The following is a 115,343-nucleotide window of genomic DNA, read 5'->3' as shown; positions in this document are numbered from 1 at the left end:
GAAGGGCACCCATTTTAAAATATTTCTTTTTGTCGTAGTCGATCACAAAATTCACAAACCTATTGCAAAGATTACAAACCCCATCAAAGAGAATGATTTGCTTTTCCATTAGCGCATCATTTGCACCCAGCCTTTTAGCTCGCGGCTTCTTTGACTTGGGTCGTTGGTCATGAACGTAACTTCACCTTGGTAATAGTACGTGCCGGCTGGCAATTCATTTCCATCCATGTCTCTACCATCCCAGTTTATGAATATCCCTTCGGCAGTATTCGACTGATATGAGAATACTTCCATGCCCCAACGATTGACTATTTTAACTCTTACAGATTCCACAAACCGAGGACATGCAGATAATGGATTACCTATTGCTCTGAAGGTATCATTTGAGCCATCGCCATTTGGTGTAAATACATTTGGCAAATCGTATTGTGGGCAATTTTCATTGCAGATCACATTGCTAAATTCACTTTCATTTCCAGCCTCATCAATCGCGGTGATTACATAGCAACCTTCAAATGAAGCTAATTGCTCATGGATGAATTCCCTATCTTCAGCAGGAACAGTAGCAATTTCTTGGAAATCTCCATCAGGCCCAGTACTCGAGAAGTATATTTTGAAAGAAACTATATCATCCTCACATTCTTCACTAATGGTAGGAGTCCAACTAAAGGAGTTAAAGAAATCACCTCTGTATCCACATTCTTTATCAGCAAAGAACTCTTCGCAATCTGGAGTTGTCAATTCCAAAACTGGCGCACAAGGAGCTGTAATGTCTTTTGGCGTTTGACAAGCAATTTGAGAGTTGTTAATTAAAGGACGTGGGATTTCTTCCATATCGTAAGTCCCTTGAGTAGAAACAAAGTAGCAATAAATTTCATCAGGAATTAACTCTCTTCCTTGGTCATTGGAATCCGTATACTCTAAACCACCAGTCAATACATTCACACTATCAATTAGTACAAATGCATCAGGATCATTCGGGTTAATTTTATTTCGGTATATATAGTGGTATGGAAAATCTTCTGTTTCATTGTTCCATGATACATTATACTCCCAAGTAAGGTTAATTAGATTGGTGCTTTGACTTGCTGTAAGTCTTACGCTTGAAGCTATACTTGATGAATCTAAAAGCTCATTTTCACTGGTAAGCAAATTGACTTGATAACGATAAGCTAAGTCCTCAGTATTCAGGTTTGTGTCTAAAAAGACTGTATCCTGTGTGGATGTTACTAAAGTTTTATTGCTTTCACCTTCTAGGTTTTCTAGTCTGTACAATTCGTAAGTAAATGGAGGAGGGAATCTTTCTACATCAATTTCGAAAGGGCTGGTCCACTTCACGAAAATCTGGCCATTGCTACTATCCGTTTCTCTTACATCTACATTGGTAAGGATAGGCACATCCACATTAATCATGGTACATATTTCCCTAGAAACAATACTTTCGCCACCTCCAGGTTGAGGGAATCTAGCAAAGATTCTGTAACAATACATATTGCCAACTACTGGCCCATTAGAGAAAGTATCATCGGTGAAAGCTGTATCGGAAGGATCTACCGAGCCTATTAATTCGTATCCTGATCTAATTCCAGTTTCGCACTCATCCGGTTCGTAAGGATTGCTTCCAATACGACGGTAAATCTCTAAGCTTTCTGCATTTGCAAAGCAATCGTATGGATCCCATTCTAAATCTACGACTTTGCCTGGGCTTTGAACCACAGATTGTAGCTCTGGTGCAGGAGCAATCACGGTGATGTTCCAAGTTTTGATATTCACCAAGTTTGGACCTGATTGTGGGTCATCTGTCACTTTGAATTGAACTTGATAAGGCCGTTGTCTTACATGGCTACAGTCGGTTTGCCAAGTGAATGTGCCAGATGCGGGGCTAGGACGGAAGTCATCAGTAATAGGAGAGAAGGTCGCCGAACCACTACCAATATCATATATACCTGCAAAGCTTTCTAGCAATATTGGATCTCCATTTGGATCAATACCTAAGATTTCTTCGGTGATTAGCGTTCCTGCAACTACGCAAATATCTTGTGGTATTTGAACATCTGGTGGATCATTATCACAATCTTCAATGATGATTTGCAAATCTCGAGTTACATATCCTATTCGAACAAATTCACCGTTTATTCTTCGCCATTCCTCTACAATAAATGCCACGTTGTATTCTCCAGTAGTACCTGGACTATCCCATATTAAATCGCCTGTAATTGAATCGAGGGCAAAAGTCGGAGCGCCTGTGCCATCTTGCGTAGTTCCTCCAAATACAGGATCGTTTGGAGGTCTATAGCCATTTACCTCCCGCGTTCTTGTTTGCTTAGGTACTACTAACTTATAGGCTATACTATCACCGTCTAAATCGAATGCCCCAGGATTGTGAATAAATCTCACATTTGTACAGCCTCTATCAACAGGTGGTACAAGTAACTCCGGTGTATTTGTTACAGTAAGGAAAGGGTCGACCAATAACTGTGTTTCTACATAAAAAGGAGTAGTAACAGATTCAGTCATGTTAAGAACAAATTCATTTCTAAAATCTTCGGCATAACTGATCGTATAAAAACCAGCTCCTTGAAAGGTGTGAATTATTGTTACAATATTAGATTCAACACTATTTCCAAGATCCGTTCGTACGAATGAGTTTCCTGCAATTTGGCTAGCTTGTTCAAGGTTAACTATTCTACCATCGCCGAAATTCAGATTTCCCGCTCCAAAAGGTACGGGCGATCCAGTATCTCTGTAAGCAATTACTGTAATACGGTAAGTAAGTGTAGGTCCCGGCAGGCGGGTGGCAATAATTTCTCCAGCTCTAATATGTGTAGCTTCAACTTTTAAAAAACTAAAAAAGCTGATGATTAAGAAGAATAAGCTGAGCCCAAGTTGGCGCTTCATGTAGAAAAATTTAGAATCACTAAATATATAACTTCCGTAAATCAAACGGAAAAATAAACAAACAGTTTACAGAACTGTTCTTTGCAAAGATGTTTATAAATAAGAAAAATTGCTTGCTAATCGGGCAATTTATTCTACTAATTGAAATATTGGATAGAAGCCCAGCTTCGAAGACACAATTAGTATTTATAGAATTTCTAAATTGATACAGACGGATTGCACCTTAATAGTTCCGAATGTACCTTTGGATTCCTATTAATTAAGATATATCTAAATCTATAGTAAATAATGAGCTGGTTAACAGAAACACTTTCAAGTACACTGGGACGAAAACTTTTAATGGCTCTAACAGGGCTTTTTTTAGTTACTTTTCTAATCGTCCACCTATCGGGTAATTTTCAGTTGCTTATGAATGATGAAGGCGAGGCCTTCAATGCGTATGCAAAGTTCATGACTACTAACCCTTTGATTAAGGCAGCTTCTTACATTTTGTACACTGGTATTTTGCTTCACGTGATTTATTCTATCATTCTTACAAGCAAGAATAAAAGTGCAAGACCTGTAAAATATGCAAAGAATTCGCCTTCGTCCAAAGTGAGTTGGAACTCCCGCAACATGGGTTTATTGGGTACGATCATTTTGATTTTCTTGGTAATTCATTTGCGTAATTTCTGGTACGAAATGCACTGGGGAGAAATCGGCGTTGATATGAACGGTAATAAGGATTTATACTCAGTAGTAACAGCAGCATTTGCTCAGCCGCTATATGTGCTATTGTATGTAGTATCTATGGTCGGTTTGGCTTTTCACTTAGCACATGGTTTTGCAAGTGCTTTTCAAACATTGGGATGGAATCACCCGAAATATTCTCCGCTAATTAGCAAATTGGGATTACTTATTTCAATATTGATTCCGATTGGTTTCGCAATCATCCCGATTTTTCTTTTTATTAAAACCTTAGCTTGATACAGCTGGTTAGGAAACTGAACAAAATATGAGCTCAATGAAACTAAATTCTAAAAGCCCTGAAGGTCCATTAGCCGAAAAGTGGACTAAGCATAAATTTAATATGAAGCTGGTAAACCCAGCCAATAAAAGGAAGTACGATATTATCGTAGTGGGAACAGGTTTGGCGGGTGCATCTGCAGCAGCTTCTATGGCGGAATTAGGTTATAATGTTAAAGCATTTTGTTTTCAAGATAGCCCAAGAAGAGCACACAGTATTGCAGCACAAGGTGGTATAAATGCCGCCAAAAATTACCAAAATGATGGTGATAGTATATACCGTTTATTTTACGATACTATCAAAGGCGGTGATTATCGTGCGCGGGAGGGAAATGTTTACAGATTGGCAGAAGTCTCTGTAAATATCATTGACCAATGTGTGGCTCAAGGTGTTCCATTTGCAAGAGATTATGGTGGATTGCTTTCCAACCGCTCATTTGGGGGTGCGCAAGTAAGCCGTACATTTTATGCTCGAGGCCAAACTGGACAGCAATTACTATTGGGTGCATATTCAGCTTTGAGCCGTCAGGTAGCTGCGGGTAAAGTGAAATTATACCCAAGAACAGAAATGCTTGATTTGGTGACTATCGATGGAAAAGCCAGAGGTATTGTAACCAGAAATCTAATTACTGGAGCTATCGAATCTCATTCAGCTCATGCTGTATTGCTTTGTACTGGTGGTTATGGAAATGTTTTCTTCCTTTCTACCAATGCAATGGGATCAAATGTGACAGCTGCTTGGAGAGCACATAAAAAAGGTGCGTTCTTCGGAAATCCTTGCTACACACAAATTCACCCTACTTGTATTCCAGTTTCAGGTGATCATCAGTCCAAATTGACTTTGATGTCGGAGTCATTGAGAAATGATGGTAGAGTTTGGGTTCCAAAAACTGTAGAGCTTGCTCAGCAAATTAGAAGTGGCAAACTTAAGCCAAGAGACATCGCTGAGGAGGATAGAGATTATTATCTAGAAAGAAAATATCCTTCGTTTGGCAACCTAGTTCCTAGAGATGTTGCTTCTCGAAATGCAAAATATGTATGCGACGAAGGTCGTGGAGTAAATGAAACTGGTGAAGCTGTTTATCTAGATTTCAGAGACGCTATCAAGCGTGATACGAAGGAATTGGTAGCAGCTAAGTATGGTAACTTATTTGATATGTACCAGCAAATTACCGGTGAAAATCCATACGAAACACCAATGATGATTTATCCTGCAGTTCACTATACGATGGGCGGACTTTGGGTAGATTATAATCTGATGACAAACGTACCAGGCTTATACGCTTTAGGAGAAGCCAACTTCTCAGATCATGGTGCGAATAGACTTGGAGCTTCTGCATTGATGCAGGGACTTGCGGATGGTTATTTTGTAGCGCCATACACAGTAGGTGATTATTTAGCCACCCTTCCATACGATAAAGTTTCTGCCGACCACCCTGAGTTCAAAAAGGCGGAAGATGAAGTAAATGGCAGAATCAACAAATTGTTGAATATCAAAGGAGATAAGTCAGTAGACTATTACCATAAGAAGCTCGGCAAAATTATGTGGGACTATTGTGGAATGGCGCGTACGGCTGAGGGATTAACCTTTGCCAAGTCGGAAATCCAAAAGCTGAGAGCTGAATTCTGGGAGAATGTAAATGTGATGGGTGAAAACGAAGAGTTGAACCAATCGCTCGAGAAAGCAAACCGTGTGGCAGATTTCCTTGAATTAGGAGAGTTGATGGTAACCGATGCATTAAGTAGAAACGAATCTTGTGGTGGCCACTTTAGAGAGGAATACCAGACTCCGGAAGGTGAAGCGCTAAGAGATGATGAAAACTTTGCTTTTGTTTCCGCATGGGAGTACAAAGGCGACAACATAGAAGAAGAATTGCATAAAGAAGAACTTGTGTTCGAAAATGTGAAATTGACGCAAAGAAGTTACAAGTAATTACAGCAATTTGAATTCAAAAAACAGAAAATGATTCGCTAATAATAAATACAAAAAGGATGAATCTTACACTCAAAATATGGCGTCAAAAAAACTCTAAAGATGCGGGAGGTTTCAAAAGCTACCCAGTAAATGGAGTATCTAAGGATATGTCTTTCTTAGAAATGCTTGACGTACTCAATGAGCAATTACAAGCAAAAGGAGAAGATCCAGTACACTTCGATCATGATTGTAGAGAAGGTATATGTGGAATGTGCTCATTGTATATAAATGGCAATCCTCATGGCCCATTGCAAACTACTACTTGTCAGCTTCATATGAGAAGTTTCAAGGATGGAGAAACAATTACCATTGAGCCATGGAGAGCTAAGCCATTCCCGGTTGTAAAAGACTTAGTAGTAGATAGAGGCGCATTCGACCGTATAATCCAAGCGGGAGGATATGTATCCGTAAATACTGGTGGTGTACCGGACGCGAATGAAATTCCTATACCAAAAAGAGTTGCGGACGAAGCATTTGAATCTGCTACTTGTATTGGATGCGGTGCTTGTGTGGCTGCATGTAAAAATGCCTCAGCTATGCTATTCGTTTCTGCGAAAGTGTCGCAATTGGCTATGTTGCCACAAGGTAAAGTAGAACGTAAATCACGCGTAGAGAATATGGTAGCTCAAATGGATGCAGAAGGTTTTGGAGCTTGTACCAATACGGGTGCTTGCGAAGCCGAATGTCCAAAAGGCATTAGCCTTACCAATATCGCTAGAATGAACAGAGAATACTTTTCTGCAAAAGCGAGCTCTGACAATGTATAAGTAAAGGCTAAAGCCAATCTGAAAAATAAGAAAAGCCTCAGCAATTGATTTTGTTGAGGTTTTTTGTTTTGTGGGGAATTTAAGGCTAGGAAATTGACGTAATCGAAATTTTCAGCTCGGCTACCGATCGGTAGCAATTTCAGGAAAAGTAAATTAGCTTTAAGTAAAGTAGTATTCCCATCCTCCCGCTAAAACCCGAAATTCAATATTCTTTTTGGTCAGTAATTTATTCCTACAAATCTTCCTCGGCTATAGAAGTATCGCCAGCAATTCCATCAACCAAATCTTCCTCCTTACTCTCATTCCAAATCACACCCATTACTGGTGTTTCTTGTATCTGAACGATGCGTGGGTTGTTTATCATTCCTTGCAAATTATCATCAAGTCTTTCGTAGGCATTTTTCAAATCCGTTGCCGAAACCATCATATACAAATTGTAAAGCTTATCCTTGCCGCTGTCTGCATCTTGCACTAGATAGGTAACTTTTGCTTTGTACCAATACTCATCTTCTGAATATTGAAATACATCTGTCACATTCGATTTTGTTAGGCCACTTACTTCAAATTCCCCCCGCACTTGGTCTTTCACCAAATTGTGAACTTTTGCTTCTGCTTCGGTAAATGACAAAGCATCTACCATATACTGATCGGTGAATTTTCTCAAACTACCCTTATCATCCTCGCGGATACACTTTACTTTTGCTAAAAACCAATTATGCATTTTCTCTAATTTTAAGCTGCAAGTTAAAAGGAAATTTAGGCTTGGAACAGAAAAAATCAGAAACAGTTTTTAGATTCATTTTTGCGTGGTAGTTTGTGCATAAATGACAGTACTCAATAAAATTTTTTACTCTTTCCCAATTCAATTATTCTTCTTACATCTTAAGAAGAATCATGGCTTACTATTGATATGGGTTCTATTGTTCATTACTGTCACAGGCAACTTCGGTAGAGTATTTGGCATTCCATACCTTTTTTTAGATCCAGAATATTTAGGGCAAACGGGCTTTCTGAGCTTCTTTGTAGTAGGAATTGTTTTAGGCGGATTTATAATGGCCTTTAATATTTCATCATATATTCTAGATGGCCCTAGATATTCATTTCTTGGAACTTTAAAACGCCCCTTTTCAAAGTTCTTTGTCAACAATCTCATTATACCCTTAAGCTTTATAATTGTCTATATCAACAAGATTGTGCAGTTTCAGCGAATGAGTGAGCAGATTGAGCCAGGCAGTATCACGATCAAAATAATAGGTTTGTTGGCTGGGGTAATTATAATGCTCACATTCTTATTCACCTATTTTCGATTTACCAATAAGGATATATTCAGACTAATTGCTCGCAGCCTCGATGTGAAACTGAAAAAGGCCAAAATCACTAGAGTGAATGTGGTAGATAAATTGAATAAGGAAAGTGGACGGAAAACCCGGGTGGATAATTATCTCACCGAGTTTGGACAAATCAAAACTACTCCATACCGTATTAGCAATTTTGATCGCGCGGCTATCATAAAGGTATTTGACCAAAACCACTTGAATTCAGTCATCATTGAGCTTGTAATTTTTGTCGTCATTATTTTGATTGGTTTGTTTCGTGATAATTCCTTTTTCCAAATCCCAGCAGCAGCAAGTGCGATTTTATTATTTACTTTATTGGTGATGCTTGGAGGCGCTATTTCATATTGGTTTAGGGAATGGGCTTCGGTTGCTTTAATTGCCATTCTGATCGGAGTCAATATTCTTGTCAAAATTGGCTGGTTGAATCAGCCTTATCAAGCTTATGGTTTAAATTACGATACTACACCACAAACTTTTCAAAGATATACGCTAGACAGTTTGCACAGTGAAGCAAATGCGCGGGAGGATAAGGTGAAAATGCTCAATATTCTTGAAAACTGGAGAGCAAAGCAAGTAGGTGAAGAAAAACCCAAATTAGTTGTAATTGGTAGTAGTGGAGGTGGTTTGCGTTCAGCTCTATGGAATTTACATGTACTCCAGAATGCTGACAGTTTAACTGAGGGTAAATTATTCGACCGTACTGTGTTAATGGCAGGCGCCTCTGGAGGAATGGTAGGAGCAGCCTATTTTAGGGAATTGAAATACAGGGAATTGTTGTCAGAAGAAGTAAATCCTTATTCTCCAGTTTATACCCAAAAAATCGCCAAAGATTTACTCAACCCAATCATTTTTACGCTTATTGTCAATGATTTTTTCTTTATCAAACAGAAATTCAAATACAACGGACGTGCTTATAGTAAGGAAAGAGGCTATGCATTTGAGCAGCAATTGAATGCGAATACCGATGGAATGTTGGATCGGCCACTTGGCGCATATCGGGAAGCAGAGCAATCTGCCAAAATCCCGATGGTATTAATAGCGCCTTCTGTAGTGAACAACGGACGCAAACTTTATATTTCTCCTCAATCATTCAGCTTTTTGGCAACCTATCAGCCAAACAAATTGAATGGGGGCATCGACTTTCAACGCTTGTTTAGCCACCACTCCGCTGATAGCTTGAGGTTTCTTACGGCTTTACGGATGAATGCGACTTTTCCTTATATCAGTCCAAATGTGTACTTACCTACAGAGCCCGCCATGGAAATAATGGATGCAGGTTTAGCTGATAACTTTGGGCTATCTGATGCGATGGATTTTTTGGATGCGTTTCAAGATTGGATTGAGGAAAACACATCGGGAGTAATAGTAGTGTCTATTAGAGATTCTGAAAGAATACCTGAAGTGAAGGAGCAATTCAGACGGACGCTCATTCAAAAACTTTTTGTTCCGTTGAGTGCCTTAACAAACAATTGGGCAAAGCAACAGGATATTAAGAATGAGCAAAAACTGATTTATTTACAATCAAGTTTTTCTGTACCCATAGAGCGAATCGAATTTCAATATTTGGGAGTGCCTGCCTTAATCAATAATTCCTTATCCACCGGTTCTACGAATGAGCGCTTATTTCAGGAGGAGGTAGAGCGTGCTTCGCTAAGTTGGCATCTAACCTCCCGCGAAAAACAATCGATCTTAAATCATATTTATCATCCCAGAAACCAAGCGGCATTGCGTAGATTGCAACAGATATTGTAATTAAACTGCCGAAGAAAAAAGCTGAGATTTAGGTATTTTCTCCCAATATTTTTCATCTAATTCTAAGCATATATTTCTAACAAACGGAATCCCATTGGGTAATACCTTTAAAGTGGACTCCTCAAGTTTTGCCAAATTATCCTCAAGGACAGGCTTCAACCTTAAAATTACCTCTATCAATTGGGGATGATTTTCTATGGAAGTTTCAAATCGGCACATTAAATCCATTATTTGCTTTTGGATAATGGCATCCTGATCGCTTAGAAAATGACCTCTTTCTGTTGGAAGTTTATCTATTGCAAGCAAAGCTTCATATTCCTCAACCACTTTCACATTCTGCGAAAATGCTCCTGCACCATCACTAATTGCTGATACACCCAAACCAATAAGCGTTTGGCTTGCAATGGTTGTGTAGCCCATGAAATTGCGATGGAGTGTCTTGTTTTGCATTGCCATAAAGAGTTCATCGCTAGGTAATGCAAAGTGGTCAAAGCCAACTTCCAAATAGCCTGCTTTTTCTAGTAAAGCTTTTCCTCTTTCGTACAGTGCCCTTTTTTCTGTAGATTTTGGTAGGTTTTCCTCGGAATATCCGCGTTGCCCAGTACCTTTTATCCAAGGCACATGCGCATAACTGTAAAATGAAATTCGGTCTGGCGTCAACTCCAAGGTTTTGGCAATGCTATCTTCAATTGATTGAATATGTTGAAATGGTAATCCAAATACCAAGTCGTGACTAATGGAAGTGAAGCCGATGGCTCTAGCCATATTTGTGACCTTCTGTACCTGTTCAAAGCTCTGAATTCTGTGAATGGCCTTTTGAACGATTGGGTCATAATCCTGCACACCAAAGCTAATTCTGCGAAAACCTAATTGGTATAAAGTCTCCAAATGCTCTGTGGAAGTATGGTTGGGATGTCCTTCAAAACTCATCTGTATACCGGAATCTGCTTGAGCATTTTCTAGAATTCCCGAGATAAGCTTACGTAAATTTTCTGCTGAGAAAAAAGTAGGCGTGCCGCCGCCCAAATGGATTTCCTTAATGAGTGGTTTATGTTGAAATAAAGCTAAATACAGTTTCCATTCTTTGAGCACATTATCGATGTATGCACCTTCAACATTATGATTTTTGGTAATACGCTTATTGCATCCACAAAAAGTGCATAAGCTCTCACAAAAAGGCAGGTGGATGTAAAGACTAATTCCCTTTTCACACAATACTTCTTTATTCAGATTGGCAATATGATTTGCCCATCCTTCACTTGAATATGTCTCAGAATCCCAAAATGGCACGGTTGGATAGCTCGTATATCTTGGAACGGGAATGTTGTATTTTTCAAAAAGCCTGGTCTTCATATTTTCCATGTGCAAAAATCCCTTTTTCTATCTCAGCAAAAGCTGATTTTAATCATTTAAGGTGCTGATTTTATTATTTGATGCATTCCGAGATATTGTAAGAAATCTGAATTTTCGTATCTTTTTAAAAAATTGAATAGCAATGGGTTCTGTAAAGAATAAAGTTATATGGATCACTGGTGCTTCATCAGGAATAGGAGAGGCGCTCACCTACGAGCTTGCAAAAATGGGAGCGAAGCTGATATTATCTGCCAGAAGACAAGATGAGTTGGAGAGAGTACGAAAAGCTTGTCCACTTGGGGCGAAAGAATTTACTCGGATACTTCCGTTGGATTTGGCTCAATCAGATTCCTTAGAACAGAAAACGCGGGAGGCTGTAGATTTTTTTGGGCATATAGATTACATGGTGCATAATGGAGGTATAAGTCAACGATCCTTAGTAAAAGACACCAAGCTTGAAGTGGATCGCAAGCTTTTCGAAGTTAATTTCTTCGGGACAATAGCCATCACCAAGTATCTATTGCCATATATGCTCGATCTAAAGTCTGGCCATTTTGTAGTAGTTAGTAGTATGGTGGGCAAATTTGCAACTCCGCTACGTTCAGGGTATTCTGCTTCTAAGCATGCGCTACATGGGTTTTTCGATGCCCTTAGAGCTGAAAATAACGATGATGGAATAAAGGTAACGATGGTTTGCCCCGGTTTTATTAAAACCAATGTGTCTGTAAATGCACTTGTGGGTACTGGAGAAAAACAAGGTACAATGGATGATGCGCAAGCAAATGGAATATCAGCAGAAACTTGTGCTCGCAAAATGCGCATTGCCATGGAAAAGGAGAAAGCTGAGATTTATATAGCAGGCACTAGAGAAATATTCGGCTTATATGTTTCAAGATTCTTTCCAAGTTTACTACGAAAGCTAATAGGCAGAATGAAAGTGACTTAAGTCATATAATATGCGAACCAAAATTCTTAAATTTATTTTCGTATGCATACTGTGCTTCGGCCTCACATACCTTATTGTGCTTATTATTAACCTTTAAATGTTTTGCTATGAAAAAGAACATGGGATCTGCAGATAAAATCATTCGATTCATATTGGCAGCGCTATTCGTTTACCTCTATTATGCTGGATTAGTATCTGGAACTTTGGGCATCGTTCTGCTAGTATTGGCAGGAGTTTTTGTCTTGACAAGCTTAGTGTCTTTTTGTCCCCTTTATACTTTGGTAGGTATAAAAACTTGCAAAAGGTAGTTTTAAAATTTGACTCATTATAAAACAGAAAAACCGGTGAATGCCGGTTTTTCTGTTTTGAGAGAATAGGGTAAATCCATTAAGCAGGTTCTCTAAAGCCCACCCATGTAAATCTTTTCACAATATATTCTGGATTGGTAAAACTTGCATTGGCAGCCGGATTTCCACCTGTTCCATGGAAATCTGAAAAACTTGCCGTTTGATTAATATATATTCCTCCCGCCAAATTGAAACTCACAGGTGTGCCAGCCAAAGCCATTTCATCCATAATCTTTTCTTTTACTTCTTGGCTAGTGGTATATGCTCCACAGGACATTGCACCATGCTTTTTGCCCAAATCTGTAGCAATTGCCAAGGCCTGATGAATATCTTTTACCTTGATAATAAATGCAATCGGACCAAATAGCTCTTGGCTAAACAAATCATGTTGAGTTGCATCTACTTCCAATAGAAGTGGAGTCGCAGTTCTAGCATTTTTAAACATTGGGTTTTCAACACTTTGGCTTTCTAATAATACTTTGCTACCTGGCAAAGAGACAGAATCGCTTAGACGTTGACTAGTATTTGGATTTTGAATGGCTCCTAACACAAATGGACCAACTTTAGGGTTTAGTGCCAATCCATTGATCGCCTCGATAAGTTTTGCTACTAAGTCCTCATAGCTCAAATGCCCTTCTTTTGTCTGTATGCCGCCTTCAGGTATGTAGAAGTTTTGTGGTGCCGTACACATTTGTCCCGAATATAGAAGCAGAGAAAAGCTTATATTCTGTATCATACTATCTACATCATCTGTAGAGTCAATCAAAATAGAGTTAACACCTGTTTTTTCAGTAAATACAGCTTTGCCATCTAAGCCTTCTAGATAATTACCAAAGCCTGCATTTCCAGTATAGTCGATGATCTTCACATCTCTGTGTTCAGCCAATTTTTTGGTATTTGGCGCGGAGTAGGAATCAACGGCGAGCTGACAGATGTTTGGATCAAATCCATTTTCTTTCAATACTTGCTGGATATCTGCTACAACTAGTGCAATGGGTAATACTGCCCCAGGGTGTGGCTTTACCAATGCCGGATTACCGGTAACCAAGGATGCATACAAGCCTGGTAGTGAATTCCAAGTAGGGAAAGTGGAGCATCCAATAATTAAGGCTATACCTTTAGGTACCGCTCTCCAGCTCTTTTTCAAACTGATTTCGTATTTGCCCATTGGTTTCACCCAAGTAGTTTCTGCTGGGAATCTCTTTAGTTCCTCATAGCCGGCAACCAAAGCTTCCAATGCTCTATCAGCCGCATGTGGACCTGAGGCTTGGAATGCCATCATATAACCTTGGCCTGTTGTGTGCATGGTAGCATAGGCATTCTCGAAAAATCTACTTTGGAAGCGATCCAGCGACTCCAACAAAATTCCCACCCGCACTTCTGGACTAGCTTTTCTCCAAGCATCGGCACCTTTTTTTGCATTTGCAATCAACGTTTCCTCATTGCTAGCAGGATATTTTATACCTAGCGCTTCTTGTGTGTAAGGAGATTCCTCATCACCAATCCACGTTTCGCCACTTTGTAATAACAAATCGAAGTTTTTACCCAATCTAGCCATATATGCTTCACGTCCTTTTGCATCAGCATCTTCCGCATAAGCTTTTGGGTGTTCAGGGTAATGCGCAAAAAAGGTTCTATCATGAAGAGCCTTAATTGCCGTCTCAATTGTTTCTTTATGTTTTTCGAACAAATTCATATGTATTTGATTAGCGTTTATGCTAATATAGCCCTTCGAACGGATAGGCTCCAAACCAATTGTGAGTAATAGGTATATTTTAAAAAATTAGCTTGTATGAAGCATATTCTTTGTGAAATAATTTCTGTAGGTGACGAAATTCTTTATGGTCAGATTTTAAATACCAATGCGCAATATTTGAGTCAGGTAATGAATGATTTGGGTGTACGAGTGACCCGCCACACTACGGTGCAAGATGAAGCCCAAGCAATGCTAAATGCCTTCGAAGAGGCTGAGGCTAAGAATGATATTGTCCTTGTAACAGGTGGACTTGGTCCAACTCCTGATGATCTTACGAAGCCACTCTTGGCAAAAATGTATAATTCACCTATTTCCTTACATCAGCAAGCATTAGATGAGGTGACAAATTTGTTTCTTTCCAGAGGCAGGGAATTGAGTGAGCTGAATAGACAGCAGGCCTTTTTGCCTGAGAAATGTACTTTTTTGAGCAACCGAGTAGGTACAGCACCTGGAATGTGGTTTGAGCGAAAAGGAAAAGTATTGGTATCGATGCCCGGCGTGCCGCATGAGGTAAAAGTGTTGATGGAAGAGCAAGTGATTCCTAAAATCAGATTACGATTTACCATGCCGGTGATTTTTCATAAAATGATTAGAACGGCAGGAATTCCCGAATCGAAATTGGCTGAGGTGATACGTGAGTGGGAAAGTGAATTGCCAATGCATATAAGGTTGGCCTACCTTCCAAAATTGGCTCAAGTACGCCTAAGGCTGACTGCTTTTGGCGATGACTTAGACTCGCTTAAGCGGGAGGTTGAAGAGCAGATTGATAAAGTGATGCCAATCATTTCTAAGTATGCTTATGGTTTCGATGATGATGAGTTGGAGCTTGTAATTGGTAAATTGCTACTCGAAAAAGGCTACACTATAGCTACTGCCGAGAGCTGTACAGGTGGCTATATTGCCCATCAAATCACCTCCGTTGCGGGTAGTTCTGCCTATTATTTAGGAACTATAATTCCATATCACAATCAATTTAAGCAGAATTTACTCGGTGTAAATGCCGAAACTTTAAGAAAATTTGGTGCAGTAAGTGAAGAATGTGTAAAAGAAATGGCCGAAAATGTAAGAAATAAATTCGGTGCAGATATAGGTTTGGCAACGAGCGGAATTGCGGGCCCAACTGGAGGAACGGCAGACAAACCTGTTGGTACTGTGTGGGTTGCAGTGGCGACTCCAAGTGGTACTACCTCCCGCCTTTTGCGCCTTACCAAGGAAAGAGGGCTCAATATTCAGCTCACTGGCACCGCTTCTTTGTATATGATTTGGAGAACTTTGGTGGAAATGTCTTGAGAAAGGCTTTGTTCTTCGTATTTTTGTAAATAATTATAAGAACCTAAACATACTCGAATAATGGCTTTAGTAGAAATGGTGATGCCCAAAATGGGCGAAAGTATAATGGAAGGTACAATTCTTACCTGGCTCAAAAAAGAAGGTGATACCATTGAGCAAGATGAATCTGTACTGGAAGTAGCTACAGACAAAGTAGATACTGAAGTGCCAGCAACGCATTCAGGTGTACTTAAGCAAATTTTGGCTCAAGAAGGTGATGTTATAGAAGTTGGAAAGCCAATTGCGATTATCGCTACAGAGGGAAGTGATGCGGCTCCAGTAAGTGCACCAACTGCCGAAGCAAAACCTGTAGCAGCAGAGCAAAAGCAAGAAGTTGCTGGAAGCTCCAATTCTAATGGGCATAAAGCTGTTTCATTTGAAAATGCATCAAGATTCTATTCGCCATTAGTGAAGAGTATCGCCAAAGAAGAGCAAATTCCGATGGAAGAATTGGAAGCTGTTAATGGCTCTGGTAAAGATGGAAGACTTACAAAAAGTGATATTCTTGCTTATGTAAAAGAACGCCAAGAAGGTGGGGGTAGAGTAGCAAAACCTGCTGCTGCGCCACAAGGAGTTCAAACTATGCAAGGCCCGTCTGTTACTGCACCAGTAATGAAAGTGCCGATATATCCAGGTGATGAAATCATAGAGATGGATCGTATGCGCAAAATGATTGCACAGCGTATGCTTGACTCTAAAAGGATTTCTCCACACGTTACTTCATTTGTAGAAGCAGATGTAACTCCTGTGGTACAATGGAGAAATAAAGTGAAAAAGGAATTTCAAGCTCGTGAAGGAGATACTTTAACTTATACTCCTTTGTTTATCGAAGCAGTAGTTAAGGCAATCAAAGATTATCCTATGATCAATATTGCTGTAGAAGGTGATAGAATTATCAAGCGTAAGGAGATAAGTATCGGTATGGCTGTAGCACTTCCAAGTGGAAACCTTATCGTGCCAGTGATCAGAAATGCAGATCAGCTTAACTTAACAGGCATCACCAAAAAAGTGAATGACCTAGCTAGAAGAGCTCGTGAGAATAAATTGAAGGCAGAGGAACTTGAAGGTGGTACATATACTATTTCCAATGTTGGCTCATTTGGAAATGTAATGGGGACACCAATCTTGATGCAGCCACAAGTGGGAATTATGGCACTTGGCGCTATTGTGAAAAAGCCGGCTGTACTTGAAACGCCTAGTGGAGATGTAATTGCCATCAGACATAAAATGTTCCTTAGCCATAGCTATGACCACAGAGTGGTGGATGGCTCGCTGGGAGGGATGTTTGTAAGAAGAGTGGCAGATTATCTTGAGAAATGGGATATGAATAAAGAGGTGTAATCCTAGAAAATTACTCATACAAATAGATAAGTCAACTAGTGATCCTAGTTGGCTTATTTTTTTACTCCTTTTTATAGATTTCGCCGTCTTTCATTACAAAAGATACTGAGCGAATGGCCTTGATATCTTGGGTTGGGTCACCTTCTACAGCAATAATATCCGCCAGAAGTCCTGCTTTCAATTGACCAAGCTGATCGGCCAAATGAAAAATCTCTGCATTGGATGAAGTAGCGCTAATTAATGCTTGAAGCGGAGTCATTCCATATTCTACCATTAATTCTAATTCGCGATAATTTTCTCCATGAGTAAAGACACCTACATCTCCTCCAAATACGATTTTCACGCCTGATTCTAATGCTAGTTTAAAGGAAAGTCTTTTAGCTTGAATTCGTGCTGGTTCTGGATCAACGCCTTTTTTCCACCCGCCATATTGCGTAATTGCATCGCCAGCAGCGATGGTTGGGCAAAGTGCTACACCCTTTTCTTTCATCAATTTCAATACTTCTTCAGTAGCTCCGTCACCATGTTCAATGGTTTCTACACCAGCCATTACAGCTCTGCGAATTCCTTCTGGAGTTGAGGCATGTGCAATTACATATCTGCCTGCACTTTTTGCTGTACTTACTATCAGATTCAATTCATCTTGTGAAAATGTAGGTCTAGATATTTCGCCTGGTCTCCATCTGTAGTCGGCATATACTTTTATGAAATCAGCACCATTACCAATTTGCCGTCTCACTACTTTTATCAAATCATCCACTCCATCAGCTTCTTCAGCTCCAATGGGTACGGATACGCCATCATGAAAACCCTTTGGGCCATAAGAGCCTGTCGCAACCATTGCTGGGCCAGCTACTAATAATCTAGGGCCTGGCACAATTCCTTTTTCGATAGATTCTTTCAAATATACATCAGTATATCCGGCACCTTCAGAGCCTAAATCTCTAAGAGTGGTAAAGCCTGCCATTAAGGAATTCTCAGCATGCACAGTTCCACGAATTGCCCTTTCCACGTGAGACTCTACCAAGACTTGGTCGTTCCATGAGGTTTCATTGTATGGATGCAGGAGCAAATGAGAATGGCCTTCGATTAAACCAGGGAGTAAGGTTTTGCCAGGTAATTCTATTACTTCTGTCCCTGCAGGAATTTGAATGTTTTCAGATGGCCCAGCAGCCACAATTTTATTTCCTTCTACGAGGACATTCCAGCCTACTTGTATTTGTGTGCCATCAAAAATTTTATCGGGTTTGAGTAAATATTGACTGAATAGTGGTTGGAAACAAAATAGTAAGGAAACTGTGAAGATGAATTTCATAGGGTAGATGAATATTTGCGCTCAATTTACAATAAAAATTGAAGCAGATGGTCTATCCAAAATTACCTTAAAGTGGGGCGGGTGGAATCAGTATTGTCTGACCCAAAATTTGATTTCAATAAAAAAGCCAACCCTATTATGAGTTAGCTTAGTGTATATGAGATAGCCGGAGCTTAATTTTTAGCGCCTAAAGCCATTTTTGGATAATCACTCATATCGTAGTTTACATTGGCATTTTTCTTTACGTCAGTTACTCGCATTATTGTTTTATCTCCACTTCCTTTTTCTTCCATGATCATTTCCATAAGCATTCCATAAGGATAGTTTTCAGGAATTTTTCCTTTCATTTGTTTAGAGTTGGCATTTGCACCAAACATATTTTCCATTCCAAAGGTCTCTTCTCGTGTTACCCATATTTCAGTAGTTGCATCTGTTGTCTCGGATTTATACCCATCGCAAGAGTAACCAGCTATATTTTTTGTCCCTATTTTTGTGTAGCCTTCCCATTCGTTTATTTCATCCCAATCAACTTCTTCCTCTGTTTCTTCCATGTTCTCAACGGATTTCAATGCATCAGTCCAATCATATGCGAAAGAAAACTTGCCTTCCTCACTTCCCATTAGCATCACCATGGCAGAGTTTTTGAAATCATAAATGATAAACATATCACCCTGATTCTTTTTCATTTCCTCGCTGCTATATTTTGTGCCTGTATATTGAGCGCCTTCACGAAAATGCATTTCCATAATCATAGGCGGTTCTGACTTGCCATTTGCTTTGATATTTTCAATCTCCATCGTAGTAATAATGTCGAATTGGTATTGATCTTCAGTGGTAACGTCGCTATTGAGTGAAAATGGCATTCCTGCACCGGCTTTACCACCTTCTCCACCTCCTCCAAATACGGCATCCCACGAGTTTTCGACCATGCGTTCGGCAGCTTTTTCCATTTCACGGTCAATTTTCTCTTCTACCTTTTTTTCAAGTGCATTTTCAGCTTTTTGCTGAAGTCTTTTCAAAATTTGGCCTTCTGATGGAGTTGCGATTAAGAAAAGGCCGTAAATAAAAAGTAGTCTTATAACTGTGGTTCTCATAATTAATTGGTTTTACTGAAAGTTAGAGTTAATTCTAAATTTTTCCAAAATTTGTAATGTTATTAAAAATGGCTATAATGAATCCATGAATTCCTTAATTGCATTGTGAACTTTAGCAAATGATTTTGAAGAAATTATGTATGGAGGTAAAAAGTATATTGTATTGCCCAATGGCCTCAACAATATATTCCTACTTATAAAGAAATAATAGATTTTCTCTCTCATTGAATTAAAGTACCCTGCATCGGTCGATGTTTTTACTTCTATAGAAAGGATGGTTCCTATGGAATTTACTTTTAAAATATGAGGATGGTTCTTCAATGAATCAGCTATTTGTTTTTGTTGCTTTTCAATTCTGGCTATAGCTTCTCTTGTTTCAGTTCTAAGCAGTATTTCTAAGCTTTTGTTGGCCACAGCCATTATCACAGGATTCCCTGTGAATGAATGCCCATGAAGGAATGCTTCCTCCCAATTGTCGGACTCAAATGCATCGATAATTCTGTTGTTACAGGCTGTAGCACCTAATGGTAATATGCCTCCGGTGATCCCTTTTGAAAGGCAAATTATATCTGCTTGGGCTTGGCAATATTCTGAGGCAAAGAGCTTTCCTGTTCTACCGAAGCCTGTAAATACTTCATCAGCAATTCGAATACAATTAGGTTTATTGCTTATTTCCAAGGCCTTTTGTAACCAAGAATCGCTATAAATCCTCATTCCTCCAGCGCCTTGTACTAATGGCTCGTAAATGAAAATACAGGCGTCATTTTCCTCAATTATTGTTGTAAGTTCTTTTAATGATGCCTCTTCATTTTGCTCATCAGCAGGAAAAGTTAGGTACTCTACATCAAAGAAGTATGGATGGAATGGAGTGGTGAAACCTCCTCTTTCTCCTACACTCATAGCTCCAAATGTATCGCCATGATAAGCTCCAGATAGAGCAATTATTTTACTCTTTTTTATGCCTTTGTTGAAGTAAAACTGCATGGCAATTTTCAATGCTACTTCTATGGCTGTAGAGCCATTATCCGAATAGAATACTTTTTGTGAATTGTTCGGTAAAATTTGGCATAAACTCTCGGATAATTTGACTGCAGGCTCATGGGTGAAGCCAGCAAAAATCACGTGTTCCAATTTCAAAGCTTGGTCGTACATAGCTTGTGCAAGCTCCGTGTTGCTATGACCATGGATATTTACCCACCAACTGGAAATGCCATCTATAATCTCCGTGTCATCCTCTGTAATTAGAAATTCATCTTTTGCAGCCTTAAGTGGAATGATGGGATAATCACCCTTCATTTTAGAGAATGGATGCCAAACAACTTTCTTATCTCTACTGATTAAATCGCTCATAGTTTCCTTTCAATATTTTGGCGTATTTCGCCACTGTTGCCTTATCGATTATTTCTTCCTGTTCAATTTCTAAGAGTAATGGTGTATCGCTTGCTTCTAGAATTGCCCTTTTACTGTATTCATTTTTTTTGCCATTCAAAACTATTCCCCTAATGGGTATTCCATGGGATTTGCAGTATTCAATGCTTAATAGGCTATGGTTGATACTGCCCAAATAGTAGTTGGAAACGAGTATTAAACTAGCATTGAATTTGGAGATAAGGTCGGCAATATACAAGTGTGGGCCAATAGGTACTAACAATCCTCCCGCTCCTTCGATAGTGATAGGAATACTGGAGCTTGGGCGTTTGATCGCATCCAAGTCAATCTCTATACTATCTATCTCTGCCGCTTGATGCGGACTTACAGGCGTTTTTAAAAAATAGGCTTCAGGAAAAATCCTTTCGTTCGGATTCTCAATCAGGTTTGCAATTGTATCAGAATCCTTTGGTTGACCCGACTGAATTGGCTTCCAATAATTTGTATTGAAGGCTTCACAAAAGATAGCGGAAACTAGTGTTTTTCCACTATCTGTACCTATGGCTGTGATGAAATAATCCATACACCAAAGGTAAAAAAGGAAAGGGATTTTGAATCAGTTTAAATAGAATCGAAGGTGTTTTCCAGTTGTTTTTGGAAGTTTTTCATGTCCGAAGCAAAAATAATTTCTTTGTCGAAATGGTAACCAGTTGTATTCTTGTTGGAAGTGTCTGTATCTAATCCTACTCCAATTATTCTTGGTTTGCTTTCAAAGTTTTTGCTTAGTAACTCCCTTAAATAGTCTCCTGTAATTCCTGGACTGGATTTGAAATTCACTATTATCAAATCAATGTTGTTTGGAAGATCTGCTTGCGTTGATCTAAATGGTTTCACATTGTGTCCCAATTTTTGGAGGTTTGATGAAAACATCAATGCTGTAATTGGATTTTCATCCATCAATAGAATTTCTAGGTTCTCTTTTTGGTTAGGAAGAGCTTCCATTTTAGCCTCGTAATTAGCAGGCACTGTTTGGGCAGCATTTTTTATCTGCACTGTGAAGAAAAATGAAGAGCCTTTATTCACTTCACTTTCTACCCAAATTTGGCCATTCATTAGGTTCACAAGCTTGGCACAAATTGCCAGACCTAATCCTGTCCCTCCATACTTTCTAGTATCTGTAGAATCAATTTGAGTAAAAGGCTGAAATAGAGTAGGGATTTGTTGCTGATCGATTCCTACTCCAGTATCCTTTACCATAAATTGAACAGATGAAGTTTCATCTTCATTTCTGACTAAATTAGCCTGAATGGAAATTTCACCTTTGTCAGTGAATTTGATCGCATTTTCAATCAGGTTGTTCAATACCTGAAGAATTTTCTTTTCGTCGCCCAAGTAATTTTGACTTACGTTATTCGCAATCAGATAATTAATTGGGATATTCTTGAGATTGGCTAGTTCAATATTATTATTAATGGCTTCATCCAAAAGCTCTTTAATATCAATCTGTTGCTCATTTATCTGAATTTCACCAGCCTCTATTTTAGAAAAGTCAAGGATATCATTGATGATTTTGTTAAGCGAATCGGCACTGAATTTTAGTGTTTTGAGGAAATTTTTTTGCTCCTCGCTTAGCTTCGTTTCTTCCAGCAAGGTGCTCATGCCCAATATGCCATTGAGTGGTGTTCTCAATTCATGACTTACGGTAGATATAAACTGATCCTTTGCTTTTGAAGCCTCCTCTGCAGAGATTATTTCTTTCTCAAGGCTTTCTTCAAACAATTTTTGTGAAGTAATGTCTCTTACTAGAATCATATAGCTGTTGGAACTGACAACTAGGATTCTGCATTCGTAATGATATTTGTTATTGTTTTCTAGCCAAGTAAATTCAGATCTTACGGCTTTTTGAGTTTTTACTGCTTCGTTGAAAGAGCTAAAAATAGCACTACATACTTGTTTAGGAAATACGTCTAGCAGATTACTCCCTGTGCTAGGATTAAAGTCAAATTTAAATTCTTTTTCTGATGGATTTTTCCAATCGATTAAGAACCCATCTTTATTTAGAGATATAATACCATCTGGGATTGCTTCTAATAGGGCGCTTTTATTGGCTTGGGAAGCTTTTAGGTTTTCGATTGATTCGATCTTTTGGGTAATGTTCTTGGCAATACCAAATCTACCTATTACTTCGCCACTTCTATTCTTTTCTTCCTGCTCCACTACTTCTAGCCAAACAGCTTTATCGTACTTATCTACAATCTCAATTTTGCAAGCATCTTTGATAGGGAACGATCCAAAGAATTTCCCGTTAGCGACAAGAGCTTTATTGATAGGATTATCACTAAGTTTAAAGCCTCTTTTACCTATAACTTCGGAGGTATGATATCCAGTAACTGACTTCACATTGTCAGAGACGAAAACTACGTTTCCTGCTGGATTTATTTTGTAAATAAATTGGTCTTCAGTTTTCATTACGATAGCAAGTTGGGTTGCCAATTCGCTAGCGTATGCCTTACTGTTTGAAGCTATTTTTTTGCTCTTATAATTCTGATACTTCAAAAAGGCAAATAGTGTCAATAAAGTAAGTAATGCAGCTCCAAATGGATAAGTAATATTTGAATTTTCTGGGTTTATAAATGTTGCTTCATCAAGGCCTTGGATTACAGAATAATCGTTTCCACTCAAGCTAAACGTACTTCCCGCCAATAAAACAGGATTGCCGTCTTCTACAATTGTTGAAATAACCCAATCACCTTCATTAGTATTTTCAAGATAACCCTCGGGGTTTGAAGTGAAATTACTACTAAGTAATCCATCATTTTTTTCTACAAGAGCATATTTGAGATCGGAAAACTCATTTTCCGCATTTAGCATTTCAAATGCTTTTGTCATGTTAACAAAAGCTGTTACATCAGCTATTTTCTGATTGTTTTGATTGATACTCTTCCTGAAACCAACTTGTCCAGGAGCAATTACAATTTCTTCTGATTTTTCCTTAAGTCTAGTTTTCTTGACAAATGACTTATTACTAGTAGCTATCTCAGAACCTCTGAAAGTAGCGTAGGTAGGTTCTTTTATTTCTTCGATCCAGTATTCGACAATGTTCGATTCCTCCTTTACTTTCAGACCATTAGTTTGATCATAGTTGTAATGATAATCTGTCTTTGGTGTATGTATAATTATGGAATCAACAGCTGGAAAGTGTTTTTGAAAGTAGTCTGCTATAAATACTTCTCTTCCTGCGAGTTCTTGAGAGGTGATTTCAGTCTCACCAAAATGATTATCAATTGCTTGGTATAAATCAGCGTGAAGATTTTCGATATGCTCTTGAAAATCTTTAGATTGCTTTTCTACATTATTAACTAATATTTCTTTAGCTTCAGTAATGGATTCTGCTTCTAATCCCGCAGAATGTTGACTGAATCCAGACCATATCAGAAGAGATGTCACCACTAATAGTGCAATTTCAATACTATTTGAAAAAAAAATATTTCGCATTAAAAAACTAAAAAGAAGTGAGAGTAATTTTTCTTATTACTATTAATGACAAAGATTGTAAAAGGTAACCAATAACAATAAAAAAGTTATGAAATACTTTTTACTATTCTTTTGTAACAAGTAATTCTCAAAATTAAATTAGCAATTTGAATTTATTCTGAAGGTTAACTTGATATTTTCCTTAAAGTTTTACCCATCTCATCGAACCTTAACTCTACCCCTGAAAGAATTTCAGCAGAAACAATTTTTGTTATTAATTCTTCTTCGGATTCAACATCCCACTTGGGTATTTTGTATGTCTGTTCTAATGGCCCAATTTCATATTTAATCAAATATTTTTCATTCCAATCAAAAATGGTGATTCGAATTTCCTTTGCTGATAATTCTTTTACAATCCTCATAATTAAATATTTATTTGCATTTTTCTATTAATATTGAATAGTCGAAGATACTATTTTTGTTAGTATGAAATTGCGACAGAGTAATTTGAATAAACTTGAGATATAAAAAATGCCAAGCTGAAAACAGCTTGGCATTTTATCATTTTGATTTTGTTTAAGGTCTTATCACCTCATATTCATGTTTAATCTCACAATTTAATGTGCCTGCTACCGAGCAATATTTAGTTGCTGCAAGGTGTGCAAGTTTTTCGAATTCCTCAATTGTTGCATCAGGCGAAGTCAACTTAAAGTACAAGGTAATCTCAGTAAAGGATTTGGGAATTTCATCTCTTCGGTTTCCAACTGCTCTTACTTCAAGTGCATTTACTGTTTTCTTTCTTTTTTTGAGCATTTGAACCAGATCCACAGAGGCGCAAGCGCTCAATGCTGATAAGAGCAGTTCAGTAGGAGAGTGGTTTTTCTTTTCCTCCCGAGAGTACATATCAATTTGTACTTTATTGCCACTCTCATTTATGGCTTCATACTCATAATCTGAGATAAAACGTGTTGTTGTTTCCATTCTAGTAATTTTCTTTTTTTTAACCCGTATTACATATTTCTTCTATACTGACCACCCACCTCATACAAAGCTCTTGTAATCTGACCGAGCGAGCAATATTTGGTAGCTTCCATCAAGGCCTCAAATGTATTCCCATTTTGGACAGCTGCGTCTTTTAGGTTTTGCAGTTTCTGCTCTATTTCTTTAGCATTCCTCTTTTTAAGCTGCTCCAGCGTTCCAATTTGCACTTCTTTTTCTTCATTCGTTGCTCTAATTACTTCGCCTGGTCTCACCGTTGGTGATCCTTTGGAGGAAAGGAAAGTGTTTACACCAATTATAGGAAGCTCTCCGGTGTGCTTCAAAGTCTCGTAATACAAGCTTTCTTCTTGGATTTTATTGCGCTGATACATTGTTTCCATTGCACCGAGTACGCCACCACGCTCTGTAATTCTATCAAATTCAAGCATTACAGCTTCTTCCACTAGATCTGTCAACTCTTCAATGATAAATGAACCTTGGATTGGATTTTCGTTCGACGTAAGTCCAAGTTCCTTGTTGATGATCAGCTGTATAGCCATTGCTCTACGAACAGAATTTTCTGTAGGTGTGGTTATTGCTTCATCATATGCGTTGGTATGCAGTGAGTTACAGTTGTCATAAATTGCATATAAAGCTTGCAATGTGGTACGAATGTCGTTAAAGTCGATTTCCTGCGCGTGTAATGACCTCCCGCTTGTTTGAATATGGTATTTGAGCATTTGAGAACGCTCGTCTGCTCCATACTTCAATTTCATAGCTTTTGCCCAAATCTTTCTAGCGACTCTGCCAATAACTGCATATTCTGGATCAACACCATTCGAAAAGAAGAATGATAGATTAGGAGCGAATTTGTTGATGTCCATTCCTCTGCTTACATAGTACTCTACAAACGTGAACCCATTAGCCAAGGTGAAAGCCAATTGTGAAATCGGATTTGCACCTGCTTCGGCAATATGGTATCCTGAGATTGACACACTATAGAAATTACGCACATTATCATTGATAAAATACTGCTGCACATCACCCATCAATCTCAAAGAGAATTCTGTAGAGAATATACAGGTATTTTGAGCTTGATCTTCTTTAAGGATATCTGCTTGAACTGTGCCACGCACAGACGATAATGTTCGCTTCTTAATTTCATTGTAAACATCCGCAGGTAATACTTTATCTCCTGTAGTACCAAGGAGCATCAGTCCAAGTCCGTTGTTTCCTTCAGGCAAATCAGACTGAAAGGTAGGTTGCGGATAGCCTTTTTCTTCAAATATTTTCTTAAGCTTTGCTTGTACGTCCTTCTCCAGTCCATTTTCTATGATGTATTTTTCACATTGCTGATCAATTGCCGCATTCATAAAAAAGGAGCAAATTGCTGCAGCAGGACCATTAATAGTCATGGATACGGAAGTTGTTGGAGATGCTAGATCAAACCCAGAATAAAGTTTTTTTGCATCGTCAAGGCAACACACACTTACGCCTGAGTTACCAATCTTACCATAAATATCAGGTCGATAATCAGGATCTTCACCATATAATGTTACCGAATCGAAAGCTGTACTCAGACGAGCTGCAGGCATATCTTTGGATAAATAATGAAAACGCTTATTGGTACGCTCTGGTCCGCCTTCCCCAGCAAACATTCTCGTTGGGTCTTCATTTTGGCGTTTGATAGGATAAACTCCAGCCGCATAAGGGAATTCTCCAGGAACATTTTCTTGCAAAGACCATCTCAATATGTCTCCCCACCCTTCATATTTTGGTAGGCTAATTTTAGAGATTTTCGAATGAGATAATGACTTGGTGTAAGTAGGAACTCTAATTTCCTTTCCTCTTACTGAATACACAAATTCCTCACCTTGGTAATTGGCTACTTTCTCAGCCCATTTATCAATGATTAATTTGTTTCGAGGATCTAAATCTAGTGCTACTTTTTCAAAATGATCTTTGAGATCGGTAATTAGTTTTTCAGAATAATCTGCTTTATGCTCTTGTAAACTTTGAATGGTTTTATCGATTGCATAGAGCTTCTGAGCAATTGATTTTTGGTCTAAAGTCCATTGATTGTAATTGCGAATGGTCTCTGTTATTTCAGACAGGTAACGTGTACGGGCGGGAGGAATAATGTATATTTTCTCAGACATTTCCTTGGTAATCATATAATTAGATTCCAATTTAGCGCCCGTTTTTTCCGAAATTCGGTTCATGATTTCCCTGTAAAGACGATTCATACCAGGGTCATTAAACTGCGAAGCTATTGTCCCAAATACTGGCAGATCTTCGTCTTTGGCATCCCACAATTGGTGATTTCGTTTGTATTGCTTTTTCACATCACGCAAAGCATCTAAGGCTCCACGCTTGTCAAATTTGTTTAGCGCAATTACATCTGCAAAATCTAACATATCAATTTTCTCTAATTGCGTAGCTGCGCCATATTCAGGCGTCATCACATATAATGAGAGATCAGAATGTTCAATAATTTCAGTATCACTTTGGCCGATGCCGCTTGTCTCGAGTATAATTAAATCAAACCCAGCTACTTTAGCTACATTCACTGCTTCTTGCACATATTTAGAAAGAGCCAAGTTAGACTGTCTTGTTGCCAGAGAACGCATATAAACACGTTCATTATCTATGGCATTCATTCTAATCCTGTCGCCAAGCAATGCTCCACCAGTTTTCCTTTTTGATGGATCTACTGAAATGATAGCAAGTGTTTTATCTTCAAAATCAGTTAGAAATCTTCTTACTAGTTCGTCTACTAAACTTGATTTGCCCGCTCCACCTGTACCTGTGATACCCAGTACAGGCGTTTTATTGGTTTCTGATTCGGTTCTTATATCTGTAAGAATATCTTTATGCTCATCAGGATAGTTTTCAAATCCAGTAATAATTCTTGCAATTGAGTTTGGAGAGGATGGGCTTAGGGATTTTGCTTGCCCATTAAGTTTCTGTCCTAATGGGAAATCACTTTGCTCCACGAGGTCATTGATCATCCCCTGTAGTCCCATTGAGCGGCCATCATCCGGAGAGTAGATTCTTGTGATACCATATGCATGTAGTTCATCAATTTCTTCAGGAAGGATTGTACCACCTCCTCCGCCAAATATTCTAATCTGCTCAGCACCTTTTTCTTTGAGCAAATCATGCATGTATTTAAAAAACTCCACATGGCCACCCTGATAAGATGTTATAGCAATGGCTTGTGCATCTTCTTGGATAGCACAATTCACAATTTCGTTTACCGATCTATTATGTCCAAGATGGATTACTTCGCAACCAGTGCCTTGGATTAGCCTACGCATTATATTAATAGCAGCGTCGTGCCCATCAAAAAGGGAGGCAGCTGTTACGATTCGAATATGATTTTTTGGTTTATATGGTTTTGCTGTCGCAGTTGTCATACAAGGATATTTTTTTGAATACGAAATTAAAAATTCTTTGACGATAAAACTACCTAAGACTAACAAGTGTTAGCCTAAATCTATGAACGGTAATAAAATTTTATTTGGTTTGCAGGAATTCTATACCTCCCGCTTAATATTTTATTTTCAATTAAGATGAATATTGATTGTAATAGCTATAGCAACAAAAAAAGGATTGACTTGCGCCAACCCTTTTAGGTGAAATTGTCGATTCCTGAAACAATTTAGTTCACCAAAACTATCTTTGTATTTCCTTCTTGATTGCTGTGAAAAATCGTTATGTTGATTTCTATATTAATATACTGATATTCAATAAGTAGCGTCATTATTATGTGCGACAGTTACAGCTGTCTGAACAATAAGATACTTATTTTTAATCAACTAAATTTACTGTGCTTTTAGTATAAAAAGTTTATATATCTTCTTGATAAATCAAATCTAACTAATTCAATACCATCTAGTCTTATATACAATTCAAAGCATAATGAAAATGCTGTGGTTTGCACTGACTTTCTTTGGGTAAATTAGGTCAAGACCGCTAGTAACAAAACCTGCCACAAGAAGACTTTTTTGTTAAAGATTTATTTGATTTTCAAAATCATCCTGTTAACAATATAAAACTAACCATGAACAACCATAAAAACAACATTAACGACAATAAATATTTTAGTTATTAAAGTATTTATCATATTTGATCTTGATATGATTGAGGGGTCTTGAATAGCAAAAAAAAATCCGACTGAAAGCCGGATTTATAATTCGTGAAAATAATTATTCTATCTAAAACTACTTACTTTAGTTAATGATCCAATTGTGTTTTCAAAGTAAATGGTTACTTTAATATTCGTAAGTTTAATTTTATCTGTGTTGGAATCTGCCTTAAATTCAATGCCAAGTCCATATTGTTGAATATCATTAAGAGTCACATTACCTAAACCCCAGTTATCGAATGCTGTACCATATTTTGCATTCTCTTTTCCAGCGTTCCAAGGGGCGTTAGTGGCTTTGTTTTCAGAAACTAGATCAGACTTCTCATTAGTTTGGTTTTTAACACCGTCATAACTCAAAGAAGTTGGAACGAATAATTTAACTACATCATCATAGATAATTTCATTTGTATCAGTAACCTTATTCATTGTCAATACTATACCTTGAATTTTCGCATTTTTGTTTAAAGAGCCAAGTGCTGTGTAATCATCTATCAGGGTTGTGAACCAATTGGCATTTTCAATATTTTCAATGTCGAATGTGATTGCCGTTGCTCCAGAAACAATTGCCAAATCATCAACTTCTACTTTAGCTATTGCGGTTGCAGAGCTCAAACTATTCATCTGAGCAAATGCGTTGAAGGTGAATAAGCTTGTAAGAAATAGTGCGAAAGTGAGTAAAGTTTTCATGACAGTACAATTAAGAGTTAAGATTGATAAACAGCAATTTAAATTGTTGTTTATGTATATAATAACGTTGTTTGTGTCATTAATGTTGTTGTTTACTCAAAATAATAATTTCTTTTAGTGGTGTATCAAAGCATAATACTTAGTTGTATTAAATACCCAAATAGAGAAGAAGGTTTAATTATGAAGAGTTGCGGGAATGCAATTCACTTTAGAGTTGCGGCTAATTTAGCTTGCTGAATTTTGGGCATAAAAAAAACCGACGTTAATGTCGGTTTAGAATATTTGTAAAGACTAAATCTTATCTGAAGCTATTTACAGCAACTTGCGTTGAAGTACCGTTTGAGAAGAAGATTGTTGCTTTGATATTTGATACGTTGATCGTAGTGTTAGAATCAGCTTTGAATTCGATACCTAAACCAAATTCTTTTAGGTCATTAAGAGATACATTGTCTAGTCCCCAGTTGTCGTAAGCTGTACCGTAAGCAACTTTCTGAGAACCTGCAGCCCAAGGAGCAATTGATGCTTTGTTAGCTGACACTAAATCAGATCTTTCAGCCGTTTGATTTTTCGCACCGTCAAAAGTTAAAGAAGCCGGAACAAACAACTTAACAACGTCATCATAAATTACTTCGTCAGCATTGTTGGTTTTTTCCATTGTGATTACAACACCTTGGATTTTAGCATTTCCATCTACATCACCAAGAGCAGCGTAGTCATTCAAGAAAGCGGTGAACCAGTTAGACTCTTCGTTGATCTCAACATCCATAGTGATGCTAGTAGCACCAGAAGCAGTAGCAATTGTTTCGCTATTCACTTTTGTAATTGCAGTTGAAGCATTCAATCCTGAGAATTGAGCGCTAGCACTGAAAGTGATAAGAGAAGCGATTACTAGAGCAGGTGTGAAGATATTTTTCATGTCTTTCTGATTTATGAATCAAATATAGTATGTTCATTTCGATTACACAAGCGTTTATGACTAAAAAAATGTCGTTCACAACCTAATAATGTTGTTCATGTCATAAAGTTATTATAAGTAAATGCAAAAGGCCTTCAGGTAATTCCTAAAGGCCTTTTTATTGTCGTTTATGCAGTGATTGTCAATAAATTATTTTCAATTTTTTTTCAAATATTTCTTGAATTCATAGTCATAACCGTTTTTCGGATGCTTTTCATGTTTTTTAAGGATTGCCAATATCTCAAATTATGGGTATTGATTAGAGGCTATTAAGCATTTGGAAATTTGATTTTGAAGGCTTCTTACTAGTACAAAATAGAAGGTGAGGGAATATAGATAAGGCCAAAGTCAATATGCTCTGGTAGCCAATTACCAAATAATCCTGACTAATTTTTGGGCATAAAAAAACCGACGTTAATGTCGGTTTAGAATATTTGTAAAGACTAGTCTTATCTGAAGCTATTTACAGCAACTTGCGTTGAAGTGCCGTTTGATAAGAAGATTGTTGCTTTGATATTTGATACGTTGATCGTAGTGTTAGAATCAGCTTTGAATTCGATACCTAAACCAAATTCTTTTAGGTCATTAAGAGATACATTGTCTAGTCCCCAGTTGTCGTAAGCTGTACCGTAAGCAACTTTCTGAGAACCTGCAGCCCAAGGAGCAATTGATGCTTTGTTAGCTGACACTAAATCAGATCTTTCAGCCGTTTGATTTTTCGCACCGTCAAAAGTTAAAGAAGCCGGAACAAACAACTTAACAACGTCATCATAAATTACTTCGTCAGCATTGTTGGTTTTTTCCATTGTGATTACAACACCTTGGATTTTAGCATTTCCATCTACATCACCAAGAGCAGCGTAGTCATTCAAGAAAGCGGTGAACCAGTTAGACTCTTCGTTGATCTCAACATCCATAGTGATGCTAGTAGCACCAGAAGCAGTAGCAATTGTTTCGCTATTCACTTTTGTAATTGCAGTTGAAGCATTCAATCCTGAGAATTGAGCGCTAGCACTGAAAGTGATAAGAGAAGCGATTACTAGAGCAGGTGTGAAGATATTTTTCATGTCTTTCTGATTTATGAATCAAATATAGTATGTTCATTTCGATTACACAAGCGTTTATGACTAAAAAAATGTCGTTCACAACCTAATAATGTTGTTCATGTCATAAAGTTATTATAAGTAAATGCAAAAGGCCTTCAGGTAATTCCTAAAGGCCTTTTTATTGTCGTTTATGCAGTGATTGTCAATAAATTATTTTCAATTTTTTTTCAAATATTTCTTGAATTCGTAGTCATAACTGTTTTTCTGATCTTTTTCATGTCGTTCATGCCAGATAAGCTCCCATTTATTACTGTCTATTTTTGGGAAGAATGCATCTCCATCAAACTCCGATTTTATTTCTGTAAGGATTATTTCGTCTGCGATTTCGATGGTTTGTTCATATACTCGCGCACCTCCTAATATCATCAATTGTTCTAGATTGAGAGACTCTGCAATGGAAATTCCTTCTTCGATGCTATTGGCTACAAAGTGACCTTCTGGAACCACATATTCTTCGTTGCTTGTTACTACGATTGAAGTTCGGCCAGGTAAAGGTCCACCCATGGATTCAAAAGTTTTGCGACCCAGGAGTAGATGATGACCCATAGTTGTGGCCTTGAAAAATTTCAAATCAGCAGGCATATGCCAAATTAATTGATTGTCTTTTCCAATTACGTTATTAATGGAGCAAGCTACTACAATTGTCTTTTTCATAAATTATAACCATTTAGAAACTCTCGAACATTCATTTTCTTTCGCCCCTCCATTTGTATTTCTTCTAGAATTACCCATCCATCTTTACAAGCAACTTTAATGTAATTTTTATTATCCGTTTCGATATGTGCGGGAGGATAGTTTTGCTTAACTAATTCATATGATGATTTATAGACTTTACAAACAGCATCTTTTATTCTAGTCCATGCAGTAGGGTAAGGGCTCAAGCCTCGAATGAAATTGTAAATTTCCTTAGCCGATTTTGTCCAGTCAATTTGGCAATTCTCTTTGAATAATTTTGGGGCTTTTGGAAAGCCTGTATTGTAGATTTGTGGCTTCGTCTCAACCCTGTGTTCAGCAATTGCTTCCACAGTTTTAAGAACCAAAGTCCCCCCTTTGTTCATCAATCTTTCATAAAGTGTTCCTGCATTATCATCTTCTGAAATCGGTTCTACTTCTTGATAAATTACTTCTCCTGTATCGATTTCATGTTGTAGAAAGAATGTTGTCAATCCGGTTTGTTTCTCACCGTTGATGATTGCCCAATTGATAGGTGCGGCTCCTCGATATGCTGGAAGCAAAGATGCATGCAGGTTAAATGTTCCCAGCCTCGGATAGCTCCAAACGCTTTCAGGCAGCATCCTAAAGGCTACAATGATCTGTAAATCTGGATTTATTTCTTGGAGTTGGTTTTGGAATTCTGGGCTTTTTAGATTTGTTGGTTGTAGAATTTGTAGGCCAGACTGCAATGCATATTCCTTAACAGGAGAGTGGTTGATCTTCCTCCCGCGACCTTGTGGCTTGTCTGGCGCCGTAACGACGCCAGCTATTTGCCAACCATTTTCTACTAGTATTTGTAAACTTGGAACTGCAAATTCCGGTGTGCCGTAAAAAACTATCTTCAAATCTTTATTCATACAGTACAAAGGTAGGTTTTGAAGATACCTTATTCCAACAAAATTTTACTCTATACCAAATGGCATTCTATTCATGCCCATTCTGCCATTGCTTAATACCAGCAATACATCTTGAATAGCCAATATGTTTTCTATAGGATTTGAATTCACTACGATCAAATCGGCCTCGAAACCGGGCTCTAATTTGCCTGTTTTGTCAGCGATACCAAGCAATTTGGCTGCATTTACAGTTGAAGTACGGATGGCTTCGTATGGAGAAAATCCCATCTCTACATAGAATGTGATTTCATGGCTTACTCTAGTGAGGCTATACGGTCCATACCCAGTATCGGCACCAGTAACTATAGTTACGCCCAATTCACGTGCTTTCAACACTGTTTCTTTCAATGCAGGTAACATATGTCTGCCACGATTTCTTAAAATAGGATCGTCATAATCACCGCCTGGTTGAGTCAGATCATAAACAGTGCTAAATGTTGGCACCAAATAGCAGCCTTTTTCTTGCATCAGCTTCAATGTTCTTTCACTCAAATACGTACCATGTTCAATACTCAATGCGCCAGCTTTTACAGCAGCATAAGCACCTTCATCTCCATGAGCATGAATTTGAACAGGCACATTTCTTTTTGCTGCTTCGTCAATTACAATTTTTAATTGTGCTTCAGTGTAAGTTTGTTTCCTTGGATCAGTATCGGGAAGTCCAGCACGTTCTGTCCCTCTTGTTTTAATTACTTGAACGCCACGATCTATATTGATATTAACCAATAATTTCAATGCTTCTTCTGTGGTGACTCCATCGAAAAGGCTCGCTAATTCTGGATCTGCCAACACGGTATCTCCTAAATCAGGGGAAACAAATACGCCGCAAGGCACCATGTCGGGGCCAGCAATTCGTCCTTCATCGGCGAGGCGTTTTATGCTAACATCTTGAAAAAATGGCACACTAGAGCTTCTTACAGTTGTTACACCGGAATGCAAAGCTCTTCTGGCAGAAGCAAGTGAATTCAAATGTGTGTGTGCATCCATCATGCCTGGAAGGATGTACCTACCTTCCAAATCGATTATATCATATCCGGCAGGAGGAGTATTGTTGTTGGGTACTAGTCGTTCAATTTTGCCATTGGAAACAAGCACCATTGTATTTTCTGAAATTCTCTCATTCACAGCATCTACTACATGTCCATTAATAAGTGCGTAGTTTTTTTGAGGAACGGGCTGAGAAAATCCTATATATGCAAAGAAGCATAATGCTAGGGTTGAAATAATTGTTCTCTTCATAATAGTTTAGGGTTGTGGTTATTTCCCTAATGTACTAAGAAATACAATTAGACAATATCAATATTAGTCAAATGGTAAAAGCTATAAATTAAGATCAAGGATAAAGTAAATATTTGCTTCTCATTTTTTTGTAGCTATCTAGGGCTGGACTCCAGCTACTTCGAATAGCTTCGGCCGACATGCCATCAAGGATTTGTTGTTTCAAAACTTTAGTGCCAGCGAGGTTCAGGAAGTAGTTGTTGAAGAATGCTTCACCTTTTCCAGATATATTGTAAAAGCTAATGAGGTATTCTAAATCTAATTTGGTAGGTGGATTTACCTCCCGCAAATCTAAACCATAGCAAATTTTATTTTCTTGTGGAGGATTTTTGGACATTCCTTCAATACTTACTGGAGTGAATGAAAAATCACCATACTTTTTATCTGGAAAGCCTATTATTTGAAAAGGCTCCATGGTTCCTCTTCCTACTGAAATATCCGTTCCTTCAAAAAAACATAAGGAAGGGTACAGTCTGATAGATTGATAATTCGGCAAATTTGGACTTGGCTTTATGGGTAACTCAAATTTACTTTGATGAGTGTAGTTTTTGGTTTTGATTATAGTCAAATCAACCTTTGCTTTCTTGTTCAACCAGCCTTCTCCATTTATCATCTGGGCGAGCTCTCCAACAGTAAGACCATGAACCACAGGAATCGGGTGCATGCCTACAAAGGAAGAATGTTGCATTTCCAGTACCGGACCATCTATATAATCTCCCAATGGGTTTGGCCGGTCGAGGATCATAAATGGGATGTTTTGCTCAGCAGCAGCTTCCATCGCATAATGCATAGTACTTATATAGGTGTAAAAGCGAACTCCCACATCTTGAATGTCAAATATCAAGATGTCGATTCCTTCCAGTTGTGCTATGCTTGGTTTTTTGTTGGAACCATAAAGTGAGATAATCGGTAAACCTGTTTTTGTATCGATACCGGATTTTACTGTTTCGCCTGCTTCAGCTTCGCCTCTAAAGCCATGTTCGGGAGCGAATATTTTTCTTATTCTAATTCCTCTCGTTAGTAATGAATCTACTAGATGCGTCTGGCCAATGGTTGAAGTATGATTTACGATCACTCCCACATTTTTACCTTGAAGCATCGGTAAATATTCGTTCATTTGCTCCGCTCCAGTTTGGATTTGTTGAGCGTTTACTTGAAAAGTAATGAGTAGCGAAATTATTATTCCAAGGAATGACTTAATCATGGGGTAGTTTTTGTGAAATTTAGCAATTTTGATTCCTAATATATTCAAAACTTGAATTTAGCATTTTTTATAGCTCAGAAAATAAGCATTAAGAGCAGTGGTAAATTTTCTGCTCTTGTTTACCGTATTGCCGTTGCAGGGATAGCAATGGGCGTTGCCATTATGCTTGTTTCTTTTTTAATCTTGGATGGTTTTCGAAATGAAATCAAGCAAAAGGTATTTGATTTCTCAGGACACGTTCATGTAAGTAAATTCACTTTGTCAGGTTCTTTTGAGGAGAATCCAATAAATCAGTTAGCTAGATGGCAAGAGTTGGAAGATTTGCCTGCTGTAAATCAGGTGATTGAAGTTGCTTCCAAGCCAGCCTTATTGCGGGTGGATGACGAAGTGGAAGGTATTGTTATCAAAGGTGTGCCTGCCCATTATAAGGTGGAGAATTTTCAAAAATATATTAAGGAGGGTAGCTTCATACAGTTTGATTCGACTGGTTATACTACTCAAGTGCTTATTAGCGAGACCTTAGCTACACGAATGAGGCTTGAATTGGGAATGAATGTGAATGCATTTTTCTTTCAAGATCCACCAAGGGCTCGCAGGTTGGAGATTGTAGGAATTTATTCCACTGGTTTTGAGGATTTCGATAAGCAAATTATCATTGGAGATATCGGGATGATCAGAAGGTTGAATGACTGGTCTGATGATGAGGCGGGTGGAATGGAAATTTACCTGAATTCTGAAGATGAAATACCATCTGTAATCGCTCATTTAGAAGAATGGGCTGGATATGAATACTATTTCGAAAGCATTAAACGGAAATATTTGGAAACCTTTGATTGGCTTCAGATTATAACGAATAATGTAAATATCTTTTTGTGCTTAATTCTATTTGTCGCTTGTTTCAATATGGTTTCGGTACTCTTTATTATGATAATGGAGCGTACCAATATGATTGGCATTCTGAAAGCAATGGGAGGGGAAGATCAGCTTATTCGCAGAATTTTTTGGGTGTTGGGTTCACGCATTTTATTCAAAGGAATATTGATTGGGAATTTGATTGGCTGTAGCTTAGCCTTTGTTCAATATAGATGGAAAGTAATTAAGCTCGATCCAGAAAACTATTTTATGGAGTTCGTTCCTATTCAGTGGAGTCTGCTACCTATTATTTTAATCAATGTAGTTACAATCCTACTAGTACTTTTATCCTTATTCCTCCCGCTTCGCAGGGTTACTCAAGTTCAGCCTGTTCAGTCAATTCGCTTTGATTAGCTGCTTGGTAATCTCTAAACAAACTTCTTATCTTCATTTGGATAACACCCATAAAAGCCTCTTTGAAAATTCCTGTTGACATCTTGGATTGTCCTTTTGTGCGATCTGTAAATATGATTGGCACTTCTTTTATTTTGAATCCGTATTTCCAAGTGGTGAATTTCATTTCGATTTGAAAAGCATAACCTACAAACTTAATTTTATCGAGGTTTATCGTTTCCAAAACCACCCGCTTATAGCACTTGAATCCCGCAGTGGTGTCTTGTATATCCAATCCAGTTACAAACCGAACATAATAACTCGCGAAATAAGACATCAATACCCTGCCCATTGGCCAATTGACCACATTTACTCCATTAATATAGCGTGAACCTACACTCATATCAAAACCTTCAACAGCGCAAGCATTATACAAATGGATAAGATCCTCAGGATTATGCGAAAAATCAGCGTCCATTTCAAATATATATTGATAGCCATTCAGTAGGCCATATCTGAAACCAGCAATATAAGCCGTACCTAGACCTTGTTTTCCTTTTCTCTCATAGATAAAAAGCTTGTCTGAAAACTCAGTTTGTAGTTTTTTTACGATTGCAGCAGTTCCATCTGGAGATCCATCATCGATTATCAATACATGAAAGTTTTTAGGCAAGGACATTACCTTCCTAATAATAGCTTCAATATTTTCTTTCTCGTTGTATGTTGGTATCAGAACCAGCGAATCGCTCATTAGACTAGTTTGAGTGTGTAAGCCCCATTTTCAAAAATATTCATTTTTTCAATGTTATTACCAATTTTCTTTCACAAGATATTTCGCTTACTTGATACGGCAAAACAAACTTTGAAAACAGATTGAATAATCCGTGTATTTTTCTTGATCGCGATGGAGTCCTTAATCAAGAGCGTGGCGAATATACTTATAAAGTCGACGATTTTATCGTGCCAGATGAAGTCTTTCCATGCTTACAAAAACTCAAAAATGCAGGCTTTCTATTAATTGTAATAACCAACCAAGGAGGCATTGCAAAAGGGATTTACACTAAATCAGATATGCACAATTGCCATGTTAAACTCCAAAAAGAAGTGGGAGGTTTAATCGACGCAATATATTATAGTCCCTACCACCCAGATTACACTAATTCTTTGGGAAGAAAGCCAGGGACTTTACTTTTCGAACGTGCCGTGGCCAAATATCATATCAATCCAGCCAAATCTTGGATGATTGGCGATCAATTAAGAGATCTTCAACCTGCCGCAAAACTTGGGATCAAAGGGATCTTAATAAATGATAAGCTTGATCCCGACCCTTACTTTGCTGCTAAATCATTGACTGATGCGACAAACTTTATTCTGAACTTTTAGGTGCGTAGCCAAGTGTTTTTAGCATTGACTCACTGGCTTGCTCCGGAGCAAAAAGCTTGTAATTGAATTTACCATCTTTATCTCTGTCAATAATCACATGCTTTGGAGCTGGAATTAAGCAATGTTGAATTCCGCCATATCCGCCAAGTGATTCCTGATAGGCACCGGTATGGAAAAAGCCCAAGTACAATTGCTCAGAATCTTGAATTTTGGGCATAAACACCTCAGAAGTATGAGCCTCTGAGTTATAGTAATCCATACTATCACAAGTTAAGCCACCCAAGTTCACTCTATGGAAAGGATCTTCCCACTTATTGACAGCCAACATTATATACTTCTGGTTTAGTCCCCAAGCATCTGGTAAGTGTGTGATAAAGGAGCCGTCGATCATATACCAAAGTTCCTTGTCATTTTGAAGCTTCTGGTCAAGAACTGAATACAAAACAGCACCGCTTTCGCCTACAGTATAGCTACCAAATTCGGTCATAATATTTGGTACTGGAACATTATTTTTCTGGCAAATCCACTGAATATTTTCAATGATTTGATCCACCATATACTGGTAATCGTATTCAAATGTCAAGCTTGTTTTGATTGGAAAACCACCACCAATATCGATTGTGTCTAAATCAGGACAGATTTTCTTGAGCTCGCAGTATTTATACATAAATCTGCTCAGCTCACTCCAGTAATAAGCAGTGTCTTTTATCCCAGTATTAATAAAGAAGTGCAATAACTTAAGCTTCGCTTTTTTGCTAGGCTTTATTTTCTCTTGATAATGCTGCACCACATCATTATAGCGGATGCCAAGACGGGAGGTGTAAAACTCAAAGTTTGGCTCTTCATCCGCAGCCATTCTTATCCCAACTTGATAATTCCCTTTTACATTCTTTTCGTAGTAATCAAGTTCTTTCAGGTTATCTAAAATCGGAATACAACGAGAGAAGCCATCATTAATCAGATCGCTAATATATTCAGTATATAATGGTCTTTTAAAACCATTACAAAGGATGAAAGTGTTTTTATTGATTTTGCCTTCCTCATGCAGTCTCCTTATGATAGGTATGTCAAAAGCACTTGAGGTTTCGATATGTATATCATTTTTGAGTGCTTCCTCCATTACAAAGGAAAAATGGGAAGACTTGGTACAATAACAATAGGTATATGTACCTTCGTATTTCCTTTTTTTGATTGCGTTTCTAAAGAACCTCTTCGAATTTTGGATGTTCTGCGAAATACGCGGGAGGTAGGTAAGTTTTAGTGGAGTTCCATACTCTTTTATGACGTCCATCAGTGGCACATCATTAAAAAATAACTCGTTCTCTTCGACTCTAAATTCCTGTGTAGGAAAGTCGAAGGTTTGCTCAATCAAATCAATGTAACTTTTCATCCTTTACGTATATTCCAAAATTGAAAAAGACTGCAATAATGGCCAATTTTTAACATCTTTGCAAAATGAGACCCATAAAATTAATAGAAGTAAAGTCAGAAATAGCGGCAGGCACAAGAGGGGCGAGTTTAGGAGTGGATGCCCTTAAAATTGCTAGCTTAGATAAGAAATCAACGTTCTTTGCTGAATATGACCCAATTAGCGTAAAGGACGAAAATGACATGCTCTACAAAGGGAATAAATTTCCCTTTGCTAAATATATAGATGGTGTATTTACAATGTTAGATAGGGTTTCAAAAACCGTAAAAGCAGAAAGAAAAAAAGGTAAATTTCCTATTATTCTTGCTGGAGATCATTCTACTGCAGCTGGTACAATTTGCGGATTGAAAGCTGCTGCTCCAGATAAAAGACTAGGCGTGATCTGGATTGATGCACATGCAGATATGCATTCGCCATATACCACACCATCTGGCAATATGCACGGTATGCCACTTGCTATAGTTTGCGGCTTGGATAACCTAGAATGTCAAGTGAATGACATCGATGAAAATACTAAACAGCTTTGGGAAAATATAAAGGAGATTGGAATTTCAGGGCCGAAAATTAGTCCTACTGATATTGTTTTCATGAGCGTAAGATCTACCGAGGCTCCAGAAGATTTTCTGATTGAAAAATACAATATTCCAAACTTTACCATCCGTGATATCAATAATAGAGGGATTTCAACGGTTTGTAAAGAAGCTCTCGAATCCTTAAAAGATTGCGAACAAATTTATATTTCATTTGATGTAGATAGCCTAGATTCAAATATTTCATCTGGGACAGGCACTCCAGTTGAAAATGGTTTGAGCATTGACCAAGCATTAGAGATGAATAAAGAGTTGATAAAAGACAAGCGCGTTTGCTGTTGGGAAATAGTAGAAGTGAACCCTACTTTCGATCATGAAAACGTAACTGCCGAAGCAGCCTTTGATATATTGGAAGAAACCACCAAATCACTAGTAAGCAATTTCTAGAGTAATTAAAGTGATTTTTTTAAGCTTTTATAAATGAAGCATTTGACCTGTTAAAATTAATCTGATGAATATAGATTCTTTACTAAAAAAAAGTCTTTCCGAAGCATTCAAAGCAACCTTTGATACAGAACTAGATATATCTGAAATTGGACTTCAAGAAACTCGTAAGGAGTTCGTTGGGAGCCATACTTTTGTGACTTTTCCATACGTTAGACTGTCTAAGAAAAATCCTGAGGAAACAGGACGCATTTTAGGAGAATACCTTTTGCAACATAAATCCGAAGTTAAGAGCTTCAATGTGGTAAAGGGCTTTCTCAATATAGAATTAAGCGATATTGTTTGGCTCAATCTGTTTGCGGAAATTCTGGACACGCCTAATTTTGGTATTCATCCTCCCACCAATAAAAAGGTGCTAGTTGAGTTTTCATCTCCTAATACCAATAAGCCGCTGCATTTAGGCCATTTACGTAATAATTTTTTAGGTCATAGTATTTCTCAAATTTTGAGAGCCAATGGTTATGATGTAAGCATGAGTAATCTTGTGAATGACCGTGGTATACATATTTGTAAATCCATGCTTGCTTATCTCCGCTATGGAAATGGCGAGACACCGGAATCAAGCCGACTAAAGGGAGATCACCTAGCGGGTAAATATTATGTGAAATTTGATCAAGAGTATAAAAAGGAGATTGAGGAATTGGTAGCTGGAGGCATGGAAGCAGAGCAAGCTAAAAAGAAAGCGCCAATTTTACTCGAGGCTCAGGCAATGCTACAAAAATGGGAGGCAAACGACCCAGAAGTAATCGCTCTCTGGAAGCAAATGAATGGCTGGGTTTACGATGGCTTCAATCAGAGTTATGAAACCATGGGAATTCATTTTGATAAGTATTATTACGAATCGGAAACATATTTATTGGGAAAAGATATTGTTGAAGAAGGGCTAGAAAAAGGAGTCTTTTTTAAGAAGGATGATGGCTCGGTCTGGGTGGATCTGACAGACGAGGGAATGGATGAGAAATTAGTTCTTCGAGCAGATGGTACTTCAGTTTATATCACTCAAGATATGGGTACAGCTGATCTGAAATATGGAGATTTTAAGTTTGATAAATCTGTATATGTAGTTGGTAATGAGCAAGATTATCATTTTAAAGTTTTGTTTTCCATTCTGAAAAAATTGGGAAGAAGCTATGCTGATGGATTGTACCATTTGTCGTATGGGATGGTAGATTTGCCATCGGGTAAAATGAAATCGCGGGAGGGAACAGTGGTGGATGCCGATGATCTAATGCAAGAGATGCTTGATACTGCCGAGCAGCACACTCAAGAACTTGGCAAAGTGGAAGGTTTTGATGAAACTGAAGCAAAAGAGCTTTATAGAAAGTTAGGCTTGGGAGCTCTCAAGTTCTATTTATTACGAGTAGATCCTAAGAAAAGAATACTATTTAACCCTCAGGAATCTGTTGAATTTCAAGGATTTACAGCACCGTTTATTCAATATACCTTTGCAAGGATTTCATCAATTCTTAGAAGAGCTAAGCAATTAGGAATAGAAACAAATGCTGAAGTAGTAACAAATCAACAACATTTAGCAGCAGAAGAAATTGACTTAATTAAAGTGATTTCGGACTATCCAAGCAAAATTGCTCTCGCGGGTGATAATATGGATCCTGCTGTGATTGCTCAATATGCTTATGATTTGGCGAAGGAATATAATCGCTTTTACACCGTACATTCCATCTTTAAAGAAGAGGATAATGCGGTAATGGCTATGAGAGTTGCTTTGTCACAACAAGTAGCCAAAACAATAGAGAACGCTATGTTGTTACTTGGTGTTGAGGTACCTGAACGTATGTAGGTCTTTGTTTTGATAAAGCGGGCTTGATTCCTTATATTGAAGATATTATGAAGTGCATTCTTCGTATTTTGCACAAACCAAAAACATGGAATTATGAAAAAGGTGCTATTATTATCTACAGGAGTATTGCTTGCGGTTGCAATATTAGTAGCTCGACCAATGCTAACTTCTAAAGTGATTGAAAACGAAGACAATATAAAGCCAATGACTTCTTTTTATGATTTCAAAATGCGATCAATTAATGGTGAAGAAATAGACTTTACTGAATTTGAAGGAAAAAAGGTTTTAATCGTAAATGTTGCCTCAAAATGTGGCTATACTCCCCAATATGCAGATTTGCAAAAGCTGCATAAGGATTATGGCGATAAGGTAGTGGTTCTCGGATTTCCAGCAAATAATTTTGGTGGGCAAGAGCCTGGAAGCAATGAGGAAATTATAGAGTTTTGCGAAACAAATTATGGAGTTTCGTTCCGTATGTTCGAGAAGGTTTCTGTTAAAGGAGTTGATCAACACCCGCTTTACAGGTGGTTGTCCGACAAGTCACAGAATGGTTGGAATGATCAAGAACCAACTTGGAACTTCTGTAAATACCTTATTAATGAAGATGGCGATTTAGTCAAATTTTATCCTTCTTCAGTAAATCCTACAGATCAGAAAATAATCAAGGACATTACAAGCTGATTTTTGCAAATCTGAAAAAGGAAATAATTAGGTAATTCATGAAAAATAGATTTTCCCAATTCTATTCCATTTTCTTAAAATATCTACCAAAATTACAGCGATTGATATCACAGCAATTAGTGATATGTTTTCGAGCAGCATTTCTCCTCCCGCAGTTCTTTTGATGATAATGCCTGCAAATGCCCAAATTACAACCAAACTGTAGATAATATCTTTTCTTAGTTGAAGCATTATTAAAGCTAATGCAGCGCCAATCACAATAAGAATTTTCGCCCAAAGTGCTTCTGAGATACCTGCTCCATTCCACTCTAGATCTACCAAAACGGCAGTGACATTTGCAATAGTAGCAATGGAGATCCAGCCTAAATACATGCTAAATGGAATATGCAGAAACCATTTTTTGCTGGGATTGCCTTGTGGAATGCCTACATTTATTGCTATAGTGATTTTAATTAATAATAAGAGTAAAATAAGCATTATAGCCAAGGAGAGTAAAGTAATTTGATAATGCCATGCAAAAATCCAAGCCGAATTCGCCAAGCAGGTTAGAAAGAATAGAAATCCCATTTTTTCGATAAATACACCATCTGCTTTGCGAAGTACAGTGCTTTGGTAAATTAAATATGCAATTAAGCTCAAGTAGATTAGTCCCCAGATAGAAAAAGTAATTCCTGATGGCACAAACAGGTTGGGATAGAAAGCAGACAATTCTCCTGTAGTGTAGCCATTTATTGGAAGGGCATTAGCTAAAGCATTTACAGTAACCATTCCGATAAATCCTAGGATACATAAGATATGTATGAAGAGTCTATTTTTTGAATTCTGAGTACTCATGTGTCGGGTGGTTTAATTCTTAAATACAATGTAGGAAATAAAATCTATTGTGAATGTATCTTTGCACTGATATGAAAAAATGGATACAAGCAGCCAGATTACGTACCCTCCCGCTTGCTTTGGCTTGCGTAGGTATGGGTGCAATTTTGGCAAAATATGATGGCTTTTTTGATTGGATAATATTTTCCTTTTTAGTACTCACTACGATATTGCTGCAAGTACTTTCTAATTTTGCCAACGATTATGGCGATTTTGTAAATGGTGCGGATAGCAATGAAAGAACTGGTCCACGTAGATTGGTGCAATCAGGTGAGATAAGTGCGAAAGTAATGAAGAATGCCATTATCCTATTCTCCATTTTGTCTTTCGTTTCCGGGATAATGCTGCTTTATTATTCAGTTGGTTTTCAGCAGGTAGGCTTTTATATTTTCTTAGGGTTTGGAGTTGCCGCAATTTATGCTGCCATAACCTATACAGCTGGGAAGAATCCTTACGGCTACATTGGCTTGGGAGATATTTCTGTTTTTTTGTTTTTCGGGTTATTGGGTGTGTTAGGTAGCGATTATTTATTTACGGAAGAGCTCAATCCTGCAAATATTTTACCCGCCATCTCATGTGGGTTTTTTTCAACTGCAGTTCTCAATCTCAATAATATCCGAGATATTGAGTCGGATGTGAAAGCTGGAAAAAGGTCAATCCCAGTAAGAATTGGAAGAGAAGCCGCAGTAAACTATCATGTTATATTAATATTTTTAGGAACTATAAGTGCCATTATATTCATGATAATTAATTATGAATCTATCTTTCAGTTCTTATTTATTTTGGTGGTTCCATTATTCTTACGGAATATTAAAGCAGTTAAAAATTATAAAGCAGCAGATAGATTAGATCCGTATCTTAAGCAGCTAGCTATTAGTACTTTAATTTTTGTAATTCTATTCGGGTTTGGCTTGCTATCAGATGTATAATTTTATAAATTAAGGTCGTATTTGGGAGGTATATGAACTAAAAGAGTAAATAAACTTTTATACGATTATTAAGGCTTTCTAAAAGTCCAATTTACAAAACACTAAAAAATGGCTACGAAAAAATCATCAATAAATATTGCTTGTGCAACTTGTGGCAGTCGTAAAGATTCCTTGTTTGGAAACTTGTGTGGAGAAGATTTAGATGCATTAAGTGATGGCAAATCATGCGTGACGTATAAAAAAGGTCAGACCCTTTTTTACGAAGGTACCAGACCCATGGGACTGTTCTGCATTAATAGTGGTAAAGTAAAAGTCTATAAAATGGGCTCTCAGGGGAGGGAACAAATTGTGAGACTTTCCAGCTCTGGTGATTTTTTGGGCTACAGAGCTTTGCTTGGAGAGGAATTTTATAGTGCCTCAGCTACAGTTTTAGAAGATGCTGCAATTTGTTTTATACCTAAAAACAACTTCTTGGAATTACTCCGAACTAATCCAGCCTTTTTTAGCAGCCTAACAAAAAGCATTTGCCATGAATTAGGAGTAATGGAAGAGCAAATGGCAATGTTAGCTCAAAAATCAGTAAGAGAAAGATTAGCTACCACATTGATAATGCTAAAAGAAACCTATGGTGTAGAAGGCGAAGAAAGTATGCTTATTGACATTGCCCTCTCAAGGGAGGATATTGCTAATATAGTAGGTACAGCAACTGAGACAGTAATCAGACTTTTATCCGATTTCAAAAGCAGTAGCCTAATAGCTTTTGAAGGAAAGAAAATTAGAGTGCTTGACGCAAAAGGACTTGTACGCGAAGCAGATTTCTATAAATAACAATATATAATCAGATGCATTTCCTGATTATAATCATATAATCCGTTGATTGCCATCATAACCTATTATAGAAATTAGGGTCAAATTTGTAATGATGTTAATCCACTTAGACATCTTGCCAAAATTGATTATTAATTTCAACTAACAGGTTATGTACAATATAGTAGTTCCCACAGATTTTTCGAACCAAGCAAATTTTGCCCTCCACTTTGCTACTCAAATTGCTAGACGCACGAATGGTATTGTTCATCTGCTTCATGTAATTGAAGCTCCTGTTGCTCACTCTTTCAATACCATGGGTGAGGTAATTAATGATGAATATTACAACAATCAGTATATGAGGAAAAGAATTGAATCTGCTAAAGCGATGCTAGGCAAATTTGATAAAGACCCTCATTTTAGAAAAAATAAGCTAAGTGCTGAGGTAGTAGTAGGTAATCCATATACTCATATATCCAGACTTATTTCCTCCAAAAATGCCGACTTGGTAGTAATGGGTACAAAAGGAGCGGACGGGATTGACGAAATTGTAATTGGATCAAATGCTGAAAAGGTAGTACGTTACAGCGATTGTCCGGTTGTTACAATAAAAGATGCAACTCACTTATCTCAGATGAAAAACATTGTGGTTGCAAGTAATTTCGAAGGAGATCAATCAACGCTTGTCCATCAGTTAGATGTGCTGTCTAGACTATGCAGAGCAAAAATCCATTTATTAAATGTGAACACGCCAAATAGCTTCAAGCCAAGTAGAGAAGCCAGGAAGAGAATGGAGGATTTTGCAGCTAATCTTAATAAAGCTCCTGCAGCAATCCATATTTACAATGACTATCTCGAAGAAGAAGGAATCCGAAATTTTGCTATGGATAATAATATGGATATGATACTAATGGGCACCGCCGGGCGAAAAGGACTTCTTCATTTGCTCACTGGAAGTATCGCCGAAGATGTAATTAATCATGTAAATCTACCAGTTTGGACTTTCCCAATCAAAAAATCAAAATCCTAAAAGTATGGGTCGGGTTTTAATTATTGTTGATAATCAAGAAATGTCAGCTAATGTGCTTCACTTGGCAGTAAATGGAATTAAGGAAGGACGTGAGCATTTATATATTGGTTTGTTAATCAATCAGTTCGAAAACTCAACTATAAGTCAAAACGAATCTATCATTTCTTCTCATCCTGCATTATCCGAAGCTGAGGAGAAAACGTTGACTTTGGGTAATTCATTTCAGAACGATTTATTAAATGAAGGCATGGCCTCCAAGATTTGCTTTGGCGAATGCCTTAATACTAAGGAAATTGTAAAGGAAACAGCATTTGCCGACCTCCTGATTATAGATTCAAGGACCTTCGCTGATTACTTATTGGAGAAAGATCGCTTCCAATCTTTGCGCGGTATTTTCGAAAAGGCTCAATGTCCTCTATTAGTTATTCCTTCCAATTTTAAGGATTTCCATGAAATTATTATTCTGAAAGATTCAGAAGAAAAAGTGGTAAAAGCTGTGAAATCTCTTAAAAGTACTTTGACTCAAAGTTTGAGAAATGCAGAGGTGTCTTTAATTGGTAAAGTGCCGAATGAAGAAGAAGAATTTCAAGATGAAAAAAGACTGATGGACTTCCTGAAACAATATTTCAGGAACGTGGGAATTATGTTGACGCCAGATGAACCTTTTGAAGATGTAGCTTTTGACCTGATTAGCAAATCACAATTGCCGCTTGTGGTGATGGCAGGTTTCGATAAACGAAGAATAAAAAATTTAATCCTCCCGCTTATTACCAACTCTGCTAAGCAAGATATTTCCTTATATATCGAGAATCCCTTTTGACTTTTGCCATTTTGCTTCAATATTTGTCTATGGCAAAAAAGAACGACTGGAAAAAGAGGGAGGGTGTAGTTTTTTCAACAAATCCAGATTTTGAATATCAAGCCGAAAATGATTCACCATTTGCATCATTGGCTGGTTCAAAGCAAGATTTACGCGTGCAATTGGATAAGAAGTCTCGAGGAGGTAAAAAGGTAACGCTAATCACAGGATACGTAGGCAATCCAATGGAATTGCAAATTCTAGCCAAAGAACTAAAATCAGCCTGTGGGGTAGGAGGAAGCGCAAAGGACGGAGAAATCCTCATTCAAGGAGATTTCAGAGACAAAGTGCTAGAACTCCTACACGCCAAAGGATACAAAGCCAAAAAAGCGGGAGGGTGAATTAACTCTTTGGGATTTCTGATAATATGCTTTCTACAGTTTTACTAAATTGCTCATAATCCGTATAGCCACGAGCTGCAAGAAACAGCTGATCACCACGATCAAGTATTACCGCTGGAAATCCATTAATTCCCCAATTCTCGATAAGTTGAAATTCCTCAGAAGCTTTGTGCGCTGATTCATCTGTTTGCATGGCGTCAATAAAATAGCTTTTCTCAATGCCAAATTTGCCAATAACATTTGCCATTCCTTCAACATCCTGTGGAGCCATTCCATCGAAATAAATAGCTTTTTGCAAGGCTGCAGCAAATTCAATTTGTCTTTCAGGTTGCATCCTTTTTAATATTGCCATTGCCTTAGCAGCAGGGATAGAATCGAAAATTGGACTCTCTTCGCTATTAAGATTCATGAGAAAAGGCTCGCCAAATTTCACTCCCGATGTCTGCTCTACCTGCTTGTAAGCCTCCTTTATATAAGGTGCCACTTGGGCAATAGGCCCGACTCTCGCCCCTCGAACCATGCCACCTGAAAGGACTTCAAAAGTAAATTTATCCGAATTTTCTTTTGCAAACTTCTGAATAACAGGAGAAAATCCGTAGCACCAGCCACAAAGGGCATCGTAAGCATAATATATTTTTAACTTTGCCATCAAGTAATTTTTAAAACCTCGAACATAGTACCTCAATTTAAGGTTCATTGTTCTGATATTTACCAGTAGAATATTGAATTTCCCATTGATAATAAATTGATAACAATTGTGCGTGCAAATTTCTTTTCTCCTACGCGAAAAGATATATCTTTGCAACATTAAAAATATGCGCTACGCTAGTTTCTATACTCCACAGCATCACATTCATCATTCCTCTTCCGAGGAATAAGCGCACCATATTACCCAAATTCAACTTTTCTTTTTTCGATTTTTCAAAAGAGCAAATAAACCTTTGTTATGTCTAATATATTAAGAGTAGCTATTCAAAAGTCCGGCAGATTGAGTGATGATTCTTTAAAACTTATTAAAGAATGTGGAATCAAATTCAATAATGGTACAGGCAAATTAAAATCAATATCAACAAACTTTCCCATGGAATTTCTCTTTTTGAGAGATGACGATATACCAGGCTATGTAGCAGATGGTGTAGCAGATATTGGTATTGTTGGCGAAAATGTACTCGTGGAGAAAAAGCGGGAGGTAAAGCTTGAGAAAAAACTAGGCTTCTCCAAATGCAGACTTTCTTTGGCAGTACCTAAAAGTCTCGATTACAAAGGCGTAGAATATTTTAGCGGTAAGAAAATCGCAACTTCTTATCCAGTGATTCTACAAAACTATCTAGATAGCAAATCGATCCAGTCAGAAATACATGAAATTAGTGGCTCAGTAGAAATTGCTCCAGGTATTGGCTTGGCAGATGGCATTTGCGATATTGTGAGCTCAGGCAGCACGTTATTTACAAATGGATTGAAAGAAGTGGAGGTGATTTTTCCATCAGAAGCTGTTCTTATTGCCAACAATGAATTGTCTGAGGAAAAGCAACAAACATTGCGTAAATGGCTTTTCAGAATTGATTCTGTTCTAGAAGCGGTTAATAAAAAGTATATTTTGTTAAATGCACCAAACAATGCAATTGATAAGATTATTTCATTGTTGCCAGGCATGAAAAGTCCAACCATACTTCCATTGGCAGAAGAAGGCTGGAGCAGCTTACATTCAGTTATTAATGAAGATGATTTTTGGGGCGTAATCGAAAATCTCAAAGAAGCAGGCGCACAAGGAATTTTAGTAGTACCTATCGAAAAGATGATCCGCTAATCAAAATGAAAGTTTTTAAAAATCCTCCAAAACATACCTGGGAGAGCATATTGGCTCGACCGGTTATAGATTTTAAGCAAATTCGCAAAATCGTAAAGCCGATTCTAAATAAGGTTTTGGAAAAAGGCGATAAGGCTATTTTCAAATTTGCAGAAGAATATGACCATGTAGAATTAGATGCATTGGAAGTAACTCAGCAAGAAATTGCCGATTCAAGTAAGAAGGTAGATGCTAAATTGAAGCAAGCAATTGCGGTGGCTATTGCTAATATTGAAGGATTTCACAAGGCTCAAATTCAAGAAGAACTTATCTTAGAAACAATGCCAGGAGTGGAATGTCGGAGAAAATCTTTGCCAATCCCAAGTGTTGGTTTGTATATACCCGGAGGTACAGCTCCACTTTTCTCCACCGTGCTGATGTTGGCTATTCCAGCCCGAATTGCTGGTTGCAAGCAAGTGGTAATGTGTACTCCACCAGACAGAAAGGGAAATATTCACCCAGCAATATTATATGCAGCTTCACAAGTGGGTGTGCAAAGAATATTCAAAGTTGGTGGTGCACAAGCCGTTGCCGCTATGGCATTTGGAACAGAAACTATCCCTAAGGTGGACAAAATTTTTGGTCCGGGAAATCAGTATGTAACCATGGCTAAGCAATTGGTAAGTGAGCGGGGAATGGCTATTGACATGCCTGCTGGCCCATCAGAAGTAGCCGTAATGGCCGATGATACTGCAATTCCTGCTTTTGTAGCTTCAGATTTACTTTCTCAAGCAGAGCATGGAAGGGATAGTCAAGTAATATTGGTATCCACTTCAGAGGCTATGATCAATGCGACTATACTAGAAGTTGAGAAGCAATTAGAAAAACTCCCAAGAAAAGAAATCGCTGAAATTGCCTTGGCTTCCAGTAGATTTATTTTAGTGAAAGATGAGCAAACTGCTATCAATATCTTGAATGAATATGCAGCAGAACACTTGATTTTGTCTGTGCTAAATGCCGAGGAAGTTGCACTAAAAATTGAAAGTGCAGGCTCTATATTTTTGGGTAATTTCACGCCCGAATCAGCGGGTGATTATGCTTCTGGCACTAATCACACATTACCTACCAATGGCTTTGCAAAAGCGTGGAGCGGTGTATCACTTGACTCATTTGTGAAGAAAGTAACCTACCAAAAGATTACGGCTGAAGGTTTAAAAACCTTAGGCCCAACCATAGAAGTGATGGCCAAAGCAGAAATGCTAGAGGCTCACAAAGAAGCAGTAAGTATTCGATTAAAATACTTGAAAAAAAATGGCTGATATCAAAAGTCTTGTACGACCACACTTGTTGGACATTAAGCCATATTCATCGGCAAGAGATGAGTATTCAGGAAAAGTTGGTGTATTCTTAGATGCTAATGAAAATCCTTTCGAGCGAGAAAATTATCCTGGAGTTAATCGCTATCCGGATCCGTACCAATATGATGTGAAAGCACTACTTTCTAATTTGAAAAATGTGCCGATTCAACAGATTTTTCTTGGCAATGGGAGTGATGAAGTTATAGACTTGCTCATTAGGGCATTTTGCGAACCTAGCGAGGATAGTATCATTATCCTCCCGCCCACTTATGGTATGTATGAGGTTTCGGCTTCTATTCATAATGTAGGAATCAAAAAGATTCAATTAACCACCGATTTCCAATTAGATGTAAAATCAATTTTATCTCAAGTAGACAAGAATGATAAAATTTTATTTATATGCTCTCCCAATAATCCTTCTGGGAATTTATTGAACAAAGCAGATATCTTGGAACTAGCGGGAGGATTTGAGGGCATTATTGCAATAGACGAAGCCTATATTGATTTTGCATCAGAGGGAACTAGCTTGGTCGCCGAATTGAATAATTTTCCCAATATGATCGTGATGCAAACACTAAGCAAAGCTTGGGGATTTGCTGGCTTGCGATTAGGCTTGGCATTCGCTTCAGTTGAGATGATTTCGCTTCTTAACAAAATCAAACCACCTTACAATATCAATTTGCTGAGTCAACAAGCAGCTATTGAAGGTCTCAAAAATGCAGAACAAGTAAAAGATTGGGTAAAAATCTTAATTGCCGAAAGAGACAAACTAGCCTTTGAATTGGGTAATCTTGATTTTGTAGAGAAAGTTTATCCATCAGATGCTAATTTCATATTGGTGAAAATGGAGAAGGCCCGCGAGGTGTATGAGAGATTGCTTCATAAGTTGATTATTGTGAGAGATCGCTCGAAAGTGGTTTTGTGCGATAATGCACTTCGTATTTCGATTGGTACCGCTGAGGAAAATCAAAAACTATTGGAAGCCTTAAAAAACCTTTAATCACATGCGTAAAGTTTTATTTATAGATAGAGATGGCACTATTATTAAAGAGCCGCCGATTGATTTTCAGGTAGATTCATTAGAAAAGCTGGAGTTTTATCCAGGTGCTATTTCAAATCTTCGCAAAATTGCTGAAGAGCTCGATTTTGAATTGGTAATGGTGACAAATCAGGATGGCTTGGGAACCGATTCATTTCCCGAAGAAACTTTTTGGCCAGCCCAAAACAAGATGCTGGATACATTGAAAGGAGAAGGAATAGTTTTCACAAAAATCCATGTGGATCGTACTTTTGAACACGAAAATGCGCCAACTCGAAAGCCAAGAACTGGCCTTTTGCAGGAATATTTGGACGGATCAGTAGATTTAGCAAATAGTTATGTGATTGGCGATAGAGCCACTGATGTGCAATTAGCGCAAAACCTAGGCTGTAAAGCCATTTTCATTGGTGACGCAAATGCTGATGCTACTTTAAGCACTTGGAGTTGGGATGAAATATATGAATTCCTCAAAAATCCAGCTCGTAAGGCAAGCATCCATCGCAAAACGAAAGAAACAGATATCAAAATTTCTCTCAATTTGGATGGAACTGGTATTGGTAAAATTTCTACTGGCCTGCATTTCTTCGATCACATGCTCGATCAGCTGGCAAAGCATGGAGGAATCGATTTGGAGATTGAAGTAAAAGGAGACCTACATGTGGATGAGCATCATACTATTGAAGATACTGCATTGGCATTAGGAGAAGTGATGTTAAAAGCTTTAGGTAATAAAATGGGCATTTACCGCTATGGCTTTTTACTTCCAATGGACGAAGCCTTAGCACAGGTTGCAATTGATTTTGGTGGAAGACCTTGGCTTGTCTGGGATGCTGAATTTAAGCGTGAGAAAGTAGGAGATATGCCAACCGAGATGTTTAAGCATTTCTTCAAATCATTTAGCGATACTTCATTGAGCAACCTCAATATCAAGGTCGAAGGCGAAAACGAACATCACAAAATTGAAGCTATATTCAAAGGCTGGGCTCGTGCTATTCGGATGGCAATAAAGCGGGATAAAGATTTGGCAAATGTACTTCCTTCTACAAAAGGCACATTATAACACTAAAATACGAGTTTGATTTGAATTAATTTCAAACTCTATTTTTCAATTATTGAGATCGAAAAAAGGTAGATCATGCAAGCGAATAACTTTTCTTGAATAGCTCAACAGATTCTGATCTCGCCATTGGTTGAGAATCACCGAAATAGTTTGGCGGGAAGAATTTAATAATTGAGCAATTTCTTGGTGCGACAGATGATTTTGAATGACAAAGTCATCTGTTTTTTTTGATCCAAACTCAAGAGCATAATTTTTGAAAAAAGCTTGCAGTCTTGTCTTGATATCTTTCGAAACATTGCTCAAATATCTAGTTTCTAATTTTTGGGCTTTATCTCGGAATAACTTATTAATATAACTGCTGATATTCTGATCTGTATCGTAGAAATACTGTAATTCTTCTTGGTGAATATAGATTGCCATGCACTTAGTCATGGCTTTGGCTGCAATATGGAATTCAGCATTTGTTTGTTGAATGGAACCGAAAATATCTCCACGCTTTAGCAAGTCAATAAAAATCTCATTTCCGTTTTGCTCAGTTGCGTAGGATTTTACTATTCCGTATGTAATGAATATTAGTCCACTATCCAGCAAATCGGCATCAATTGTTTGATTTGCTTCAAATTGGATTTGTCGCCCACCTTTTTGGAGGAGAATCTCAGGGATGAAATCCTGATTTGAAATAGGGCGGATTGGCTTTGAAGAGCTGATAAACAAGGCTACTGATTTTGTTTATCAAAAGTCAGAATTTAGTCTTTCTCTTCGGTTAAGGGTAAGTTAAGGTTTGGTTAATTATAAGCTAGCATTTGATGAAACAAAAAGAGCCAGATTTTGAATTTCCAGCTCTTTTATGCAATCAATTTTTCAATTATTTTCCTTTAAAATCAGGTTTTCGTTTTTCTACAAAGGCGTTCATCCCTTCTTTTTGATCTTCTGCAGCAAATAGCATGTAGAAGTTTTTGCGCTCAAACTGTAAGCCTTCTTCCAAATGTGTTTCAAAGGCTCTCTTCACACTTTCTTTGGCCATCTGGGTGGCAATTGGTGACATCGCTGCTACGCTTTTAGCAAGCTTCACCGCTTCTTCTAAATATAATTCTACAGGCACTATTTTGTTCACCAGTCCGTAAGCTTTTGCTTCTTCTCCAGAAATGAAATTGCCTGTCAATACCATTTCCATTGCTCTGGCTTTGCCAATTGCTCTTGTAAGTCTTTGTGTTCCTCCCGCGCCAGGCATCACGCCAATTTTGATTTCAGGCTGGCCAAATTGTGCCGTTTCTGATGCTACAATCATATCACAACTCATGGCAAGTTCACAGCCCCCACCTAACGCAAAACCAGATACAGCGGCAATTATTGGTTTGCGCGTTTTATTTATCTGATCCCAAGTGCTAAACTGGTCTGTCTTCCACATATCAATTGTGCCCTTGCCTGCCATTTGCTTTATATCTGCACCTGCTGCAAAAGCACGTTCATTTCCTGTGATTATAATGGCTCTTACGGCATCATTTTGATCTAGTTCTTTCAATGCATCGCGAATTTCACCCATTAGCTCTAGGTTAAGCGCATTCAACTCTTTGGGTCTATTTAGCTGAATAAGTGCAATGTGTTTTTGATATTCTGGAGTAACGATTATGTATTGCATAGTTATTTTTATTTCAGCTTGAAACTACAAAATGCCTTTCAATTTTTCGAGCTATTCCAATAAATCTACAATTCGGTAAGCGCTTTTGCTGCTTCAGTCAGATTAAATTTTAGCCCCAATTATCCTCCCACATATTTGATCCATCAATTCGATAATCAATTTGTCAAAATAAAAGTTAAATCAATAATCAATTTCAATTATGAAAAATTTCATCATTTTATTCTACTGCCTGATTTCTTTCAATGTAAATGCACAAGCGCAGGATCCTGTACAATCATTTGTAACTCAATATGAAGTGGCAGATGATTACACTAAAAAGCGGGAGGTAATCCAGCAATTAGAGCAATTCACAGAATCAAACGTTGAAAATTGGTTGAGCAGCTACTATACAGCGCTTTTTTTGGCTGAATCTAGTTTTGAAGCCGAAAATCTTTCTGCTAAGGATGAGTTACTTGCTCAAGCAAAAAAATACACCAATATGACAGCAAGTCGAAATGGTGATTTGTCCGAACTTTATGCTTTACGAGGTTTCATAACAATGGCAGAATTGGCGGCTAATCCTCAAGAACGTGGGCAGTTTATGGTACAAGATGTGGTGCAAAGTCTTACAAAGGCGATTGACGAGAATCCTAAAAACCCACGTGCATATTTGTTCCTTGCTCAGATGCAATTTGGGATGGCAGCTATGATGGGTACTCCAACGCAACAGGCCTGTGGCTATGCAAAGCAATCATTGAGTATGTATGAAGCAGATGAATCGCCAATCAAATATGGCAAGTCTGAAGCAGTAGAGCTTTTGGCGACAAAATGTAAATAGGAACACAGCATTAATTATAAGGCTCAGAGTGACCTGAGCCTTTTCTGTTTTTTCTCAAGGAGTTAGCTTATTAGACTTAAAGTATGTTCACCTCAGTTTGCAAGCTAATGCCGAACTTCTGAGCAATGTCATTTTGAATATCTTGAGCTAATTGTATAATATCCTCGCCGCTGCCTCCTCCATAATTTACCAAAACGAGTGCCTGCTTATCATGAACACCAATCTCACTACGCCGATGGCCTTTCCATCCTGCTTGGTCTATCAACCAGCCAGCAGGTACTTTCACCAAATTTTCCCCCGCAGGATAGGAGGGCAGATTTGGATATTTTTCTTTTAGATCCAAAAATTGACTTTCTGAAATAATGGGGTTTTTGAAGAAACTCCCTGAATTACCAATTTTGGCTGGATCGGGAAGTTTGCTTTGTCTAATGAAAATCACTGAATTACTTACGTTTCTTAGGGTGATTTTTCCATCAAATTGTTCATCGATCACTTGCTGAATATCTCCATAGCTGATATTGAATGAGTGTTTCTTTTTGAGCTGGAAACAAACTGAGCAAATGATATAATCTCCTTTGTATCGATGCTTAAATACGCTCTCCCTATAACCAAACTCACAATCGCTTGCATTGAAGTTGTGTATTTCTCCATTTTCGATATGGAATGCCTCCAAATGATCAAATACTTGGACAATCTCAGTGCCATAGGCTCCTATATTTTGCATAGGGGCAGCTCCGCAAGTGCCTGGAATTAATGATAAGTTTTCGATGCCAGAAAGGTTGTTTTCTATACTCCACATCACAAATGAATGCCATGAAACTCCTGCACCTACTTTTACCAATGCAGTTGAATTATCCTCCCGCAAAATTTCAATTCCTTGAATGTCAATATGAATAATTAATTCTTGAGGGTCTTTTGTGAAAAGTACATTGCTACCACCTCCTAGAATAAGAATCTCATTTTTATTCAGATGCCCATCGTTTTTCAAAGATTTCAAATCTTCAATAGAATGAACTTCCACAAAGCTTTTTGCAGTAACATCCAACCCAAATGTGTTGAAGTTTTTAAGCGAATAGTTTTCCTTAATTTCTGGCATATCAAGTACAAATATGAGAAAATTTGAAGCCTCAACTTCGCTTAATTAGCAAAATTCTCCTCTATATCGTATTCCATTTCCTTTTTTACAGCTTGCATTATTTCATCTCCATAACAGGTTTTCACCACAAATAAAGCCATATCAATGCCTGCTGAAATTCCCGCCGCACTCACAATATTGTCTTCATCTACAAATCTCTTATTCCTGATTACTTGGGTAGTCGGCTCTAATTGCTGGAGGAAATCAAAGCAAGTATGATGGGTAGTAGCGGCTTTGTTTTTGAGTAAACCGAGCTTAGCCAATACCAAAGAACCTGTACAAACTGTTAAAACCAATTCAGCTCTTTTAATCAGCGTTTCAATCGTCTTTAATTGGCTTGGGTTTGCTAGTATTTTCCTAGTGCCAATTCCTCCAGGTATCAGAAGAATGTTGAAATCAATATGAAAATCAGTGGCTTGATTTGGGATAACTACTAAATTGCTACGACAATATACAGGGCCTTGGCGAAAGGAAATCGTGAATGCATCAATATCAATTTCGGGTGCGACGTCCTTTACGCAATTGAAAACTTCTAAAGGTCCTGCAAAATCTAAAACCTCTACCTCGTCGAAAAGTAGTATGGCAATTTTGGGTTTATTTACGTGAATCATTTATGCTAAAATCAAAAATATCATTGCGATTGTAATGGCCTGTCACATCCAAAGTCATTCGTTCTTTGATTACCTCATTGGCATCAAGCTCTGCATAGATAATCAATTCTTTATCAAAAACAGGTGGGAGTATGTAATTCCCATCTGGTCCAATCACGCAGCTGCCACCTCTAAGTGTTTGTATTTGAGGGTCTTCTTGTAATTGTAGAGGCAATTCTATTCCTTTTGGAAAATCAGCTGCTTTCATAATTTGCCCAATGGCAAGAACATAACAGCGACCTTCAAATGCATAATGTCTGCTAGCTATTTCATGTCTCTCGTGCACCATTGGCCATAGTGCCACATGAATATGCTCACCAGCTTGATGCAAAGCTTGACGAGTTAGTGGCATCCAATGTTCCCAGCAAATAGCACCAGTAATATTGCCGAATGGCGATTGTACGCTTTTAAGACCTGCGCCATCTCCATGTCCATAAAGCATTTTTTCAGTATAAGTGGGCATCAATTTACGATGGTGATTTTGTATAGTGCCGTCTGGGCCGAGTATAAACATGCTATTATAGATTGTGCCTTTTCCTCCAAAGCCAGAAGAAACACTCTCATTTGCTCCTAAAACTACATAAACACCAAGTTTAGCCACCAATTCTTGAATGCTTTGCATTTCTTTTCCTCCCGCTTCTATGCTATTATGGTACATTTCCAGAAAGGCTTCCTTTACTTCTGGAGCATCCCATACAGCCACATTTGGGCAGTAATCGAGCCAGCTGGGATATCCGCATAGCCAAGTTTCACCAAAAACTACCAACTCGGCTCCATTCGATTTTGCCTCAATCAAAAGCTCTTTTAATTTAATTATGCTTTTTTCTAAATTCTGGAATACTGGAGAAACCTGTACTAATGCTACCTTTGCGGGCTTAAGTTTTTTCATGTGTCGAAAGAAATTTTGTTAAAAAATAACATAAAAAATTTAATTTTCAGGAACGAAGCTGTTTTATGACTGAATTACAAATCCACAATACAAGAATTAGGGTTGGAAACAATGTTCGGATTGACATTCCAATTGCGAGACTTCCCTCACACACGATGATAGATTTGCCTGTGTTTGTATTTCGCGGGAGGGAAGATGGCCCAAACCTGTTGCTCACTGGCGGAGTGCATGGCGATGAAATCAACGGCATTGATATCGTAAAACGTTTGATTATGGATGATTCTATTAAGGTAGAACGTGGCACGGTGATAGCCATCCCAGTGGTGAATGTCTATGGATTTTTGAATAATTCAAGAACTTTTCCAGATGGAAGAGATTTGAATCGAAGTTTCCCAGGTGCAAAGCGAGGCTCATTAGCAGCTCAGATTGCCAATATTATTATGACGGAGATAATACCAATAACTGATATTGGAGTTGATTTTCATACGGGCGGATCAAAACTTAGTAATATTCCACAAATAAGAGTAGACGCAAAAGACCGCCAAGGAATGAAGTACGCCAAAGCAATGGGAACTCCATTTATTATAAATTCTAAGATGATTGAGAAGTCTTTTAGAAAGGAAGCCTATAAGCAGAAAAAATCCATTTTGGTATATGAGGCGGGTGAATCATTGAGATTAGATGAACCCTCAATAAAGGAAGGAATGGATGGCGTATTAAACTTGATGAGATATTTGAAAATGCTTTCGGGAGAGCATTTGGTAAAAGAACAGAAATATGTGATTAGTAGCTCTTGGGTGCGGGCCAGAATTTCGGGTGTATTCAATGCGAGCTGCCAAGATGGGGATTATGTGAAAAAAGGACAAGTGCTTGCAAGAATTACTGATCCGTATGGAACAGTAAAAGTTCCTGTGAAAAGCCCTAGAAATGGATATATAATTGGTCACAACAATATGCCAGTTATTAATAATGGCGATGCGTTATTTCACATTGGAGTAGTAGAATAACCAAACGAGCATTAATTAAATGCTCATTTGATTACAAATAGTTTTAGGAGAAGTTTTCCAAAAAGCCTTTTAGGTTCTCTATTTTCTCAATTAATTTCCCATTCACTTCATGGTAATCTGCTTGGGAATGGAATGGCATATTCACTGATATATAGAATTTTATCTTAGGTTCTGTTCCTGATGGTCTTGCAGATATTTTACTTCCATCTTCTAGGAAAAACTGCAATACATTTGAAGGTTCCAGAGCCAAAGTGGATGTAGTATTGCTTATTAAATCTTTATCAGCACCAGTCAAAACATCAATCACCCGCACTACTTTTTTACCCAAAATTTCTGAAGGCATATTATCGCGGAGTTTCTTCATGATTGCTTGAATTTCTTCCTCCCCAGATTTACCTTTTTTGGTTATGGAGATTAAGGCCTCTTTGTAAAAGCCATTTCTTAAATAAAGTTGATCTAGCAAATCGAAAAGTGTTAGATCACGTGCCTTGGTCCAAGCACCAATTTCTGCCAAAAGTACACAGGCAGAAACTGCATCTTTGTCGCGGACAAAATCTCCAACCATATAGCCGTAGCTTTCTTCACCACCACCAATAAACTTCTCACTTCCTTCTTTCTCGCGAATAAGCTGGGCAATGTATTTAAAGCCAGTAAGCGTTTGATAACATTTTACATTAAAGAAATTGGCTATTTTTTCGACCAAATCTGTGGTTACTATAGTTTTAACTATAAACTCATTTCCTTTTTTCTTGCCTTTATCATGTAAGTTTCTAAGCAGATACCAAGTCAAAAGTGCAGCAGTTTGATTCCCATTTAGCAATTCATATTTACCGGATTTGCCGATGGCTGCTACACCTACTCTATCTCCATCTGGATCGGATGCAAGTACGATATGAGCACTTACCTTTTCAGCCAGTTTTATGGCCATATCCATAGCTGCGGCTTCTTCCGGATTAGGGGATACAACGGTTGGAAAATTTCCGTCGGGGAGTCTCTGCTCTTCCACTACATGAACATTTTCGAAGCCATAACTTTTTAAGGCTTTCGGAATAATTTCACCGGTTGTACCATGAATTGGAGAGTAAACAATAGCCATTCCTGAGTGGCGACTTACTAACTCAGAATTTTCCTTCAAATTCATGATTTCTGCAAGATAGCTTCTATCGAAACTGTCTTCTATTATATGCAATAGCTTAGGGTTGCCTTCAAATTTGATGTCTGAAATAGAACTGATTTTCTTGACTTCCTCAATGATGTTTTTATCATGTGGCGCTACAACTTGTGCACCATCTTCCCAATATGCTTTGTAGCCATTATATTCTTTGGGATTGTGCGAGGCGGTAAGCATTACTCCACTTTGGCAGCCAAAATGTCTAATAGCATAAGACACCATTGGAGTAGGCCGCACCTTATCTGAGAAATAAACTTCTATACCATTGGCTGTGAAAACATCAGCTACTTTTCGGGCAAAAGTCTGGCTATTCAATCTAGAATCGTAAGAAATCGCCACTTTCACTTGTTGGTTTGGAAAGCTTTTAAGAAGGTAATTGCTTAAGCCTTGTGTGGCCATTCCAAGTGTATAGATATTTAAACGATTAGAGCCTACCCCCATAATACCACGAAGTCCACCCGTACCAAATTCCATGTCCTTGTAGAATGCATCTATAAGTTCACTTTGGTCTTCGTTTGCCATCATTTTGCGTATAGCTGCTTTACTCTCTTCATCAATTGGACTATCTAACCATATTTGGGCTTGCTCTAGTATTTCTGGTTCTGCTTTCATCGTCGATAAATTTCTAAATAAGTTGCTAAAAATAAAAGGCTCTCTGCCATAAGCAAAGAGCCTTGGATTATTTTTTATTTAAATGTTTGCTTACAAATTGCCTCTTAGCTCTTGTTCTCTTTCTATTGCCTCGAAGAGTGCTTTGAAATTTCCTTTACCAAAGGATTTGGCACCTTTTCGTTGGATTATTTCATAAAATACTGTTGGGCGATCTTGCACCGGTTTGGTGAAAATTTGCAAGAGATATCCTTCTTCATCTCTGTCAACAAGTATGTTTAAATCCTTCAATGGCTTAATGTCTTCGTCAATTTCACCAACTCTATCTAGCAGGTCATCATAGTAAGCGGCTGGAACTTGCAGAAATTCTACACCTCTACTACGCAATTCGGATACTGTATGCAAAATATCATCGGTAGCAATGGCAATATGCTGTACACCAGCGCCTTTATAGAAATCGATGTATTCTTCAATCTGGGATTTCTTTTTACCTTCTGCTGGTTCATTGATTGGGAATTTGATATAGCCATTGCCATTACTTACTACTTTGGACATTAGGGCAGTGTAGTCTGTTGAAATGTCCTTATCATCAAAAGTGATGAGTAAGCTAAAACCCATTACTTTTTCGTAGAATTCTACCCAAGTGTTCATTTCGCCCCAGCCTACATTTCCCACACAATGATCAACATATTTTAGCCCAAGAGGTGTTACTGGGAAAGGAGAGGATTTAGCTTGGAATTTTGGTAGAAACACGCCGTTGTAATTTTTGCGTTCTACAAATGTGTGAATAGTGTCGCCATAAGTATGGATGCTTGCTACACAAACTTCTCCATTTTCATCTTTGATTACTTTGGGTTCCATGGCTGGTTTTGCCCCCCGCTTTACGGTCTCGTTAAATGAATAAGTAGCATCATCTACCCATAGGGCAAGTACTTTTACGCCATCTCCATGCTTGGCTACATGGGCTGTAATTTCCGAATCTTCTGTCAAGCTGCTGGTTAATACTAGCCTTACTTTGTCTTGTTTTAGCACATAAGAAGCTCTGTCACGAACACCCGTTTCCGGGCCCGCATAGGCTATCAATTCGTATCCAAAAGCAGCCATGTAGTAATAAGCAGATTGTTTGGCATTTCCCACGTAAAATTCAATGTAATCGGTGCCGTTTATCGGCAAAAAATCTTGACTCATAGTTTTTCTTATTTCAGGTTTTGGTGTATTTGAACTGTTTTGAAGCAATTTACTGATTATTTGACGGACTAAGGAGCAAAAAGAGCCCTTAATTTTGGAAGTTACCAAAAGGCTTGTGAGTTTTGTAGCAAATAAACCCAGATAGTAATACCAATATGGATTTACAGAAACTAGAAGAAGCACTTGATAATATTGTAAGAAAGAAAAATGCTCTTGCTGAGACGGATTATAATGACGAAACGTATGATGACTTGGAAGAGGAATTACATGAATTGGAGGATGACTTGGTAGATGAGTATGGTTCTTATTTAGAGGAAATTCTCTCTATCGTACATGATGAATATTGCCCAGATACGGATGTACTAAGCCCAATCGCTTACTTAGCTAATAGGTATGTGGAGATAGATGGCGGGTGGAATTGCGCGGTAACTGAAGGAGTATTGGTAGAAGCTGACGACTTTCCAAACAAAGCTGTTCGCATGGTTATCGCTCCTAAGCCTTTGCGTGTATTCTTAAATATTGGCAATACCGAAAGGATTGTCGCTTGGAAACAAGAAGAAACAAAATAATACTTTCTATCATATATGATTTCAAAACCTGGTTGATTTTCAGCTAGGTTTTTTTTTGATCTTTTGAAAAAGAATCCATCACAATTATAATTCCATTTAGATACTTAATAGGACTAGAAGTTTTGATTCAATTTGATGACTATCAATAGGAAACAATTCATTAAATATATTTCATTACAATATTTTTCTATTTTAGAAATCGGTTGTCAGATACTTTTTCTCGTAAAAAATCTGGTTTTTCACCATTTGTAATTACTAAAATCGATTCTGGTAAAAGAGCTATATTAAAGAAATAATCACTCTTTAAATGATCTATCAGATTTTCATGAGCAATTCTTTCATAAAGAGGAATATCTGTTACTTCCATTGTTTCCATATCTACTTTAAACCTACCATCAATTATTTCCTTGTCAGCTATCAGTAGAAAGCCATCCTTGAAAGATATTTTCCAGTTCTTCTTATCATTCCTCGCATTTCAGCGGCCACCCAGTCAATCTTTGATTTAGCAATATTTACTCTTACCGTATCGGTTTCTACAGCTTTAGAGATTATAGGTTCAAGATTTACTACCACCTTTTCTGGATCCAATTTATATCACCTAGGACAAGAAGCAAATAAAAAAGCCTTCAGAAATTATTCCGAAGGCTTTTTGTATTCGTTTGAAATCGGCTTAATGCGATTTTTCTTTTTTCTTCTTTTTGCCGTAAGTGTCAGCTATGATAATCCAATGAACTAGGCCCACTATGATTAAAACGATCCAAATAAATAAATTTGCTCCTGGAGCTATTGGTGCATCTAGCATATCGGTAAGATTTAATTTCCTTAATAATTACTGAACAAAGGTAAGCAAGCCAAAGTTTAATTGGAAATGAAAATTCAACTGACAACAGAGAATTTTTAAGCTCGATAAAAATAATTCAGAAAATTTTGTCAGAAGGTTTGGGCAAACCAAATTCCTTCACTTAAATTTGGCCTAATGTTTAGAAATACAAATAACGCATGGTGGTGGCACGATTCTTTTTCGGAAGCGTGAACAGGACTTATGTGTTAAAACCATATCAGATAAAAGCCCGCGGTTCACGTGGGCTTTTTTCGTTTAATGCCAATTAAGATTTTATAATTTGAACATAAAGCTTATCAAAAGATTAAGCTCATTTAAGATGGATAAAATGTATTATAAAATACAAACAAAGGAGATTACTAAACTAGCTGATACGGTAACGCCAGTAAGCTTATACTTAAAGCTTCGCGATCGTTTTAGCCATTGCATGTTGCTAGAAAGCTCTGATTATCACGGTCAAGAAAATAGCTTTTCCTACCTATGTTTCGATCCAATCGCATCTTTTATTCTTGAAGCTGATGGTACACTAGTGCAGAGTTTTCCAGATGGTACTTCATCCAAAACGAGCCTAAACTCTGGCACGCCAACTTATGCTAAAGCGTTACAAAGTTTTAAAGATCAGTTTGATGCGGAGAAGAAATTTGAGAAAGGGCTAATAAATGGACTATTTGGCTTTACCTCTTATGAAGCAGTGGAATTCATGGAAAACCTTTCTATGAATAAGGAAAAGAAAGGTGTTGCTGATATTCCTTTGGCAGACTATAGAATTTTCAGATTCATTATTGCCTTAGATCACTTTCGCAACCGTTTGCATATTTTGGAAAATGCTGTGGATGGAAATTTTGAAGAAGGGAAATTAGAAGAAGTTATCAGTCTGATTGATAATAAAAATGTGCCTGACTACGCATTTGAAGCTGTAGGAGAAGAGCAATCTAACTATACAGATAAGGAATACAGGGAGATTGTGGAAAAGGGAATTTCACATTGTAAGCGGGGGGATGTCTTTCAAATTGTGCTTTCTCGAAGATTTCAAACCGCTTTTGAGGGTGATGAATTTAACGTTTATAGGAGTCTGCGTTCATTAAATCCTTCTCCGTATTTATTTTACTTCGATTATGGATCATTCAAAATATTTGGCTCGTCGCCTGAAGCTCAAATAGTCGTGCAAAATGGCAAAGCGAGTATTTTCCCTATTGCTGGGACATTCCGCCGAACAGGCAATGATGAAGCAGATGCAGAATTAGCTCGCAAATTATTGTCTGACCCTAAAGAAAATTCAGAACATGTCATGTTGGTAGATTTGGCTCGAAACGATTTGAGCAGACATAGCGAGGAAGTGACGGTAGAAACTTTCCGCGAAATTCAATATTACTCCCATGTAATTCACCTAGTTTCTAAAGTAAGTGGTAAACTTCAAGCAAATGCTTCATCAGTACAATTGATGGCTGATACATTTCCCGCTGGCACTTTGTCGGGAGCTCCTAAGCACATGGCCATGACACTTATTGATCAATACGAAACCTCCCGCCGTGGCTATTATGGTGGTGCCATCGGTATGATTGGTTTCGATGGTTCGATAAATCAAGCAATTATGATCCGCTCTTTTTTGAGTAAAGATAATAATCTGTATTGCCAAGCTGGAGCAGGTGTAGTGGCTAAATCAGATCCAGACAGCGAAGTGCAGGAAGTTTACAACAAATTGGCAGCATTGAAGCAGGCCATCAAAGAAGCAAACAGGAACAATAGCTAAGCCATGAAGATACTAGTATTTGACAACTACGATTCATTCACCTACAATTTGGTGCATATCATTAGGCAGCTTGGCTATGGCGCACAAATGGACATTTATAGAAATGATCAAATCGCACTAGAAGACATTGCTAAATATGATAAGATTCTCCTTTCACCTGGACCTGGCATTCCGTCTGAGGCAGGAATCCTCTTGGATGTGATTAAAACCTATGCTGCGAGCACGGATATTTTAGGGGTTTGTTTAGGTCATCAGGCAATTGCGGAGGCATTTGGTGGTGAAATTTACAATATGGATGAAGTGCTGCATGGTGTAGCAGAAACTATTTCGGTGACAGCGACTGATGATCGTTTGTTTACAAACCTCCCGCCAAATTTTATGGCTTGCAGATATCATTCGTGGTCGGTATCGCCTGATAAACTTCCTGCTGAATTGGAAGTAACAGCTTTAGACCAGCGTGGACAAATAATGGCTCTTCGTCATAAAAACCTCAAAATATCCGGAGTTCAATTTCATCCGGAATCTATTATGACCGAGCATGGAATAGAAATGATCAAAAATTGGTTAACAACCGAATAATATGAAGCAAATACTCAATCAGTTATTTGAATATAAAACCCTCGACCGAGCTCAAGCCAAAGAGGTGGTGACCAATATGGCTACTGGAAAATATAATAACAGTCAAGTTGCCGCATTTATGACAGTGTATATCATGCGCAGCGTGACTGTAGAGGAATTGGCTGGATTCCGTGATGCAATGCTGGATTTGTGCATTCGTGTAGATTTGGAAGGTTACGATGCGATGGATTTGTGTGGTACGGGTGGTGATGGCAAGGATACTTTCAATATTTCAACTACGGCCTCATTTGTGGTGGCTGGAGCTGGACAGAAAGTAGCGAAGCATGGTAATAATGGCGTTTCATCTATCTGCGGTTCATCCAATCTTTTGGCGCATTTGGGCTATGAGTTTACAGCTGATCAAGCTCGGTTGCAAAACGAAATAGAGCGATCTGGAATTTGCTTTCTCCATGCGCCAATGTTCCATCCGGCAATGAAGCATGTGGCACCTATCCGTAAAGAATTAGCTGTAAAAACCTTTTTTAATATGATTGGCCCAATGGTAAACCCATCCTTTCCCAAAAGGCAACTAGTGGGAGTCTTTAGCTTAGAGTTGGCGCGATTGTATGGGTATTTGTATCAGCAAGGCGAAGGAAAATATGGCATCGTTCATAGCTTGGATGGCTACGATGAAATCTCGCTTACAGGTCCTTTTAAGTTTATCACCCGTCAAGGCGAATCTCTGCTGGAGCCTAACAAAATTGGAAGCAAGCCTTTGCAAGCAATTACATTGAGAGGTGGCGAAACTGTAGAAGGCAATGCAGAGATATTTCTGAATGTGCTGCAAAACAAAGCCACGGCCGAGCAGCAATCTGTAGTATTGGCGAATGCAGCCTTGGCTTTATTTGCTTCCGGATTTGCAAAATCACTAAACGAAGGGCTAGAAATGGCCAAAGAATCGCTGCAATCTGGTGCAGCATTTCAATCATTCAAAAAATTAATTTCACCTAATAAAACACAGGTTGCTGTTGGATAAAATGGATATACTTCAAAAAATTGTCGATTATAAAAGAAAAGAAGTAGATGAGCGGAAGGAATTATTTCCGACTGCATTGTTGGAGAAAAGCACTTATTTCGGTGGCAAGCCCGTATCGCTCAAGAAGTATCTTTTGCGGGAGGATAAATCGGGTATTATAGCTGAAATCAAGCGCAAATCGCCTAGTAAGGGAGATATTAATCCATACGTTTCGGTGGAGCGTACCTCCATTGGTTATATGCAAGCAGGCGCTTCGGCATTGTCTATACTTACAGATAAAGAGTTTTTTGGTGGCAAAAATGAAGACCTAACGATGGCCAGGAAATTCAATTTTTGCCCAATCCTTCGCAAGGATTTTATGATCGATGAGTATCAGGTGATTGAAGCCAAGAGTATAGGTGCCGATGTGATATTATTAATTGCTGCGGTGCTTTCTCCGGATGAGATTAACAGGCTAGCTATTTTGGCTAAAAGTCTAGGTATGGAAGTGCTATTAGAAGTACACAGCGTAGAAGAACTTGAGCGGAGTATAAATCCGAATATTGATGTGATAGGCGTAAACAATCGCAATCTGAAAACCTTCGAAGTGAGTTTGCAAAATTCAATAGATATTCTACCACATATACCTTCAGAATTTGTTGCTGTAAGTGAGAGTGGAATTAGAACTGTCACAGATATTAGTTTTCTCAAAAAAGCAGGTTTCAAAGGTTTCCTAATAGGCGAGAACTTTATGACGCATAGCAGACCAGAAATCGCTTGTAAAGAATTTATTGAAGACATTAAGAGAATCGAAAAGTTAAAATCTTGAGGCCTTGAAAAAGACGTTAAAAATTAAAGTGTGTGGAATGCGATTCCCGGATAATATTGAGGAATTGCGAGGACTAAAGATTAATTGGATGGGCTTGATTTTCCACCCGCTTTCACCGCGTTGGGTGCCTGAATCAGAGCGGGAGGAATTACTAGCTAAATGGCCAGGAAGAATAAAGCGAGTGGGTGTGTTTGTAGATCAATCTCCTTTTCAAATAATAGAAGAGGCTCAAAAATGGAGACTGCATTACATTCAGTTACATGGTAAGTATTCTCCCTATGAATGTGAAATCTTAAAAGAGGCCGGCTTATTATTGATAAAGGTTTTTTCACCAACTCCGGATTTTAACTGGGACTCTTTGTTGCCTTATGAGGGATTGGTCGATTACTTTCTTTTTGACACAAGTGGAAAGTTACCTGGCGGAAATGGATTTCAATTCGATTGGTCGTTATTGGATAATTATCAAGGAAATACGCCTTTTCTATTGAGCGGTGGAATTGGCCCCGAAGATGCTCAAAAAGTTTTAGAGTTTAACCATCCCGCTTTTGCAGGAATTGACTTAAATAGCCGATTTGAATATAGGCCGGCAAAAAAGAAAGCAGAGTTACTAACGAATTTTTTACAAGCTATAAATAATCAAAATATCAATGGGAGCGATAGGTGAAGTGAAGGAATTTGATGTAAATGAAAAAGGCTATTACGGTAGCTTTGGTGGTGCATATATACCTGAAATGTTGTATCCGAATATTGAGGAGTTAAGGACTCAGTATTTGGAAATCATAAAGAGACCAGAATTTCAAGAGCAATTTCAGCAGCTATTGAGAGATTTTGTTGGCAGACCGACTCCACTGTTTTATGCGAATAGATTGTCCGAAAAATATGGAGCTAAGATTTACCTAAAGCGGGAGGATCTCTGCCATACAGGAGCGCATAAAGTAAATAACACCATTGGGCAGATATTGGTGGCCAAAGCACTGGGCAAACAGAAAATAATCGCCGAGACAGGTGCCGGACAGCATGGAGTTGCTACTGCAACAGTCTGCGCACTTATGGGTATGGAATGTATCGTGTATATGGGTGCACACGACACGGAAAGACAAAGGCCAAACGTAGAGCGAATGAAAATTCTTGGTGCCACTGTTGTTCCTGTTCATAGCGGTAGTAAAACCTTGAAAGATGCCACAAACGAGGCAATGCGTCATTGGATTAATAATCCTACCGATACGCATTATATCATTGGCAGTGTAGTTGGGCCTCATCCATACCCTGATATGGTGGCTAGGTTCCAGTCTGTAATTAGTGAAGAAACAAGGAAGCAATTGCTTGCTGTAGAAGGTAATGAAAATCCAGATTATGTAATTGCTTGCGTTGGTGGAGGGAGTAATGCAGCAGGTGCCTTTTACCATTATTTGCATGAGCCAAGTGTGCAATTGATTGCCGCCGAAGCTGCTGGAATGGGCGTGGATTCCGGTAAATCTGCTGCGACTACCTTTTTGGGGAAATCGGGAGTGTTGCATGGAAGTCGCACATTGTTGATGCAAACTGCCGATGGGCAAGTGACTGAGCCTTATTCAATTTCTGCTGGTTTGGATTACCCGGGTATTGGGCCATTGCATGCGCATTTGGCAAGTAGTGGCAGAGCTAAGTTCTATGCCATTACTGATGAGGAAGCGATGCTTGCGGGTGTATTGGTGAGCAAAATGGAAGGAATTATTCCTGCCATCGAGACGGCGCATGCTTTTGCAGCTTTGGAAAAAATGGAATTGAAGCCGAGTGATGTGGTAGTAGTTTGCGTATCGGGCAGAGGCGACAAAGATTTGGAAACCTATATCAAATGGGGGAAATATTGAGAAATGGATGTAGAACTAAATCAAATGAATAGAATAGAAAAGCTATTTAAAGGAACAAATGAAAAGGTGCTTTCGGTGTTTTTTACTGCAGGCTATCCTGATCTGAATTCCTCCCGCAATATTTTGAAAATGTTGGAAGATGCCGGTGCCGATATGGTGGAAATAGGTATTCCATTTTCAGATCCCATCGCGGATGGTCCTACTATTCAAGAGAGCAACCAGATAGCTCTAGAGAATGGCATGGAGCTCAACCTTCTTTTCGACCAATTAGAGAATATGCGGGAGGAAGTTTCAATTCCTATTTTGCTTATGGGTTATATCAATCCCGTTTTGCAGTTTGGGTTTGAGGCCTTTTGTAAGCGCTGCCAGGATGTAGGTGTGGATGGACTTATTTTGCCAGACATGCCCCTATATGAATATGAGGAAGATTTCTCGACCATGTATGAGAAGTATGGACTTAAGTCGGTGTTTTTGGTAACACCAGAGACATCCGAAGAGCGCATTCGTAAGATCGATTCACTAAGTACAGGATTTGTGTACATGGTATCTTCAAGTAGCACCACAGGCAAGACGTCTGGTTTTGCAGATAGTCAGTTAGACTATTTTAAAAAACTTGGGAACATGGGCTTGAAAAACCCAATTTTGACGGGTTTCGGGATATCTAACAAGGAAACTTTCGAGGCATCCACCCGCCACACCCAAGGTGCGATTGTAGGTAGTGCTTTTATTCGCTTATTGGGCGAGGGTGCTGTAAGCGCCGATTCAATTCATCAATTTGTAAAAAACATCAAGCACTAAGCTTTTTATTATGATCATTCAATTTACACCAGAAATAACTGCCACACAGAGAGAAGAAATTTTACAAAAAGTGGCTGATGTAAAATATAAATCTACCATAGTGAAAACCCAAATGGGCGAATACTTGGTAGGCATGGGCAAGAAAGATTTTGATATCCGCTCTTTTGGAAATATGGAGGGAATCAAAGATATACACATGGTTTCCGACGATTTTCAACTAGTGTCGCGCAAGTGGAAAATTGAGCCGACAGTGATCAAGCTAAATGGCTCTCTCTCGATAGGAGAGGGTAATTTTGCTGTGATGGCAGGTCCTTGCTCAATAGAAAATGAATCGCAGATTAGGTTGACTATCGAGCATTTGAAATCACAAGGTGTGCGCATAATGCGCGGTGGCGTATTTAAGCCAAGAAGTTCTCCTTATAGCTTTAGAGGTTTGGGTATAGATGGCCTTAAATTGTGGTATCAGATTGCCAAAGAAAATGATATGCACATTATCACCGAGGTGATGCAAGTGAGCCAGATTGAGGAGATGTACGATTATGTAGATATTTTCCAAGTGGGAGCTAGAAATACACAGAACTATAATCTGCTCGATGAACTTGGTAAAGTGGACAAACCAGTAATGCTAAAAAGAGGTATTTCTGGTACTATCGATGAACTTCTTTATTCTGCTGAGTATATCTTCTCTGGCGGAAATGAGAAATTGATTTTATGTGAAAGGGGTATTCGTACGTATGAGCGTGCTAGCCGTAATACACTGGATTTAAACGCTGTACCGATCTTGAAAGAGAAAACCCATTTGCCGATAGTGGTAGATCCTAGTCATGGTATTGGTATCCGCGAATATGTGGAGCCGATGGCATTGGCAGCAATAATGGCTGGTGCGGATGGCATCATCTACGAAACGCACCAAAAGCCAGAAGAAGCCTTCAGTGATGGACAGCAGACCTTAGATTTTGCTGAATCTGCTAGATTGAATGAGCGAATAAGGAAGGTTTTGGATTTGAGAGAGAGTCTTTGATGTAAATCTGCGCTATCTGCGGGTAAATTTTTTCTCCCGCAGATGCCCGCAGATAGATGACCTGATGTGGGAAGGCTAGGCTTTTTGGGAGGTTTAGTTGGGTACTGTTGTCTCAGACTATTACTTGAGGTAAAATGATTATGCAAGAAGTTTGGTTGAAGTCGCAATTTTTTAATCTTAATTTTCCTTCAACCTTTGATCAAATATCATCGGAGTTTTGCTAACTACTTTTATCCTTTTAGCTTCAGGATGGTTTGGGTTTATTAGGTAATTATATTCTTGTATTACGATGCTGCTAGGTACTTTTAGTATGGCAGCTTCATTTTGAATTACAAAATCATCTCCAATAGTTTGCGTGGTGAGGGTTGGTGGTTTTGCATTCCAGTCATCTGGTAGATCCTTAATGTCTACTTCAAGAATGGCCAAGTCAACTGGGACATCAATTTCAATATAGTACCTATCCAATGGTAAATCCTCGCTGAGATCTAAATGAACAGATACTTCTAATGTAGCTAAAGCTCGACTTTCGGAAGTGTAAACAAGTTTCGTGTTTTGGCTATTCCATCGATAGCCTTTTGCCATAGAAGCCCCTATGCCAGATAAGGTGGTTTTTAGGTATTTTGCTCTTTCGACTCTATAAACACGCATTATGCAAAATTTCCAAATTCTATTCTATTCAAGCTATTCTTAACCTCCTCTATACCAGTGGTGGTATCTAATAAGTTAATTGGTGTGTTTCCTCCAAGAGCAAGGTTTGGTTTCTTAAGCCATCTTTGAAATTTATCTTTTTCGTCATTAAATACCTCTAAACCGTAATCAATCAACTCAGTGATCAAAATGATTAATTCACTATCTCTGCTATCGAGTAATGCGTGCTCACTCTTCTTCTTGTTGTAAGTGGTTTGAGGGATTCCAAAGATTGTTAGAATTGACTTTACTGGTAGATTGAGTTTTTCACTTATTATTTCAATATACTGATATGGAATTCCTTCTCTTATTACCGAAACTCGCTCCATTTTGCCTGACCACTCAAAGGATCTTCCATCAGAATTAATAGCCCATACTCTTTTCTGCTCTTTGATTCTTGCTACTTTTCTAATGCTTTTTTTGGTATCAAAAGGCTTCGTACTTGATTTGGTGGCTTCCATATTGCAGTATTTTTGTTGTAAATATGCAACATATATGTTGTTAGATCAAGTTCATTGTTTTAAATTTCTTACTTAATAAAGTGAGTTGCCATTGGTTCAACCAAGGGTAACTCACTTTGAAGGCTTGGAGCTCTTTTATTAGAATGCCCTCACCCCATCGAATGTAATCCAATATGATTTCCTTCGGTGTCCATTATTATGGAGCAGAAACCGTGTTCGCCAATGGGCATTTTAGCTTGTAGTACTTTTCCTCCCGCTGTTTCTACTCGACCCTCTTCTACGGAGCAATCTTCACAGGTGAAATAAACTAAAGTACCACCTGGGCCTGGGGACATATTTTCCATTTTTACTAAAGCACCGCTAATGTTGGGTTCTTTTTCTGCCCAAGGGAAGCATAGCATTTGTAAATCGCCCATTCCCTCCGTCGGCATTTCTACTAACTGGACTTCAAATACTGCTTCGTAGAATTTCTGAGCTCTGCTCATATCATCTACATAGATTTCTACCCAAGTGAAAGGATTTTTTGATGGTGTTGTCATGGTGGTATTATTGAAGTGGTCGATATTGATTATTAACTATTTCAGGTGGTCATGTTTTGCTTATTTGATTCCTTTTCACCTCCCGCTTTCAAAAAACTGAACCAGCTTACTCTTTCTGTATTTTATTCAAAAGGGCTGATTGATAGGAGTGTATAAGGTCGGATTAAACCTAGTAAATTATATTTGGATGTACAATAGGGAAAGCATTGGCTTTGGGTTAGCTAACAATTTTCTTTCCGCTAGTGTAAGAAATTAGCAATCAGAACAATCAAAATCTTAGATTTCTGTATTCCAATTTTAATGGAGTACTTCTAAAGATGTTGTTCTTATACTTAGCTAATATCTATTTCAGTAATATCAACTGAGATTTTTCAGAGGCTATTAACCAATGCTTTACATTAGGTTCGATATGAATATAGTCATTAGGTTCTAAGTCAATCTCTTTCTTTGTTTCATCTTCATAACGAACCAAGCCTGAAATACAAATAAGTAGTGCAGGGGTTTTTGTGAGATGTTCTTTCAATTTTCCGTCTTCTTGCAGTTGAATAGAAGTGGCTGACCCCACTTCACCAGAAAACAATTTTTGTGCGGAGACTTCTTTTTCAGTTGGATGTAATTGCTCTAGATTCATATGGATTTGATGTATGAAGTAGTTCAGCAAAAGTGCAAATTGAAAGCCTCTGGCTAATCGATTATTTTATAATCCCAATTTAGCAATTAATACTTGACTCAAGATATTAACGTCCATCTTCATCCAAAACTGTTGTTTTCTTCTTTAAATACTTAAGAATAGCATACATTACGCCAGTAAGAAGACATGCTGAAAGCAGAAAGTAATTGATTTGATGGGTTTTGTCCATCAAGCCACAGGCAAGATCAAAAATGGTGAAGAGTAAGAAAATTCCTGCTAATACATTTTTCTCCTTTTTCAAAACCTTCTTCCAGCTGAAAGACAAAGTAGATTTCTTAAATAACGAGAAATTTGGAAAAAATGCAGGAGTTTTTGAAGCCCATTCTTGGTATTTAACGCCAAATTTTCTGCGCAGAAATTGCTCTTCGGCAAACATAATCCTTTCGTAATAAACCCAATAGAACAAGCAAAAAGCAATCACAAACCAAAAGTGTCCTGTAAGTATGGCTGGCCCTAACCAAATGAAAAAATTACCTAAGTACAAAGGATGTCTTACAATGGAATATATTCCAGTGGTATTCAATTCATCTGCTACTTGCTCTTTTACATTTCTGCCAGAAGTGTTTTTTGGTGTATTGCCAACGGTATAAATTCGAATTGCCAAGCCTCCTAAGCTTATTGCAAGACAGAACATTTCAAAATAGAATTCATACCTAACGTTTTGTAAAAAGTATAAATGGGGGTAAAATTGAGACCTGAGGTATAGAATTGCACCTATTGCCAAAATCACCATCGGTAGAACACCTCATTACCTAAATAACCAAACGCCTTGCTTCTCTAATTCTTCCTGTAAAGCCATAAATCTTTAAAAATTAAATATGTTTTCTGTTGTTGATCAAATTGTTAGGCAATGATCTAAGAAATAAATTTATTACTACACGTTGTTGTGAAAAAGTGTTTTTGATAATGGCTAAAATGAATTTGTCTTTTTGATTTAAGATAAATTACCACATAATGTTAATTAGTTACTTTTTCGGACGATAACTGTAAATATATGACCAAAAAAATAAAGGAGGCTAAATATATTTATATGAACCGTATTATTACTTCCATAAAGGGTTTTGGAGGACAATCACATTTACAATTAACTATTGATTTAATTTTATATATCTAGAATTTTCTTAATGGCATAATTTTACTAACCTTATCATGTTTATTAACTATCTACTGAGCCATTATCTAAAAGCAAAAAAGGCTACCCTGTGTAGGATAGTCTTTTTAATCTATAAATTTTAATAGCTATAAACTATTAATAATCACCAGTTTTCTTTTCGCTTCTGTCTCTAGCACTATGGTCAAGAATCACTTTTCTCATACGAATACTTTGCGGAGTAACTTCAGCATATTCATCCTTTTGGATGTATTCGAGTGTTTCCTCTAAGCTGAATTTCTTCGCTGGCGCGATTTTCACTGCATCATCAGTTCCAGATGCTCTCACGTTCGAAAGCTTCTTGCCTTTTTGCACATTCACCACCAAATCGTTCTGACGGCTATGCTCACCAATTACTTGGCCAGCATAAAGCTCTTCACCTGGGTTCACGAAGAAAATGCCACGATCTTGCAGTTTATCAATTGCATAGGCAGTACATGGGCCAGCATCTACAGAGATGATTGAACCATTGATTCTTTCAGGAATAGCGCCTTTGAATGGCTCATAACCCATAAACCTATGCGTCATTACAGCTTCACCTTGAGTGGCAGTCAGCGCTTGATTTCTTAGACCAATCAATCCGCGAGCTGGAATCTTAAATTCCAAATGCTGCAAGTCACCTTTCGGCTCCATTATGGTCAATTCGCCTTTACGCTGTGTAGCCAATTCTATAATTTTACCAGCACTTTCTTGTGGCACGTCTACGACCAAGTTTTCAATTGGTTCGCATTTCACGCCATCTATTTCTTTGTAAAGTACTTGTGGTTGACCTACTTGTAATTCGTAACCTTCACGACGCATCGTTTCGATCAAAATAGACAAGTGAAGAATACCTCTACCAAACACTAAAAATTTCTCTTCAGAATCTGTAGTCTCAACACGTAGTGCTAAGTTTTTCTCAATCTCCTTCATCAATCTATCGCGTAAATGGCGGGAGGTAACGAATTTACCTTCCTTACCAAAGAATGGCGAGTTGTTGATGGTGAAAAGCATACTCATAGTAGGCTCATCTATGGCAATTCTTGGCAATGCTTCAGGCTGTTCTGCATCGGTAAGTGTATCACCGATTTCGAAACCTTCAATACCAACTACCGCACAAATATCTCCAGCAAATGCTTCAGGAACGCGCAATTTACCTAGACCTTCAAATAGGTGCACTTCCTTTACTTTCACTTTTTTGAAAGAACCATCTCTTTTCGAAAGCAGCATATTTGCACCTTCTTTAATGCTGCCTCTATATACTCTACCGATCGCAATTCTACCTGTAAATGAAGAAAAATCAAGTGAGGTAATTTGCATTTGAGCAGGCCCTTGATGAACTGGAGCCTCCGGAATGTTTTCCAATATCGCATCCATTAACGGAAAAATATTGTCAGTTCTATCTTTCCAATCTGTACTCATCCAGCCCATCTTAGATGAACCATAGATAGTCACAAAGTCTAATTGATCTTCTGTAGCACCGATATTGTACATAAGGTCAAATACTTGCTCATATACTTCGTCTGGACGGCAGTTTTCTTTATCAACCTTATTTACAACCACAATTGGTTTTAAGCCTAAACCCAAAGCCTTGCCTAACACAAATCGCGTTTGAGGCATAGGGCCTTCAAATGCATCTACCAATAGCAATACGCCATCGGCCATTTTCAGCACTCTCTCTACTTCTCCACCGAAGTCACTGTGACCTGGAGTGTCGATAATGTTGATTTTAACGCCCTTGTAATTAACGGATACGTTTTTAGAAAGAATGGTAATCCCTCTTTCTCTTTCAAGCTCATTGTTGTCCAATATTAGCTCTCCAGTGTCTTGATTCTCGCGAAACACTTGACAAGCATGAATAATTTTATCAACAAGCGTGGTTTTGCCATGATCGACGTGAGCGATGATAGCGATGTTTCTGATTTTCTGCATTATACTCATTTTCAGGGCGCAAAGGTACGGAATACAAGTGGATATATATGCCTATCTTAAAAAGTAAAATACCGAAATCCTCCCGCTCTTTTCCGTTGATATAATTAGCCTTGATTGACTTGGTGAAATATTCGTAAACTCATGTGATATTTTTAGCGAATGAAATTTTTTAAAAGGCATATTATCCCAAAGAAATCTTTTTTTAGGCGATTTTTCAATTTGCCAGACAAAGAGCAATTTTTACCTGATCTATCTAACTTATTGGCTTCATTAGACTTAGAAGAAGTACGGATGGAAGATGTGGACGAATTGTTCTTGAAATATAAGATTGATCCTGCTCGGGACCTCATAAATGAGCGGGAGGATATGTATTTTGACTACCTTATCTACAGTATTAAAAAGGAGGTAGACATAGTGGAAATTGCACGTGATAAACAAATTTTGCTAACTATCCTGAAATTAGAAATTTGGCAAGCCATTAAAATCCATAAAAAATTAGCTCAATCAATTGAGGGACATAGTGAGATACTTGCAAATCTGACTAAACAAATCAGTATCGAACAGAAGTGAACTAGCTGAATTGTGTAAATCTTGTCCTAGTCAACTTTACTCCAATCTTATTTCAAGGAATTTCCATTTACACAATCTATCTTAATGGAAATTTTGAAAAATCTATGTACACAATTCATTCTCTCACTCCCAACTTGATGGTAAATGATGTAGCCTATACCATCAAATTTTATAAAGAAAAGTTAGGTTTTGAGCTAGTGCAAACTGTTCCTGAAGAAGCCCCATTTGTATGGGCAATGATGAAAAAAGAAGGAATGGAAATTATGTTTCAGACTAGAGAAAGTTTGATTGAAGATTTGCCAGCCTTCGAAACGATAAAGCCTGGAGCATCGCTAACACTGTTTATAAAAGTAAATGGCATAGAAAGTATCTATGAAAAGCTCCAAAACAAAGTTCAAATGGTATCAGAGCTTAAAGAAACCTTCTATGCCATGAAAGAATTTACCTTCAAGGATTGCAATGGCTATATTCTCACCTTTGCAGAACCTATTGAGGCTTAGCTTTTTTTCTTTCCAGCTAATACGATTATCACACCGGATACAGCTAAAATGGCTCCAGCGTAGGTTGGCCAACTCAAGGTTTTTTCCTTATCAGCAGAAACTTCTAATGGACCTGCATCTATTATTGTTTCTTCTGAAGTATAGTTAATTCCATCAAACACTAAGGCTACCACGCCCAAGACTATTAAAAAAATTCCTAATCCTTTTCTCATAATTAACTTTTTTAAGTGGATACTAATTTTTTAATTTAAAAAGCACTTTTAAGGTAGGGATTATTTAGGACAAATTAAAGTTTAGTGCATTTCACCATTCATTTTCCTTTAGTCAATATTCTAAATAATATGTCGTGATTGTGGTATAAGGAGTGGCTTGTTAGTAAATTCAAATCTCAATTTTAACAAGTGAAAGAACAATAACGACGATAAATATGATAAATAAGCATGTTTCAACAGCAAAAGAGGCAGTTTCACATATAAAAAGTGGGCAGAGAGTTTTTATTCAAGGAAGCGCAGCCACGCCACTTTCATTGGTTAACGCATTGCTAGAACGCAGAAATGAACTGAAGGATATAGAGTTAGTAAGCATCAGTACCTTGGGAGATATTGATTTCTATTCTGCCTTGCAAGCGGGAGGATTTAGAATTAATTCGCTATTTGTATCGGCTAATGTACGTAAAGTTATTCAGCAAGGATTAGGCGATTATATTCCGATTTTTCTTAGTGAAATTTCAAGATTATTCGAGAAAAACATCCTCCCGCTTGATGTCGCACTTATTCATGTATCTCCACCTGATAAACATGGATTCTGCTCGCTTGGCGTGTCCGTAGATGTAGCTCGCTCAGCAGTGAAACATGCCAAAATGGTAATTGCTCAAGTGAACCCAAAAATGCCTCGTACGCTAGGAGATGGCGTGCTACATATTAGTGAAATAAATTATTGGGTAGATGTGAATGATGATTTGCCATTAGTAGATTACCGAGCAAGTATAGGTGAAAGCGAGAAACGTATCGGTCAATATTGTGCTGAATTGATCGATGATAAATCTACCCTTCAATTAGGTATTGGTGCTATTCCGGACGCGGTATTACAAAGTCTGCACTCTCACAAGGATTTGGGTGTGCATACAGAGATGTTTAGCAATGGTGTAATTGATTTGCTAAAAGCTGGTGTAATCACCAATAAGTTTAAGAAAAAGCATAGAGGCAAAGTTGCCACTGCCTTTGCCATTGGCAATCAGGATTTATACGATTTCATAGACGACAATCCTGAATTTATGTTTCTGGAAGCAGATTATGTAAATGATGCAAAAGTAATCAGGATGAACCCTAAAGTTGTAGCTGTAAATAGCGCAATCGAAGTTGATATCACTGGGCAGGTTTGTGCAGATAGTATAGGAACTTATCAATACTCTGGAGTCGGTGGTCAGATGGACTTTATTCGTGGTGCATCACTTTCAGAAGAAGGAAAACCAATAATTGCTTTGTGCTCTGCAACCAATAAGGGAATGAGTAAAATAGTGCCGTTTTTACAGGAAGGAGCAGGGGTTGTTACCACAAGAGCTCACATGCATTATGTGGTAACTGAATATGGTGTTGCCTATCTCTATGGGAAAAATCTTCGTCAGCGAGCAAAGGAATTGATAAAAATAAGTCATCCCGATCATAGAGAAGCATTATCCAAAGTTGCCGCAGAGCGATTTGGGCCAGAGTTTTTCAATATGCACAATTGATCGAATTAGGATAAATAAAAAATGCCCGGTAATCACCGGGCATTTTTTATTAGATTTTATACATCCAATTATATTTATCTTCAGCTTCGCCGTATTTAATAGCATCAAGCCTTTCTAGTATTCTTGGAGAGTGTTCCCATTTGGTATGGTCTGGCAATTGATAGTCTACATCGTCGTGACGAATCATAGAAATTGGAGCAATAGTAGCTGCGGTACCCATACCGAATGCTTCTTTCAGGGTGCCATCTTTCAGCGCGCTTACAATTTCTTTTACCGAAACAGGTCTTTCTTCTACATCTAATCCCATATCGCCAGCTAAGGTTACTACGCTGTCTCTTGTGATACCTTTGAGTATGGTTTCGCCTGTAGGAGGAGTCAAAAATTTGTTGCCAATAATAAAGGCGACATTCATTGTGCCTGACTCTTCAATGTATTGATGAGTTTTTGCATCCGTCCAAATCAATTGATTGATACCTGTTTCTTGAGCTAATTTAGCTGGATATATAGACCCGCCATAATTACCAGCAGCTTTTGCATACCCAGTTCCGCCTTCAATTGCACGGCTAAATTTCGTTTCCATTTTCACTTTCACAGCGCCTGAATAGTACGGGCCAACTGGACAAGTAAAAATGATGAATTTGAAGTTGTCTGAAGGTCTAATCCCTATAAATTCATCCGTAGCAAAAATAAATGGTCTGATGTATAAAGAAGTACCGGGAATGTTGGGAACCCAAGCACGATCTAGTTTTAATAATTCCACTAAACCATTCATAAACAGATCCTCAGAAAGACCTGGAATGCACATTCTTTCAGCTGAAATGTTAATTCTTTCGAAATTTCTGTGAGGTCTGAAAATTCCCACACTGCCATCTTTCATTTTGTAGGCTTTCATACCTTCAAATACAGACTGCCCGTAATGTAAAGTGGTGTTGGCTGGTGAAAGACTTATATTTTCATAAGCCTTGATTCTTGGATTATTCCACTGACCTTCAGTATAATCAGCGATAAACATGTGATCAGAATATACCCTACCAAAAACAATGTTTTTGAAATCTATATCGCTAATTCTTGACTTAGCAACTTTATCTATTTTAAAACTTTCTATGCCCATCATGATTTTAATATGTAAAATTTTACGCTAATTAACAAATGAATATATTGTTATCAACGCTTATTTTTTAGGACGCCATTGAATCTCTTCAACATTTAATTCCTGTCCCATTTTTCGAGCTAGAATAAATAGAAAATCTGATAAACGGTTTAAGTATTGGATGATGATGGGGGACAATTTTTCATGCTGATTTAGATCAACACAAAGCCTCTCGGCTCTACGGCAAACGCATCTACCTATATGACAATAAGAAACTGCTGGATGTCCACCAGGTAGTATAAAAGATTTTAGAGCAGGTAGCTCTGCATCCATTTTATCAATTTCGGCTTCAATATTAACTACGGTTTCGTTACTAAGAGGCGGGAGGTACTTATGCTCTTTCCCAGGTTCAGCAGCCAAATGGCTTCCAATGGTGAATAATTCTTCTTGAATACTTCGTAGAAAGGAGTTTCTCTTTTTGTTGACTTCTTGGTCTGCAATTAGACCAATATGTGAATTCAGTTCATCTACAGTTCCGTAAGCATCAATTCTTAAATGAAATTTAGGCACTCTTTTACCTCCAAAGAGGGAAGTTGTGCCTTCATCACCAGTTTTTGTATAAATCTTCATTCAGATTAATCTAGGCTTGGCTCCACAATAGTAGGAACTTCATCTTGACGAGTTATTTCAGTATTAATAGTATCTGTTTCAACCAAACCATCACGCATTCTCACAATGCGATGCGCATAATGAGCGATATCATCCTCGTGAGTTACCATGATAATTGTATTGCCTGCATCGTGAAGAGCCTGAAACAAGGCCATAATTTCATAGGATGTTTTTGTGTCCAAGTTACCCGTTGGCTCATCGGCAAGGATAATACTTGGGTTGTTTACTAAAGCTCTTGCAATTGCAACTCTCTGGCGCTGACCACCAGACATTTCGTTTGGTTTGTGTGTAATTCTGTCGCCTAGTGCTACGTTAGTCAAAGATTTCCTAGCAATAACATCTCTTTCAGCTTTTTTGTAACCAGCATAAATAAGTGGTAATGCTACGTTCTCAAGTGCTGTTGCTCTTGGTAAGAGATTAAAGGTTTGGAATACAAAGCCAATTTCTTTATTCCTTACCACTGCCAAATCGTTTTCGCTCATGCGACTCACATCTTGGCCATTCAATATATAAGCTCCATCCGTAGGAGTATCTAGGCAGCCAATAATATTCATAAGCGTAGACTTACCTGAACCAGACGGACCCATAAAGGCTACATATTCACCTTTGTTGATTTTGATATTTATGTCCTTGAGGGCTTCCACTATTTCGGAACCCATCTTGTAAGTTTTCTTAATGTGTTTGGTTTCTATTATTACGCTCATGATATTTTATTTACACTTCTGTATTAGGTCTAAAATAGATTCATCTGCAAAATTCAATTATTTATAATTCTCTCTCAATAACAATTTTATCAGCGGATGATTTCAACCCTAACGGGATTAAATTGGCCTTAAAAACTTTCCAAAAGAGGAATTAATTCCATTCTGCTTCTAATAGACTGATTTGAGATGAAAAGGTTTGAAATGATTTTTCATCAATTAAACTTTTTAACCTTTCAAGCCCGATTGCCAAATAGGAGTTTAGATTTTGCTCCTTACTAATGACAATATAAGCTTTTAATATTTCAATTGAGTAAGGATTTTCTCTATGAGCTTCTACCGCGAGTTGATATGCCAAGTCTTGACGATTAATTGCTTTATATTTTTCAATACCTTCAAGTATCAATAAATCATTCCAAATGTCATCCGAAAGCCTTTCAATCCATTCTATTACTTTATCTTCATCTTGCTCATTTCTTAAATTATTGAGCCATCTGCTTTGATCCTCAGTGAATAGAAGATTCACACTTTCCTCTTTCAACTTGAGAGCAAATAGAACTTCATGCCGGAGTTTGCCGAGTAATTCGTAGCCGAACAGATCATTCAATTGAGTATCATTAATCCAATCATTTGCGGTCTTTGCGTTCCCACTCATTACTTGTTGCAATGTGATTTCCGCAAATACCTTTTCTCTAATTCTTTCATTATCAATATTAGAGAGGGTATTTATTAGTGCACCCTCATCCATTTGATTATTCTCGAAATATAGCTGCCAATAATAAGTGCTATCTGAATCTATTATGCCACTCAGATAGTTTTTAAATGAATTCAGTTGGATATTCTCATCTTCAATTATCAAACTCAAAGCGTCAAGTTTATTTCCATTGCTAGCATTGGAGAGAGCTTTTTCTACATTCGAGAAATTCAATCCTAGTGAATCGGCTTTTTGGAAATAGTCTTCGGTTAATCTCCATTTTGCATTTTCCATCGCCCAGCTGCCCAACTGATATGCATATTTTGCTTGACGTTGGCCTTCTCTATTGGCTAAGATTTTCATCAAGCGAATAGCATCTTTTTTATTGCCTTGATAATAATGACGGTAACTTATTTTCTCTAAAATTCGCTCGGTGTAATAGAAAAATGGCCAAGTCAATGCCGTTTGCTCTTTTTGGTACAAACCCTCCTGACCAATGGCAAACTGCCTATTTAGCAGCATATTGTTCCAAATTGCAAAGGAGTCTTGAAGCATTGGCGCATTTTGCATTAATTCCTCCTCGTTAATAGAAGTAGCCAAAATTGCGGCATTTGCACCAAGACTAATTTTTTCTTCATTGCTTAGTTCACTTGTAAATGTATCATCGATACTACTAATACCTGTACGAGCTATAATGGCCGATATATTTCTATTAGCTAGTGTTTGTAAATGCTTATCCTCCCGCGATTTTGTGTACCAATAAACGGCCGAATCTAAAATGCTCGTTTGTGCATACAAGTTGCCCAAGGCAAAAGCGACATGTGAATCTTGATATTCCTCCCAATTTTGATTCAATAACAAAATCGCATCAAACCATCTTTCTCTAGCCACATAGTTATCCGCTAAATTGATTTGTGCTTGTGGAGTCGAATTTCTTTGGGTTGCTTTTTCTAGGAAAAAATATGCCTGTCCGAGTTGATCTGTAGCGTTAAATGAATTGCCCAATTGATAATTGGCTACATGGTTATTTGGCGCAAATCCATTGGCAATCTCTAGCAGTCTTTGGGCTCTTTCATGGTTATTTTTCTCCAAATCAATTTGGGCAATTTGAGCAAAGTTACCTGCATAAGTCTGATTCATTGGGAGCATTTGGGCGAGGTAAAATATAGCCATGGATGCCAAAGAACCCATAAGAACGGCAGTGAAAAACGGCATCCGAATAGGTTGATAAACGATTTTGTAAACAGGCCTATTGTGGAAAGCTGGATCTAGGAAATTGATAAAAATATAGATGAAAAAGAAAGCACCCATTCCTATATGTGTGAACAGAATAATGTCCTCCATTGCCTCAATATACATATCGTTGCCCGATGCGAATGCAAAACCAATAAACGAAAGTGGAATCAAGCTAAAAGCGCAATAAAGCATACGAGTAGTGGCTGGAGAGATATCATAGCCAAAACTCAAAAACCTAAACGGAATAGCTCTGAGGCCAAGTATTATGGATAAACTTAAAAGAAAAAAGGCATTGAAAAAAGCTAGATCAAAATCTATATTACCTGAGATGTCGAGATAATAAAGAACTAGTGTAACCAAATATAAAAGGACTATTAGAGAGAAATGCCTTATATTTTGTCCTCGCTTGATTGATGGACGGCGGGAGGTAATTTCCAGAAACAGCGCTGTGACTTCATGTGCGATCAGCAAAATTAAAGCACTACTAATAAGTACAAGTCCAGGCACAGTTCCAGCCGCCATTACCTTAATGGCTGTGAGATCCGACTGTGAGGATAAATGGATGAATATCGGAATGGCGAAAAGCAATATGTGCAGTAACAATCTCAATGGCAATGGCGCTTGTCTTCCAGAAATGAAAAGTGCCAAAGCGGGAATACAATAAATGAGCGGAACTATATATCGAATCCATCCTATTTCAAATAAACTTGGAAATAGCTGCTCTATTTGCAGAAAATACAAAGCGAGGTAGGAAATGACTATTCCAAAGTAAAAAATAATTCCCTTGAAATCAGATATTAAAGAAAGTATTGAGGCATAAGCTACAAGTAGAAAGCCAAGGAATAGAATATACCAATTGTTGTCAATGATGTAATTTCCTCCTTTGATATCACTAGTGCTTAGAAAAATTTCGGAGAAACGATCGAATGAAAAGAGGCCGATTTCGAATGTGCGAAATGGAGTAGTAAATGGCTCTACTTTTGAAGTTTGGATCCATTCTATAGCTTGTGGAAATTGGAATGAACCCAATATCACAAATAAAAATGCCCCGATAAACAGGGCGAAGAAAAGTATTGCCAGAGGAGCTTCGTTAAATTTGAATTTCATTGGCGTACGATTTATTCCATTACTTTAGGAACCCTAAAGTAATCAGAGTCTCTTTTTGGAGCTTGTTTAAGCCCGCTTTCATGGTCAAGGTGTTTTCCTACCTTATCTTCACGAAGCATATTTACTTCTGAGGACATTGTGAATAGCGGCTCCACATTATCTGTATCTATTTCATTTAGTTTTTCAACCCAATCCAAGATTTCACTCAGGCTGCCTACCATTTTTTCGGTAGCTTCTTCATTCAGTTCAAGTCTTGAAAGATGAGCGATTTTGGCTATAGTTTCTTTATTAATCTTCATGATTAGTATTCCAACGTTTAAGTTCTGTTTTTATGGTATCAAAAACCTCCCGCTTTACTTCTGTTAAGTCTTCGATGGTTTTGCCAATTGTAATAACGGGTTCATGAAACACGATTTTCACTGGGTGCGATTTGAATTCAAATTTACCGTTATCCTGCAAAATTATCCAATTCCATGGAATGGTCACTGGAATTATAGGAATTTGTTTTTCGATAGCCAACTTAAATGCCCCATCTTTGAAAGGCATTAGCTTTGGTGGTTCATTTGAAGTAATTCCACCTTCAGGAAAAAAGACTACGCTTCTACCTTGATCAAGCATTTCATCTGCTTTCAACAAGCTTTCATATCTGCTTTTGGGGCTTCGTCTATTTACAGGGATATGTAGCTTTTTGAACATCCAACCAAAAAGAGGAAGCTTGGTAATGGAGGATTTACCAATAAATGCGTAAGGCTGGCCGGAAAATCCAAACACAGCTATATCGAGAAAGCTGAAATGATTTGCCGCGAAGATATAGTTCTTTTTTTTATCTAAAGGTTTTCGGAATTCTATTGAAACAGGCATGCAAAGAAGTCCAAAAAATATCCTTCCCCAGAGTCTGTCAATTGCATATGAGTATTTCGCTAAATTGCGAAAAAGGATCATCAACAAATAAGTCGGAAAAATAAGGATAAAGAAAAAGGAAAAGACAAATGTTGCATAGATAGTGTAGACTTTATTAAATTTCATATTTGCCAAAATTATGCATTTCAATTTCTCATTAGCAAAATATTTTATGGCAGAACCTCTTTTTGAGTGATCCTTAAAGAAGAAATTTTGCTTAGACCAAATTTTTACCGATTTTGAATCGAAATAGTGCGAGTCACTTATATTTTGTTTTTCTTTTTGCTAACAATTGTTAGCTTACAGGAAGAAATTAAGAATTATCTTAATGGAAGATTTTAAAAGAATACAATCAACCCTAAACACTATGCGAATTAAAAAACAACTATTAAGCAATGCAAAGCTGTGGTTGATGGCACTAGCTGTTACAATGATGTACAGTTGGGATGCCCATTCACAGCAAACCGCAAATTACGATGAAAAGCTGTATGACGCAGTTGAGTATCGTTCGATGGGACCTCATAGAGGAGGCCGAGCCTCAGCAGTTACTGGAGTCCCAGGAAAACCTAACCTTTATTATATGGGTGCTACCGGTGGTGGCGTCTGGAGAACAATAGATGGCGGTCAAACTTGGGAAAATATTTCAGATGGATACTTTGGAGGTTCCATCGGAGCTGTTACAGTAGCAGAATCAAACCCTAACGTAATATACGTAGGCGGCGGTGAAAATACCGTTCGTGGAAATGTGTCTTATGGATATGGAATATGGAAATCATTGGATGCAGGTAAATCATGGGAATTCATCGGTTTGCCTGATTCTCGCCATGTAGGTAGAATTAGAGTTAATCCTAGAGATGAAAACCACGTGTATGTTGCGGTACTAGGCGACTTAATGAAAGATCATGAAGAAAGAGGTGTCTTCGAATCAAAAGATGGTGGTGCTACATGGAAAAAAATTCTATATGTAGACGCAGGTTCTGGTGTGATGGATTTGGTCTTTGAACCAGGAAATGAGCGTGTACTTTATGCAACCACTTGGCAAGTTAGAAGAACCCCATATTCCCTAAGTTCAGGTGGTCCGGGTTCTAAAATGTTTAAGTCCACTGATGCAGGTGCAACTTGGAAAGACATCACAAAGAATCCAGGATTACCCAAAGGTGTATGGGGAATATCTGGTGTTACTGTTTCTCCTGTAAACCCTAACAGAGTTTGGGCTATCATCGAAAATGATAATGGTGGTGTTTACAGATCTGATAATGCAGGTGAGACTTGGACTATGGTAAACAACGACCGTAATCTTCGTCAAAGAGCGTGGTACTACACAAGAATTTATGCTGATACGCAAGACGAGGACAAAGTTTGGGTAATGAATGTAAGCTATCATGTATCTACTGATGGAGGTCGTAACTTCGAGTCGAACAATGCTCCGCATGGTGACCATCATGATTTGTGGATTGCTCCTGAAGATAATATGCGTGCAGTTATCGCTGATGATGGTGGTGCTCAGGTAACTTTTGATGGCGGTGCAAACTGGTCAACTTATATGAATCAGCCTACAGCACAATATTATAGAGTAACAACAGATGACTCTTTCCCTTACAGAATATATGTTGCACAGCAGGATAATTCAACTCAACGAGTAAGACATAGAACTGAAGGTGGAGGAATAACAGAAAGCGACTGGGATGTATCCGCAGGTGGTGAATCTGGCTGGTTAGCTCCAGATCCGAAAAATAATGATATCGTCTATGGCGGTAGTTATGGTGGTTTGCTTACGCGTATGGATCACTCAACCGGTCAAATGCGTGCGGTAAACGTATGGCCAGATAACCCAATGGGACATGGTGCAGAAGGAATGAAGTACCGCTTCCAGTGGAACTTCCCAATTATTTTCTCGAAACATGATCCAAACAAGCTTATCACAACATCTCAGCATGTACACGTAAGTTACACTGAAGGCCAAAATTGGGAAATTAGAAGCCCTGATTTGACTAGAGCAGATCCAGAGAAATTGAAAACATCTGGTGGTCCGATTACTCAAGATAATACAGGTGTAGAATATTATGGTACTCTCTTCGCAATTGCTGAATCAAACTTTACAGAAGATGTACTTTGGGTAGGTTCTGATGATGGATTGATAAATGTTACAAGGGATAATGGTGAAACATGGACAAATGTAACTCCTCCAACTAGCCTGATGCCAGAGTGGACAATGATCAACTCTATAGAAGCACATCCATTCGAAGAAGGAGGAGCTTACGTAGCTGCAACAGGTTATAAGCAAGGTGATTATAAGCCATACTTATTCAAAACTACGGATTATGGTAAAACTTGGACTAAAATAGTTAATGGAATTGATCCAGGTCATTTTACAAGAGTAATACGTGCTGACCCAGAACGCAAAGGATTACTTTATGCTGGTACGGAAACTATCATGTATATCTCCTTTAATGATGGGGCTACTTGGAAAAGTTTCCAGAGAAATATGCCAATAGTGCCAATTACAGATTTGGCTATCAAGGATAATAACTTAATTGTTGCTACACAAGGTCGTTCACTTTGGATTATTGATGATTTAACTATCCTTCACCAGTTGAGTGATGAAGTTGCTAATGCAAACCATTATTTATTCCAACCAATGGATAGCTATAGAATGGGTGGTTCACGTCGTGCTTCAAAAACAGAGGGTGAAAATCGTGATGGTGGTGTACAAGTGACTTATAATATGAAAGATGTTAAGCCAACTGATGTCGTTACTTTAGAATTCTTGGAAGCAAATGGAAGTTTAATTCGTAAGTATTCTTCAGATTCACAGCAAAGAGAAACTAAATTGACACCAAAAGCAGGAGGTAATGTCTTCACTTGGGACATGCGTTATGAACCAGCAGAAACATTCGATGGGTTGATTATGTGGTCAGGAAGCTTAGCAGGTCCTATGGCTGTACCAGGTGATTACAAAGTAAGAATGACTGTAAATGGAGAAGTTCAAGAAAGAAGTTTCAAGATTATTGGAGATCCAAGATCTGAATCTACTCAAGCAGACTACCAAAAACAGTTTGATTTCTTAATTGCTGTTCGTGATAAACTGACTGATACTCACCGTTCTATCAAAGAAATAAGAGCAGTTAGAGATCAATTAAACTTTATTACTGCAAGAATTAAGGATGATCCGAACCTAACAGATGTTGTTGAAGCAGCTAAGCAATTAGATGAAGAGATGACAATTGTGGAAGAGGCTCTTTATCAAACTCAAAATCAGTCTAGACAAGATCCTTTGAACTTCCCGATTAGATTGAATAACAAACTTGCTGCTCTTAATGGTGTGGTTGGAAGAGGAAATTACCCTCCAACTGACCAGTCTGAAACGGTAAGACAAGAACTGACTACCTTGATTAATGGTGAGCTTACTAAGCTTCGTCAAATCATTCAAACAGAACTTCCTGAATTCAACAGAATGGTCAAGGATAAGAATCTTAACGCTATCATTGTTACAACTCCAGCGCAGAGATAATTGATTTGAAATTTTATACTATAAAAAATCCTGCCCTTGGGCAGGATTTTTTGTTTTTAGAGGTTCGATAACTAGGTATTTTTTCTATTTTTATTGAAATAAAAGATTGAAATCTTAAATAAAGAGATTTCATCGCATTGTACTCATATTCGAAAAATAACCAACACATACAAAACGACACAGCAATGGTGAAATCAGAAGGAATGTTAAGAGATGATGCCTTAAAAGGTAAAGTGATTTTAGTAACAGGTGGAGGAACCGGACTGGGAAAAGCTATGGTCAAATACTTTTTAGAGCTTGGTGCCGATGTGGTAATCTGTAGTCGCAAAATGGAAGTGCTTCAAGCAACTGCTACGGAATTAGAAAATGAAACAGGGGGGAGGGTTTTGCCAATTGTCTGTGATGTTCGCGAATATGAGCAGGTAGAAAATGTGATTAGCCAAACTGTAAAAGCATACGGTAAATTGGATGCTGTGGTGAATAATGCCGCTGGCAATTTCATAAGCCCGACTGAGCGATTAAGCCATCGAGCTTTCGATACTATTGTAGATATAGTATTGAAAGGAACTTACTACTTCACGCTTGCAGCGGGTAAGCATTGGATAGACAGCAAGACAAAAGGAACATTCCTGAATATAGTAACAACCTACGCTTGGACAGGCTCAGGTTACGTAGTGCCTTCAGCGGCATCTAAAGCAGGCGTTCTAGCCATCACAAGGAGTTTGGCTGTAGAATGGGCCAAGTATGGCATTCGTAGTAATGCAATCGCGCCTGGTCCATTCCCAACCGAAGGTGCATGGAGTAGATTGTTGCCTGGCGAACTGGTGAAAAAGTTTGATCCAGCTAAAAGAGTTCCTGTTGGTAGGGTAGGGGAGCACCAAGAGCTGGCTAATTTGGCAGCGTATCTTGTAAGTGATTTCGCAGCTTATGTCAATGGTGAAGTTGTAACCATAGATGGAGGAGAATGGCTTATGGGAGCAGGTGAATTTAATAACCTTGAAATGATTACTCCTGAGATGTGGGATATGCTTGAAGCTATGAGAGGAAAAAAAGATTAAGCCCCAGCTTAGTTTGGGGCATGATGAAAGCCAAATGGCAATTAATGAGATTAAAAATGTAGGTAAAATGAGCCTGAGATGCCTTTCAGGCTCATTTTTTATTAAAATTTATTGAGTACCTTTTGAATCAATTCATCGACAATTTCATGGCTATTCTCTGCAAATTTCTGTGTGATTCTATTTGCCACAATTGCATTTACGCTGAGGATTTCATGGCCTAATAACTTACCCATTCCATAATAGCCAGCAGTTTCCATTTCGAAATTTGTCAGCCTGAAATCATCCTTCTGAAATGTCGCAAGTTGATCCAGTAGTTCAGCATTTTTTGGCTGTAATCGTACTTTTCTTCCTTGTGGACCATAAAATCCCGGACAAGTTACTGTATTCCCTAAAATCATTCCCTCGCCAATTTGCTTTTGCAACAGTGTAGATCCTTGCACACAATAAGGAAGAAAATTCAACCCAGTTTTTTCCTTTACGTCCTCACAAATCTCCTTTTCAAATTGATCTTGTTTCAAATCGTAAAAGCTCATCAAAGTATCCAAACCAAGGCCATAATTACTGATAAGTGAAGCACCTTCTGGAATGTCTGCTTGCATACTTCCTGAAGTTCCGATTCTAATAATATTGAGCGTGCGATGTGCCTGCTTTACCTCCCGCTTTTCGAAATCGATATTGGCAAGTGCATCCAGTTCGGTAAGCATAATGTCAATATTATCAGTACCTATGCCCGAACTGATTGCCATTATTTTCTCACCAGATAGCGAGCCTATATGGGTAACAAATTCTCTTTTTGCGATTTTGTAATCAATTTTATCAAAGTATTTACTTACCTCATCTACTCTATCAGGATCACCTACGGCAATAATTTTATCACATAATTGATCAGGATGGATATTGAGATGATAAACAGAGCCATCTGGATTGATAATCAAATCAGCTTCGGAAATGCGGGAGGTTTGGGACATGATTTCTTAAGCCTCCGTTTTTTTGCGTCTCAGTGCATTGTGATATGGATCATAGCCATTGCTTTGTTTGGCATAATATCCTGAGCCATCATAAGGACGAATTTCAGGATGTTCTTTGCACTCGCTAGAGCAAGCACCGTTCATTTCCCACCCGCATTTTTCACAAATTGGCACATGTGCATTGCAGGCTGCATTGGCGCAGTTTACCATTCTGTCGCTCTCAGTGTCGCAAACAAAACACTTAGAAATTACCTTAGGATTTTTCTTGTTTATATCTACCGTCAATCGATTGTCAAATACATAGCATTTGCCTTCGAAATCTTCACCATCCGTTTCGATTCCGTATTTGATAATGCCTCCATGCAATTGATATACATTCTCAAACCCCTGCTCCAATAGGTAAGCGCTCGCCTTTTCGCATTTGATACCGCCAGTGCAATAGGTGACAATCTTTTTGTCTTTTAGATGCTCAATTTCATTTAGCTTCTGAGGGAAATCACGGAAGTTTTCGATATCGAAAGTGACGGCATTTTTGAAGCGGCCAACACTGTGCTCATAGTTGGAGCGAACGTCCAAAATCACTACATCTTCTTGGTCTTTCAGCGATTTGAAATCTTGTGGACTTAAATGAACACCTGTTTTTTCAAATGGCTTGATATGTCTCAAACTTGAGTGAACAATTTCAGGTTTCACACGCACATTCAGTTTTCGGAAAGCGGGAGTATTAGATTCGTCAATTTTAAAATCTATTCCGTCGAATCGAGGATCTGATTTCACTGCATCCATGTATTTTTGGCAAGCTTCGGGCGTGCCAGAAACGGTTCCGTTTAAGCCTTCGTGCGCAACGATAATTCGGCCCATCAGGCCAAGCTCCAGACAAAGCAAATGATGTTGCTCTCTGAACTCTTCTACATCCGCTATAGGTGTGTAGTGATAATAAAGTAATACTTGATAGTTTTCCATAATTGACCTCCTTGCTGCAAACAAGGTGTTTTTTGTGAAAATTGATTTTGAATATTAAACTACTTTGGCTGGATTGCCATAGACAACTTCTTTAGCTTTTACATTGGATATTACCACAGAACCCGGCCCAACTTGTGCGCCTTTGCCGATTTTGACTCCTGGCAAAATTACTGAACCCGTTCCGATCAAAACATTCTCCTCGATACTTGCACTTGCACCTATAACCGTTCCAGCACCTAATTGCACATAATCTCCAATAGTGCAATCGTAATCGATTGTGCAACCTGAGTTGATAATGATATGATTTCCTAATTTAGAACCTTCACCTAATACAACACCAGCATTCACAAAATTACCATGACCAATTTCCAAGTTATCAGGAATGCTTATGTTTTTGTGAAGCGCATTGGTAGGCATCACCTTTCTTCTTTCGAGCAACATTTTGATGGTAGCTGCACGGTATTTCGGGTCTTCTATTGCTACAAATGCATCGCATTTTTTACCAATGTATTTCAAAAAGCCATCATCATCAGGACTTCCTAAAACACTAGCCTCACCAATTTGCTGATTGTGTAATTCTTCATTGTCGTCTAGAAAAGCGAAAACCTCTATGCCATTACTTCTGTAAATGTCATAAGCAGCTTTTGCCAGTCCTTTTGCACCAAATATTATTACGGGATTTAACATCATCTCTAAATTTAGGATGCAAAATTAGCTAAAATTTTAGACTTTGTCTTATTGATGCTTAAGGGGGTGAATAGAAAGCGGGGGTAAGAATATTAGAATCATGATTGAAGTGCTTCATTCCCAATCTTGCATTTGAGGCATTGTTTGTTTTCACAAAAGTGTCGATATAAGCCAATAAGTGCTTGGGAATCAAAAGCAGTGTTATTTGGCAGTCCGAGTTCCTCCCAATTTTTGGTGATTCTGTTTTTCTCTGGAGTTAGTGCCTCCAGCCATTCGAGTGCGGTATCGAAATATTGCTGGTCTTCCTTTTCAAGCCCAATGGCAAACATGAGTGGAGCAGCTACATTGATTATCAGCAAATCACGACTATTCTGACCCATGTGTTTAGGAATTCCTTTTCCAGTTTTACCAAAATGATAATGCGTCTTCCAGAATGGGGAAAGTTCATTTTTAAAAGCATCGTCCAACTTTTTTACATCAGGGAAGGATTCTAGCAATGTGTAAGGATGAGGGTTGGTGGCCATAAATGCCGCCAATTGAGCCATTCGCAAGGTTGGGAAATTCGCAGGTCTTAAGCGGAGGAATTTCCATTGTTCAGCTTCGATATAATTTTCCTTGAACTTGTTTTTACTCGCCAAGAATTTAAATTCCTTTTTTAGGGATTTATAGTATTCATGATCAATGGTGTTGTTTTGGAGTAAGCCTGCCACTCCAAATAATAATGCTTCAATCTGAAAAGGGTTTTGCTGATGCCATGCGAAGAGTTTCCATGGAATCCGTTTTCCTAATTCAGTGAAAGGCTCAGTATTTACTTTAAATCCAAAATGCCTAAATAGCCAAATTTGGCAAGTTTGTGGCCAGTCTTTTTGCTGGTTACGATATATCTCAAGGATCTCTTGTGCTTTCAATTCAAGTCTATGAATCAAAGCCTGCTCCATCATATCCAATTTGGTGATTTCTCGAATACTTGGGAGGTAGTTTTTGCAAGGTATTGGGTAGAGATTACGAACGAGGGCGGTATAGCGATTTTCTAAATCCTTATCCGATCTATCATGCAATTCCAAGGTTGGGATTATTTCGCCATCTGCATTTTTGATGATTTGATCTTGAATCCAAACTACGTGAAGTATTACCGATTCATAAGCTTCGTCATTTTGATGATTATGCTTGAGCCAATCCGATGCTTTCACATGGATCTCAACATTTCCTGCCCATTTTATTCCATCAATTGAAAGATTAGCCTGTTTAAAATCCGGGCCAGAATCTGTATTGTAATGTCCAGTATCAAAGATGGCCAAAGGTTTACCATCAGTCGTTTCAAGTTTGTTTTGGTCAAACTTCTGAAAACGCCAGATATAATGAAGGAACTCCTCTTTCATCAATGCCTATGTTTGGATTATTGAGTTGGATTTTCAACTTCCAAATCTTCAATATCCTAAAAATAAGCTTTTTATAAATATTTATCCAGTAAATCCTGCATTTCCATTCGGATAATCTTGGCTTCATTTTGAGCTTTTTCGGCAAAATCATCTTCGCTAGACTTGTAAATAATAGCCCTACTTGAGTTGACTAGCAAGCCACATTCTTGATTCATTCCATATTTGGCCACTTCTGCTAGTGAGCCACCTTGTGCGCCAACACCTGGAATAAGCAAGAAATTATCAGGAACAATTTGACGAATTTCAGTCAAATATTCAGCTCTTGTAGCACCTACCACATACATCAAATTATCAGCATCTCCCCATTGCTTACTTGTTTCGAGGACTTTCTTATAAAGTTCCGTTCCATTCGCATCTTTGGTCAACTGGAAATCCATACTGCCCGGATTGGAAGTAAGCGCTAGCAAAATCACCCATTTGTCTGGGAAACTTAAAAATGGCTCTACAGAATCGCTGCCCATGTATGGCGCTATCGTTATCGAGTCAAATTCGAAAGTTTCAAAGAATGTTTGAGCGTACATTTTGCTGGTATTGCCAATATCTCCACGCTTAGCGTCGGCAATGGTAAAATGCTCCTTTGGAATGTAATTGAGCGTTTTTTGTAAGCTTTCCCAGCCTTTGATACCTCTGCTTTCATAAAAGGCGATGTTAGGTTTGTAGGCCACGCAATAGTCCGCCGTAGCATCGATTATTTGCTTATTGAATTCGAATATTGGATCCTCCTCCCGCAACAAATGCGGTGGAATTTTTTGAATGTCTGTATCCAATCCTACGCAAAGGAAACTTCCTTTTTTCTTAATCTGAGCAAATAATTCTTGTCTATTCATGGTGCGATTAGCCTATTTGTATAATAGCTGAAATGTATTTCTTGTCTTCTGTTCAATCAAAAATTCTTTATTCTCTTTTACCAAAGCTACATTTTCTTCAAGGTAATTTTTGATGGTGAGCAAAGTAAGCTCATGATTGTATTTGATGCTAAAATGTTCCTGCAAAGCTTGGATCAATTGTTCAAACTTATCCTTTCGATAATCGAAAATCACTGAAAATGAAGTCGCCGAGTTTTGCATTAAATTAGCGTGAATATGGCAATTGCTTAATTCCTGCAATATATCACTTAGATTTTTTTCATGGATAAATGAGAAATCACGTGTAGCAAATGAAATCAACGTTTGATTGAATTTGTAAATATAAGTAGGTAAAGCTTGGCCTTTGTTTTGGGAAATTACTGTACCGGATGCTTCTGGTTGCAGAAATGGTTTTACATGCAATGGAATTCCTTTTTGAGAAAGCGGGAGGATGGTTTTTGGGTGAATTACAACTGCACCATAATAGGTCATCTCCGCAGCATCTTGATAACTTATTCGCTCAAATTTCTGCGTTTCCTTCATTATTCGAGGGTCGGCTGTGAGTACTCCAGGTACATCTTTCCAAATGCTTACTGATTCGGCATTGATGCAATGAGCGATAATAGCAGCTGTAAAATCGGATCCCTCCCGCCCAAGAGTAGTGCAATTTCCATTTTCATCACCACCTATAAATCCTTGAGTAAGAATGATATTTGCAGGATTTCCTTGTATTAGTTTTTGCAAATTAGCTTGAGTCAATTCCCAATTTACTTCAGCATCACGGTATAGATTATTTGTGCGAATCAAATCTTTGGCAGGAACAAGCCAGTTTTCGCATTGAGATTCCACTAAGAAATGATGAACAATCGTGGTAGATAGTAATTCTCCAAAGGAGACTATTTGGTCGTAATAAAAATCGAAAGAGCCGTTACGATCTACTGTATTTAATTGCTCATTAAGCAGATCAAATATCTCATTCAATTCTATAATTGCATCAATATCTAGCTCCAATTCCATAGCGGTTTGGAGATGATAATTTTTGAGATGCTCTATAAATTCGAATGGATTTTCATTGGCCCAAACTTTGGCTAAAATTTGCTCAAGTGCATTGGTTGTTTTGCCCATTGCAGATACTATGCAGACAATTTTCTTATCTGAGTATAGTTTAAGGATTTTAGCTAAATTCTGAATACCCTCCGCATCTTTTACTGATGCACCACCAAATTTGAATACGATCATTGACAAAGCTTACTTACAATTTTCCAAACGACAAATAACGTGATTTGATAGGAAAAAGAGCTTTGTTAGGCTTTATTTCTGTTTTTTGAATTTCTCAGTTAAATCTATTTTTCTTACTTAAACCCTTTTTGACCTAGACATTCCATTTAAGCTTAGCTTATTTTTTTAAGCTTACAATTTTGGCTTAATTTCGCTGCACCAAAATTACGACCCGAATTCACTATGGAACCCAATCCTATTTCATCGCCAATTGGCGTAACGCTCGACAGATTTATCAAAAACAACCAAGATGATTTTCCTTTTGCAAGTGGGGAGCTTTCGCAGCTGCTGAGAGATATTGCACTGGCATCCAAAGTTGTAAATAGGGAAATAAATCGTGCGGGATTGGTAGATATATTGGGAGGATTTGGTGCTCAAAATGTGCAGGGTGAAGACCAACAGAAATTAGATGTAGCAGCTAATATTCGTTTTATCAGGGCATTAACCAAAGGTGGAGAGGTTTGCGGAATCATCTCCGAAGAAGACGAAGGCGTAGTAGATACTGGCAAATACAATGGTCGATATATAGTGGCAATGGATCCACTTGACGGCTCTTCTAATATAGATGTAAATGTTTCTATTGGAACCATATTTTCAGTTTATCGCAGAGTGAGTCCGATAGGTGGACCGGTACAAATGGAAGACTTGCTTCAAGCTGGAAGCGCACAAGTTGCAGCCGGTTATGTCTTGTATGGCTCGTCTACTATGCTTGTTTATAGTACAGGCAAAGGCGTAAATGGATTTACTTATGAAAGTTCTTTAGGTGAATATTTCTTATCCCATCCAAATATCCAAACACCGAAGGATGGGAAAATATATAGCATCAATGAAGGCTCTTCCAACAGTTTTCCAGCCGAGGTCAATGAGTACATTCAATATTGTAAAGACAATAAGTATTCCGCCAGATATATTGGGTCATTAGTAGCCGATTTCCATCGAAACCTTTTCAAAGGTGGAATCTTTATTTACCCAGCTACTGAAAGTGCGCCTAGTGGAAAACTTCGTTTGTTATACGAATGCAATGCATTAGCTTTCTTGGTAGAACAAGCGGGAGGTCTAGCTTTGGATGGAAAAAATAGAATTCTAGATATTGTTCCAACTAAGCTTCATCAGCGCGTTCCATATTTTGTGGGATCTACCAATATGGTTAAGAAGGCTTGCGGTTTGGAATAGGAAAAACGCTTCAGCTGTATTTTTGGCGGATTAAAATCTTCTGCCATTGTCTTTTCAAAATCTCTTCAGTCAGCAAATGCGGGATGTCATCTGGTGGAGCAAGAGTTAATATTTCTTTGACTTTACTTTCTTTCAAGTCAATCCGATACAAGGCTTGCAACAAACCTTGCATATCATAGTCAAGCTTGTGTTTAATCACCTTGAGAAGCCAAGCTTGTAATACTTCCCAATCACCTTCGTCAGATGAAAATGGATTCGGCAATTCCTGATCAAGCTGCTTAATCGTCAGCTCGGCAGTCTGCCGAATCCATTCTTCAGGTTTTGTGTTTTCGTTCATTTATTGAGTTGGAGCATCGACTTCACTTCTAGGCTCATCAGTATCTTCCAATACTTCCGGGCATAGTTTGATAATGATTCTATACCATGCTACTAGCTTTTTGATATTCGAAGGATACACTCTTTCTTCGTCATGCTCGGGCAATATGTGTTTCATGAAACTACGAAGTTCAGTCGGTGTTGCATCATGCTCTATGCCTGGATCTTCACCAAATTCATTCTTGATCGCCTTGAATACATCAAGCAATGGAGTGTTATCGTCCGACACAGTGTAAATGGAGATTTCCTCTAACAGAGAAACTTGGGTAGCTGGGCCTGCAAGAATCCGTTTCTTTGCATCGTCCATACTTTCCAGAATCACACCTTGTCTTCCTCCTTTTACAATTTTGTACAAGCCACCTTTGCCTGTAATGCTAGCTATTTCGTTAAATTCCATGTATTTATTCTTCCTTAAATTGTTGGTTCCAATATTCAATAAAATCCAAAATTTCCTCCCGCCCTTGTTTCGTTTCGGACGAGGAAGCAAATTCCTGTGGCAATGCCTCCCAAGTGAGTTTTAGCTCTCTGTTGAACTTAGCAATAGCCATTTGCGACTTGTTTACAGTTTGCTTATCAATTTTTGTAAAAACGAGACAAATAGGAATTCCTTGTTTGCCCAGCCAATTGATAAACTCCATATCATTTTTTTGCGGATCTATTCGGCTATCTATTAGCACAAACACATAAACCAAATTTGGTCGGGATTCCAAATAAGTTTTGATCATTTTCTCCCAACTTGTTCTGTTTGTACGACTCGTCTTTGCGTAGCCATATCCTGGCAAATCCACAATGTACCAAGAGTTGTTTATCAGAAAGTGATTAATCAGCTGAGTTTTGCCAGGCGTACCAGAAGTCTTGGCCATAGCTTTACGGCCAACAAGCATATTTATGAGCGAGCTTTTGCCCACATTAGATCTACCAATAAAAGCATACTCTGGCATATTGGGCTCAGGGCACTTGGCCGGATCCGTATTACTCATCACAAATTCTGCTGAAACAATCCTTTCTTTTGCCATAGGACGACAAAATTATACCATATACACCAAGTAAAAAATCTATACCCATCATATTCCTGACAAATGGGTGCTGAAATGGATGGTTGGTGCTTTTGTTTGAAATTTATTTCTTGAAAAATGTAGAATCAGGGTTTTGGCTTTCCTGATTCCTCTATTTTAGAAAATTTTAGTATCTCTTTTCATTTTTCTCTAACTAAGCGGGAGGTAGGCGAGTTATTGATTAATATTGCACCAGAATTAGAAATCATGACAGTAGTACCATACAAAGACAGGGGAGAAGGGAAGAAGAAACAAGTGGCGGATATGTTTGACAGCATCAGCCCGAAATATGATTTACTCAATCATGTTTTGAGTTTGGGTATCGATATTCGCTGGAGGAAGAAGGCCATTAAGCAATTGAAGGAATTGCAGCCAAAAATGATACTTGATGTAGCTACTGGAACAGGTGATTTTGCATTGGAAGCACTTGTCCTCAATCCAGATAAAATCATTGGCGTGGATATTTCGGAAGGGATGCTTGATGTAGGCAAGAAGAAAATGATCCAAAAAGGACTTGCAGATAAAATCCAACTGCAAACGGGTGATTCCGAAGACTTGCAATTCGATGACAATATGTTCGATGCAGTGATCGTTTCATTTGGGGTAAGAAATTTCGAAAACTTGAGAAAGGGCTTGGAAGGAATGTACCGAGTATTGAAGCCAGGTGGAAAAGTGGTAATACTTGAGTTTTCTAAACCAAAAGCATTTCCATTCAAACAGATTTATAATTTCTACTTTAAAAATATATTGCCGGGCATAGGTAAAGTCGTTTCGAAAGATAACTCGGCTTATACATATTTGCCAGAATCTGTGAGAGATTTTCCTGATGGAAAAAACTTCACTGATATACTTGATAATATTGGATACAAAAACACTGAATGCAAGCCATTAACTCTTGGAATAAGCTCAATTTACACAGGCATAAAATAATTTATGCTTTAGCTTTTTTATTATTCTTTGCAGGCTTTTCAGCTACAGCTCAGAAGAAAAAATGGATCGAAGAAAACCTGCCAGGATACGATAAGCAAAAGTATCATTATGGCTTTTCATTGGCGGTTCATTCTAGTTTTAATAATATCATTTATAATAATGAATTTGATAGTGTAGCCAACTTATCGGCTATCCTCCCGCAATCCTCACCAGGTTTTTCTATAGGTTTCCTAATAAATGCTCGATTGAGTGATTATTGGGATTTTCGATTTCATCCAAATATTGCCTTTTACGAAACCCGACTCAATTATCACTATGCAGGCGCACAAGGTAGCGAGGGAAGTGTGAGGGAGGAATTGATAGAAGGTACACGCATCGAATTTCCTCTTTTGCTAAAATGGAAATCGTCTCGGCATGGCAACCATCGCATGTATCTGATTGGTGGGGTGAAACCAATATTGGAAGGCGGCAAACGCAAGGATGAAGATTCTACTCAAGATCGTGTAGAGTTATTGAGGTCAGATTTGGCTGTAGATATCGGGTTCGGTTCAGAAATTTATTTTTCCTTTTTCAAGTTCTCACCCGAATTGAGATTTTCATACGGTTTGTCTAATTTGCTTGCCAGTCGGGATAATGACCTCACCCGAGGCCTCGATAGAGTAACGTATAATAGTGTGACCCTTTACTTAAATTTCCAATAATGAGTCGAAAAATTGCCCTTGTAACCGGTGCTACATCTGGAATCGGAAAAGCTACTGCATTATTATTAGCTGAAAATGGTTTTGACATAATCGCATGCGGTCGTAGAGAAGAGAGACTTGCCGCATTGAAGGAGGAATTAAATGGAAAATGCGGATTTTTCTCACTATCATTTGATGTGCGAGATAAGGAAGCGGTGGCCAAGGAAATTGGCTCATTGCCGGAAAGATGGAGTAAAATAGATTTGCTAGTAAATAATGCGGGCAATGCACATGGACTCGCACCCATCCAAGATGGTGATTTGGAAGATTGGGATGCCATGATCGATATCAATGTGAAGGGCTTATTGTATGTTTCCAAAGCAGTGATTCCCGGTATGGTAGCACGTGGAGTAGGGCAGGTGATCAATATTGGATCTATTGCAGGCAAAGAAGTATATCCAAATGGCAATGTCTATTGCGCTAGCAAATTTGCTGTGGATGCTTTGACTGCTGGTATGCGTCGCGACTTGTATGATAAAGGCATCCGAGTAAGCCAAGTTTGCCCTGGAATGGTGGAGACAGAATTTGGTTTAGTCCGTTTCAAAGGCGATGAAGAAAGAGCTGCTTCAATTTACAAAGGCTATCAGCCACTTACAGCTGAAGATGTTGCCGATGCTATTTGCTATATGGCAACAAGACCTGCTCATGTAAATGTTGCCGATATGTTGTTATTGTCCAGCGATCAGGCTGCTTCTACTATGATTAATAAGAAGTGAGATTAGCAGGAAATTCCTAATTTTTGAATTTCAATAGTGTTTCGCTATCGATTTCGTGGGCACCATCAAACACCATTTCTTTTGTTTGCACACCTAGCTTGCTGGTAATATCTCTCAGCTCATTCATTTTCTGTTCGCTTAGATAAGGATCATTCTGGCCATACACGAAAGTAATTTCAGTATCCTTCAATTTTTGCTCGCTTAGTTCGAATGGTAAGTCTGGTGGGAAGATTCCCGCCCAGAGAATCAATCTATCAAAATGGTTTTTGCCATGCATCAGCCATCTACTGGCAGTTGCACTTCCTTGACTAAATCCCAGTAAAGTAATTCGTGCATTTGGGCAATGGTTTATCACTTCTTGATATACCGTATCGAGATAGGTCACATAATTGTGAATGTCTGTAAGGCGTTCTTCTTTGGTCATCCAAGTGGCACCAACCCTCCCGCTAAATCCATCCAAGTAATATCTTGACAAGCCTTCGGGAGCAACCACAATCGTTTCACTATCAAACAAGCCTTCGAATTTTTTTAGAAAATAATAAGCTAACATTCCATGCCCATGACATACAAAATATACATTTTTGATATGCTCACTTGGCTCATTCGATTGGAAATATCTTGCCCTAAAATTTACTAAAATATCCTTTTGCATTATTTCAAATTTGCATGACTAAATTTCAATGGGAGTAAACTGCCTGCATTTTTTACGATGTTCACTTCGCCATTTCCAGCCTCCATTATTACTGTGATATCCTCTTGATGCAAATCTTCATATTCGCACATCACTTGTCGGCAGCTTCCGCAAGGTGTCACAGCTTCAAAATGCTCATTTCCAGCCTTACGAGCCGTTATAGCAATAGCCCTTACTTTGATGCCAGGATGCTGAGTAGCTGCAGCAAATAATGCCACACGCTCGGCACACAATCCCGTAGGATAAGAAGAGTTTTCTTGATTGCTTCCAGGAACGATTATATCATTTTGCAACAATACCGCTGCACCTACTTCGTATCGAGAATATGGAGAATATGAATGAGAAGCTGCATTTCGGGCTTCTAATAGCAAGTTGGTATATATTTTTGGAAGGTCTTCAATTGATTGATAATGAATCACTTCAATTTCTAGTTTCTTTGTTTGGCTCATAAAATTTAATAAACAGGGTAACAATATACATAAATAATGGACTTAAGGTTTTGGAAGGCAGAAAAAGGGCGTCTAATTTGGAGCATAATTTAGAAGCTATGAAGCAAATATTAGTATTAGGTGCAGGTAGGTCTTCCACTATTTTGATTGATTACTTGGCAGAGCAATGCGCTTCCCGAAATTGGAAATTGCGGGTGGGTGATGTCGATTTGCAATTGGCCGAGCAAAAAGTGAAAAATTATCAAACTGCTGAAGCCTTCCAATTCGATTTATTCGATCAACAAGGATTGGCCGATCATATAGCCAATAGCGATTTGGTGATTTCAATGGTTCCCGCTCATTTGCATATTAAAGTAGCTGAGGTCTGCGTGCAGATGGCAAAACATTTAATCACTGCTTCTTATGCTTCTGATGAGATCAAAGCCTTACATCAAAAGGCGAGTGAAAAGGATATTTTGATTTTGATGGAATGTGGTCTAGATCCGGGTATAGATCACATGTCCGCCATTAAAGTAATTGACGAAATACGCTCCAAAGGACATGAATTAAGAGCTTTTGAGAGTTTTACTGGCGGACTGCTAGCACCTTCCGATACGGATGATAATCCTTGGGAGTATCGTTTTACATGGAATCCGCGCAATGTGGTTCTGGCAGGGCAGGGGGTAGTCAAATTTATTCAAGAAGGGCTTTATAAGTTTATTCCTTACCATAAAGTATTTCGACGCACTGAGGTTGTTCATATTCCAGGTCATGGCTTTTTCGAAGGCTATGCTAATCGCGATTCACTCAAATATCGTAGCGTTTATGGTTTAGAAAATATAAGCACAATTTATCGCGGTACCTTCCGCAAAACTGGTTTTTGCAAAGCCTGGGATATTTTTGTGCAATTGGGCGCAACGGATGATAGCTACCAAATGGAAAACGTAGCCCAAATGTCGCATCGTCAGTTTATCAATAGCTTCCTTTCCTACAATCCACACGATTCTGTAGAGCTGAAATTGGCGCATTATCTCAACTTGGAGCTTGATGGTGCCGAAATGTATAAACTCCGCTGGGCGGGAATATTTGATGATACTTTGGTGGGATTAGATAAAGGCACGCCAGCGCAAATATTGGAGCACATTCTGAAAAAGAGATGGGCGCTAAGAGATGAGGATAAGGATATGATTGTGATGTGGCACAAATTCGAGTTTGTAGATGGCGGGAGGATACGGGAAATTCACTCCCACATGGTAAATATTGGCGATGATCAAGAGCGCACTGCCATGGCGCGGACAGTAGGTTTGCCATTGGGTATTGCAGCCATGATGGTGCTAGATGGAAAAATTAATCTTTCTGGAGTTCAACTGCCTATCAATAAGGAAATTTACAATCCGATATTGGCAGAGCTTAGCAAGTTTGGAATCCAATTTCACGAAACCGAAATCAAGAGAGATTAGGCTTATTAAAGATAAAAATCCTCCATTAGCTTTTTCATTTCGGCACTATAGTTACGCTCTTCATCCCGAATGGTAAGAGTCAGCTTTTGAGGATTGCTACTTGCATTGAATGCGTATTTTTGGATTACCCTAATCCAAGGTTTATGCTCATTTTCACGGATTTTCCATTCCAAATTTCTATACAAGCCATGCCCGACAGCTAACTGCTCAAATGCTATTGCTTGAACATAAGGCAGCAAAACCCAAAATTCACCGTCTGCTGAAAGGAGCTTTTTCACGCCCAGCAATAATTCAGCGAAGCTTAAAGTCGATTGGTGCATAGCTGCATTGGTTGCAGCATTTTTGCTTTTTAGGTAATTGGGATAAAATGGCGGATTACTGAAAATCAAGCCAAATGGAGATTGAGCACTGTCTTGAAATGCCTGTAAGCTTGTATGCAAAAGCGAGATGTCGGTATTCCATTTACTGGCCTCAATATTAGCTTTGGCTTGATTGTAGGCATTGCTATCTATTTCTAAGCTGGTTATTGGCTTGATTCCACCTTGCGCCACCATCAAAGTCAACAAACCCGTACCAGCGCCAATATCCAATCCAGTGACACCTTTAGCTGCAAACCTGCATAGCACCGCACCAAAAATACACGCATCCGTAGTCACCTTCATGGCTGTATCACCTTGCTGAATGCTGAATTGCTTGAAATGGAATACGGTGTTGGGCATTGCTGATTTTGGATACAGCTACAAAGTAAAGGTTAGATTTTTGAAATTGATAGGTATATTTAGAATTCAAATTAATATCCTTTTGAAATGGAACAAGACATTAGATGGGAGCAGCGTTTTTCAAATTTTGTAAAAGCATTACACAAACTTTCGCAAGCAGTTGAATACATCAAAAACAATCTGTTAGAAGATGACCATGAAGACGAGGGTTTAGATTATGTTTTGGATGAAATAATTAGAGAAGGATTAATTCAGCGTTTTGAATATACACATGAGCTCGCGTGGAATGTGATGAAAGATTATGCTGTATTTCAGGGTAACACAAGTATTGGAGGAAGTAGGGACGCAAGTCGAGAGGCCTTTCAACTAAAAATCATATCCAATGGCCAAGTTTGGATGGACATGATAGGCAGTAGAAACAAGACATCGCATACTTATAATGAAGAAGTTGCTAATGAGATTTTTGTTAAAATAATGAAAGAGTATTATCCTGCTTTTTTAGAATTTCATCAGATTATGGAATCCAAGAAAAGTAATGAGCAAGGAAAATTACAATAGAATGGAAAAATCAGGATTGACTAAGGAAGAGGTGAACTGTATTAATAATGTATTCGCAAAATATCCACAAATAGAGAGCGTCTTGATTTATGGTTCTAGAGCTATGGGTAATTACAAACCTGCTTCCGATATTGATCTGTCGCTTATTGGAAAGAATATTGACTTGAGTTTACTAACTAAAATTGAGTTTGATTTAGATGATTTGTTGTTACCCTACAAATTCGATATTTCCATTTACCATAAAATATCAAACTCTGAATTTCTTGATCATATAATGAGGATAGGTAAGGTGTTTTATAAGAGAGAAGCTAATTCTGCTTTATAAATAGCGTTTTTATGGTCAATTGATTTAGGCTTTTGTAATAAAATATTTTAATCCGGCTAATCCCTGCCCTCCAAGGCGGGTGTGATTCAGACAATTGCGGAGGATGGGGGTTTTCCCTCGTTCTCGTTTATCGGATTACAAATCCTCTTTATCTGTAGTACGACATTGCAAATGTCGAACAGTTGGCAAATGCGGTGAAGATAGATGATTCAAAAAGCAGAGAATATTGAAGAGTTGTCGTTGGAGTTGGAGAGCAGTTGATTTAGGTCTAATTCTATTTTTGGATGGTTGAGGCGGGAGGATGATTTGTGCCTCTCGATTATCTATGGATATTTCGCTCCTCTGGAGCCTGAAATCATAGTCCATCAAAAAAATCATCTCTAATCCCTGCCCTTCGAGGTGGGATAGTTCAGACAATTGCGGTGAAGCCTGATACAAAATTCTGAGAATATATAAATTCTGCAAATTCTTACCTCGGCAAGCAGGCTGATTCAGACAATTGCGGAGGATGTGGGTTTTCCCTCATTATCTCAACTGGCGCGCTTTTGTAAAGCGTTCCGATCTATTTTCCTTTCTACACAATCGATGCAATTAACTTAATAAAACTTTCTCCTTTTATCGTTTCCATTGACTTCAGGATTGCAAATCCTTAATTTAAAGTAGCCCGCCTTACAAAAGCGCGGTAGGAGGTTTATCGGAAACGGAATCTCTTGAATAAGAATTAGAGTCTTAATTGGCAATGGAATATAGCAACTCGTAGGATTATACTGGGTAAGGACTTTTTTGAAAATGATTAATTTGGAGAGGAATCACGAGTTAAAAACTCGCGCCAGCTGGGGCCAGCTCCTCTCCTATCAGGTCAGCAATGAGTGCATTAGTACCTTGTCCAGCTCCACGGAATTTTATAACGTACAAAAAACCGTCATCTGCCTCGACAATGGCAGGCATGGAACCGCCCTCGCGCAATGGTGTGACATAACGCGTTACGTTAACAGTTCTAAGTTCTTTTTTCTGCGTACTCATTGTATTCTCTTATAATCTCAAGCTGGATGGAAATTTAGCTAATTTTTGTTCCAATGCCATTTTCAATTGCTTACCATAAATAATCAAAATAGATTGCCATTCGTGATGGGCCATTTTTTATCTTCACCCTTCCTTAATTCTCTATAGAAAGGAATATGCTTTTAGAAACTTGATACTGTTAACAAAGATGCATTTTAAGCTGAAAAGCTTTAACATAGCATTTCATACTCAAACAAAATTTTTAGTATATGCCTGATGGAAGGAATAGAAACGATGTTAAAATAGGGCGGGAGGTAGAAATTGTTCAAAAGCAAGATCAGAGAACGGGAGACTTAACCAATGGATTCGTGAAGAAAATCCTCACTAAATCTACTTTTCATCCTCACGGTATCAAAGTAATGTTGGAAACCGGTGAAGTTGGCAGGGTAAAAGAAATTCTGGAGGAGTAGCTTTGTGGGGGCAAGGCCTCCATTTTTGTTTTAGCCATTACGTAATGACTTATCTTGATTTAAAAATGGTTGTTTTGCGTAGCGAGCTTAAAGTATAGGATATACAAAACTTAGCGAAATGTTATTTAATTCCACTTCCAGCATCTCTGATAATTGAAGGCTTTATTATAGGTCTGTAAAAATATTCAATTGAGGAAAAGCATAGTTGTTACCTCCCGCTTTTGAGCAAAAATGATTTATGTACCCAGCTCCAAATAATCTTCACCTGAAATTACAGGTTCTAAATTTTTCAAATCCGCTTCATTAAAAAGTGTAGATTTAATTACAAATCTCAATCCCATAGGTATTTCTAATGAAAAACTTGAACCTCTTCCTTCTGTGATATCCAAGGTCAATTGTGTGTGTTTCCAATATTCAAACTGATCAAGATTCATAAAAAAGTCACACCCATGAACGTTGCCAATCCATACATCGCTGCCTCCAACTTTAAAATCTCCTTTTTCAAAACACATTGGTTGGCTGCCATCGCAGCATCCACCACTTTGATGAAACATCAACTCGCCGAACCGACCTCTTAATTCATCAATTACCTTTTCTGCTTTTTTAGTTACCAATACTCTTTTTACCATAAATGCATATTTTTAAGAAAAGGAGCCATTCCTTTCGAACGGCTCCTATATTTTGACAACTGTCTAAAAGAATCCTAGTTTCTCTTTGCTGTAAGAAATCAACATATTTTTAGTATTTCGGTAGTAATTGAGCATCATCTTATGATTTTCTCTACCAAATCCTGATTTCTTATAACCTCCAAAAGGCGCATGAGCTGGATATGCATGGTAGCAATTTACCCATACCCTACCTGCTTGTATTGCTCGTGGCATTTGATAAATTTCATGTGCATCACGAGTCCATAAACCTGCACCTAAACCATAGAGTGTATCATTAGCAATAGCAATGGCTTCATCAGCATCTTTGAAAGTAGTGACTGAAGTTACCGGACCAAATATTTCCTCTTGGAACACTCTCATTTTATTATGGCCTTTTAGAATAGTGGGCTGGATATAATAGCCATTTCCTAATTCTCCATCGAGAGAAGCAGCGGCACCACCACAAAGCACTTCTGCTCCTTCTTGCTTTCCTATGTCGAGATAGGACAATATCTTTTCAAACTGATCATTAGATGCTTGTGCTCCCATCATGGTATCTGCCGCTAATGGATGACCCATTTTAATAGCTTTAGTACGCGCTACTACACGCTCCATAAATTTGTCATAGATATCCTCATGAACCAATATTCTAGATGGACAAGTACACACTTCCCCTTGATTTAAGGCAAACATTACTGCACCTTCAACGCATTTATCAAAAAATGCATCATCAGCATCAGCAATACTCTTCATGAAAATATTTGGCGACTTACCTCCTAGCTCCATTGTTACTGGTATTAGATTTTCACTTGCATATTGCATGATTAATCTTCCTGTGGTTGTTTCTCCAGTAAAGGCAACTTTAGCAACTCTAGGTGATTGTGCCAATGGTTTGCCTGCTTCTAAGCCAAAGCCAGTTACCACATTTAACACCCCTGGAGGAACGATATCACCTATCAATTCCATTAGCACCATGATACTTGTAGGCGTTTGCTCTGCTGGCTTCACTACTGTGGTACAGCCTGCAGCAAGCGCTGGAGCAATTTTCCATGTAGCCATAAGCAAAGGAAAGTTCCAAGGAATAATTTGCCCAACAACACCCAATGGTTCTTGCAGATTGATACTAACAGTATGTTCATCATGCTCAGAAATACTACTTTCGTCGCTACGAATTACGCCGGCAAAATAGCGGAAATGATCAACACAAAGCGGGAGGTCGGCAGCCATTGTTTCTCTTAAAGCCTTACCGTTATCCACAGTCTCTACTCGAGCGAGCAATTCTAAATTGCTTTCGATGGCATCTGCAATATCAAGCAACACCTTACTCCTCTTTGCTGCACTGGCTTTCGACCAAGTTTTAAAAGCTTCATGAGCTGCATCCAAGGCTAAATTGATATCCTCTTTATTCCCTCTAGCAGCTTTTGTAAAAGCCTTACCATCGATAGGTGAGATATTATCAAAGTATTCGCCAGAGGATGGAGCTACCCATTTGCCACCAATGTAATGATCATACTTTTCTTTAAAATCCGGACGAGCAATTCCATGAGCTCCGTCCTGTTGCGTGTCTTTTGACATAATTGTTAATTTTGATTTATGGTTAAATAACCATATAAAAATTATCGAAAACTTAACCTAGCGTATCAATTGATATACCTATTGTATAAATAACCAAACAATACTAAATTTAGGTTTAATATCTATTCATGCAAGGCTCTTTCAAATTAAACCATATCCCAATAAGTGCTACAAATACGCTATCTACTCTTGTGGAAAATAGAACAGCTTACACATTAGAAAACTGTGAGCTTAATGTATTTGAAACACACCAAAAAGCGGAAAAAGTAGATCTAGTATTTAATGACCTAGTGCTAACAAGCATGATTCGCGGTAAGAAAGTAATGCACCTCAACGGGTCTGAAGGATTTGACTATTTGCCAGGAGAATCTGTAATTGTACCACCTAATGAAGTTATGCGAATTGATTTCCCTGAAGCAGATGAAAAGTCTCCAACGCAATGCATAGCTCTTGCCATTTCTAATGATCAAATAAGAAGAACTCTAGATTTATTAAATGAACGTTATCCAAAAGTAGGTGAAAACGAACATTGGGAAATAAATAAAAGCATGTTCCATTTAAACAATAACTTAGAGCTTGCCGAAATTATTAATCGCTTTGTACGAATTAGTCTAAAGGACAACAGCCAAGAAAAGGATTTAATCGCCAATTTAGCATTAAGAGAGTTACTTATCCGATTGATGCAAACGCAGGCTAGGAATTTTTTAGAAGCAAACTTTAGAATACTGGCTCCTAGCAATCGATTTGCTTTTATCATTGAGTATATAAAAAATAATATTAGAGAGAAGATTGAAGTTGACCATTTGAGCAACTTAGCTTGTATGAGCAGAGCTTCATTTTTTAGAAGTTTCAAACAAGAATTTGGTGTATCTCCAAACGAATATATTTTAATAGAAAGATTAAACCTTGCAAAGAAATATCTAGCAGACCCTGATAATCAAGTGACTCAGGTCTGCTATATGGCTGGGTTTAATAGTCTCAATTACTTCATCCGTGTGTTTAAAAAAGAAATAGGCCAAACGCCAAAACGTTATCAACAACGCCAAGCTCAAAGTAATTATTAAGCTTATATAGCTAAATATCCTTCCGCAAATTTCATCCTCTTTAATGTATCTACTTTATTAAGGAAGAAATAGAACGGAGGTGTTTTTCAATTCAATAAGTAAGTTGGACTAACGTTTTAGGGCTTGGCGAAGGTGGGAATTAAAAAGTACCAGAGTTCAAATTTAGCACAAAAGCTAATAGAAAGCACAAATGTTCAATTTAGAACTAAAGCACCACTATTGCCAAACCCATGTTAGGTGCCGTTCATTGTGTTAGTTTATCAAAGATTATTTTTTTTAAATAATTCCATTGTTCTGTATTTGCAAGAGGTATTAAAATAGTCGAATGTTCACTTATTTTGAAGTGTCTATGAGCAATTTCCGACAATTCAGATTTAGGATAAAACATTATTATAAATTCTGAGATAAACAGTAAATAGCATTCAGGTGAATTTTGATATGCAATTAACATCCCAACATTTTCTATATTGTATTCCTTTGGTTTTATTAAACATGTAATTGCATCAAATTCTGTAATAGAAAGAAATGAATGATTAAGCATTTCTTTTTGGCTTAGTTTCAAATTTGTGTCTAATAAAAGCCTTAATTGTTCTTCAACATTCTCTGGTAGTTTATAGTCCTTAAACATTTCAAGTTCAGATATTGAACTTCTCCAAATGAGAGAATAGATAAATATTGTAAATAAGTCTGGTCTTAAATTACATCTTAAAAATTCTTGCGTTTCTATTTTGTCAAGTTGAAATTTAAGTGGATACTTTTGAAATTCGAATAACTCATTTAAGCTTCGAGAAAAATATGTTTCAATAATTTCAAGTCTTTTTTCACACGATTTACATAATATAAAATCTTCTTTTGGTGTGTCTTGTTTCTTTATGAAGTTTTTGGTAATTCTCGAATACTGTATACTATGCCTGTTTGGCAAACTTTCAAAAAGTCTCTTCCCTAAAAATTTAGAAATAATATGTGAATTTGGTTTATCAGCTTCTCTGTTTAAACATAATTTACATTTCTTCATTTTTTGTATGTTGTTTGGGAATGGCACCTAACGGCAAGTATAAGCGTAGTGCGGGTTTTTGAAGACGAAGTTTTCATTTTATCCAAAATTTTATTACTTGACGAATTGTTCGATTTAGCAATAAATCCCGCATTACGCTTATACAATGTTAGCAGCTTTATTTATTCAGATTAAGGTTTTTCATTTCTCCGTTTGGTGTTATTAAAATATATTCTTTCTCATTTGTTGTCGGTTTCTTTTCACGATTAACCACTAATTTTATTTCATACATTACTTGAATTACTGGTTCAAGAATTGTAGGATTAATAACAAAATCAAATTCTTTATCAATTATTGGTTGGTAATATAAAGTTGTCGCTTTATCGGCATTGTTCACATTAGCAGACTTTTTAAGATTAAGAGAAGAGCTATTATATGATTCGTAGGATTTATACATTTCTACTGGTAGCATCATTTTAAATCCATCAATAATTCTTTTTTCGTTCGTTGCAAAAGATGCTCCTAAAATGGCTTCATAATTTTTAATCTTTTCTTGTAAAGCTATTTTTGCCTTATTCGTCAGTTCCTTTTTAATATTTTCAATTGTGGACGAGAAGTAATCAACTCTCACCAAGTCATATATTTCTTGATTTGAAAGAATACTAATAAAATCATTTAATTGATTTGGGTCGGAATATTTAATATGGATATTCTTTTTAAGTTCAAAACCTTTTGGTATTTCATTATAGCTTTTCTTGCTAAATAATTTTTTCTCAACTTCATATTCATAAACAGGAACAAATGAAATCATATCGATATAGGTTTCTGTTCCTTTCTTGAGTTTGATTTGCGATTCAGCTTGGGATAATCTTTTATCAATTAGTTCATTTACTTCTTCAGTCGTTTTACCAACTTGTGTCACACTAAAAATGGCGACATAAGAATCTGCTTTTACGTTTGCCAAACCTTTAACACTTATAAATATGTCAGTTGTCGAAGGTGTACTTATATTAATATTTTGGTCTGGAAATCTGACCTGACTTTGGTAATTTATGTTTCCTGAAACTTGTCCAAATGTTATCTGACTTAAAAAAGACGCAAATATTACTGTAATTATTTTTCTCATTATATTTTTTTTGTTTTTATTGCTGCTAACGACCCGGCTAAGAAACGTAGGGGAGTTTGAAACACCGCCCTTTCAGTTTAGTACTTAGCCAAGCCAAATATTTTTATATTTATCTTTCTTTTTTCATTATCAAAATTCTGGTTTGGCGGACTTGATTAAAAGCTCTAAATTTTCAATTTACCACCAAAACCCCTATGTTTTTTTAGCCATTGTTACCCAACGTTTTTTCCGCAACCCAATTCTCAAAATTCCTCTTATATTCTTAAATTAACTCCTAATTGTATACCATAAGCATAAGGCTTATAGTCCTCTCCAAAATTTTTGTCACTATACATTGTTAACGCTGATTTAAAGAATCCTTCGACAAGAATACTCCAATTATCATTGAGATTTAAAATACCACCTATTTTTGGTTGTATTGCTAATCCACTTTTAAGTAGTGCATAATTTTGTGTTGGTATTTCGTAAATAAATTCATTTTCAACAAAGAGGCGGACTTTTCTTTCTGGATTTAAAATAAATCTATAACCTAAAGATAATCCGTAAAAGCTCCAACTTCGAACCGATTCAACGGTTACGAAGGTTATTCCGTCCCCAACATTCGATTGAGCTCTTTCCCAAAACCTGTAACTCGATGAACCAAAACCTATTTTCAAACTATTTTTACTATTAAAATCTCGATAAATACTCAAATTTACATTTGGTGAATTTCTAGGCTTTTGCTCTTCTGGAAAGCTGCCTTCAAGGCTTTGAAATAAGTTTACGGGTTGATTGTAATGTAAGGTTCTTGAAATACCCAAATTAAATTGAATGCTGTATTTGCTTTGCTCACTATCTTGACCGATTGCTATTTCAGCATTTGTAAATAGAATTAGTAATATTGAAATGTGTATATAATTTTTCATTTTCTTTGGTTTTAACCATTTTTAAGATGTTCATTTTAGATAAAGGTTGCGTCTGAGTTAAGCCCATCTGCATAAAAATTACATTCGAGTAAAGTCAATTCGTACAAGCCTTTTTCAATCCTATTTTTATCATAATTTTTTTTAATCTCGATAAACAGCCAGATTTTTTTAAATGTTGGGTAACGGACAAGTATATGCGTAGTTGCGGGATTTCAAGGCACTATCGTTTCAATTTTACACAAATGTTTGATACTTGCACAGAACTTCAATTTACCACAAAATCCCGCAATTATCGCATATACAATGTGTGTGCCCAGCATGGGCATCAGGTATCGAAGATACCAAATTATTCCAGAGGGTGAAAGTCCCTTGTGTGCGGGGGTAACGCCTCGAAGCACTAGCAAGTCGCAAGCTGGTTTGCCGCGAGGCATGCAGTGAAGGAAGCGAGACTGCAAACCTTGGTTCCAACGAACAGGAACTGGATACAGAGGCCTTTCAGGTCGGATGAGGTAGCACAGCATACTGACGTCCAAAGGCTGAGAAATCAGCAGGCACCTATCAGGTAGATCCAGTGGATATTGAGGGAAGGAATATGCTCTTACCTGGGGAGCTCTCGACTTGTACGTGTTACAAGATGAGAAGTCAGCAGAGGTCATAGTAGTTGACAGGAACGAGCCGATACCGAAGGGATACTATCGGAGGACTCACAAGTTAATGAAGGACCGAACATTGGATTTTGTCCAAATTCGATAAGGAGCAACTATTGTGGCAGCCTTATCTTAAGCGGACAGGGTAAACAGATTAAGATATGATAGAAAAAGTACTTAACCGTAAGAATCTTTACAGAGCCTACCGTCAGGTGGTGAGTAATAAAGGTTCTTCAGGAGTAGACGGCATGAGAGTTACCGAACTGTTCTCCTATTTGGAAAGCAACAGGGACAGGATTGCCACATCCATCCTGAACCATACGTATGTACCCAATCCTATCAAGGG

At 38.0% G+C, this 115,343-nt stretch carries 110 protein-coding genes and 2 pseudogenes (1 of these 112 running past the window's edge); 48 read left to right on the top strand and 64 right to left on the bottom strand.

Annotation, left to right across the window (positions count from 1 at the left end; genetic code table 11):
- Both ACOXY8_RS14545 and ACOXY8_RS14540 read right to left on the bottom strand, forming a co-directional pair.
- Positions 1–109, bottom strand: partial view of a thiol-disulfide oxidoreductase DCC family protein gene (locus ACOXY8_RS14545; RefSeq protein WP_458332337.1) — the start only. The gene continues 287 nt to the left of window position 1, outside the view; 109 of the gene's 396 nt are visible here — the first part of the coding sequence; its start codon is at positions 107–109; its stop codon lies beyond the left edge, outside the window.
- Positions 109–2,898 carry a T9SS type B sorting domain-containing protein gene (locus ACOXY8_RS14540; RefSeq protein ID WP_458332336.1) on the bottom strand — a complete coding sequence of 930 codons (2,790 nt, stop codon included), beginning with the start codon at positions 2,896–2,898 and terminating at the stop codon, positions 109–111. The genes ACOXY8_RS14545 and ACOXY8_RS14540 overlap by 1 nt, the downstream gene beginning before the upstream one ends.
- A 288-nt stretch (positions 2,899–3,186) precedes the next feature.
- Between ACOXY8_RS14540 and ACOXY8_RS14535 the strand changes: the two genes are divergently transcribed.
- From ACOXY8_RS14535 to ACOXY8_RS14525, 3 genes are read left to right on the top strand one after another with little or no spacing between them, the layout of a single operon-like run.
- Positions 3,187–3,864, top strand: coding sequence for a succinate dehydrogenase cytochrome b subunit (locus ACOXY8_RS14535; protein ID WP_458332335.1), 678 nt, complete (start codon positions 3,187–3,189; stop codon positions 3,862–3,864).
- A gap of 37 nt (positions 3,865–3,901) precedes the next feature.
- On the top strand, positions 3,902–5,836 hold the full coding sequence (locus ACOXY8_RS14530; protein ID WP_458332334.1) for a fumarate reductase/succinate dehydrogenase flavoprotein subunit: 1,935 nt from the start codon (positions 3,902–3,904) through the stop codon (positions 5,834–5,836).
- A gap of 59 nt (positions 5,837–5,895) precedes the next feature.
- Complete coding sequence (locus ACOXY8_RS14525) at positions 5,896–6,645, top strand: succinate dehydrogenase/fumarate reductase iron-sulfur subunit (protein ID WP_458332333.1); 750 nt, start codon at positions 5,896–5,898, stop codon at positions 6,643–6,645.
- Between the two features lie 232 nt (positions 6,646–6,877).
- Here the strand turns inward: ACOXY8_RS14525 and ACOXY8_RS14520 are convergent, their stop codons facing one another.
- Positions 6,878–7,366: a DUF4494 domain-containing protein gene (locus tag ACOXY8_RS14520; RefSeq protein WP_458332332.1), complete on the bottom strand. Its 489-nt coding sequence runs from the start codon at positions 7,364–7,366 to the stop codon at positions 6,878–6,880.
- Positions 7,367–7,469: 103 nt separating this feature from the next.
- Between ACOXY8_RS14520 and ACOXY8_RS14515 the strand changes: the two genes are divergently transcribed.
- Entirely contained in the window at positions 7,470–9,734 is a 2,265-nt protein-coding gene (locus ACOXY8_RS14515; protein WP_458332331.1) for a patatin-like phospholipase family protein, read from the top strand.
- Here ACOXY8_RS14515 and hemN read toward each other — a convergent pair whose 3' ends face one another.
- The gene (gene hemN / locus ACOXY8_RS14510; protein WP_458332330.1) at positions 9,735–11,087 is read right to left on the bottom strand and encodes an oxygen-independent coproporphyrinogen III oxidase; all 1,353 of its coding nucleotides are present in this window, start codon (positions 11,085–11,087) and stop codon (positions 9,735–9,737) included. It abuts the gene before it with no gap.
- A 142-nt stretch (positions 11,088–11,229) separates the two neighbouring features.
- Between hemN and ACOXY8_RS14505 the strand changes: the two genes are divergently transcribed.
- Both ACOXY8_RS14505 and ACOXY8_RS14500 read left to right on the top strand, forming a co-directional pair.
- Positions 11,230–12,033: an SDR family oxidoreductase gene (locus tag ACOXY8_RS14505; protein WP_458332329.1), complete on the top strand. Its 804-nt coding sequence runs from the start codon at positions 11,230–11,232 to the stop codon at positions 12,031–12,033.
- Between the two features lie 107 nt (positions 12,034–12,140).
- Positions 12,141–12,341: a YgaP family membrane protein gene (locus tag ACOXY8_RS14500; RefSeq protein ID WP_458332328.1), complete on the top strand. Its 201-nt coding sequence runs from the start codon at positions 12,141–12,143 to the stop codon at positions 12,339–12,341.
- Positions 12,342–12,420: 79 nt separating this feature from the next.
- On the opposite strand, the gene paaN is transcribed toward ACOXY8_RS14500, so the two are convergent.
- Entirely contained in the window at positions 12,421–14,076 is a 1,656-nt protein-coding gene (gene paaN / locus ACOXY8_RS14495; protein WP_458332327.1) for a phenylacetic acid degradation protein PaaN, read from the bottom strand.
- A 96-nt stretch (positions 14,077–14,172) separates the two neighbouring features.
- On the opposite strand from paaN, the gene ACOXY8_RS14490 reads away from it, so the two are divergent.
- On the top strand, positions 14,173–15,426 hold the full coding sequence (locus tag ACOXY8_RS14490; RefSeq protein WP_458332326.1) for a competence/damage-inducible protein A: 1,254 nt from the start codon (positions 14,173–14,175) through the stop codon (positions 15,424–15,426).
- Between the two features lie 60 nt (positions 15,427–15,486).
- Entirely contained in the window at positions 15,487–16,806 is a 1,320-nt protein-coding gene (locus tag ACOXY8_RS14485; RefSeq protein WP_458332325.1) for a dihydrolipoamide acetyltransferase family protein, read from the top strand.
- A gap of 61 nt (positions 16,807–16,867) precedes the next feature.
- Here ACOXY8_RS14485 and ACOXY8_RS14480 read toward each other — a convergent pair whose 3' ends face one another.
- From ACOXY8_RS14480 to ACOXY8_RS14410, 15 genes are all read right to left on the bottom strand, one after another.
- Positions 16,868–18,121 (bottom strand): amidohydrolase family protein, encoded by a 1,254-nt coding sequence (locus ACOXY8_RS14480; protein ID WP_458332324.1) that lies wholly within the window; start codon positions 18,119–18,121, stop codon positions 16,868–16,870.
- A 173-nt stretch (positions 18,122–18,294) separates the two neighbouring features.
- Positions 18,295–19,215, bottom strand: coding sequence for a DUF4412 domain-containing protein (locus tag ACOXY8_RS14475; protein WP_458332323.1), 921 nt, complete (start codon positions 19,213–19,215; stop codon positions 18,295–18,297).
- A gap of 72 nt (positions 19,216–19,287) precedes the next feature.
- Positions 19,288–20,565, bottom strand: a complete 1,278-nt coding sequence (bioA, locus tag ACOXY8_RS14470) for an adenosylmethionine--8-amino-7-oxononanoate transaminase (protein WP_458332322.1) — start codon at positions 20,563–20,565, stop codon at positions 19,288–19,290.
- Positions 20,546–21,166 carry a dethiobiotin synthase gene (gene bioD / locus ACOXY8_RS14465; protein ID WP_458332321.1) on the bottom strand — a complete coding sequence of 207 codons (621 nt, stop codon included), beginning with the start codon at positions 21,164–21,166 and terminating at the stop codon, positions 20,546–20,548. The genes bioA and bioD overlap by 20 nt, the downstream gene beginning before the upstream one ends.
- Before the next feature lie 38 nt (positions 21,167–21,204).
- Positions 21,205–24,033: an ATP-binding protein gene (locus ACOXY8_RS14460; RefSeq protein WP_458332320.1), complete on the bottom strand. Its 2,829-nt coding sequence runs from the start codon at positions 24,031–24,033 to the stop codon at positions 21,205–21,207.
- Positions 24,034–24,242: 209 nt separating this feature from the next.
- A complete protein-coding gene (locus ACOXY8_RS14455) occupies positions 24,243–24,479 on the bottom strand; it encodes a hypothetical protein (RefSeq protein ID WP_458332319.1) in 237 nt (78 codons plus the stop codon).
- Between the two features lie 154 nt (positions 24,480–24,633).
- Entirely contained in the window at positions 24,634–25,038 is a 405-nt protein-coding gene (locus tag ACOXY8_RS14450; protein WP_458332318.1) for an OsmC family protein, read from the bottom strand.
- Positions 25,039–25,067: 29 nt separating this feature from the next.
- Positions 25,068–28,454, bottom strand: a complete 3,387-nt coding sequence (locus ACOXY8_RS14445; RefSeq protein WP_458332317.1) for a methylmalonyl-CoA mutase family protein — start codon at positions 28,452–28,454, stop codon at positions 25,068–25,070.
- A 797-nt stretch (positions 28,455–29,251) separates the two neighbouring features.
- On the bottom strand, positions 29,252–29,872 hold the full coding sequence (locus ACOXY8_RS14440) for a hypothetical protein (protein ID WP_458332316.1): 621 nt from the start codon (positions 29,870–29,872) through the stop codon (positions 29,252–29,254).
- A gap of 298 nt (positions 29,873–30,170) precedes the next feature.
- The gene (locus ACOXY8_RS14435) at positions 30,171–30,788 is read right to left on the bottom strand and encodes a hypothetical protein (RefSeq protein WP_458332315.1); all 618 of its coding nucleotides are present in this window, start codon (positions 30,786–30,788) and stop codon (positions 30,171–30,173) included.
- Positions 30,789–31,276: 488 nt separating this feature from the next.
- A complete protein-coding gene (locus ACOXY8_RS14430) occupies positions 31,277–31,894 on the bottom strand; it encodes a hypothetical protein (protein WP_458332314.1) in 618 nt (205 codons plus the stop codon).
- A 195-nt stretch (positions 31,895–32,089) separates the two neighbouring features.
- Positions 32,090–32,587: a dihydrofolate reductase gene (locus tag ACOXY8_RS14425; protein ID WP_458332313.1), complete on the bottom strand. Its 498-nt coding sequence runs from the start codon at positions 32,585–32,587 to the stop codon at positions 32,090–32,092.
- Entirely contained in the window at positions 32,584–33,504 is a 921-nt protein-coding gene (gene fmt, locus ACOXY8_RS14420) for a methionyl-tRNA formyltransferase (protein ID WP_458332312.1), read from the bottom strand. The genes ACOXY8_RS14425 and fmt overlap by 4 nt, the downstream gene beginning before the upstream one ends.
- A gap of 45 nt (positions 33,505–33,549) precedes the next feature.
- On the bottom strand, positions 33,550–34,782 hold the full coding sequence (locus ACOXY8_RS14415; RefSeq protein ID WP_458332311.1) for an amidohydrolase family protein: 1,233 nt from the start codon (positions 34,780–34,782) through the stop codon (positions 33,550–33,552).
- 94 nt (positions 34,783–34,876) lie between these two features.
- Complete coding sequence (locus tag ACOXY8_RS14410) at positions 34,877–36,025, bottom strand: exo-beta-N-acetylmuramidase NamZ family protein (protein WP_458332310.1); 1,149 nt, start codon at positions 36,023–36,025, stop codon at positions 34,877–34,879.
- 51 nt (positions 36,026–36,076) lie between these two features.
- On the opposite strand from ACOXY8_RS14410, the gene ACOXY8_RS14405 reads away from it, so the two are divergent.
- Positions 36,077–37,291 (top strand): ABC transporter permease, encoded by a 1,215-nt coding sequence (locus tag ACOXY8_RS14405; protein ID WP_458332309.1) that lies wholly within the window; start codon positions 36,077–36,079, stop codon positions 37,289–37,291.
- Here the strand turns inward: ACOXY8_RS14405 and ACOXY8_RS14400 are convergent.
- The gene (locus ACOXY8_RS14400) at positions 37,251–38,021 is read right to left on the bottom strand and encodes a polyprenol monophosphomannose synthase (protein ID WP_458332308.1); all 771 of its coding nucleotides are present in this window, start codon (positions 38,019–38,021) and stop codon (positions 37,251–37,253) included. The genes ACOXY8_RS14405 and ACOXY8_RS14400 overlap by 41 nt on opposite strands.
- Positions 38,022–38,143: 122 nt before the next feature.
- Here ACOXY8_RS14400 and ACOXY8_RS14395 point away from each other — a divergent pair, with 122 nt between their 5' ends.
- Positions 38,144–38,653, top strand: a complete 510-nt coding sequence (locus ACOXY8_RS14395; RefSeq protein ID WP_458332307.1) for a D-glycero-alpha-D-manno-heptose-1,7-bisphosphate 7-phosphatase — start codon at positions 38,144–38,146, stop codon at positions 38,651–38,653.
- Here the strand turns inward: ACOXY8_RS14395 and ACOXY8_RS14390 are convergent.
- Complete coding sequence (locus ACOXY8_RS14390; RefSeq protein ID WP_458332306.1) at positions 38,637–40,043, bottom strand: arginine decarboxylase; 1,407 nt, start codon at positions 40,041–40,043, stop codon at positions 38,637–38,639. The genes ACOXY8_RS14395 and ACOXY8_RS14390 overlap by 17 nt on opposite strands.
- Before the next feature lie 65 nt (positions 40,044–40,108).
- Here ACOXY8_RS14390 and ACOXY8_RS14385 point away from each other — a divergent pair, with 65 nt between their 5' ends.
- The 3 genes from ACOXY8_RS14385 to ACOXY8_RS14375 all read left to right on the top strand — a co-directional run bounded on the left by ACOXY8_RS14385 (position 40,109) and on the right by ACOXY8_RS14375 (position 43,595).
- Positions 40,109–41,059, top strand: coding sequence for an arginase (locus ACOXY8_RS14385; RefSeq protein ID WP_458332305.1), 951 nt, complete (start codon positions 40,109–40,111; stop codon positions 41,057–41,059).
- Positions 41,060–41,123: 64 nt separating this feature from the next.
- A complete protein-coding gene (gene argS / locus ACOXY8_RS14380; protein ID WP_458332304.1) occupies positions 41,124–42,914 on the top strand; it encodes an arginine--tRNA ligase in 1,791 nt (596 codons plus the stop codon).
- A 159-nt stretch (positions 42,915–43,073) separates the two neighbouring features.
- The gene (locus ACOXY8_RS14375; RefSeq protein WP_458332350.1) at positions 43,074–43,595 is read left to right on the top strand and encodes a glutathione peroxidase; all 522 of its coding nucleotides are present in this window, start codon (positions 43,074–43,076) and stop codon (positions 43,593–43,595) included.
- A 36-nt stretch (positions 43,596–43,631) separates the two neighbouring features.
- Here ACOXY8_RS14375 and ACOXY8_RS14370 read toward each other — a convergent pair whose 3' ends face one another.
- Positions 43,632–44,429: a hypothetical protein gene (locus ACOXY8_RS14370; protein WP_458332303.1), complete on the bottom strand. Its 798-nt coding sequence runs from the start codon at positions 44,427–44,429 to the stop codon at positions 43,632–43,634.
- Between the two features lie 71 nt (positions 44,430–44,500).
- Between ACOXY8_RS14370 and ACOXY8_RS14365 the strand changes: the two genes are divergently transcribed.
- The 5 genes from ACOXY8_RS14365 to ACOXY8_RS14345 all read left to right on the top strand — a co-directional run bounded on the left by ACOXY8_RS14365 (position 44,501) and on the right by ACOXY8_RS14345 (position 48,434).
- Positions 44,501–45,397: a 1,4-dihydroxy-2-naphthoate polyprenyltransferase gene (locus ACOXY8_RS14365; RefSeq protein WP_458332302.1), complete on the top strand. Its 897-nt coding sequence runs from the start codon at positions 44,501–44,503 to the stop codon at positions 45,395–45,397.
- A gap of 108 nt (positions 45,398–45,505) precedes the next feature.
- On the top strand, positions 45,506–46,225 hold the full coding sequence (locus ACOXY8_RS14360) for a Crp/Fnr family transcriptional regulator (protein WP_458332301.1): 720 nt from the start codon (positions 45,506–45,508) through the stop codon (positions 46,223–46,225).
- Between the two features lie 151 nt (positions 46,226–46,376).
- Positions 46,377–47,234: a universal stress protein gene (locus ACOXY8_RS14355; protein WP_458332300.1), complete on the top strand. Its 858-nt coding sequence runs from the start codon at positions 46,377–46,379 to the stop codon at positions 47,232–47,234.
- Positions 47,235–47,238: 4 nt separating this feature from the next.
- Positions 47,239–48,054: a hypothetical protein gene (locus ACOXY8_RS14350; protein WP_458332299.1), complete on the top strand. Its 816-nt coding sequence runs from the start codon at positions 47,239–47,241 to the stop codon at positions 48,052–48,054.
- A gap of 29 nt (positions 48,055–48,083) precedes the next feature.
- The gene (locus tag ACOXY8_RS14345; RefSeq protein WP_458332298.1) at positions 48,084–48,434 is read left to right on the top strand and encodes a translation initiation factor; all 351 of its coding nucleotides are present in this window, start codon (positions 48,084–48,086) and stop codon (positions 48,432–48,434) included.
- 1 nt (position 48,435) lies between these two features.
- On the opposite strand, the gene ACOXY8_RS14340 is transcribed toward ACOXY8_RS14345, so the two are convergent.
- The gene (locus ACOXY8_RS14340; protein WP_458332297.1) at positions 48,436–49,083 is read right to left on the bottom strand and encodes a DsbA family protein; all 648 of its coding nucleotides are present in this window, start codon (positions 49,081–49,083) and stop codon (positions 48,436–48,438) included.
- A gap of 297 nt (positions 49,084–49,380) precedes the next feature.
- Here ACOXY8_RS14340 and hisG point away from each other — a divergent pair, with 297 nt between their 5' ends.
- Genes hisG through hisB form a run of 4 tightly spaced genes read left to right on the top strand, consistent with a single transcriptional unit; the run spans position 49,381 to position 53,677 of the window.
- Entirely contained in the window at positions 49,381–50,241 is an 861-nt protein-coding gene (hisG, locus tag ACOXY8_RS14335; protein WP_458332296.1) for an ATP phosphoribosyltransferase, read from the top strand.
- A gap of 5 nt (positions 50,242–50,246) precedes the next feature.
- Entirely contained in the window at positions 50,247–51,539 is a 1,293-nt protein-coding gene (gene hisD, locus ACOXY8_RS14330; protein ID WP_458332295.1) for a histidinol dehydrogenase, read from the top strand.
- Positions 51,532–52,578 (top strand): histidinol-phosphate transaminase, encoded by a 1,047-nt coding sequence (hisC, locus tag ACOXY8_RS14325; RefSeq protein ID WP_458332294.1) that lies wholly within the window; start codon positions 51,532–51,534, stop codon positions 52,576–52,578. Before hisD ends, hisC begins: the two co-directional genes overlap by 8 nt.
- Positions 52,579–52,582: 4 nt before the next feature.
- On the top strand, positions 52,583–53,677 hold the full coding sequence (gene hisB, locus ACOXY8_RS14320; RefSeq protein ID WP_458332293.1) for a bifunctional histidinol-phosphatase/imidazoleglycerol-phosphate dehydratase HisB: 1,095 nt from the start codon (positions 52,583–52,585) through the stop codon (positions 53,675–53,677).
- Positions 53,678–53,722: 45 nt separating this feature from the next.
- On the opposite strand, the gene ACOXY8_RS14315 is transcribed toward hisB, so the two are convergent.
- Positions 53,723–54,391 (bottom strand): Crp/Fnr family transcriptional regulator, encoded by a 669-nt coding sequence (locus tag ACOXY8_RS14315; RefSeq protein WP_458332292.1) that lies wholly within the window; start codon positions 54,389–54,391, stop codon positions 53,723–53,725.
- Positions 54,392–54,542: 151 nt separating this feature from the next.
- The gene (locus ACOXY8_RS14310) at positions 54,543–55,316 is read right to left on the bottom strand and encodes an enoyl-CoA hydratase-related protein (RefSeq protein ID WP_458332291.1); all 774 of its coding nucleotides are present in this window, start codon (positions 55,314–55,316) and stop codon (positions 54,543–54,545) included.
- A gap of 199 nt (positions 55,317–55,515) precedes the next feature.
- Here ACOXY8_RS14310 and ACOXY8_RS14305 point away from each other — a divergent pair, with 199 nt between their 5' ends.
- Positions 55,516–56,133: a hypothetical protein gene (locus ACOXY8_RS14305; protein WP_458332290.1), complete on the top strand. Its 618-nt coding sequence runs from the start codon at positions 55,516–55,518 to the stop codon at positions 56,131–56,133.
- A gap of 76 nt (positions 56,134–56,209) precedes the next feature.
- Here ACOXY8_RS14305 and murB read toward each other — a convergent pair whose 3' ends face one another.
- The 3 genes from murB to ACOXY8_RS14290 are packed head-to-tail and all read right to left on the bottom strand — an operon-like array spanning position 56,210 to position 58,807.
- Positions 56,210–57,229, bottom strand: coding sequence for a UDP-N-acetylmuramate dehydrogenase (gene murB / locus ACOXY8_RS14300; RefSeq protein WP_458332289.1), 1,020 nt, complete (start codon positions 57,227–57,229; stop codon positions 56,210–56,212).
- A gap of 41 nt (positions 57,230–57,270) precedes the next feature.
- Positions 57,271–57,879, bottom strand: coding sequence for a DJ-1/PfpI family protein (locus tag ACOXY8_RS14295; protein WP_458332288.1), 609 nt, complete (start codon positions 57,877–57,879; stop codon positions 57,271–57,273).
- Complete coding sequence (locus tag ACOXY8_RS14290) at positions 57,863–58,807, bottom strand: carbon-nitrogen hydrolase family protein (RefSeq protein ID WP_458332287.1); 945 nt, start codon at positions 58,805–58,807, stop codon at positions 57,863–57,865. The genes ACOXY8_RS14295 and ACOXY8_RS14290 overlap by 17 nt, the downstream gene beginning before the upstream one ends.
- Positions 58,808–58,872: 65 nt before the next feature.
- Here ACOXY8_RS14290 and ACOXY8_RS14285 point away from each other — a divergent pair, with 65 nt between their 5' ends.
- Complete coding sequence (locus tag ACOXY8_RS14285; protein WP_458332286.1) at positions 58,873–59,814, top strand: succinylglutamate desuccinylase/aspartoacylase family protein; 942 nt, start codon at positions 58,873–58,875, stop codon at positions 59,812–59,814.
- A gap of 43 nt (positions 59,815–59,857) precedes the next feature.
- Here ACOXY8_RS14285 and ACOXY8_RS14280 read toward each other — a convergent pair whose 3' ends face one another.
- Positions 59,858–61,597, bottom strand: coding sequence for a phospho-sugar mutase (locus tag ACOXY8_RS14280; RefSeq protein ID WP_458332285.1), 1,740 nt, complete (start codon positions 61,595–61,597; stop codon positions 59,858–59,860).
- A gap of 90 nt (positions 61,598–61,687) precedes the next feature.
- The gene (gene hppD / locus ACOXY8_RS14275; protein ID WP_458332284.1) at positions 61,688–62,782 is read right to left on the bottom strand and encodes a 4-hydroxyphenylpyruvate dioxygenase; all 1,095 of its coding nucleotides are present in this window, start codon (positions 62,780–62,782) and stop codon (positions 61,688–61,690) included.
- Positions 62,783–62,937: 155 nt separating this feature from the next.
- Between hppD and ACOXY8_RS14270 the strand changes: the two genes are divergently transcribed.
- Positions 62,938–63,351: a hypothetical protein gene (locus ACOXY8_RS14270; protein WP_458332283.1), complete on the top strand. Its 414-nt coding sequence runs from the start codon at positions 62,938–62,940 to the stop codon at positions 63,349–63,351.
- 187 nt (positions 63,352–63,538) lie between these two features.
- Here ACOXY8_RS14270 and ACOXY8_RS14265 read toward each other — a convergent pair whose 3' ends face one another.
- Both ACOXY8_RS14265 and ACOXY8_RS14260 read right to left on the bottom strand, forming a co-directional pair.
- Positions 63,539–63,718 carry a hypothetical protein gene (locus ACOXY8_RS14265; protein WP_458332282.1) on the bottom strand — a complete coding sequence of 60 codons (180 nt, stop codon included), beginning with the start codon at positions 63,716–63,718 and terminating at the stop codon, positions 63,539–63,541.
- 50 nt (positions 63,719–63,768) lie between these two features.
- On the bottom strand, positions 63,769–63,939 hold the full coding sequence (locus ACOXY8_RS14260; RefSeq protein WP_458332281.1) for a hypothetical protein: 171 nt from the start codon (positions 63,937–63,939) through the stop codon (positions 63,769–63,771).
- A 581-nt stretch (positions 63,940–64,520) separates the two neighbouring features.
- On the opposite strand from ACOXY8_RS14260, the gene ACOXY8_RS14255 reads away from it, so the two are divergent.
- From ACOXY8_RS14255 to aroF, 8 genes are read left to right on the top strand one after another with little or no spacing between them, the layout of a single operon-like run.
- A complete protein-coding gene (locus tag ACOXY8_RS14255) occupies positions 64,521–65,942 on the top strand; it encodes an anthranilate synthase component I family protein (protein WP_458332280.1) in 1,422 nt (473 codons plus the stop codon).
- 3 nt (positions 65,943–65,945) lie between these two features.
- Positions 65,946–66,521 carry an anthranilate synthase component II gene (locus ACOXY8_RS14250; protein ID WP_458332279.1) on the top strand — a complete coding sequence of 192 codons (576 nt, stop codon included), beginning with the start codon at positions 65,946–65,948 and terminating at the stop codon, positions 66,519–66,521.
- 1 nt (position 66,522) lies between these two features.
- Complete coding sequence (gene trpD / locus ACOXY8_RS14245; protein WP_458332278.1) at positions 66,523–67,536, top strand: anthranilate phosphoribosyltransferase; 1,014 nt, start codon at positions 66,523–66,525, stop codon at positions 67,534–67,536.
- 1 nt (position 67,537) lies between these two features.
- Positions 67,538–68,344, top strand: a complete 807-nt coding sequence (gene trpC, locus ACOXY8_RS14240; RefSeq protein WP_458332277.1) for an indole-3-glycerol phosphate synthase TrpC — start codon at positions 67,538–67,540, stop codon at positions 68,342–68,344.
- 4 nt (positions 68,345–68,348) lie between these two features.
- On the top strand, positions 68,349–69,008 hold the full coding sequence (locus tag ACOXY8_RS14235) for a phosphoribosylanthranilate isomerase (RefSeq protein ID WP_458332276.1): 660 nt from the start codon (positions 68,349–68,351) through the stop codon (positions 69,006–69,008).
- The gene (gene trpB, locus ACOXY8_RS14230; RefSeq protein ID WP_458332275.1) at positions 68,992–70,194 is read left to right on the top strand and encodes a tryptophan synthase subunit beta; all 1,203 of its coding nucleotides are present in this window, start codon (positions 68,992–68,994) and stop codon (positions 70,192–70,194) included. Before ACOXY8_RS14235 ends, trpB begins: the two co-directional genes overlap by 17 nt.
- A gap of 3 nt (positions 70,195–70,197) precedes the next feature.
- Positions 70,198–70,992, top strand: a complete 795-nt coding sequence (trpA, locus tag ACOXY8_RS14225; protein ID WP_458332274.1) for a tryptophan synthase subunit alpha — start codon at positions 70,198–70,200, stop codon at positions 70,990–70,992.
- A 10-nt stretch (positions 70,993–71,002) separates the two neighbouring features.
- The gene (gene aroF / locus ACOXY8_RS14220; RefSeq protein WP_458332273.1) at positions 71,003–72,013 is read left to right on the top strand and encodes a 3-deoxy-7-phosphoheptulonate synthase; all 1,011 of its coding nucleotides are present in this window, start codon (positions 71,003–71,005) and stop codon (positions 72,011–72,013) included.
- A gap of 177 nt (positions 72,014–72,190) precedes the next feature.
- On the opposite strand, the gene ACOXY8_RS14215 is transcribed toward aroF, so the two are convergent.
- The 6 genes from ACOXY8_RS14215 to typA form a co-directional block, all read right to left on the bottom strand.
- Complete coding sequence (locus ACOXY8_RS14215) at positions 72,191–72,661, bottom strand: RES family NAD+ phosphorylase (protein WP_458332272.1); 471 nt, start codon at positions 72,659–72,661, stop codon at positions 72,191–72,193.
- On the bottom strand, positions 72,661–73,161 hold the full coding sequence (parS, locus tag ACOXY8_RS14210; RefSeq protein ID WP_458332271.1) for a type II RES/Xre toxin-antitoxin system antitoxin: 501 nt from the start codon (positions 73,159–73,161) through the stop codon (positions 72,661–72,663). The genes ACOXY8_RS14215 and parS overlap by 1 nt, the downstream gene beginning before the upstream one ends.
- A gap of 149 nt (positions 73,162–73,310) precedes the next feature.
- Positions 73,311–73,700, bottom strand: a complete 390-nt coding sequence (locus ACOXY8_RS14205; protein WP_458332270.1) for a VOC family protein — start codon at positions 73,698–73,700, stop codon at positions 73,311–73,313.
- Between the two features lie 343 nt (positions 73,701–74,043).
- A complete protein-coding gene (locus ACOXY8_RS14200; RefSeq protein WP_458332269.1) occupies positions 74,044–74,331 on the bottom strand; it encodes a cupin domain-containing protein in 288 nt (95 codons plus the stop codon).
- Between the two features lie 106 nt (positions 74,332–74,437).
- Complete coding sequence (locus tag ACOXY8_RS14195; protein WP_458332268.1) at positions 74,438–75,025, bottom strand: methyltransferase family protein; 588 nt, start codon at positions 75,023–75,025, stop codon at positions 74,438–74,440.
- Positions 75,026–75,640: 615 nt separating this feature from the next.
- Positions 75,641–77,452 (bottom strand): translational GTPase TypA, encoded by a 1,812-nt coding sequence (typA, locus tag ACOXY8_RS14190; protein ID WP_458332267.1) that lies wholly within the window; start codon positions 77,450–77,452, stop codon positions 75,641–75,643.
- A 159-nt stretch (positions 77,453–77,611) separates the two neighbouring features.
- Between typA and ACOXY8_RS14185 the strand changes: the two genes are divergently transcribed.
- Together ACOXY8_RS14185 and ACOXY8_RS14180 are read left to right on the top strand one after the other, a co-directional pair.
- Complete coding sequence (locus ACOXY8_RS14185) at positions 77,612–78,022, top strand: hypothetical protein (RefSeq protein ID WP_458332266.1); 411 nt, start codon at positions 77,612–77,614, stop codon at positions 78,020–78,022.
- Between the two features lie 104 nt (positions 78,023–78,126).
- Positions 78,127–78,522, top strand: a complete 396-nt coding sequence (locus ACOXY8_RS14180; protein ID WP_458332265.1) for a VOC family protein — start codon at positions 78,127–78,129, stop codon at positions 78,520–78,522.
- Here the strand turns inward: ACOXY8_RS14180 and ACOXY8_RS14175 are convergent.
- Positions 78,519–78,734: a hypothetical protein gene (locus ACOXY8_RS14175; protein WP_458332264.1), complete on the bottom strand. Its 216-nt coding sequence runs from the start codon at positions 78,732–78,734 to the stop codon at positions 78,519–78,521. The genes ACOXY8_RS14180 and ACOXY8_RS14175 overlap by 4 nt on opposite strands.
- A 215-nt stretch (positions 78,735–78,949) precedes the next feature.
- On the opposite strand from ACOXY8_RS14175, the gene ACOXY8_RS14170 reads away from it, so the two are divergent.
- Positions 78,950–80,251 (top strand): acetyl-CoA hydrolase/transferase family protein, encoded by a 1,302-nt coding sequence (locus ACOXY8_RS14170; RefSeq protein WP_458332263.1) that lies wholly within the window; start codon positions 78,950–78,952, stop codon positions 80,249–80,251.
- A gap of 49 nt (positions 80,252–80,300) precedes the next feature.
- Here the strand turns inward: ACOXY8_RS14170 and ACOXY8_RS14165 are convergent, their stop codons facing one another.
- The 6 genes from ACOXY8_RS14165 to ACOXY8_RS14140 all read right to left on the bottom strand — a co-directional run bounded on the left by ACOXY8_RS14165 (position 80,301) and on the right by ACOXY8_RS14140 (position 86,774).
- Positions 80,301–81,362, bottom strand: a complete 1,062-nt coding sequence (locus ACOXY8_RS14165) for a branched-chain amino acid aminotransferase (RefSeq protein WP_458332349.1) — start codon at positions 81,360–81,362, stop codon at positions 80,301–80,303.
- A 60-nt stretch (positions 81,363–81,422) separates the two neighbouring features.
- Positions 81,423–81,971, bottom strand: a complete 549-nt coding sequence (locus tag ACOXY8_RS14160; RefSeq protein WP_458332262.1) for a cob(I)yrinic acid a,c-diamide adenosyltransferase — start codon at positions 81,969–81,971, stop codon at positions 81,423–81,425.
- A gap of 5 nt (positions 81,972–81,976) precedes the next feature.
- Positions 81,977–82,714 (bottom strand): ABC transporter ATP-binding protein, encoded by a 738-nt coding sequence (locus ACOXY8_RS14155; protein ID WP_458332261.1) that lies wholly within the window; start codon positions 82,712–82,714, stop codon positions 81,977–81,979.
- A gap of 151 nt (positions 82,715–82,865) precedes the next feature.
- The gene (locus tag ACOXY8_RS14150; RefSeq protein WP_458332260.1) at positions 82,866–85,748 is read right to left on the bottom strand and encodes a tetratricopeptide repeat protein; all 2,883 of its coding nucleotides are present in this window, start codon (positions 85,746–85,748) and stop codon (positions 82,866–82,868) included.
- Between the two features lie 11 nt (positions 85,749–85,759).
- Positions 85,760–86,047, bottom strand: coding sequence for an Asp-tRNA(Asn)/Glu-tRNA(Gln) amidotransferase subunit GatC (gene gatC / locus ACOXY8_RS14145; RefSeq protein ID WP_458332259.1), 288 nt, complete (start codon positions 86,045–86,047; stop codon positions 85,760–85,762).
- A complete protein-coding gene (locus ACOXY8_RS14140; protein WP_458332258.1) occupies positions 86,037–86,774 on the bottom strand; it encodes a lysophospholipid acyltransferase family protein in 738 nt (245 codons plus the stop codon). Before ACOXY8_RS14140 ends, gatC begins: the two co-directional genes overlap by 11 nt.
- A gap of 241 nt (positions 86,775–87,015) precedes the next feature.
- Here ACOXY8_RS14140 and ACOXY8_RS14135 point away from each other — a divergent pair, with 241 nt between their 5' ends.
- Both ACOXY8_RS14135 and ACOXY8_RS14130 read left to right on the top strand, forming a co-directional pair.
- Entirely contained in the window at positions 87,016–90,159 is a 3,144-nt protein-coding gene (locus ACOXY8_RS14135; RefSeq protein WP_458332257.1) for a WD40/YVTN/BNR-like repeat-containing protein, read from the top strand.
- A 185-nt stretch (positions 90,160–90,344) separates the two neighbouring features.
- A complete protein-coding gene (locus tag ACOXY8_RS14130) occupies positions 90,345–91,217 on the top strand; it encodes an SDR family oxidoreductase (protein ID WP_458332256.1) in 873 nt (290 codons plus the stop codon).
- Between the two features lie 101 nt (positions 91,218–91,318).
- Here ACOXY8_RS14130 and ACOXY8_RS14125 read toward each other — a convergent pair whose 3' ends face one another.
- From ACOXY8_RS14125 to ACOXY8_RS14100, 6 genes are all read right to left on the bottom strand, one after another.
- A complete protein-coding gene (locus tag ACOXY8_RS14125; protein ID WP_458332255.1) occupies positions 91,319–92,185 on the bottom strand; it encodes a nucleoside phosphorylase in 867 nt (288 codons plus the stop codon).
- Positions 92,186–92,191: 6 nt separating this feature from the next.
- Positions 92,192–93,148, bottom strand: a complete 957-nt coding sequence (gene trhO, locus ACOXY8_RS14120) for an oxygen-dependent tRNA uridine(34) hydroxylase TrhO (protein ID WP_458332254.1) — start codon at positions 93,146–93,148, stop codon at positions 92,192–92,194.
- A 54-nt stretch (positions 93,149–93,202) separates the two neighbouring features.
- A complete protein-coding gene (locus tag ACOXY8_RS14115) occupies positions 93,203–93,838 on the bottom strand; it encodes an acetyltransferase (protein ID WP_458332253.1) in 636 nt (211 codons plus the stop codon).
- A gap of 95 nt (positions 93,839–93,933) precedes the next feature.
- Complete coding sequence (locus ACOXY8_RS14110; RefSeq protein ID WP_458332252.1) at positions 93,934–95,214, bottom strand: DUF2851 family protein; 1,281 nt, start codon at positions 95,212–95,214, stop codon at positions 93,934–93,936.
- Positions 95,215–95,285: 71 nt separating this feature from the next.
- Positions 95,286–96,101 carry an orotidine-5'-phosphate decarboxylase gene (gene pyrF, locus ACOXY8_RS14105; RefSeq protein WP_458332251.1) on the bottom strand — a complete coding sequence of 272 codons (816 nt, stop codon included), beginning with the start codon at positions 96,099–96,101 and terminating at the stop codon, positions 95,286–95,288.
- Positions 96,102–96,113: 12 nt separating this feature from the next.
- Complete coding sequence (locus tag ACOXY8_RS14100) at positions 96,114–97,358, bottom strand: aspartate kinase (protein ID WP_458332250.1); 1,245 nt, start codon at positions 97,356–97,358, stop codon at positions 96,114–96,116.
- A 222-nt stretch (positions 97,359–97,580) separates the two neighbouring features.
- On the opposite strand from ACOXY8_RS14100, the gene fbp reads away from it, so the two are divergent.
- A complete protein-coding gene (gene fbp, locus ACOXY8_RS14095; RefSeq protein WP_458332249.1) occupies positions 97,581–98,570 on the top strand; it encodes a class 1 fructose-bisphosphatase in 990 nt (329 codons plus the stop codon).
- Positions 98,571–98,580: 10 nt separating this feature from the next.
- Here fbp and ACOXY8_RS14090 read toward each other — a convergent pair whose 3' ends face one another.
- Genes ACOXY8_RS14090 through yihA form a run of 3 tightly spaced genes read right to left on the bottom strand, consistent with a single transcriptional unit; the run spans position 98,581 to position 99,961 of the window.
- On the bottom strand, positions 98,581–98,907 hold the full coding sequence (locus ACOXY8_RS14090) for a hypothetical protein (RefSeq protein WP_458332248.1): 327 nt from the start codon (positions 98,905–98,907) through the stop codon (positions 98,581–98,583).
- Positions 98,908–99,342, bottom strand: coding sequence for a DUF5606 family protein (locus tag ACOXY8_RS14085; protein ID WP_458332247.1), 435 nt, complete (start codon positions 99,340–99,342; stop codon positions 98,908–98,910).
- Between the two features lie 4 nt (positions 99,343–99,346).
- Positions 99,347–99,961 carry a ribosome biogenesis GTP-binding protein YihA/YsxC gene (yihA, locus tag ACOXY8_RS14080; protein ID WP_458332246.1) on the bottom strand — a complete coding sequence of 205 codons (615 nt, stop codon included), beginning with the start codon at positions 99,959–99,961 and terminating at the stop codon, positions 99,347–99,349.
- A gap of 246 nt (positions 99,962–100,207) precedes the next feature.
- Here yihA and ubiE point away from each other — a divergent pair, with 246 nt between their 5' ends.
- Genes ubiE through ACOXY8_RS14065 form a run of 3 tightly spaced genes read left to right on the top strand, consistent with a single transcriptional unit; the run spans position 100,208 to position 102,386 of the window.
- On the top strand, positions 100,208–100,930 hold the full coding sequence (gene ubiE, locus ACOXY8_RS14075) for a bifunctional demethylmenaquinone methyltransferase/2-methoxy-6-polyprenyl-1,4-benzoquinol methylase UbiE (protein ID WP_458332245.1): 723 nt from the start codon (positions 100,208–100,210) through the stop codon (positions 100,928–100,930).
- A complete protein-coding gene (porT, locus tag ACOXY8_RS14070; protein WP_458332244.1) occupies positions 100,879–101,631 on the top strand; it encodes a type IX secretion/gliding motility protein PorT/SprT in 753 nt (250 codons plus the stop codon). The genes ubiE and porT overlap by 52 nt, the downstream gene beginning before the upstream one ends.
- Positions 101,631–102,386, top strand: a complete 756-nt coding sequence (locus ACOXY8_RS14065) for an SDR family NAD(P)-dependent oxidoreductase (RefSeq protein ID WP_458332243.1) — start codon at positions 101,631–101,633, stop codon at positions 102,384–102,386. The genes porT and ACOXY8_RS14065 overlap by 1 nt, the downstream gene beginning before the upstream one ends.
- A 16-nt stretch (positions 102,387–102,402) precedes the next feature.
- On the opposite strand, the gene ACOXY8_RS14060 is transcribed toward ACOXY8_RS14065, so the two are convergent.
- Together ACOXY8_RS14060 and ACOXY8_RS14055 are read right to left on the bottom strand one after the other, a co-directional pair.
- On the bottom strand, positions 102,403–103,038 hold the full coding sequence (locus tag ACOXY8_RS14060; protein ID WP_458332242.1) for an alpha/beta hydrolase: 636 nt from the start codon (positions 103,036–103,038) through the stop codon (positions 102,403–102,405).
- Entirely contained in the window at positions 103,038–103,526 is a 489-nt protein-coding gene (locus ACOXY8_RS14055; RefSeq protein WP_458332241.1) for a cytidine deaminase, read from the bottom strand. Before ACOXY8_RS14055 ends, ACOXY8_RS14060 begins: the two co-directional genes overlap by 1 nt.
- Positions 103,527–103,624: 98 nt before the next feature.
- Here ACOXY8_RS14055 and ACOXY8_RS14050 point away from each other — a divergent pair, with 98 nt between their 5' ends.
- Entirely contained in the window at positions 103,625–104,965 is a 1,341-nt protein-coding gene (locus ACOXY8_RS14050; RefSeq protein ID WP_458332240.1) for a saccharopine dehydrogenase family protein, read from the top strand.
- Positions 104,966–104,970: 5 nt separating this feature from the next.
- On the opposite strand, the gene ACOXY8_RS14045 is transcribed toward ACOXY8_RS14050, so the two are convergent.
- Positions 104,971–105,684, bottom strand: coding sequence for a tRNA1(Val) (adenine(37)-N6)-methyltransferase (locus ACOXY8_RS14045; RefSeq protein WP_458332239.1), 714 nt, complete (start codon positions 105,682–105,684; stop codon positions 104,971–104,973).
- 87 nt (positions 105,685–105,771) lie between these two features.
- Between ACOXY8_RS14045 and ACOXY8_RS14040 the strand changes: the two genes are divergently transcribed.
- Together ACOXY8_RS14040 and ACOXY8_RS14035 are read left to right on the top strand one after the other, a co-directional pair.
- Complete coding sequence (locus tag ACOXY8_RS14040; RefSeq protein WP_458332238.1) at positions 105,772–106,242, top strand: nucleotidyltransferase substrate binding protein; 471 nt, start codon at positions 105,772–105,774, stop codon at positions 106,240–106,242.
- Between the two features lies 1 nt (position 106,243).
- The gene (locus tag ACOXY8_RS14035; protein WP_458332237.1) at positions 106,244–106,567 is read left to right on the top strand and encodes a nucleotidyltransferase domain-containing protein; all 324 of its coding nucleotides are present in this window, start codon (positions 106,244–106,246) and stop codon (positions 106,565–106,567) included.
- Positions 106,568–107,398: 831 nt separating this feature from the next.
- Here the strand turns inward: ACOXY8_RS14035 and ACOXY8_RS14030 are convergent.
- Positions 107,399–107,590: pseudogene (locus ACOXY8_RS14030) on the bottom strand (HipA family kinase); the annotation flags it as partial.
- A gap of 248 nt (positions 107,591–107,838) precedes the next feature.
- Between ACOXY8_RS14030 and ACOXY8_RS14025 the strand changes: the two are divergent.
- Positions 107,839–108,039: a YwbE family protein gene (locus ACOXY8_RS14025; RefSeq protein ID WP_458332236.1), complete on the top strand. Its 201-nt coding sequence runs from the start codon at positions 107,839–107,841 to the stop codon at positions 108,037–108,039.
- A gap of 236 nt (positions 108,040–108,275) precedes the next feature.
- Here the strand turns inward: ACOXY8_RS14025 and ACOXY8_RS14020 are convergent, their stop codons facing one another.
- Positions 108,276–108,668, bottom strand: coding sequence for a DUF779 domain-containing protein (locus ACOXY8_RS14020; protein ID WP_458332235.1), 393 nt, complete (start codon positions 108,666–108,668; stop codon positions 108,276–108,278).
- 63 nt (positions 108,669–108,731) lie between these two features.
- A complete protein-coding gene (locus tag ACOXY8_RS14015) occupies positions 108,732–110,261 on the bottom strand; it encodes an aldehyde dehydrogenase family protein (RefSeq protein WP_458332234.1) in 1,530 nt (509 codons plus the stop codon).
- Between the two features lie 128 nt (positions 110,262–110,389).
- Between ACOXY8_RS14015 and ACOXY8_RS14010 the strand changes: the two genes are divergently transcribed.
- Positions 110,390–111,325, top strand: a complete 936-nt coding sequence (locus ACOXY8_RS14010; RefSeq protein WP_458332233.1) for an AraC family transcriptional regulator — start codon at positions 110,390–110,392, stop codon at positions 111,323–111,325.
- Between the two features lie 244 nt (positions 111,326–111,569).
- On the opposite strand, the gene ACOXY8_RS14005 is transcribed toward ACOXY8_RS14010, so the two are convergent.
- The 3 genes from ACOXY8_RS14005 to ACOXY8_RS13995 form a co-directional block, all read right to left on the bottom strand.
- A complete protein-coding gene (locus ACOXY8_RS14005) occupies positions 111,570–112,340 on the bottom strand; it encodes a hypothetical protein (RefSeq protein WP_458332232.1) in 771 nt (256 codons plus the stop codon).
- A 157-nt stretch (positions 112,341–112,497) separates the two neighbouring features.
- A complete protein-coding gene (locus tag ACOXY8_RS14000) occupies positions 112,498–113,445 on the bottom strand; it encodes an SIMPL domain-containing protein (RefSeq protein ID WP_458332231.1) in 948 nt (315 codons plus the stop codon).
- Positions 113,446–113,699: 254 nt separating this feature from the next.
- Entirely contained in the window at positions 113,700–114,350 is a 651-nt protein-coding gene (locus ACOXY8_RS13995) for a hypothetical protein (protein ID WP_014773446.1), read from the bottom strand.
- An 808-nt stretch (positions 114,351–115,158) separates the two neighbouring features.
- Here ACOXY8_RS13995 and ACOXY8_RS13990 point away from each other — a divergent pair.
- Positions 115,159–115,343 (top strand): annotated as a pseudogene (locus ACOXY8_RS13990) (group II intron reverse transcriptase/maturase); the annotation flags it as partial.

This window comes from Peijinzhouia sedimentorum (assembly GCF_049340005.1).
Lineage (GTDB): Bacteria > Bacteroidota > Bacteroidia > Cytophagales > Cyclobacteriaceae > CAXBDP01.
Note: the sequence above shows the minus strand (reverse complement) of the source record. Positions and strands in the feature narration are given on the sequence as shown.

Excerpts from the sequence above, each read along its gene's own strand:
- ACOXY8_RS14520 (WP_458332332.1), bottom strand. The coding sequence starts at position 7,366 with ATGCATAATTGGTTTTTAGCAAAAGTAAAGTGTATCCGCGAGGATGAT.
- ACOXY8_RS14205 (WP_458332270.1), bottom strand. The coding sequence starts at position 73,700 with ATGACAACACCATCAAAAAATCCTTTCACTTGGGTAGAAATCTATGTA.
- ACOXY8_RS14265 (WP_458332282.1), bottom strand. The coding sequence starts at position 63,718 with ATGGAAGTAACAGATATTCCTCTTTATGAAAGAATTGCTCATGAAAAT.
- ACOXY8_RS14535 (WP_458332335.1), top strand. The coding sequence starts at position 3,187 with ATGAGCTGGTTAACAGAAACACTTTCAAGTACACTGGGACGAAAACTT.
- ACOXY8_RS14435 (WP_458332315.1), bottom strand. The coding sequence starts at position 30,788 with ATGAAAAATATCTTCACACCTGCTCTAGTAATCGCTTCTCTTATCACT.
- ACOXY8_RS14530 (WP_458332334.1), top strand. The coding sequence starts at position 3,902 with ATGAAACTAAATTCTAAAAGCCCTGAAGGTCCATTAGCCGAAAAGTGG.
- ACOXY8_RS14430 (WP_458332314.1), bottom strand. The coding sequence starts at position 31,894 with ATGAAAAATATCTTCACACCTGCTCTAGTAATCGCTTCTCTTATCACT.
- ACOXY8_RS14480 (WP_458332324.1), bottom strand. The coding sequence starts at position 18,121 with ATGAAATTCATCTTCACAGTTTCCTTACTATTTTGTTTCCAACCACTA.
- ACOXY8_RS14500 (WP_458332328.1), top strand. The coding sequence starts at position 12,141 with ATGAAAAAGAACATGGGATCTGCAGATAAAATCATTCGATTCATATTG.
- gatC (WP_458332259.1), bottom strand. The coding sequence starts at position 86,047 with ATGAAGATTAATAAAGAAACTATAGCCAAAATCGCTCATCTTTCAAGA.
- bioA (WP_458332322.1), bottom strand. The coding sequence starts at position 20,565 with ATGAGCGATTTAATCAGTAGAGATAAGAAAGTTGTTTGGCATCCATTC.
- ACOXY8_RS14400 (WP_458332308.1), bottom strand. The coding sequence starts at position 38,021 with ATGAGCGATTCGCTGGTTCTGATACCAACATACAACGAGAAAGAAAAT.
- ACOXY8_RS14050 (WP_458332240.1), top strand. The coding sequence starts at position 103,625 with ATGAAGCAAATATTAGTATTAGGTGCAGGTAGGTCTTCCACTATTTTG.
- ACOXY8_RS14255 (WP_458332280.1), top strand. The coding sequence starts at position 64,521 with ATGTATTATAAAATACAAACAAAGGAGATTACTAAACTAGCTGATACG.
- argS (WP_458332304.1), top strand. The coding sequence starts at position 41,124 with ATGAATATAGATTCTTTACTAAAAAAAAGTCTTTCCGAAGCATTCAAA.
- trpB (WP_458332275.1), top strand. The coding sequence starts at position 68,992 with ATGGGAGCGATAGGTGAAGTGAAGGAATTTGATGTAAATGAAAAAGGC.
- ACOXY8_RS14160 (WP_458332262.1), bottom strand. The coding sequence starts at position 81,971 with ATGAAGATTTATACAAAAACTGGTGATGAAGGCACAACTTCCCTCTTT.
- ACOXY8_RS14410 (WP_458332310.1), bottom strand. The coding sequence starts at position 36,025 with ATGATTAAGTCATTCCTTGGAATAATAATTTCGCTACTCATTACTTTT.
- ACOXY8_RS14115 (WP_458332253.1), bottom strand. The coding sequence starts at position 93,838 with ATGATGTTAAATCCCGTAATAATATTTGGTGCAAAAGGACTGGCAAAA.
- murB (WP_458332289.1), bottom strand. The coding sequence starts at position 57,229 with ATGCCAGAAATTAAGGAAAACTATTCGCTTAAAAACTTCAACACATTT.
- ACOXY8_RS14035 (WP_458332237.1), top strand. The coding sequence starts at position 106,244 with ATGGAAAAATCAGGATTGACTAAGGAAGAGGTGAACTGTATTAATAAT.
- pyrF (WP_458332251.1), bottom strand. The coding sequence starts at position 96,101 with ATGAATAGACAAGAATTATTTGCTCAGATTAAGAAAAAAGGAAGTTTC.
- aroF (WP_458332273.1), top strand. The coding sequence starts at position 71,003 with ATGATCATTCAATTTACACCAGAAATAACTGCCACACAGAGAGAAGAA.
- ACOXY8_RS14135 (WP_458332257.1), top strand. The coding sequence starts at position 87,016 with ATGCGAATTAAAAAACAACTATTAAGCAATGCAAAGCTGTGGTTGATG.
- ACOXY8_RS14440 (WP_458332316.1), bottom strand. The coding sequence starts at position 29,872 with ATGAAAACTTTACTCACTTTCGCACTATTTCTTACAAGCTTATTCACC.
- ACOXY8_RS14345 (WP_458332298.1), top strand. The coding sequence starts at position 48,084 with ATGGCAAAAAAGAACGACTGGAAAAAGAGGGAGGGTGTAGTTTTTTCA.
- hisC (WP_458332294.1), top strand. The coding sequence starts at position 51,532 with ATGGCTGATATCAAAAGTCTTGTACGACCACACTTGTTGGACATTAAG.
- ACOXY8_RS14045 (WP_458332239.1), bottom strand. The coding sequence starts at position 105,684 with ATGCCCAACACCGTATTCCATTTCAAGCAATTCAGCATTCAGCAAGGT.
- ACOXY8_RS14250 (WP_458332279.1), top strand. The coding sequence starts at position 65,946 with ATGAAGATACTAGTATTTGACAACTACGATTCATTCACCTACAATTTG.
- ACOXY8_RS14060 (WP_458332242.1), bottom strand. The coding sequence starts at position 103,038 with ATGCAAAAGGATATTTTAGTAAATTTTAGGGCAAGATATTTCCAATCG.
- ACOXY8_RS14540 (WP_458332336.1), bottom strand. The coding sequence starts at position 2,898 with ATGAAGCGCCAACTTGGGCTCAGCTTATTCTTCTTAATCATCAGCTTT.
- ACOXY8_RS14375 (WP_458332350.1), top strand. The coding sequence starts at position 43,074 with ATGCTAACTTCTAAAGTGATTGAAAACGAAGACAATATAAAGCCAATG.
- typA (WP_458332267.1), bottom strand. The coding sequence starts at position 77,452 with ATGCAGAAAATCAGAAACATCGCTATCATCGCTCACGTCGATCATGGC.
- ACOXY8_RS14310 (WP_458332291.1), bottom strand. The coding sequence starts at position 55,316 with ATGCAATACATAATCGTTACTCCAGAATATCAAAAACACATTGCACTT.
- ubiE (WP_458332245.1), top strand. The coding sequence starts at position 100,208 with ATGACAGTAGTACCATACAAAGACAGGGGAGAAGGGAAGAAGAAACAA.
- parS (WP_458332271.1), bottom strand. The coding sequence starts at position 73,161 with ATGGAAGCCACCAAATCAAGTACGAAGCCTTTTGATACCAAAAAAAGC.
- ACOXY8_RS14295 (WP_458332288.1), bottom strand. The coding sequence starts at position 57,879 with ATGATTCACGTAAATAAACCCAAAATTGCCATACTACTTTTCGACGAG.
- ACOXY8_RS14270 (WP_458332283.1), top strand. The coding sequence starts at position 62,938 with ATGGATTTACAGAAACTAGAAGAAGCACTTGATAATATTGTAAGAAAG.
- ACOXY8_RS14065 (WP_458332243.1), top strand. The coding sequence starts at position 101,631 with ATGAGTCGAAAAATTGCCCTTGTAACCGGTGCTACATCTGGAATCGGA.
- paaN (WP_458332327.1), bottom strand. The coding sequence starts at position 14,076 with ATGAATTTGTTCGAAAAACATAAAGAAACAATTGAGACGGCAATTAAG.
- hppD (WP_458332284.1), bottom strand. The coding sequence starts at position 62,782 with ATGAGTCAAGATTTTTTGCCGATAAACGGCACCGATTACATTGAATTT.
- ACOXY8_RS14370 (WP_458332303.1), bottom strand. The coding sequence starts at position 44,429 with ATGAGTACTCAGAATTCAAAAAATAGACTCTTCATACATATCTTATGT.
- ACOXY8_RS14125 (WP_458332255.1), bottom strand. The coding sequence starts at position 92,185 with ATGTCCCAAACCTCCCGCATTTCCGAAGCTGATTTGATTATCAATCCA.
- ACOXY8_RS14165 (WP_458332349.1), bottom strand. The coding sequence starts at position 81,362 with ATGGGCATAGAAAGTTTTAAAATAGATAAAGTTGCTAAGTCAAGAATT.
- ACOXY8_RS14285 (WP_458332286.1), top strand. The coding sequence starts at position 58,873 with ATGACTGAATTACAAATCCACAATACAAGAATTAGGGTTGGAAACAAT.
- ACOXY8_RS14350 (WP_458332299.1), top strand. The coding sequence starts at position 47,239 with ATGGGTCGGGTTTTAATTATTGTTGATAATCAAGAAATGTCAGCTAAT.
- ACOXY8_RS14415 (WP_458332311.1), bottom strand. The coding sequence starts at position 34,782 with ATGAAGAGAACAATTATTTCAACCCTAGCATTATGCTTCTTTGCATAT.
- ACOXY8_RS14360 (WP_458332301.1), top strand. The coding sequence starts at position 45,506 with ATGGCTACGAAAAAATCATCAATAAATATTGCTTGTGCAACTTGTGGC.
- ACOXY8_RS14485 (WP_458332325.1), top strand. The coding sequence starts at position 15,487 with ATGGCTTTAGTAGAAATGGTGATGCCCAAAATGGGCGAAAGTATAATG.
- ACOXY8_RS14490 (WP_458332326.1), top strand. The coding sequence starts at position 14,173 with ATGAAGCATATTCTTTGTGAAATAATTTCTGTAGGTGACGAAATTCTT.
- trpA (WP_458332274.1), top strand. The coding sequence starts at position 70,198 with ATGGATGTAGAACTAAATCAAATGAATAGAATAGAAAAGCTATTTAAA.
- ACOXY8_RS14185 (WP_458332266.1), top strand. The coding sequence starts at position 77,612 with ATGAAATTTTTTAAAAGGCATATTATCCCAAAGAAATCTTTTTTTAGG.
- ACOXY8_RS14445 (WP_458332317.1), bottom strand. The coding sequence starts at position 28,454 with ATGACAACTGCGACAGCAAAACCATATAAACCAAAAAATCATATTCGA.
- ACOXY8_RS14055 (WP_458332241.1), bottom strand. The coding sequence starts at position 103,526 with ATGAGCCAAACAAAGAAACTAGAAATTGAAGTGATTCATTATCAATCA.
- ACOXY8_RS14385 (WP_458332305.1), top strand. The coding sequence starts at position 40,109 with ATGAGACCCATAAAATTAATAGAAGTAAAGTCAGAAATAGCGGCAGGC.
- ACOXY8_RS14130 (WP_458332256.1), top strand. The coding sequence starts at position 90,345 with ATGGTGAAATCAGAAGGAATGTTAAGAGATGATGCCTTAAAAGGTAAA.
- ACOXY8_RS14010 (WP_458332233.1), top strand. The coding sequence starts at position 110,390 with ATGCAAGGCTCTTTCAAATTAAACCATATCCCAATAAGTGCTACAAAT.
- ACOXY8_RS14390 (WP_458332306.1), bottom strand. The coding sequence starts at position 40,043 with ATGAAAAGTTACATTGATTTGATTGAGCAAACCTTCGACTTTCCTACA.
- hemN (WP_458332330.1), bottom strand. The coding sequence starts at position 11,087 with ATGAAGACCAGGCTTTTTGAAAAATACAACATTCCCGTTCCAAGATAT.
- ACOXY8_RS14025 (WP_458332236.1), top strand. The coding sequence starts at position 107,839 with ATGCCTGATGGAAGGAATAGAAACGATGTTAAAATAGGGCGGGAGGTA.
- ACOXY8_RS14475 (WP_458332323.1), bottom strand. The coding sequence starts at position 19,215 with ATGAGAACCACAGTTATAAGACTACTTTTTATTTACGGCCTTTTCTTA.
- ACOXY8_RS14100 (WP_458332250.1), bottom strand. The coding sequence starts at position 97,358 with ATGATCGTATTCAAATTTGGTGGTGCATCAGTAAAAGATGCGGAGGGT.
- ACOXY8_RS14280 (WP_458332285.1), bottom strand. The coding sequence starts at position 61,597 with ATGAAAGCAGAACCAGAAATACTAGAGCAAGCCCAAATATGGTTAGAT.
- ACOXY8_RS14305 (WP_458332290.1), top strand. The coding sequence starts at position 55,516 with ATGAAAAATTTCATCATTTTATTCTACTGCCTGATTTCTTTCAATGTA.
- ACOXY8_RS14355 (WP_458332300.1), top strand. The coding sequence starts at position 46,377 with ATGTACAATATAGTAGTTCCCACAGATTTTTCGAACCAAGCAAATTTT.
- hisG (WP_458332296.1), top strand. The coding sequence starts at position 49,381 with ATGTCTAATATATTAAGAGTAGCTATTCAAAAGTCCGGCAGATTGAGT.
- hisB (WP_458332293.1), top strand. The coding sequence starts at position 52,583 with ATGCGTAAAGTTTTATTTATAGATAGAGATGGCACTATTATTAAAGAG.
- ACOXY8_RS14200 (WP_458332269.1), bottom strand. The coding sequence starts at position 74,331 with ATGAATCTAGAGCAATTACATCCAACTGAAAAAGAAGTCTCCGCACAA.
- ACOXY8_RS14290 (WP_458332287.1), bottom strand. The coding sequence starts at position 58,807 with ATGAAAAAACTTAAGCCCGCAAAGGTAGCATTAGTACAGGTTTCTCCA.
- bioD (WP_458332321.1), bottom strand. The coding sequence starts at position 21,166 with ATGGATTATTTCATCACAGCCATAGGTACAGATAGTGGAAAAACACTA.
- ACOXY8_RS14090 (WP_458332248.1), bottom strand. The coding sequence starts at position 98,907 with ATGAACGAAAACACAAAACCTGAAGAATGGATTCGGCAGACTGCCGAG.
- ACOXY8_RS14005 (WP_458332232.1), bottom strand. The coding sequence starts at position 112,340 with ATGAAGAAATGTAAATTATGTTTAAACAGAGAAGCTGATAAACCAAAT.
- ACOXY8_RS14365 (WP_458332302.1), top strand. The coding sequence starts at position 44,501 with ATGAAAAAATGGATACAAGCAGCCAGATTACGTACCCTCCCGCTTGCT.
- ACOXY8_RS14195 (WP_458332268.1), bottom strand. The coding sequence starts at position 75,025 with ATGTTCTGTCTTGCAATAAGCTTAGGAGGCTTGGCAATTCGAATTTAT.
- ACOXY8_RS13995 (WP_014773446.1), bottom strand. The coding sequence starts at position 114,350 with ATGAAAAATTATATACACATTTCAATATTACTAATTCTATTTACAAAT.
- ACOXY8_RS14020 (WP_458332235.1), bottom strand. The coding sequence starts at position 108,668 with ATGGTAAAAAGAGTATTGGTAACTAAAAAAGCAGAAAAGGTAATTGAT.
- ACOXY8_RS14215 (WP_458332272.1), bottom strand. The coding sequence starts at position 72,661 with ATGCGTGTTTATAGAGTCGAAAGAGCAAAATACCTAAAAACCACCTTA.
- ACOXY8_RS14425 (WP_458332313.1), bottom strand. The coding sequence starts at position 32,587 with ATGAAAAAGACAATTGTAGTAGCTTGCTCCATTAATAACGTAATTGGA.
- ACOXY8_RS14450 (WP_458332318.1), bottom strand. The coding sequence starts at position 25,038 with ATGGAAACAACAACACGTTTTATCTCAGATTATGAGTATGAAGCCATA.
- ACOXY8_RS14110 (WP_458332252.1), bottom strand. The coding sequence starts at position 95,214 with ATGAAAGAGGAGTTCCTTCATTATATCTGGCGTTTTCAGAAGTTTGAC.
- trpC (WP_458332277.1), top strand. The coding sequence starts at position 67,538 with ATGGATATACTTCAAAAAATTGTCGATTATAAAAGAAAAGAAGTAGAT.
- trpD (WP_458332278.1), top strand. The coding sequence starts at position 66,523 with ATGAAGCAAATACTCAATCAGTTATTTGAATATAAAACCCTCGACCGA.
- ACOXY8_RS14140 (WP_458332258.1), bottom strand. The coding sequence starts at position 86,774 with ATGAAATTTAATAAAGTCTACACTATCTATGCAACATTTGTCTTTTCC.
- fmt (WP_458332312.1), bottom strand. The coding sequence starts at position 33,504 with ATGAATAAAGATTTGAAGATAGTTTTTTACGGCACACCGGAATTTGCA.
- ACOXY8_RS14000 (WP_458332231.1), bottom strand. The coding sequence starts at position 113,445 with ATGAGAAAAATAATTACAGTAATATTTGCGTCTTTTTTAAGTCAGATA.
- ACOXY8_RS14340 (WP_458332297.1), bottom strand. The coding sequence starts at position 49,083 with ATGGCAAAGTTAAAAATATATTATGCTTACGATGCCCTTTGTGGCTGG.
- ACOXY8_RS14515 (WP_458332331.1), top strand. The coding sequence starts at position 7,470 with ATGACAGTACTCAATAAAATTTTTTACTCTTTCCCAATTCAATTATTC.
- ACOXY8_RS14455 (WP_458332319.1), bottom strand. The coding sequence starts at position 24,479 with ATGAGGATTGTAAAAGAATTATCAGCAAAGGAAATTCGAATCACCATT.
- ACOXY8_RS14040 (WP_458332238.1), top strand. The coding sequence starts at position 105,772 with ATGGAACAAGACATTAGATGGGAGCAGCGTTTTTCAAATTTTGTAAAA.
- yihA (WP_458332246.1), bottom strand. The coding sequence starts at position 99,961 with ATGGCAAAAGAAAGGATTGTTTCAGCAGAATTTGTGATGAGTAATACG.
- hisD (WP_458332295.1), top strand. The coding sequence starts at position 50,247 with ATGAAAGTTTTTAAAAATCCTCCAAAACATACCTGGGAGAGCATATTG.
- ACOXY8_RS14505 (WP_458332329.1), top strand. The coding sequence starts at position 11,230 with ATGGGTTCTGTAAAGAATAAAGTTATATGGATCACTGGTGCTTCATCA.
- trhO (WP_458332254.1), bottom strand. The coding sequence starts at position 93,148 with ATGGAAAACTATCAAGTATTACTTTATTATCACTACACACCTATAGCG.
- ACOXY8_RS14525 (WP_458332333.1), top strand. The coding sequence starts at position 5,896 with ATGAATCTTACACTCAAAATATGGCGTCAAAAAAACTCTAAAGATGCG.
- ACOXY8_RS14085 (WP_458332247.1), bottom strand. The coding sequence starts at position 99,342 with ATGGAATTTAACGAAATAGCTAGCATTACAGGCAAAGGTGGCTTGTAC.
- ACOXY8_RS14175 (WP_458332264.1), bottom strand. The coding sequence starts at position 78,734 with ATGAGAAAAGGATTAGGAATTTTTTTAATAGTCTTGGGCGTGGTAGCC.
- ACOXY8_RS14170 (WP_458332263.1), top strand. The coding sequence starts at position 78,950 with ATGATAAATAAGCATGTTTCAACAGCAAAAGAGGCAGTTTCACATATA.
- ACOXY8_RS14015 (WP_458332234.1), bottom strand. The coding sequence starts at position 110,261 with ATGTCAAAAGACACGCAACAGGACGGAGCTCATGGAATTGCTCGTCCG.
- ACOXY8_RS14150 (WP_458332260.1), bottom strand. The coding sequence starts at position 85,748 with ATGAAATTCAAATTTAACGAAGCTCCTCTGGCAATACTTTTCTTCGCC.
- ACOXY8_RS14180 (WP_458332265.1), top strand. The coding sequence starts at position 78,127 with ATGTACACAATTCATTCTCTCACTCCCAACTTGATGGTAAATGATGTA.
- ACOXY8_RS14155 (WP_458332261.1), bottom strand. The coding sequence starts at position 82,714 with ATGAGCGTAATAATAGAAACCAAACACATTAAGAAAACTTACAAGATG.
- porT (WP_458332244.1), top strand. The coding sequence starts at position 100,879 with ATGCAAGCCATTAACTCTTGGAATAAGCTCAATTTACACAGGCATAAA.
- fbp (WP_458332249.1), top strand. The coding sequence starts at position 97,581 with ATGGAACCCAATCCTATTTCATCGCCAATTGGCGTAACGCTCGACAGA.